Origin of the sequence: Pseudoalteromonas sp. M8, assembly GCF_018141365.1 — a bacterium.
GTDB lineage: Bacteria > Pseudomonadota > Gammaproteobacteria > Enterobacterales > Alteromonadaceae > Pseudoalteromonas.
Genome location: NZ_CP047240.1, coordinates 2579756 through 2694617, shown reverse-complemented (window position 1 = coordinate 2694617; position 114862 = coordinate 2579756). Strand labels below are relative to the sequence as shown.

Sequence of the window (114862 nt, the reverse complement as noted above, 5' to 3'; positions counted from 1 at the left end):
ATGGGCTCAAGTGTTGCGCTAAACATCCACCCTGCCACGATTGCATAAAAACTTAAAATAAGACCCGCACAAATGATACCGCCGAACCCGACAACAAAAGCAAGTTTACTTTGCCATGCTGTATTTGTTAGTTTGCGCAGTGAAGATACGGCATTTGCTTGGCCGTGACGACCAATGACGAGTTCTGCCATTAGTGCTGGATAGGCAAGACAAAAAGCCAAAACCAGATAAACTAAAACAAACGCAGCACCACCATTGGATGCCGTTTGTGTTGGAAAGCCCCAAATGTTTCCCAAACCTACCGCCGACCCTGCGGCGGCCATAATAAAACCAAAGCGAGAGCTGAACTCTCCTCGGACATTGCTCATAATTATTATACTTCTCTAAAAATTTCTAACGGCGCTGACAATCTACTGTAATTAAAAAGAAATAAAAAGAGTAAATTACCTTGATTTAGCGCAAGTTTTAGCCTGATATTTAGCCGTAATTAAGTTGTTGCACTCAAAAATCAAAGCTTAGCTTATAAGCTAATGTTTTCACGATTATTTCTATATGAGATAAGTCACCGTGTAGCGACTTATTTACAATAATTATTTTTCTTTACAGGGTAGCGAAAGCACAAATTTTGCGCCACCTAATCGCTCTGACTGGTTTACGGTGGCTGTACCATGATGCCAATCCATGACTTTTGCAACGATTGCAAGGCCTAAGCCGTAGCTTTTACCTGCACGGTTGCGGTGAGTTTGCTCTTGAAAGAAAGGACTAAAGACTTTATCCCAATTTTGTCTCGCGATCCCAGGGCCATCGTCTTCAACGGTAATAATGAGCCAATGCTCGGTATGGTGTGCACTTAATAACACACTGGCAGTGGCAAAGTCACAGGCATTGCTGATCAAATTACTTATCGCTCTTGCAAGCCAATGTAAGTCGCCATGGATCATTAATTGTTCAGGAATTTCTACGCGACCAGACAACTGGTTCTTTTGTAGCTTTGGTTGCATTTGCTGCATTAGATCTTGACCATAGCGAGATAGAGTCGTTACTTCATGTTTGAGTAAATGAGACTTTTGTTCAAGCGTCGCAAAAGATAGATAGCTCGAGAGCATGTCCTCCATTTGATCTAAATCTTTTTCCATGCGTGCTAAATAATCGTGAATGGCATCGATATCACTTTCATCTAAAGCTGCATCTAAGCCAAACCTTAAACACGCAACAGGTGTCCGAATGTCATGAGAAAGACTGGAGGCCATTAGCTTATTCTCAGCCATCAACTTCTCTATTTGGCTTGCCATTCGATTAAAGGTATTTTCCAAGTCGCGGATATAGGTGAAATGATTGGGGGCGATGCGCGCGCTTAGGTTACCGCTGGCAAAGTGCTTTGCTGCAGTATTGAGAACGATCAAACGTTTAACTAACGGAGAGAGAATGAACCATAATATTGCGCAAATTCCACCGTAGAAAAATAATGTTAGCAATACGTCGTAATCAGCCTGTTCAACCTGAGGTTGCCATTCAAGTTCAACGTAGTCAGGCGCCATTTTAGGGGTTGTTTTTAGAAGGTATACATTCTCGTTTTCTATTACTAACCCATCAGGTTGTAACATCCGTTGCTTTAACTCGAGCGGCATGGCTAGCGTTTCGCCATCTTTATAGCTAATGTTGATGTCAAATTGTTTGGCAATCAAAGCCGTTGCGTCTTCTCGTTTTCCCTGTTCAATATCTGCAACTTGCTTGGCAAGACCTGTAATCAGTTTGCTTTGCCACTCAAAACTATCTTCTAAGGGAGCGGTTTGCTGATTATAGGTGTCGATCACCCAACCCAGAGCGAAGATCGAAATTAACGCACCAGCGAGTAAGTAGATATAGAGTTTTTTCACGATATTAGCTTGCGACCTTCATTACCAAGCTGATGGTACGAGTAGATACCCTTTACCCCACACCGTTTTAATTTTTTCTGGGTTTTGAGGATCATCATTAAACTTTTTACGTAGGGCAGAAATGAGCACATCGACGCTTCTGTCGAGGCCGTCATATTCTCTCCCTTTTGTCGCTTTAAAAACCGCATCGCGAGAGACAACTTCACCAGCGTGACTGGCTAAAAATTGCAGTAGTAGGTATTCGGCACTAGAGACGATGACTTCTTGACCTGCAACACTGACTTTGCGAGCTTGAGTGTCGATACATAAATGTCCCACCACGAGTTCGTGATTGGCAGCTTGATGATCTTGTGGTTTTTCTTGTGCAGCGCGAACATTCGCTTTTATACGAGCGAGTAAGGCGCGAGGACGCACAGGCTTGATTACATAATCGCTAGCGCCAACTTCCAAACCGATGACTTCATCCATTTCTTCATCTTTGGCTGTGAGCATAATAACAGGCTTGCTATAAAACTGACGTAAGTCACGGCATACGCTGATACCGTCCTTACCGGGGAGCATAAGGTCAAGTAAAACAAGGTCGGGGTCTAGTGACTTAACACGTTCAACGACTTCATCACCGCGGTAGCAGCAATGTGTTTTGTAACCTTGATTATCAAGATATTCAGCGACCCATTGCGCTAATGAAGTGTCATCTTCAACCAATAAGATTGTGCCGTATTGCTCCATGTCTTTACTCCGAACTTTTTATTTTTCTGCGTCGAGTATAATTCTAAAAGCGTCATTGTCTGTAAATAAGTGTAGCGCCAGCCTGCAGTTGACCTCTGTCAAACTGGCGAGTACTTATGTTACTTAACGTTTAGCTTTTCAATTAAACTCTCGGCCAAGTGTTTTTGCATATCCGCTGTTAGCGCTGATACTTCGGTTTGGGTACATGCACCAGCGGTTTTCTCGAGCGGCGAAACCGTTTTAGTTACCTTGTAAGGAGGAATATCAACGGGCTTTTCGCCACGTTGACGGCGCGCCTCGTCGGTATTTTGGGCCACAATAAACGACAGTACATCGTGCTCGTTTTCTATTTTTTCCACTTCAGTAAATGTGAATTGTAAAGGGATCCCTTGAAATCCAGCGCTATCTACTGATGATTTGGCAAACCAGACAACATCTGACGAAGCTTGGTGTGCTAGGCGCATACTGACTGAAGCCACAATATTAGTGCATTGAAATGCTGGCGAATTTTGAGCAAGTTCAGCAATATGTGGATGTGGGTTTCTTGGCCTATCCAGTGCGTACGTTTTATTGGCTGCAAATTCCAAATCAAGTTGATGAATTGTTAGCGTGTAGTTTGCGTTTTTAGCTGCAACAACTTTCAGGCCTTTTTTCTCAAGTAAAGCAACAATCTGCTTTCTCAGTGTATCAGTCAAGCTTACCTTATCGGCATTGATGTAGACTGTGTCACCTTGAGCAAGTGGGTGAGCGGGCAATTGCACTGATTTAATTCGTGCAGAATTAAGTTCGGTACTATAGCTGATTTGATAAACAGACTTTTTTAGTAGTGGCTTCTTAGGTACATCTAACTTTGGCGCTAATGGCGCTGTGGTGACACATCCAAAAAGTAGACTTGTACATAGAGCTGCTAGCACTAAACGCATTAAAATACCTCAATTAAACAGTTATTTTCTTATATTTAGTGAGTTCCGCCAATTCATCATGTTAGTATGGCGGGCGAGTGTTAATGAAATGAGTCATTATGAAGTCGCTAATTCTCACATTAGTTTGTTTTTTTTGCATTAGTTATCCAAAAATAACGATTGCAAAAACCCCAAACCAGCAATGGTCACAATTTTTAAAGAGCTATTCTAAGCAAGTCGAGCGCAAACTAAAAGAAAAATCGGTGCCCGGTGCTGCTTTATCCGTCGTGCATGTCGAGCACGGCAGCTACGCAGAAGGTTTTGGCAAGACAAAAAGTCGACAAGGAAGTGTGGTCAACGAACAAACTCGCTTTCGCTTGGCATCGGTTTCAAAAACGTTTGCAGGAAGTCTAACGGCTAAATTAGCGAGCGAAGGGTATTTTAATATTGACGATCGAGTGGCCAGCTACTTGCCGCAAGTCGCCAAAGGTGATTATAGCCAACTTAAGCTCTATCATTTGTTAAGTCACTCGAGTGGCTTAGTGCCCAATGCCTACGATAATTTAATCGAGTCTCGCATGGACTACCCACAAATTGTTGAGCGCTTACTGCAAGTCAAAGCGTTATGTCAGCCCGGTGAGTGTTATGGTTATCAAAATGTCATGTTTAGCTTGATTGGAGATGTTATCGAGCAGGCGACGAATATCAGTTACAAAACTTGGATGGAAGAGTTTGTTTTCGCGCCACTTAATATGCATGACGCCGGCCTTGGCTACGAGCAAATGACAAAAAATGATAATTTTGCATGGCCGCATGTCAGAGGGCGAAAGCGTTGGCATACCGCTAAATTAAAGCCGCATTACTATAAAGTACTCCCCGCAGCTGGTGTAAACGCTAGTGCTGCTGATATGGCGCAGTGGTTAAAAGCACAATTAGGTCTGTATCCAAGTGTTCTATCACCGGATGCTCTGAGTAAGCAATCAGTGCCGTATACGTTGACGAAACGAGAGCTACGCAGACGCGTTTGGCGTGGTTATGTAGAAGAAGCCTATTATGGACTTGGCTGGCGAATTTATCGTTACGATGGCAAATTGCTCTATTATCATAGTGGCTGGGTGCAAGGTTATCGTACCGATGTGGTGATTATTCCAGAGCTTGGTATTGGGTTTAGCCTACTGTTAAATGCAGAGAGTGGCATTATTAATCAGTTAACAAACGACTTTATTGTTGACGCATTGGCGCTTGAGAAGAAATTACTGCCTCAGGTGAGTGAGCAGGAAATTAAGAAAGTAAAAGCAGAAGAAGCGAGTTTATTACAAGAGATTGCGACGTCTTCTGGTGAAAACGTCGCAGACAACAAAGGTTAGTTACGAGGTAACTGGATCTTTTTGTCTTCGCTTTGGCGGTACAACACAATGATATGGCCAATGGTTTGTACTTTATGTGCATTTGTTTCACGAACAATTGCTTCAAAAATCAGTTTCTTAGTTTCACGATCATTGGTTGGTACTTTTACCTTGATAAGTTCGTGAATGTTCAGGTTTTGCTCAATTTCAGCCATGACGCCTTCGGTTAGGCCGTTTGCGCCTAGAAGAACAACTGGGTTTAAAGAATGAGCTAGCCCTTTTAGGAACTGCTTTTGTTTATTTGATAAGGTCATATTGATACAATCTTATTTATTAAAAGGCTTGAATTATCGATATTCTAACGCCATCTAGACAATATTACTAATGAGTTGTAGTTAATATGGCAAATAAAAAACATTCCGCCAGTTCGAAACGTTGGTTAAAAGAACACGTAGAAGACCCGTATGTGCATGAAGCCCAAAAACGTGGCTATCGTTCACGAGCGGTTTTTAAGCTGGAAGAAGTCCAGCAAAAGGATAAATTGATCCGTAAAGGAATGACGGTAGTTGATTTAGGGGCTGCTCCGGGGAGCTGGTCGCAGTATCTCGCAGAGCAGGTAGATATTGGCGGACAAGTTATTGCTTGTGATATCTTACCGATGGACTCATTAGCGGGTGTCGATTTCCTTCAGGGAGACTTCAGAGAAGAAGCGGTATTAAATGCATTATTGGATAGAATAAACGGCAAGAATGTTGATGTAGTTTTTTCTGATATGGCACCAAATATGAGCGGAAATATGTCAACCGATCAATCTGGCAGTATGTATCTGGTCGAGCTAGCATTAGATATGTGCCATCAAGTGCTAAAACCAAACGGTGCATTTGCGGTTAAAGTTTTCCAAGGAGAAGGCTTTGATCAATTTGTACAAGAGGTACGTAATTGTTTTAAGGTCGTAAAGATCCGTAAACCAAAAGCGTCTCGTCCTCGTTCACGCGAAGTATATGTAGTGGCGACGGGCTACAAACTGTAGTACAGTTGGAAAGCATCAAGTTGAATTTGAATTTTTTTGGATACAAGAGGTTAACTCCTTGAGCGATATGGCTAAAAATCTAATACTCTGGTTAGTGATTGCAGTAGTGCTAATGACTGTGTTCCAGAGCTTTAACGGTGGCGAACAATATGATCGCCAAACGAGTTACACACAATTTGTAAAGGATGTGCGCAATGGCTCTGTAAGAGAAGTCAGTATTGATCGTCAAACAGGCGTAATTAGCGGCGTTCGTTCAAGTGGTGATCGTTTTCAAACAGTAATTCCATTAACTGATTTGGATTTGGTTAATGACTTACTTAAGAACGACGTAAACATCAAAGGCGTTGCACCTGAAGAGCAATCTTTCCTTGCAAACATCTTTATTTCTTGGTTCCCAATGCTTTTGCTTATTGGGGTATGGATTTTCTTCATGCGTCAAATGCAAGGCGGTGGCGGCAAAGGCGCAATGTCGTTTGGTAAAAGTAAAGCTCGATTAATGAGCGAAGACCAAGTTAAGACAACATTTGCAGACGTCGCTGGTTGTGACGAAGCGAAAGAAGATGTTACTGAGCTAGTCGACTTTTTGCGTGACCCGTCAAAGTTCCAAAAGTTGGGCGGTAGCATTCCGAAGGGCGTGTTGATGGTTGGTCCTCCAGGTACGGGTAAAACCTTACTTGCTAAAGCCGTTGCTGGTGAAGCAAAAGTACCATTCTTTACCATTTCCGGTTCTGACTTCGTAGAAATGTTTGTTGGTGTTGGTGCATCTCGTGTTCGTGACATGTTTGAACAGGCAAAAAAAGCTGCGCCTTGTATCATCTTTATCGATGAAATCGACGCGGTAGGCCGTAAACGTGGCGCTGGTATGGGCGGTGGTCACGATGAGCGTGAGCAAACACTTAACCAAATGCTTGTAGAAATGGACGGCTTTGAGGGTAACGAAGGTATTATCGTTATCGCAGCTACTAACCGTCCTGATGTACTAGATCCTGCATTATTACGTCCTGGCCGTTTCGACCGCCAAGTCGTGGTTGGTCTTCCGGATATTCGTGGTCGTGAACAAATCTTAAACGTTCACATGCGCAAAGTGCCATTAGACGATAATGTTGAAGCGTCTGTAATTGCACGTGGTACGCCGGGCTTTTCTGGTGCTGACTTAGCTAACCTTGTGAATGAAGCCGCACTGTTTGCCGCTCGGGGCAACAAGCGTAAGGTAAGTATGGCGGAATTTGACGCCGCGAAAGATAAAATCATGATGGGTGCTGAGCGTAAGTCCATGGTGATGAGCGAGCAAGAAAAGGAAATGACGGCATATCACGAAGCTGGTCACGCGATTGTTGGTCGTTTAGTGCCTGAACATGACCCAGTATATAAAGTGTCGATTATTCCACGTGGTCGCGCATTAGGTGTAACAATGTACTTACCAGAGCAAGACCGCGTAAGTCACTCTAAGCAACACCTAGAATCTATGCTTTCGAGTTTATACGGTGGTCGTATCGCTGAAGCGCTGATTTACGGCGATGACAAAGTAACGACAGGCGCGAGCAACGATATTGAGCGCGCAACCGATATTGCTAAGAAAATGGTTACTCAGTGGGGCTTAAGTCCGAAACTTGGTCCACAGATGTACTTAGAAGAGCAAGGCGAAATGTACATGGGTGGTGGTTCTCACCGTATGTCAGGTATGTCGGATGAAACCGCCAAGCTTATTGATGCTGAAATTAAAGATTTCATTGATCGCAACTACCAACGTGCGGAGCAAATCCTAAAAGATAATATGGATATTCTTCACACGATGAAAGATGCGTTGATGAAATACGAAACGATTGATGCATTGCAGATTGATGATCTAATGGAGCGTCGTGATGTTCGTCCACCAAGGGATGCACATGACATTAAGCCAGAGAAAAAAGTAGAATCTGCAAAAGTAACAGACATAAAACCTGAGCCTAAAGCTGAAAAACCAGCAGAAGAGCAGTCAAACGACACATCATCAAACTCAGAACTTGATGACAAATCGTAAGATTAGGTAGAATACGACAGCCCCGAGCAATCGGGGCTTTTTTGTATCAGTTGATATAAGTTTTATGACATTCGATGTGAGAACTTAAATCAACTGCTATAAGCCTTTCGTTATCACCAAACTTAGACTACAGAAAATAGGTATAGAATGTACGAGTTACGTTTACCCAAAGGGCGCACCCTTAGTTTAGATAAGCCTCAGGTAATGGGGATTTTAAATGTTACTCCCGACTCATTTTCTGACGGTGGACATTTTACTCACCTTGATAGTGCGATCGAGCAAGCAAATTTAATGCTTTCACAAGGCGCTACCATCTTAGACATAGGTGGAGAGTCCACTCGTCCCGGCGCGCCAGACGTCCAATTAGAAGAAGAATTACAGCGCGTGATACCGGTTATTAAAGCAATTCGCACACACTCTAACTGTGTGATTTCGGTAGATACCAGTAAAGCCGAGGTGATGAAACAAGCAATAGAGGCAGGCGCTGATATCATTAATGATGTTCGAGCGTTGCAAGAGCCAGAAGCGCTCGAAGTCGCAGCTCAATACAGTGATGTACCAATTTGTTTAATGCATATGCAAGGTCAACCTCGCTCAATGCAAAATAACCCTCACTATGATGACTTATTTTCAGACATCAGTCAGTTTTTCGAAGCTAGGATCAGTGCGTGCAAGCAAGCCAGGATTGATACCAATCGGCTGATTTTAGATCCTGGTTTTGGCTTCGGTAAATCTCTAGAGCATAACTTTCAGATATTAGGAGGGTTGGACAAGTTTCACGCTTTCAATTTGCCTATTCTGACAGGCCTCTCTAGAAAGTCCATGTTTGGACAACTACTCACTCGGGAAACGCATGAGCGTGTAGCTGCGAGTCTAGCCGGTGCACTGATATGTGCGCAGAAAGGCGCGCACATAATTCGTGTTCATGACGTAAAAGAAACAAGCGACGCGCTTAATGTATGGCTAGCGTCGGTCAATGGAGTTACTCAATGACAACAAGAAAGTACTTCGGTACGGATGGTGTAAGGGGCATGGTGGGCGAGTTCCCAATTACGCCTGAGTTTGCAATGAAACTAGGCTGGGCGGCTGGAAAAGTGCTGTCTGAGCGTGGTACCAAAAAGGTAATTATTGGCAAAGATACCCGCATTTCTGGCTACCTTCTTGAAACCGCGTTAGAGGCTGGGTTAATTGCCGCGGGGATCAATGTGATTTTATTGGGGCCTATGCCGACACCTGCTGTTGCTTACTTGACGCAAACGTTCAGAGCTGAGGCTGGTATTGTGATCAGTGCATCTCATAATCCATACCATGACAATGGCATCAAGTTTTTTGGTGGCGATGGTAAAAAGCTCCCTGACGAGGTGGAACTTGCAATAGAAGCAAAGCTGGATGAACCGATGACGTGTGTAGCGTCTGAAAAGCTCGGTAAAGCTAAGCGTCTAGAAAGTGCGGATGGTCGCTATATCGAATTTTGTAAAGGCCAGTTTCCTAAAGAGCTATCGCTTGAAGGGTTGAAAGTGGTATTGGACTGCGCAAATGGCGCGACTTATCACATTGCGCCAAGCGTAATGCGTGAATTAGGTGCGGATGTGATCACAACCGCATGTGAACCGAATGGTGTTAACATCAACGAAAAATGCGGTGCAACGCATGTCGAAGCGTTGAAAAAAGCCGTGCTTGAACATCAAGCGGATGTTGGTATTGCTTATGATGGTGATGGTGATCGAGTCATGATGGTCGATCACGACGGTCATGTATTTGATGGTGATGACATCGTCTATATTATCGCTTGTCAAGCTCATGCCGATGGCACATTAGGTGGCGGTGTTGTAGGTACGGTAATGTCTAACATGGGGCTCGAAAACGCCCTTAAATCACGCGGAATTGCGTTTGAGCGTAGTAAGGTCGGTGACCGCTATGTAATGGAGCTTCTTGGTGAGAAAGGCTGGAAAATCGGCGGCGAAAGTTCAGGTCACGTTTTAAATCTGGATCTGATCAGCACCGGTGATGGCATTGTCTCTAGCTTACAAGTGCTTGCTGCCATGGTTGCGCAGAATAAAACATTAAAAGATTTGGGTGAAGGTTTTAGCAAATACCCAATGAAGATGATTAATGTGCGCTATAGCACTAAAGATGATCCAACCGAGCAAGACGCTGTTAAAGCGGTTGTCGCTGAAGTTGAAACTCAGCTTGCCGGAAAGGGCAGAGTGCTATTGCGTAAATCTGGTACAGAGCCTGTGGTTCGCGTCATGGTTGAAGCTCAGCAACAGAAGCAAGTTATCGATTTTGCCCAAAAAATCGCTGAAGTTGTTGAATCTGTGAGCAATTAAACCAAAAGTTAAATTTATTTCTTGTAACTTCGGGTGAGTAGAGTTAGTATCTCACCCGCTTTCTACTGCGGAGTATCGTATGACAACTAGAAAGCAAATTGTTGCTGGTAACTGGAAAATGAATGGCTCTAAAGCCCTTGTTGACCAAATATCAGAAGCAGTAAGCAATCAAACATTTCAAGCAGATGTAATTGTTTTTCCTCCTGCCATGCTCATTGAGCAAGCAGCAAGTAAAGGGCTTACTGTCGGAACTCAAACTGTTTCGGAATATAAAGAAGGCGCATATACTGGAGAAATTCAGGCGTCCCTAGCAAAATCGCTAGGTGCAACATATACCTTAGTTGGTCACTCAGAGCGGCGAGCTATTTACGGCGAAAGCGATGAAGATGTTGCGAACAAATTTGCACATGCTCAAGAACAAGGTTTGACACCAATCTTATGTGTTGGTGAAACCGAAGAAGAAAGAGAAAATGGGCAGACAGAGCAAGTGGTTGCTAGGCAAATAAACGCAGTTATCACCAAATTAGGTGTAGCAGCGCTAACAAACTCTGTGATAGCATACGAACCTGTTTGGGCTATTGGTACTGGTAAAACAGCATCTCCTGAGCAAGCGCAAGCAGTACACAAATTTATACGTGATTTGCTTTCAGACAATGACAAGCAAATTGCACAATCACTGCAGCTCCTTTACGGTGGCAGTGTTAATGAACAGAACAGTGAATTGTTATTCGCACAAGACGATATAGACGGTGGACTTATAGGTGGCGCAAGCCTAAAACCTGAGAGTTTCGCAGCTATATGCAGAAGTGCAAAAGGATAAGTAAATGTACGAAATTCTAATGGTTGTTTACTTAATTGTGGCATTAGCATTAATTGGTATGGTGTTAATTCAACAAGGTAAAGGCGCAGATATGGGCTCTTCGTTTGGTGCAGGTGCATCGGCGACAGTTTTCGGCTCATCAGGCGCAGGTAACTTTATGACCAAGACAACAACAATCTTAGCAACGATATTCTTTGTACTAAGTATTGTTCTAGGTAACCTAACTACGGGTCAGATTAAAAAGACTAATGAGTGGGAAAACTTAGAGGCACCAGCTGCTGCAACAACAGTTCCAGCAACAAATGATGTGCCAGCGACAGAAGAAAATCCAGCTTCTGACGTACCTAATTAATCATTAGGAAATACACTGAATTTGCGAATGTGGTGGAATTGGTAGACACGCCATCTTGAGGGGGTGGTGGCTTCGGCCGTGGGGGTTCAAGTCCCCCCATTCGCACCAAATAAAAAAACCAGCTTAGGCTGGTTTTTTTTCGTCTGCCGTTTGCCACTAAGCCTAATACCAATTAGTCTTATCATTCACAGCTTCGCTAATAGAAGCTATTTCAAACAAACTAAAACCACGGCAAAAACCTAGGCTGAAGTTTCACTTTAGTAACATATAATCCTACTATCTAGTATAATCAATTGTTCTGTAACGATTTTTTATTAAAATTAATTTTCTAATATTGGTTTTATTATGGTTACAAAAACCCTAAAAGTAATTTTTATTAAATAAATATTTCAATTTACTCTGGTTGTGACTATAATACCCCTCCAGAGGAAAGAGATGCCCCTAGTGCATCTTTTTTTATGCCCAAAATTTGTAGTGTTTAAGTCTATTTAGATTTAACGGATTACTGGGCTAGAGGTAATGACACTTAGCTTGTTACTTCTCTAGTTGCGACCTCTCGCAACTAGCACACACACGGTGATTCCTTTGGAGATTATATGATTACAGTTTTACCTCGCCTTGGTTTATCTGCGATTTCAGCTGCAGTGTTAGCAGCAGTAGCCCTTCCTAGTACAGCATTGGCTGAACAAGCTAATGTAGAGCAAGAAAAACAAGTTTTTGAAAAAATAGAAGTGACTGCTCGTAAACGTACTGAAAGCTTGTTCGAAACGCCTACTGCGATTACTTCTATCGGTGCTAGTGATATTGATAAAGCCAATATCAGCAATCTAGACGATATTGGTAAGTTCGTTCCAAACTTAAATATTACTCGCTATGGTGTAGGTAACGCTGCACATGCTTCTGTATTTATCCGTGGTATTGGTCTACAAGACCATGTGATCACAACGGACCCAGGTGTTGGTGTTTACGTTGATGGCGTATACCTTGGCCGTCAAATGGGTTCTAACCTTTCACTGCCCAATGTTGAACGCGTAGAGGTACTACGTGGTCCACAAGGTACACTGTACGGCCGTAACACATTAGGCGGTGCGGTAAATGTGATCACTAAACAACCTGGCGCTGAAGAAGTTGCACGCGTTGAAGCTAAAATAGGTTCTCGCGGTCGTTTAGCGACTGACCTGTATACAAGCCAGACGTTAACAGACACACTGAGCTTTTCTGCAAGTGCTTCTTATAAAGAGCGCGACGGTGTAGGTAAAGCAATCAACTTAGCAAATCCTGAAAAGGAAATCGGCGAAGAGCAAGAGTTTAGTGGCCGTTTAGCACTTAGATGGCAAGCAACGAATGATTTAGTTGTCACCGCTGCATTTGACGGCGTTGAGAACGAGTCTGGTCAATCACCGTATACTATTGAATTAACAGGTCCACTTGACTCAAATGACCCTTTCAATGGTGACTTCCCATTGCTAGATGAGTCTATGTTGCCAAACAATCCTGATGATTTGGCAACAACGGTTGCTGGCATTGAAAGCACAGATTATTCTGGTTGGGGTGGGTCAGTGACTGCTGATTGGCAAGCAAGTGATGTTTACTCTGTTAAATTTATCGCAAGCAAGCGTAGTTCTGAATATACCGGTGGCCTAGATGACGATGCGGTAGCACTTAATCTATCTGAATTCCCAGAAGAGGGCGGTGCAGATCAGTACTCATTTGAACTACAACTAAACGGTACTTATGACTCTTGGGATTTTGTATCGGGTCTTTATTACTTTAACGAAGACGGTTTTACCAGCTCTGGTCCGTTCGTATTTAGCCCGTGGAACACGCCAAATGGCTTATTAAACGATGGTCAGACTGCTTCTTTTGGTGACTACGGTTACTTTGATATCAACCAAGAAACCGATGCCTATGCGGCATACATAAATGCAAGCTTTGACGTGACTGAGCTGTTCAGCATAGGTGGTGGTTTACGTTACTCTGAAGACAAAAAAGAGGCAAACGCACTATTCCCAAGCTTTGGTGCTCGTAAATATGTAAGCGCAGACTTTGACGAAGTGACGTGGGACGTGAATGCGTCATACCAGTTAACTCGTGACATCAATGTTTACGCGCAGGTCCAAAAAGGGTACCAAAGTGGCGGCTTCCCACCACGTCCATTTGGTGGTCCAGATCAATTCGCTGCGTTTGATGAAACTAAAGCGATTAACTACGAAATCGGTTTCAAAGGCCAAGTGCATGACAACGTATCTATGATGGTTGCTGCATTTGTAACGGATTACACCGATCTGGCGTTACCTTTCAACGACCCGACTGCTGGCGGTGGTTTCGTCACTATCGTGGAAAATGCAGGTGAGTCGAAAGCACAAGGTATTGAACTTGAAACGACAATCGCAATTACTGATGATTTCTCAGTACGCAGCTCAATCGGTTACCTAGACTCAGAAATTACCCATGTTGATGAAGGTGTTATTGGTATTGGTAAAGGCGATGCGCCAGCACTCACACCTCGATGGACTGTGATGGTGGCACCATCTTACTTCCATGACTTAGAGCATGGTGCAACGATTGCAGTTAACGCAAGCTACTCGTACCGCTCAGACATGCAAGGTCAGTCTGTAACACGAGCAAGCGAGCATATTGATTCTCGCGAATTGTTAGGCTTTAACATCTCATACACCAACGCTGAAGGTGATATGGAAGTAACGCTATACGGTGAAAACGTGCTAAACGAAGTGTACGATGTAGGTCGTCTACAGCAAAGTGGCTTTGTTGGTGTCATGCGCAGCAATGACCGCAGTGAGTTTGGTATTAAGTTCAAAAAAGAGTTCTGGTTAGATTAATCCAACCCTAGCTTGAATATAGAAAAAGTCGTTTAGTTTCTAGCTAAGCGGCTTTTTTATTGTAGCTACCCCGTCCTAAATTATGTGGCAACATTTCAAACTCATTCAGAATACGTAAAATAATTGATATAGCTGCTTGTTTACATTGTAGTTGACCTATGGGAGTTTAGTGATAGGCGGTATTTCTAGCCCAGTTTTTAGTCGTGTTGAGCTAATCATATTGCGGTTTTAATTAACTATGATTGTTTACTATAACGTGAAGACTATTCGCGACGTCGAGTCTATTTGAGCGTTGATATTTTAAATATAATTAAGGAGAAGAAGTTGAGCAATACTATGTTAGAGGAAGGAAAGGAGATCCTAGCACAGCAGTCTTTTAGTTTGTTGTTGGGCGCTGAGTTGGAGGTGTTTGAGGTTGGCGTTGCTGAGTTAAGTCTCGCTATTCGGGATGATCTTAAACAAAACTATGGTTTTGCACATGGCGGCGTGGTTAGCTATCTAGCTGATAATTGTATTACTTTTGCTGGTGCATCGGTGCTGGGCAGCTGTGTTACCTCAGAGTATAAAGTGAATTATGTTAGACCCGCTATTGGCGATAAGCTAATTGCGAAGTCAACCGTGTTGTATTCGGGTAAACGTCAGGCGACATGCGAATGTAAGGTATATGCGCAAAGCGGTGACGAAGAAAAGTTGGTGGCGGTTTCTCTTGGCACAATAACTAAGGTTTAGGGTAGCAGGCGGTGTTCTGAAGTGTATTTGATTAGGTCTTTTTAGCGCTACCAGCCTCAGGTATTTGATATAAGCGGGCAGCGCTATGTTAAACGCTTAGTTACAGCAACTAGAACGTATACGCAACGCTAAACTTTACACTCCTTGGCATGATATAGCGGCCGTTAGGTGAATCTGGGTTACGTGGATCCCCCTCGGTGATCCCTTGTTTATCAGTAAGATTATCTACCGCTAGTTGTAATTTTACGCCCTCTGTTGGCTCTACGATAAGGCCAATATCAAGCTTTTCGTAGCCCTCTAACACGACAGTATTTTCATTATCGCCAAAACGGTCATCTACAGCTGAGAGTGTGCCATACAAGGTGGCATACATACCTGACATTTCAAAGTCGTAGCTTGGTGTAACGCGCAGCATCCAATCTGGTTGGCGCTGTGCTTTATTTCCCTCATTTGTTGGGCTTTCGGTAATTTCAGTGTCTTGCCAAGTGGCATTCAAGTTTATCGATAAACCCGATTCATGGTTGTAGCTGTAATCAAGTTCTACACCGGTTGCTTCATTGGTTAGAATTTCCGCAGGTATACCTGGGCGTCTTACAAACGTGTCGCCTTTTACTTCGTTGGTAAATAAAGTAACAAAGAGGTCGCCGGTTTCACCCATATATTTATAGCCAAGCTCAGCTTGTGTGACTTCTTTAATCAGCGACTCGCCCGATTCATAGGTGCTATAGTTGTCTCTGAAGTCGTCGAAATAAGGCATTTTGTAGCCTTTGTTCATACGCACAAAAACACCTGAATCTAAGCTCAAACTATAGTCAGCGCCTAAGGTCCATGAAGTCTTGCGCTCATCATAGTCAACCGCTTTTGTGATCACTCCGTCTAAATCTTCATCTACAGAGTATTCTACCTCGTGCCGCTCACTACGCAGGCCTAAGTCTAATTTAAGCGCTTCAGTAGCTTGGTAACTATGAGTGGTATAAACTGCCCATGTCGTGGCATCACCAGAACTGTTAATGTCGTAGTTGAAGGCGCAACCGGCAACATCGCTATTACACGCGATACCATTCAATGCTTCGCCACCTTGTTCCAAAACGTGGTAGGCGGTATTGCCTAAGCTCCACCAGTCTTTTGCAGAAGTAGTTGCTGTATAAATACCAAAGGCACTTGACCAATCACCAAAGGTTTTGCTTAAGGCTAAGTCATTGGTGAAAGCTTCGATATCTTTTAATACAACCCAGCGACCATATTGTTGTACCATGGTATCACCCGCGTATTCATCGCCCGTGACGCTACCTGTTGCGGTTTCACCATTGTCCGCCACTTCACTTAAACGCATGGCACTGCCAGCAGGCACAAGGCCTAGTGTATTTGCATCGCCTTGCGTTAAGCTAAAGCGGTCATTTAACTGCCAACCATTTTTGAATTCTACTTTTAAGCTACCTCCAGAAACATGGCCTTTCCAGCCGCGACCATCACCCATATCTACGCTCATCGGTGCATTTGCATCACCGACATAAATAATAGCTTTGCGATTATTCGTTCCCAGCTGAGTAAAGCCCGCATCCACACCCTCAACATTAAGTGGGGTTGGCAGATACCATGCACCTCTGTCATCAGTTTGACGGGTATAAAGGTTAAATTCACCATCAGCAAACTCTTTGGTTAGGTTTATGGTAAATTGATGGCCTTTTTCTGAGGTAAAGCCCGCATCACGGATCCCAGAAGAGCGTTTGATATAGCCGCCAACCATGTAGTAAAGATCATTGGAGATCTCACCACTTAACACGCCGTCAATGCGGTTAAGACCATAGTCTGTGGTGGTATATTTAAACGTCCCTTCGGTGTCGGCTTGGCCGCGTTTAAGTTGAAAGTTAGTTGTTAAGCCCGGCTGACCATTAGACACCACGGGGTTTGGTCCACCACGCAGGCCTTCCATCATACTGATGGTTTCATCGAGTCTGAAAATCGAGGTGTTTTCTAAAAATGAGAGCGTTGGCGCGGGATATATAGGACTACCTTGCAAACTAACCGTTAAGAATGGTGCATCCCCACCGCCTGGAAAGCCGCGAACAAAAACGTTGGCACCGGATTCACCTCCTGAACTTTCAACCCAGATCCCAGGCACCGCTTTAAGCAAGTCAGCGGTACTTTTGGGGCGAGCTTATCAATTTGCACGGCATCGATGTTAGTCACAGCAAAGCTTGCATCAATTTTTCTGATCCCTGCGCCACCAGGTGTACCTGACACAATGATGGTTTCTACTTTTTCTTTGTTATTGTTCGGTTGTTGTTCAGCCTGAGCTGATGCGCTTAACGCAAGCGTTATAGCTGCAGCGATCAAGCTTAAGGAGTTAGTTTTTATCACGGCTAAAGCCCTCTTGTTGTTGTCATAGACTGGTATTTAACGACTGTCTATTTTTTAAAATAGATCTTAATGCAAACGTTTGCAATGATGTTGTTTAAAAATTTGTCATAAAATGATGGAAGGCGTTACAAATTTACAGTGATTGCTTATCTTTTCTGCTTGGTTAGGGTAGGAGATTCAATTAGTTATGGTTTAAGTATCAAAAAATTGTAAGAATAGCGATGTAATAACGTGTGCTAAGAAGGGGTTTGCGATGGGAACAACACAATTAAAGCTATCGGATCTAGCAAGGCTAGCTGGAGTCTCTACCTCCACAGCTTCCCGTGCACTCAATGATAACCCTCTGATAAAAAAGGAAACTCGAGAGCGCATTCAGGCGCTTGCAAAAGAGCATCACTTTAGCGTTAACGCGGCGGCTAGTCGCTTACGGATGCAAAAAACCAAAGTCATTGCCGTTATTATCAATCTCGAAGCCGAAACCAAACAATCCGTCGATGACCCATTTTTACTTAAAGTAGTGAGCGATATTAATCGTGCGGTGAACCGAAAAGGGTACGAGTTATTACTCTCTAATTCTTATATGGCAGGGGAAGACTGGCATGGTTATTTTATTTCTGGCCGTCGAGCCGATGGAGTTATCGTTGTCGGGCAAGGCAAGGAGCAAGCACGAATTGAACGTGCTGCAAGAGCTGGCACGCCGATCGTGGTATGGGGCGACCCTAAAACTTCTGCAAATTATCCTATCGTTGGTAGTGACAATTTTATTGGTGGCCTTAGCGCAACGGAGCACTTAATTGCCAAGGGAGCGTCTAAACTTCTATTTTTGGGCGATCCGGGCCATGCCGAACTCGGTGAGCGCTATCGCGGATTTTGCCATGCGGTGGAAAAAGCCAAGGTAGAAGCGCAAATGATTAAAATCGACATTACTTCAGAGGCTGCCTACGCGAGTATAAACGCTTTGTTGCGAGCACAAGGATTAACCTTTGATGGGATCTTTGCGTGTAGTGATATGGTCGCGCTTGGGGCACTAAAAGCGCTAAAAGAGCGTTACGTTAGCGTACCAAATGACGTACGAATAGTCGGATTTGACGACATAGCCATGGCACAGATCAGCTTCCCTGCGCTATCTACGATTAAACAAGACACCAATGCAGCGGCACAGTTATTGGTGGAAAAGCTGCTCTCTCAGCTAAGTGGTGAGACATGTGCTTCTCAAGAGGTTCCGTCCTCATTGGTGATCAGACAGTCTAGTTAAAGCAGCACAATATGCGATAACAATCATTAGCTTAAATTGTTTTGATGTGATTTAAAATGCAAACGATTGCAAAAATAAAAAAGTCTGTCTAGACTAAAAAGGAATCACAGTGTTTTAACGAGAATAACAATGAATCGAGCACGTATCATACTTGCCATGGCCGTTAGTTACTTCCTATTTGCTATTTTGCTCAATAGTGTAGGGACGGTCATCTTGCAGTCTATTCATAGCTTTGGCATTACAAAAGCGCAGGCCGCCACCTTAGAGGCATTTAAAGATCTTCCCATCGCCATCGTTTCATTTCTGGTTGCGTCGGTTATCCCTAGGGTCGGATTTAAAATCGCTTTGACCGCAGTGCTCGCGGGCGTGGCATTGATTTGCAGTATCACTCCTATGGTCGCTGAGTTTTGGATTCTTAAACTAGTATTTGCTTGCGTGGGTGCGGCATTTGCGGTGGTCAAAGTGACGGTTTATGCGCTCGTTGGCCAAGTCACTGAAGGAAGCAACCAACATTCAAGCCTGCTTAATTTTATTGAGGGCGTGTTTATGTTAGGGGTCCTCGGCGGTTATTGGATTTTTGCGGCGTTTATTGACAGCGGCGATAACTCTCTTGGCTGGTTAAACGTCTATTTCGTGTTAGCTGTGCTGAGCGCTTTCACCGCATTTATTGTTTGGATCTCCCCAATTGCAAAGCCAGAGCCAACGCAAGCCACCGAGTCTAGTGTCTTTGCATTTATAGCGATGTTAAAGCTTGTGGCTAAGCCCCTTGTGCTGGTATTTGTGATTTCCGCATTTTTATACGTATTGATAGAGCAGAGTATAGGCACTTGGCTGCCAACTTTTAATAATGAGATCTTGTCATTACCGGTGAATATTAGCGTGCAAATTACCAGTGTTTTTGCTGCTTGCTTAGCACTCGGTAGGCTCGGTGCCGGCGTTGTGCTCACCAAAGTACATTGGTATGTGGTGTTAAATGTTTGCCTTGCCGCTATGGCAGGGTTAGTGATTTTAACGTTACCGATGACTGAGGGTATTGAGAAAACGCTTATTTCTTCGTTATTTGACGCACCCCTTGTGGCTTTTCTCATGCCGCTGATCGGTCTTTTTATGGCGCCTATTTATCCAGTGATTAATTCGGTAATGCTAAGTAGTTTACCCACTACACAGCACGCGTCGATGACAGGGCTAATCGTTGTATTTTCAGCGCTGGGTGGTAGCACGGGTTCAATGATCACAGGTTTAGTATTTCAACATTTTGGTGGTCAACAAGCGTTTTATGGGGCACTTATTCCCATGCTGGTGATTGCAGTGTGTTTATATTTCTTTAAATCGATGAGTGAGTCTAGCCAATCAAATCATGCTCACACGCCAAGTCAACAAAAGGTGAGCTGAGGTTTTACATGCAGTACCAATCAAACTTTTATTCCACAGAGATTTTTAAGGCGGTGCAAAGCGCTGGCCTGTTTTCAGACAGTAAGGTTTTTGCAGATGCCATCGCAAAAATTCCGCTTGCAGAGATAGAAAACCAGTATGTGATGCAAAAGCCGACGGGAGAGGCATTACTTAGATTTGTGCATGCGCATTTTGACTTTGTTGCCAACAAAGAATTAAATGCCTTACCCGATTTTACTAGTGCGCAGCAGTATATCAGTGCGCTGTGGTCGCGTTTATCTAGAAAGCCGAGCACCGTTGCTAAGGGCTCCTTGCTACCTTTACCCCATCCGTATGTTGTACCGGGTGGACGTTTTAATGAGATTTATTACTGGGATAGCTACTTTACGGCACTTGGGCTTTTGGATGCGAACAGAAGCGATCTCGTTGCGGGAATGTTAGATAACTTTGTGAGTCTTATTGATCGTATTGGACATGTACCTAACGGCAATCGAGATTATTACCAAAGTCGTTCCCAGCCACCTGTAACAGCATTAATGGTTGATTTACTGTGGCAGGAAAAATCTCATGATAAGCAGTGGTTGTCACGAGTTACTCAGGCATTACTGAAAGAGCATCAGTTTTGGCAGACCGGAGAGGATTTGAGTTGCACGGATAAAAAAGCGCAGTACCGAGTCGTCAACATGCCATGTGGGGGCAAACTGAATCGCTACTGGGATCCGCTTGCAGCGCCGCGCCCAGAGTCTTTTATTGAGGATATAGAATTAGCCGCAGCGGTTACGGACAGCGAAACGTTTTATCAGCACATTCGTGCGGCTTGTGAGTCGGGGTGGGACTTTAGTAGCCGTTGGTTAGCAAACGCTGACGATTTAGCGAGCATTCGTACAACAGACATTATCCCTGTGGATTTAAATGCACTACTAGTATTGCTTGAGTCGCAAATCGCACGTTGTTTTGAGAAATTAAACGAGCTAACGCAAGCTCAGTACTATGCCAATTTAGCGTCAAATCGTAGTGCACTGATACAGAAATATTGTTGGTGCGATAAAAAAGGCTGGTTTTTCGATGTGGATCTTAATGATTATGCGCGTACCTCCGTTGAATCTCTAGCGGGCGTTGTGCCTATGTTTGCAGAGCTGGTTACACCTGAGCAGGCAGAGCATATTGGCAAAAAACTCGAGGCAGAGTTTTTGCAGCAAGGTGGATTGGTTAGTACCTTAGTCACTACTTCACAGCAGTGGGACAGTCCTAATGGCTGGGCACCACTACAGTGGTTTGCGGTGTCAGGTTTAAGGGCATATGGTCAAAATCAACTCGCGAATAAGATTATGCAAGCATGGCTTTATGCTGTTGAAACCGGCTTTGAGCAAACCGGCTGTTTGCTTGAGAAGTACAATGTGGTTGAACCGGATAAACAGGCTAGTGGCGGAGAATACGTGGTGCAACAGGGTTTTGGCTGGACTAACGGAGTAACCAGTCGTTTTTATCGGCTTTTAGTGCCTGAAGTTGATAGTCCTTCGGCGTGATATTAAAGGCTTGTTTAAACGCTCGACTGAATTGACTTGGATGCTTAAAGCCGAGTGCAAAACTAATTGCGGTGATCTGAATTCCTGCTTTTAGTTTTGCCTTTGCTTCAGTTAGTCTCCGTGCTTGGAGCCACTGCTGTGGCGTCGTCGAAAATGACTTTTTAAATTGATTGAAAAAGCGACTTCTACTCATGCAGCTAAGTTTACAAAGCTTCTCTACATCTAGTGGCTGGTCTAAATGAGTCTCCAAATAATGCATCGCTTGATACAAACCATTATGATCTGGTGCTTGTTTTACTGCGCCTAACAGCAGATCTCGGCTTTGTTGCTGTAGTAGTCTTGCAATTAGCTCGTCCATTGCCAAATCGATAAAGTATCCCCGCTCAGCCTCATTCTCACTGAACAGATGGAGCAATCGCCCCAAACAGTGCTGGGTTTGCCAGTTATGCTCAGTGTGCACCAGCTGCTTTTGATAATTAAAATCACTAGGAAGCGAAAGCGCTAACTTCTCGCTCACGGTATTAATTTTCTCTCGACTGATCTCAATTGCTAAACAGGTGGTGGGAGCGGATAAGCTGGCGTCGGGAAAGTCTATAAATACGGTTTGTTCTGGTGCCAATACGAAGCTTTGATGAGGTAAAAAGGGCTGATGATAGTCGCAACTGTCTACGTGCATCACTTTTTTGCCAGTGATCATCGCACAAAACAACACTTCATTAGAGGCGAGTTTGACTCTGTTGGTACTTTCGTATGTGTCATAGACGCTTAGCTCAACGTGATTGGCGGCAAAACTTATTTTGTTTTCAACTAAGCGTTCGACACGACTGCGATGTTTAGAGATCTGCAAACAATGCACTCCTTCTCGGTTACTTTTGGACTGTGCGTATACATTCCGAGACCCTAAGTTAAGTTTTTAAAGGTGAATTTGGCTAATGTCAAATATTAGTAAAAACAAAACTGGGACGAATGAAGCCCAAATAAATAACACAAGTTGCAGAGGTAAAAATGATATACGCAAATCCAAATACTGAAGGTGCGATCGTCAGCTTTAAGTCGCAATATCAAAACTTTATTGGCGGTGAATGGACGCCACCCGTTAACGGTCAGTACTTCGACAATATTAGTCCTGTTAATGGCGAAGTGTTTTGTCAGATCCCGCGTTCAAATGATGCAGACATTGAACTGGCACTTGACGCCGCCCATGCTGCAAAGGCGGCGTGGGGTAAAACTTCGGTCACTGAACGAAGCAATATATTACTCAAAATCGCAGACCGAATAGAAGCAAACCTTGAATACCTAGCGATAGCCGAAACATGGGATAATGGAAAAGCTGTACGTGAAACGCTAGCCGCTGATGTTCCGCTTGCTGCTGATCATTTCCGCTATTTTGCAGGTTGCATTCGTGCTCAAGAAGGAGCCATAGGTGAAATTGACGAGTCAACCGTGGCCTATCATTTTCATGAGCCTCTGGGCGTTGTGGGGCAGATCATCCCATGGAACTTCCCATTACTTATGGCCGCTTGGAAACTGGCACCCGCTCTCGCAGCTGGAAACTGCGTAGTGCTAAAACCTGCGGAGCAAACGCCTGCGTCTATTTTGTTGTTGATGGAATTAATCGCTGATTTATTACCAAATGGTGTGGTTAATGTTGTAAATGGTTTCGGGAAAGAGGCTGGTGAAGCGCTTGCTACGAGTACACGTATCGCAAAAATTGCGTTTACAGGATCGACTCCTGTGGGTTCTCACATCCTAAAATGTGCTGCTGAAAATATCATTCCCTCAACGGTGGAGCTAGGGGGTAAGTCGCCTAATATCTACTTTAGTGATGTGATGCAAGCTGACGATGATTACCTAAGTAAGTGTATTGAAGGCGCTGTGCTGGCCTACTTTAACCAAGGAGAAGTATGTACTTGTCCATCGCGATTGCTCGTGCAAGAAGATATATACGATGACTTTATAGCCAAAGTCATCGAACGCACTAAGGCGATTAAACGCGGCAATCCGCTTGATACAGAAACCATGGTTGGTGCACAAGCCTCACAAGCTCAATTTGATAAAATTCTTAGCTATATTGATATTGGCAAGAAGGAAGGGGCTGAAGTATTAATCGGTGGCGAAGTCGCAGAGCTTGGCGAGGGTTATCATAAAGGCTTTTATATTCAGCCGACGCTGTTAAAAGGGCATAACCAAATGCGGGTATTCCAAGAGGAAATATTTGGTCCGGTGATCTCTTTATGTACTTTTAAAGATGAAGCGGAGGCGTTGGAATTGGCGAATAGCTCTGAGTTTGGTTTAGGTGCTGGGGTGTGGACTAGAGATATGAATCGCGCATATCAATTTGGTCGCCAAATCGAAGCGGGTCGCGTGTGGACTAACTGTTATCATATGTATCCTGCACACGCGGCATTTGGTGGTTATAAAAAATCAGGTATTGGCAGAGAAACTCACAAAAAAGCGCTGGATCATTACCAACAAACCAAGAACCTCTTAGTGAGCTATAGCACCAGTCCTCTAGGATTTTTCTAATTTAATTATTATAGAAGTATTGAGTACTGACCATTGTGGCAGTACTCAATCAGTCATCCGGTTAAGAAACAACTTTTAATGGCGTCGCTTGTTTATTAGCAAATGCTATCCTATATTCGAGTCCTTTGCCGGGCTCGCTGACGGTGTGTACATCTCCATCTAGCCCTTGAGTCACCAAGTTATAGATAATATAAGCGCCAAGTCCCATACCGCCACTTCCTCTTTTGGTGGTATAAAATGGCTCGAATAACTTACTTAATTCAAGCTCCGACATGCCTTTACCATTGTCTTTATAAATAAGCTCAATGTGTTCATCATGTTTAAAGAATTCAATGGTGATCTCACCTTGTTCCGACTCTTTAAAGCCATGTGCAATGGAATTTGCGACTAAATTCGAAATGATCTGAAAAATAACACCGGGATAGGTCGTGGCGATTTCGATATTAAAACTTGTACCGGTGTTGTACTTTTCAAAAAATAACAACGCCAATGCAATGAAAAGGGCGACAGCAGAGCCGAAGGTTTCAACCACTGCATGCGCTTCTATCAGCGGCCAAGTTATATTATTAAGAAGCGTATTGCTCAGTAAAAGGGATGCGCCGTGGATAGTTAAGCTAACACCTATGATTATCCAGATCACAATGTGGGTGTTTTTATTTATATTCATGGAGGCTATTCCTTCGATTCACCTCCTTAAATCTAGTACATTTATTATGTAGATAAAGCATGCTGAGCATTTTTATCAGCTGGTATCAAGGTGCCAGCTGATACTTTCCAATGTTACTTGTTTCGAGAAGTGATGAGCTCGTCAGCCAAACTTGTTAAGTCAGGTAGCACGTAATCTGGTGTCTTTGCCAGTGGGTAGAGTTGCTTTTGTGGTCTTGCAATAAATGCTGTGTGCATGCCCGCGGCTTTAGCGCCGGCAACATCCCAGCCGTGAGCCGCCACCATTAGCGCTTGGTCTGGACGAATATTTAATTGCTGTAACGCCCATTCGTAGGCTCTAAGGTCGGGCTTATACACTTTGATGTCTTCAATACTCAAGCGTTGGTCAAAATAGGTAATTAGACCGGCATTTTCAAACTGCGCTTTAACCCCCGCATTCGATGAATTGGTTAAACTCACGAGTTTAAACCCAGCTTGCTTGAGCCGTTTTAGCGCGGGAATGACGTCTTTATGCGCGGGCAAAGAGAGCAGGGCGGGCACGATTGCTTGTTTAGCTTGTGCGTCAGTTATCGTTAGGCCTTTGTTTTTTGCAACCATTTGTAGCGCGGCAACGCCTATCTTGCCAAAATCTTGATAATCACCACTTACTGTAGTCACTAACGAGTGATGTAGCATAGTGGAAAACCAAAGGGCTAATAGGGACTCATCGCCACCTAAAACTTGGCTAACCGGCTTATTCATTGACTCTAAATCAAGTAAGGTTTCATTGACATCGAAGAAAATAACTTCCGGGCGTTCAACCTTTGAGTTGGCTTGGCTAATATTCGGCATTAGGCCTCCTAACATAACGAATAGACTAATTAAGGTGCGTTTCATTGATAATTCCAATTTAGTTGCGATGAGAAGCAGTATATTTATTTGATAAATTTAAACAAAGCGCGCATATTCGAAAGCAAGATTCGAAAAAACTAAATCGACATGTATTCAATCGCTGAACTCGAAACATTCTTAGCTATTATTAAACATCAAGGAGTGGTTAATGCTGCGAAGCAATTGAGACTCTCGCCTGCGACAGTTAGTCATCGTCTTAATAAGTTAGAGCAACATTTAGGCATGACTTTGCTGTTTAGAGATAGTCGAACGCTAACATTGTCCCCAGCCGGAAGTACTTTTAGAGAGAGGGTGGAGCATATATTAGAGGCGCTTTATGATGCTGAGCACGAAATAGGTGCAAGGGGCTCAGCGGTGAGCGGGTTACTTCGTGTCACTATGCCGCCTTGGGTGTTTTCACAATTTGTGATGCCAAATCTAAGTCAATTTGAGCAAGCGCATCCGCAATTAGCACTCGATTTCCTGATCAACGATCAGTTTGTAAACATAGTTGAAGGTGCTCAAGATGTAGCGATACGCGTTGGACAATTGGCTGATTCTGGGTTGTTGGCGAGAAAACTATGCGATAACCATCGGATATTATGTGCAGCGCCGAGCTATATTGACCGCTATGGCATGCCTGATAATATCAGCGAATTACAAAACCACTTTTTTGTATGCTTACCTTGGCAACGAGAATTTAAGTTAAAAGAACCAAACGGTAGAATTGTACACTTTAACGCAAAAACTCGTTTTACGATTTCAAACTCAGACAATATGACTTCTGCTGCCCTAGCTGGGCATGGTATTGCAGTTAAATCTCACATTGCCATCAGAGATAACCTAAAAAGAGGTGAGTTAGTGCCTATAATTCCAGGTTGTCTCGAAAGTGACGACGCACCTATTTGGTTTGTCAGGCCTCAGCACTCGCTGAAGACACGCAAGGCAGAGGCATTCTATGAATTTATGAAGGCATTGTTCGAAAATAAGGGCTAATACTTTAGTCTGCTTGTGCTTTTAAACTAATAACTCTAAACTCCGTATTAAAATTAGAAACTAGCCAGCTTGATGATTGTAAAATCGAACTGGTAACACTGATAGCAAACGGAGCTGCTATGTTCAAATTCATTTCTTGGATTTTTTCTGTCACCGCATTTTCACTTACTCTATTCTTTATCGTGCAAGGTAGTTATATGCTTTGTTTAGTCATGCTACTTGCTGGATTGATAGCATTGCCAAAACATGAAAAAGAATTGCAACCACTAGGTATGAGATTACATGCTAAGCATTTTTCTCGGGAGTCTCGTTCACTTAGCTCAAAAGAGGTAATGAACTTTTTATTAGCATGCTCATTGGCTGGCGCTAGCCTTGCGTATCAATGGCATGTGGTAACAATATAGACTTTACTGAACTTAATATCTTGAGTGTTTATATACAGCCATGATCCGAGTTTCTCTTAATGGGATACTCGGATATTTTTCAATGCTACCCCCGAGATAGGGTTAGCCTGATATCACAAATAGTATAAAACATACATGATGTTTAAAATCCGCTCACTAGCTGTTAGATTGGTTTTAACTACCATAGCATGGAAGAGCAATTGAATGTCACAGCCGTTAAAATCCTTATCAATACGTGTTCAAGAGTTCCTAGCCAGTCATGGGCATAACTTCACCGTTACAGAGCTTGCAGACTCTACTCGTACCGCGAAAGATGCTGCAAATGCGATTGGTTGCACTGAGTCTCAAATCGCCAAGTCTCTGATATTTAAAGATAGCAATACTGAAAAGGCGGTCTTGATAATTGCTTCTGGTAGCAACCAAGTGTCCGTGAAAAAAGTGGAAGCAGCAATTAATGTAAAGCTCGAAAAAGCGAACGCAAACTTTGTACGGGAAAAAACCGGTTTTGCCATTGGCGGTGTGCCTCCTGTGGCGCACACTGACTCTGTGTTGACGATAATTGATAAAGATTTAAAGCAATACGATCGTATTTGGGCTGCTGCAGGCACGCCCAACTCGGTTTTTGAGTTAAAAGCGCATGATCTAGATACGCTTACGGGTGGCACTTGGTTAGATATTGCGAAGTAATCCTCAGTTCGTAATCGACCTTGTGTCTATGTGATCCATCTATCAGTCAACTTGGGGTGGTCATTAAGGTTTTCAACCAATAAAGTGCTTTCTAGATGAGAACAGTCCGATAGTCATTCAAAATAATCGTATTAATACCGCTCTCAAGGTAGTTGAATTTAAAAAAGTAAAGACACAGAGATACATGATAAACTTACCGCCAATAATTCAGTAGTATGACTATCTAAGATAATCGAGCTACTAGTCATAAGTGTGACCAAACGTGTGACCTTTTGATATTTGTGATTTGTATTTTAATCATAACTTTATGATATTTAGGGTTTAAGTGATTTATGTGTGAGCTTTTGGGGATGTCTAGAATAGCTGTCTTATTTAGAGCTATGTTGCCAAAAATGCTGCTTTTAACCCACTTTATTGCCCTTTAAGCTGTCTATACTGTCTAAATTTGTTATTGTTATCAGATACCAAACTGTGACCAAAACTGTGACCAATGTGCTGGTCACAGTTTTGAACAATGAAAAAATGAATTTTACAGACAAATCAATAAAGGCATTAAAGCCCAAAAAAACGCGCTATGTTTTGACCGAGAGTGGCAATCATGGAGAGGGGCGTTTACAAATTCGAGTTAACGAAACTGGCACTAAAGTTTTCAGAGTGCAGTATCACCTTAATAATGCTCGAAAGGTTATTGGGTTGGGAACATTTCCCGACACAGATCTCAAAACAGCTCGTCAAAAACACGCTCAGATAACCAAGTTACTACTGCAGAAAATTGACCCAAAAGAATACCTCGAAAAACAAAACGCAGCCAACATTGCATCTGAAGCCGAGAGAACCTTTCTTGATATGCTAGATGACTTTGACGTGTACATTTCAACTCGGTGGGCTGAGAGCACAATCAAAAGAACGCGTGGCTTGGTTGCGCGTAATATAACACCATTCATTCCAAAAGATTTAATGCCAGATAAATTTAATATTGATATGGCGCGTGAAATTATCTTCCGAGTATACAACCGTGGTGCAAAGGAACAATCCCGCTTGGTTCGTTCAACACTAATGAGCATCTTAAAATTTGCGATAGACTACGACAACTCACCTGAGCAATTCAAGCAGCCGCCAAAATATAATGTCAAAACCAATTTCATTAGAGACATCAACTACGACACTCCCAAGAACGTAGGTCAACGATGGCTGTCCGAACTGGAATTAAGGCAGGTTTGGTATGCTGATGATTTACCGTTCCACACGCATAACTATATTAAGCTCGCGATATTGTTAGGAGGCCAGCGTGTGAATGAGCTCTACGCTGCCAAATCGAGCGAGTTTAATTTTCAAGAGAAGATATTTACGATCCCGGTTGAGCGTATAAAGATAAAGCATAGAGGTGAGCATATTGTACCTGTCTCCCGTGAAGCGGAAAAGATAGTGAAAATCCTGATGCAACACCAAGGCGAAAGTGAATATCTATTTCCTCATCGAGACTCAATTTATGAGAGTGCGCATGTATCAACTATTAGGATGGCTATATTGCGTTGGTGTGACAAGCACGGTGTTGAGCGCTTTGCACCAAGAGATCTTAGGCGAACATGCAAAACGTTAATGGGTAAAGCAGGCATTCCAAAGTCGCAACGTGACCTACTACAGCAGCATGATAAATCTGATGTTTCGTCGGTGCACTATGATCGCTACGACTACCTAAAAGAAAAGCGCGAAAGTATAGAGGTGTGGACTAAGTATTTGGGTGATGTCCTGTGTTAGATATTTATATTGAATATCTAACAGGGAGGCCGTCTTCGTCTAGCACCAAGTAAACACAAGACTTGTAAATCACAGCAAGGTGTGGCTGCTTTGGTAGGTCAATCCAGTCACATATACCCAACGCATCATAAGTAATCGCGGTCACACCATCTAATGCAATATGTGGTAAGTTACGATGATCTCTGCTTGCTTTTGTAAAACCTCTAAAAGGTAGTACATGCACACCCCCATCATAAGTAAATCTAACACGGTCTTGTATCAACGCGGAAGTGCGCTCTGCTAGTCCTCCACGCTTCAAGTATGTATTACCATAGTGATAGCGATATCGAATAATTGGCATAATAACACTGTTTAAATATACAGTTCTTTATTGTAGTAAGCGAATAAAGAAACCTCAATGGTGTGTTAGTAATAATAGCAGAGTACTGTTTAAATCCTCAGATTGTTACCTTTGAGATAAATAATTAACATCAAGTTTTGCTCAAAGGATCTGCAATGGATTACAACTACTTTAGAAATGATAATGGTGTCTATACTGCAAAGCGCCTACCAAGCTCTAATAAAGCCAGAATAAAAATTAAAGACGAAACCGACCTATTTGACCTCAAAGATGAGCTTAAAGAGGAACAGCCTAAATCTGAACAGGATTTCAAGGAGATTTATGAGAGGTTGTTTGACGATGAAGGTTGTTATGAGGTTGAGATAGAAAGCTTTGAGCGCTTTATCTGTGCCAACCGAGATAAGCTTCTTGGTCCCGATACATGGATTAAAAAATATTGGCACGATTTATACGTATTTGCTGGTGACTTTGATATTGGTGAGCTAGAGCTAAACGTAGAACCTCAAGTTATTGAGGATGATTTTGCTAATGCGCTGATCAAAGCTGGCGTTATTGAAGAAATTAAGGAGCTCGACTATGAGCTGTGGAGTGAAGCTTTAAGCTATGAGAGGTTACCGCAAATAAAGGAGCGCTGTAAGTCAGTTGGCATAAAGTTATCCAAAAAGAATAAAGATGCACTCATACACGAATTAATAACATATGAAGAAGAGAACCCTAACTCTGTAAAGCCCCCAAGATTAGTTAAAGCGCTACCTATACTAGAGACTAAGATTACAGAGTTATATAAGCTATATGCTCAAGAAATAAAAACAGTGCTCACAGAATTTGATTATCCACTTGCATTTAAACATGCCGTGTGGGAATGGGCCAAAGATGAAGCTGAAAGTAAACTGGAGCATGTATTGCAACAAGAGCAAGATCAGCTCCCAGAGATTAAAAAACCTAAAAAAATAGTCAACGATGTTGACGCCACAACCACAATTAAGAGCAAAACGACGCAAGAAAAATATGAGTACGAAGAAAACTTTAAATTGCCTAAGTCTTTGGAAATTGCTTTTGAATATGCAGATTCAAATGGGCAGATAACATTCAGGGAATTACGGCTAGATGCAGTTAAAATGGATGGCAATGTCGTTTATTTCTACGGTTGGTGCAGGCTCCGAAATAGCCATCGTCACTTTAGGTTAGATAGGTTTCAAGATGGTATCACACTAGTAGAAACTGGCGAGCACTTTAGTGTAAGTACATTTCACAAGAAGTATTTACACAAAAATTTAGCAGGTGAAATTCGCTCACAACAACGGCAAAACGACAGAACTAATAACCCGCAGCAAGGAACTGGTTGCTTGGTTGCAAGCGTGATGATACTTGGAGGGATTATATCTGTTCCTATAGGGGTTATAAATTTGTTCATATAGCAAGTTTGATGTCTGTATATATGAACAGTGTCTGGGCTTGAAGCCCGCCTATTGATTGCGATAAACTAACTTTGCTTGTTGTCATGCAGTGTTAATTATATTAACATTGCGTGAACAAGTGTAAGGATTAATCAACTTTAATAAAATAAGGATCTAAATATGAACTCCAAAACACTTGATGTAAAAGAATTGAAACGCGTAACTGGTGGTAACGGTGGCGGTGGCGGTGGCGTAGTCCCACCCGAGGTTAAAAGCCAATACTCTGGAAGCGCTCGTAGTGATGCAGCTATGCTCTACTCTACTCAAGGCTTAAATAACTAGAATTAATTTGCTGTAAAGAAGTTTAAGGAAAAGCATGAATGATTTTTTTGTGATTTCAGACTGGATGATAAGAGCTCTTGAGGTTCTTATTTGTCTGTATTTGCTGTTTAAGTTCAAAAATAGGCGCTGGAGCTTGTTCTTTGGAGGTAAAAATAGCTTGAAAACAATCCAAGATCACGAATTGCATTCATGCTTTTTATCTGCGTTTACAGTAATGGTATTCCACTTTACAAGCTCAAACCTCGCACAGCATATAGTGACGATTCAAGGGATGGAAAAGCTGGCCTTACGCCATTTCTTTTATTTTAGTATGTTCTCTTGCTCGATGGCTTTTGCTGCTGCTCTGTTCTTTCTGCATAAAATAAGGGGTTGCTCATTTTCGCCAACAGCAAGGAACTGCCTCTATATCACATTTTTAATGTCGACATTGCAAATGTTGCAATTTGTCTCACATGGTTTGCTCGACTCTAATCGTTTCACTCTATTTTATCAGTATGGCGTAGTTGTACTTAATGTAACTACACTTGCAGTAGTAGCAAATCATCCAATAAGACACATGCTAAGAAAACTAAACAGAAAGGAGGCATAGGATGGGGCTGCTAGCATTAATGAGTTTTTTAAATCTTATATTGGTTGTTGGGTTATATATTGCCTCTCAAGGTGGTCATATGCCCAACAAGTATGAGTTAAGGTTGCTTGATTTAGTAGAGCAGCATAGCAATAACGGTGAAGACGAAGTTTATGAACAGCCGGGAATGACATCACATAACATCCTACTTGAAGTACACGACGCTATTACAGAACCTAACAAATTACTTTCATACGAAAAAACAGTAGTGGCACATCATAAAGTAAAAAACTACGTGTTAACCATGGCTGGTAAGCCTATTGAACTAAGGCCTATACCTGAACGGCCAATACTTAAAGCTGTAAAGTAAAATTGTTCTATAAAAAAGCCCGCTTTGAGCGGGCTTTTTTATGCTGTCTTATTTTTTATGCTGTCTTACTTGAGCTTTGGTCGTCTGCATACCTTGCGGCTAGCAAGGGCTTAACGTCTTTTAGAATTAACTTTCCACAATCATCAAAGTCGACCTGCTTTTCAACATTCGGTTTAAACCAGTCTAAATGACAGAACATTAAAAGTGACTGGGAAACTGTTTCTACAAATTTTTCTTCAAATTGTTCAGTGGTTATCGTATTTGCTAATTCAATTTTGTCGCTTGGTGAATATTGTCCTGCTTCAGGCTTCGTATCCCCAGTAATAAGCCAGAGAGCATACTTCTTAAACTCGGGATGATTAGCAATGGTCAATAACGGTTGCGAGCCCACTTCAGAGTGACCACCTTCATATTTTTTATATGAGCTTACACTGATACCAACCAGCTCTGCAAACTTTGGCTGACTTAAGCCTGTTGTACTACGGATTAATCGAAATTTTTCGCCAATAGTATTTGACATGTATCCACCTATGGATCTATATTATTCCAAGGGCGTCCTTTTAAGGGGTTGTATGCATCCTTACAAGGTCGCTTCTAGTTTTTATTAATGAAATCAAAGTATCTATAAACAAGATTAGCACATGCGAGTAAACAAAAGGAACCATGCAAGGTGCTAACAATAGTTTCGAGGTGATCTATGGAAGATGCAAAGTTTAGGAAAAATCTGCTTGGTGAAGTTGTTGGCCCAAATGAGGTGTTCTTAAAAAGACAGCAGGTGCAGGAAAAGTGCGCTATGTCGCGCTCAAATATTTACAAGCTGATGGGAGAAGGAAAGTTTCCACTACCGCAGAAGGTATCTCACCGCTGCACTGTCTGGCTAGCAAGCGATATTGATATCTGGCGTTCGATGACTACAGAGTCGTTTTTCGCTAGATATGGAAAACAAATCCTTGAAGCCAAGGAGCAAGCAGCATGAGTAACCTAGTGCCAACCCCAAACTATAGAACCAATGTTCGTGGTGATGTGGTAACGATTAACGATAAGTTTTTACGTGCAAACCAAGTTGCAGATAAGTGTGGAATAAGCCGCTCAACGGTTTATACGCTTATGAATAAGTCCCAGTTCCCTCCAAGCCATAAGATCACCAGCGACAGAGTGGTGTGGTTAGAGGCGGACATAGAAGAGTGGATGCGCCTAGGTGCTGAGCAGTTCTATTTAACCTACGGCCAAAATACAACGCAACAAGCGAGTTAAGGAGAGAGAACATGGCAAATGCACAGCCTCAGGGCTTACTCGAAATACGAGCAATGATTGGCGACCACCGTAAAAAGCCTGGCTACATTTTTACAAACGTACTTAGCCAAAAGCAACGCCAACTGGTGCTGTTTACAGCAGGATTCAGCCGTTTAGCCCTAGATAAGCACTGGAATGATATGACGCTAGACGAGCGTGACAAAGTGCGCAATGGCTTGATGTTTTTGAACAGCATTGTGATTGAGTTTATCGACGCGAACGCCATGCAGCCAGAGTGCTTTTATCATGGCGCCAAGCCAAATACACCACGCTACAGTGCCGAAAGCGTAGTCACACCAATTAAGCAACATCAGGAGTGGTGAAATCATGAGCTCAACAGGCCGCGGCTACGAACGCCATGCCGATGATTATTACGTTACGCCGCACTGGTTAATTCACGAGTTTCTTGATGAATTTAAAAAAGATGGCCTCTGGGATTTTGATTCGTGCGTTGACATACTCGACCCAAGCGCAGGCGGGTGTGAAAAGTACCCAATGAGCTACCCAACGGTGCTAAATAATCGCGGCTTTAATGTGGAAAGCTGGGACCTAAGAGAAGACTCCCGCGCTGAGCGCAAAGGCATTAATTTTTTGCAGCTAAATACGGGCCTTGAGCTAAACCAATACGATATGATCATTACCAATCCGCCGTTTAAACTGTCTCAACAGTTTGTGTATCAAGCATTAAATATGGTGCGTTCAGGTGGCCTGGTTATTTTTCTGCAACGACTGAACTGGCTTGGCAGCGCTAAGCGCAAAACCATGTGGCAAACCTTGCCGCTGGCCTCGGTGTACGTGCACAGCAAACGCCCGGGATTTGATCCTGAAAAACCAAACAAAACCGACTCCATCGAATACGCTCACTTTGTATTTTGCAAGGGTTATCCTGCAAATGCTGAGCTGCTCGTAATCTAATTTAACTACCCAAAGGAATAAAAAATGCTCCCTATCAAAGACCAAGATCTATCTAAAATACAGCGCCTAATCAGAAATATTGTTCATCACGCGGTTGAACAGGCCAATTTTACAATCCGTTTGCTCAATCAAAGAAGCACAGTACATATGCTAATGCAGTGCGAAGACACGCTAACTGATTTACTCCCAATCATTGAAATGATCAGCGAAGAGCATGCCGAATTTTCCCCCATTTATGACCAAATGAAAACAGCGCTAAATACTGCCCAAATGGGTGGTGAGCCTCAACAAATTGAACAAGTAGAGGAAGCAATATGAACCACGTAATGCTTGATTTAGAGACTATGGGGCAGGGTAGTAACGCTGCAATAGTTGCAATCAGGCCAAATTTGTATCAGCAATTTATAAAGCACTAGCCGGTTAAATTCAAATTCCAACTTCTCCAAGTTGTATGGGGCGAAAGCCCCTTTTTAAGGGAACATGCCAGTGAGCTTATGGCCTATAAAAACATTTGAGGTTTGCAAAGCCGCAGTAACCATCACAAAGCAAGTAAAGGATAATGCGCATAGAGCGACATTGTTAAAAGGCTTGCAGCGATTTACCGTTTATATCCAGTATAAATTAGCCAAACAATATATCTCTAAAATAACACCTGAGTCAGATGCTTGGTATCAAGACGAGCCTACAAACCCAAGCGAACCTGCTAACGCTTGGTTTTGTAACGTGCTTGCAACTACACCTCATAGAATAGATTTAACCAGTTTAGGTTTGAGTAAACAGGCTGTTGCGGCCTTAAATAAAGTACACAACAACCGACATCATAATTATATTGCTGCCGACATAGTAGCCAGCAAACGCGCCAGAAGTATTCAGGCCAGCTTTGTTAGGCGAACTGAGGAAACGCTAAAAGCAGCAGAGACAGCAAAAGCAAAGCGTGTTGAGCTGTTTGAGCGTGACCGTTCACAAACAGAATTAGACGCAGAGAAAGTCATTGCAAAACAAGCTGGCGGCTTGGTAACTAGCAGTGCAATGGCCCTAGTTAATGCCTTGGGCGACCAAGCTGAAATTGACTTTGTATATGACTGTTTAAGCAAAGTACCAAAGCCACTACAGCTACGTTTTGCCAAGCGTTTTATAGTTAAGTATGACTCATCACTTGAAAACCTAGCAAGCGCTGGTAAGGATGAGCTATTAGAGATCAGTAAGCGGTTATATGAGTTTGGTAAGCACACGCAACAGGGCGTGCCAGAAGATTTTAAAAACCACTTAAAATGCCAATACCAAGCCAATGCTTGGCTTAGACGTGCTGTAAACACTCTTAAGCCCCGCCTAAAAACACTCAAGAAGATAACAGACAGTATGCCATTGCCTTGGCATATTTTAGCCAATGCAGAAAAGACCAAGAAGCACGCAAGCGAACTAGCAGCCAAAGTAACTGAAGTATTAACTGACTTAGCTGCCGAGCAATCAAGCTGGGGTATGGTTGATTTTTATCACGCCATTGCTGACTTTACTGAGCAGTATGGCGTTACGCTACCTTTTGAGGAAAAAGGCGAGTATTTAACAGAGCCAGACGCCGAAATTGCACTATTAAAAGCCCAGTGCCACAAGTGGTGGGCGCGCAAATTAAAAACTATTAGGCGCCGCTATCTAGAGCATTTAGAGATCGCTACTGGCGAGGTGGGCCGTGACCTATTTACCACACATAACAAAAAGACAGGCTCGGTCACCAAAAGAAAGGGGATTAATGCTTATTGCTCTAAACAGGCGCTTAAAGAGTACCAAACCGACCGTGAAAGAGGTAGGCGATACCTAGAAAGCTTAGAGTTAGTAAATGAGCATAACGATGTAATTTCGTTGATGAAAGCCGTTGAAGCGGGTGTGGCTAACCCTGAAAACATGCGTAATGAATTAATGCTACGGATCCGCGAGACTGAAGAGCTTGCGGATGAAATGGGCTATGTAGGCGGTTTTTTTAACATTACAACCCCGAGCCGGTTCCATGCGAACTCTCCTAAATGGGATGGTTCAACACCGAAAGAAGCAAGCAACTATCTCAATAAACTGTATTCTCAGGCGCGTGCTAAATTGGACCGTGAAGAAATCCCATATTTTGGTATACGCGTTGCTGAGCCACATGCTGACGGCTGTACTCATTGGCATATGCTGCTGTGGATGCCAGAGCGTTATTACCATCAAGTTAATCACATCCTGCGTAGGTATTTTACCAAAGACGATAGAGCAGTCTTTTTTGAACGGTTCAAAAAGCGTAAATCACTGCGTGCCAGGTATGTTCGCGCTCGTAGAATATGGGGCCTGAATAAAAAGCGCAAAGTATATACGCGAGAACCCAAAAAGGATTACACCCCAAGCGGCCCTCGTTATACAGCCATTAGAATGGAGCCACCAAAGGTTGATAAAGATGGCAACAAAACAGGTGGTGCCGCGGCATACATCGCTAAATATGTAAGTAAGAACATAGACGGGTTTGCGTTAGCCAATGAATACGACGCGGAAACCGGTGAAAAGCTCGTTAAGGCTGTTAACCCGGTAAAAGCATGGGCGAGTACGTGGGGCATTCGCCAATTTCAATTTCAAAAATCTCCCTCAATTACCATCTGGCGTGAGCTGCGCAGGGTGCGCGAAGAAGTCAAAGGTAATGAAGAGCTAGAGCAAGTGCGAAAAGCTGCTGATGGCGGTGACTTTAAGACATTTGTGACCTTAATGGGTGGTTTTGGCATTGGCCGCGAGGCACGGTTTAAACCTGCTTATCAACATACCGAGTTCGGTAATGCGTATTCAGAGTGTACAAAGCGGCTTAAAGGTGTTGTTGATGAACAAAGTAGATGCACGCTAATAACTCGGGTACACACCTGGGATAAACAACCAATTGGTACTGCCGCAGCTAACGACAACACCTATGATGCGAGTATGCACGATGCTAACAACGTCGGCGCAGCCGACCTATCTTGGACTAGTGGGAATAATTGTACGCCTTGCCCTACGGGGCATAGAGACGGATTATTGCTAGATATGATCGGATATACAGAAAAAGAGATCGCAGAGTTTAAAAAGGATCTGGCGGACGGTAAAAAGGTGCATCACAATGGCCGAGTTTACGTAATTCGGGGAGGTCAATTGCTCGTTATGGATGAAAAAGACCAGAATAAAGCGATCAAACATGACTATGTGGTTCACGTAGCGCAAACGCTTGCCCAAAAACAAGCTGAAGAACGCAGGAACGAAGCTGTAAACAGCCTAGCGTATTGGGATGTCCTAGAAGATGATCAGCTTAAAGCGTTAGAAGAAGATGGAACCGTTATGGCTCATGGCCGGGTGTTCTATAAAGAGGGTGATAAGTTGCGTTCGTTTAAACAACTAGACTTTAGCGATATGGACCGAGCAATTATAGCTACACCAGAAAAGGATCATTGGCGTGAGGCGAGAGAAATTGTTGATTTGGCATTCAGCTTGGCCGAAGCCGAACAGCGGCGCTTGCCGTCGAACTGCAGATATAAGAAGAAGTTGCAGTTAGTTGGAGATATGGAGCTAGCCAGGTTGATCGTTAGTGGACTAGCTACTGATATCAATGCGAATGATTGGTGGGATATTGGGTTCAGTATGGCATAGCTGACAGTTCAAAGTTTGTGTTGGCTTCCTCTGGTATGCAACGACCCCCCCAAAATCCCATCGAATAAAAAAAGTGCAGAAAGTTTAAAAAATAACTTGCAACGTCCGGACGTTTTGCTATTATTTAAATCGTACCGAGGCGGTACACTCCGACTAGGCGGGTTCCTAGCGTTTCAGAGGAAACATAATCATGAACAACGTAAATTTACAAAACTGGGCTGACTCTCGCGAAACTTCACTTGAAATTGCAGAAGCCATCTTCGAACTAGCAAACAATAATGAAACTCTAGCACAAGAAATGTGGGAAGAAGGTGATGACAGAGTGCAAGTATTAGCTTTCTCTAAAACAGACGAAGACGAGCTGTTTTGGGGTAATACCACGCTAACACGTTAAATTTCCCTCTAGGCAGCAAGCGCTGCCTTTTCCTTTAGGTATACCACCATGTTTAAAATCTATAAAAAGCGCCCCAACGACTATGGGAACGAAATATTCGACAAAAAGACCACGGCTAATCCACTCACGGCAAGTCGTATCTTTTGGGAATACCGCCAAGATAGAAGCCTTGAAGGTCAAACGGTAGCGCTTGTAGTAACTCAGGATAGTAAAGAGCTTGTTTACCATAAGTTCAATTTGGCTTCTGGGTACAATAACCACATTGGATTGGATGACACTTTGCCGAGCCCCTTGTTGCCACGCGCTCAAGCGATAGATCCCCACAACAATGCAGATAGACAAAACAAAAAACGTGTTGAAGCCAAATTTGAGGGTGAAGAAATTCAACAGTATGATCGCCTATTGTCTAAATTTGGCGAAGGCAAGCAAAAGTATGGCGCTAGACAGCTGTTTGTAGAGCTGATGACACTTTATGACAACAAAGAAATTTAACACGCTAGCTGAAGTTGACACCTACCTCAACAACAAAAAGCTTCAATGTTTAGAGTGCGGCAAAATGTTCGTCATGCTTGGTAAACATTTAAAGTCTCATGGTATGACACCCAAGCGGTACAAACTTAAGTGGGGCATACCACAGGAAAGAGGTCTTGCAGGCGTTGAGTACCGTCAAGCGCACAGCGATAAACTAAACGCAATGAGAGCGGAAGGTAAAATCAATCATGATCATCTTGCTGATGCAGCCAAGCGCATTGATTATGAAAACCGAACCGAGTTAACGTCCGCAAGCAAAGCTGCACACATCGAGTTTATAGCGCGTGCGCAGCCGTACAATGCACATCGAATACCTGAGGGCGGACAACGTGCCAATGGTAAGGACGCTACAAGAGAGCGTGAATACCAGCGCCAATATCGAACCAAAAAACGAAACAGCTCACCCTAGTGGGCTGTTTTTCCCTCTAGGACATTTCCAATATCTCCTCTAGCTTCTTTTCTTAATTGCCTTGTTATTGCACTTCGATAGTGTAATCTATATTGCATATATTAAATATTTGGTTATGCAATTACAAAATGTTGAGACAGATATTTGTTGATAGCGACATCGATTCGCTTTTAAATTCAGCTTGTACTGGCAAGTACGCTACTAAAGACAGGTATTTAATAAGCCAGCTCGCTTACGTTCCCTTGTCGCTCACTGAGCACAATTTACTGCGCTTGCACCAGTTAATGAATGACAAAGGTGAGGTTTATCGGAAATGGGTTCTACCCGCAGCTTATAGCAGAAATAAAAAAGACAGGATCATTGAAGTGCCAGAAGTGTTTTGTAAAGCACTTGAAAAGTACCTTAATTGGTACGAAAAGCAAGAGTTACCAGCAAAGTACAGGCATAGTTTAAATACTTATAGAGGGTTTAGTGAATACGCCCCAGCCTTGTTAAATGATCGACTTAATGAGTTTGCAATGAGCGAACGAACTGTTAAAAGCGGCATAAATAAACAGCCGACAAACTTGCGAACCAAAGTTAATACGCTGCTTAAAAAGGCTGGTTTAGATTGGGCTACAGCTAAAACCTTTGAAGATTCGCTAATTATCCACTTAGCAAAAAATGTTGACCATGGTGTAGTTGCTGATTTGTTTGGTTTTAGTTCGCGGCAGGTGGTAGCCGACAAGTACAACGGTAATTTATTGCAGCTATCAGACGCTATAAACAACGTGTACTCAAGAATTAAAGTGACGGGGCACTAACGGGCCTAATCTTCTAGCCCACAGTCTTTGTCAGCCAAGGCTTTCAGCCACGCACTCAATTTCAGCCCCTGCGCTTTTGCTTGGGCTTCATAAATCAATTTTCGTTCGGGCTCTACTCTAAACTCACATCGAGCGCTGGCCGTTACGTTTTTTCTGGGTCTGCCAACCGGCATTTTCTTATCATTCATCACCGCGAATTTTAGTCCGTACAAAAATTTAAAGCAATCTCTATTTTTTGTACGTACAAATATTGACTTTACATTGTTTTTAATTAATTATTGTACGTACAAAAAATGACGGAGTGAATTAACTATGAAGACAGGCGCACAACTCATTGCGGACGAAAGAGAACGACAAGTTGAAAATGAAGGCTACTCAAGCGAGCGAGACGATAGCTATAAAAAAGGCGAGTTAACAATGGCTGGAATCGTATACGCAACAGCCGCAACTAGCTCAACAGGTATTAGGGCTCAGTTTAGAATTATGGCAGAGAACAACGAACCTATTCCGCATTTTCCATGGGAGTCAAAACACCTGAAGTTAGGTGATGACTGTTACAGATCAAGAATAAAGGAGCTTACAAAAGCGGGCGCGTTAATAGCTGCTGAAATTGATAAATTACAACGTCAATCTAACTAACCATTGGAAAAACAGCGAGGGATTTATGGAAATTCAAAACGAAAAACAGTACCAAGATGCACTTGAAAAGCGCTCTAATTTACTTGAAGCATATTCGTTTTTGGGTGATGTAAACAGCGAAAGCATCGACCGTCAGATTAGCGAAATTGACGCTCAAATAGAGCGCTACGAAGCTAAAAAGTCATAGTTGGAAAAAGTGAAATGGGTATCAAACGCGCACTTGTGCGTTGGCTAGCGCCTAATGTTGACCGCAAACCTGAGATTGCTGTAGGAATGAGCAGTGCGGGTGCTTTGAAAGTGAATGTTTCATCATTCAGACAAAGCAAGGTTGTAAAGCGCCAAATTTCCGCTTTGCGAAACCAAAAACTTTAATTGGAAATCAGGCGATCAGCACATGCGTAAACTTAGCAAAGCAGATGAAGCAAAATTTAAACAATTATTTGAGGATATGCTTTCAATAAAGTCTCAACATGATGAGCTAATTAATTCGTTAGATAAAGATGTTCAGGCTTTGATTAGTAAGTTTAATTTAGATAACGATAAACTATTTTCTCAAATGAAAGAACAATACGAGAGTATTGCAGATCAACTTAAAGTATTTGCTTCTGATAAAGCCCAAGAAATGGATGCTTATATTTCTGACAGAACAGATAAATGGCATGATTCAGACGCTGGTTTTACATACAGAGACTGGCAAGAGGAATGGCAAGATATATCGGATGAATTTGCAGAAGCTGCGTGTGTCGATTTTGACATTGAGATAAATTTTCAACGTCTCCCTGAAATCGAAGAACCACGCTTTAAACCTTAGTTAATATTGGAAAAAAAATGACAGAAATAGAGAAAGCGGCCATGTTATTAAGACGAGCTTTATCTGAAAAAGAGCTTGCTGGTGAGATTAAAGAATCTGACGCATTGAGGCTTATTGAATCGCTTTATGAAGCGGAACGCTTACTGGTTAAGTAGCAAGTTGGAAAAACGGAGAACAGCGATGAATAATTTAAGCGAATTGTCAGATCTTGAAATTATCAAAGCTATTGCTGAGATCGAGAACGACACCCACACGCTAGAAACATTTTTATTTTATGATGCGCCAGAGCATCAAAGTGACTTTTACCAAAACCAGCGTGAAAAGGTGATTTTGTCACAGGCCAAAAATCCCCTTGCAGATGATTCTTACTGTTTTCAACTTTTGAAAAAGCATAAAGTTACGGTCGAGTATGAATGTGCTGGCAGTGATAAATTTCCGCACCCATGCACTAGCATTCACAATGGTGATGATTGGCTTTCACATCGCAACGATGGTATTGAGGCCAATAAAGCAATTTGCCTGACAATCATTGAAGCGCAGCGAAAATTAGCGGCTTAGATTTAGCATTGGAATAACGATTATGCCTAAAATTATCAGTGAACCTTTAATAAGTTACAAATGCACTTGCGGCGCGACTTCATCCGCTGATGCAAATGAATTTAAATCAAAAAACACTATGCCACCAACTTGGTTAATTAAATGTGCTTTCTGTAAGTGCGATGTAACATGCTCTCCAACAGCTTTAATTCTCAAAGAAGTTGGCAACATATCACCAACTCAAGCACTAGAATATATAACAAACAGATTAGAATAGCTCTCAAAGCACAACGAATAATGCATATTGTAAATAGGGTAGGCTAATATGGATGGTTCGTTTGAGCAAATGAGTAATTGCTATGAATTCATTGAGTCAAGACAAAGTGACGAATGCGGTTGCCCCGAAGAAGACTGGATCATAGGAATGCTTTATACAACTATCCATATTGAGCCCGATGGTAGCGGCCATATTTTTATAGATAGTGGTAATTGGGAAGATGAAAAGTTAGTGCCTACAAAATCAATCGAAGAATTGCGGGTAGCAGCAGTAAATTGGGTTGAGTCTTTCCCTATTAACAACGAACTTTAACCATTGGAATAAGTGAAATTGGTATCAAACGCGCACTTGTGCGTTGGCTAGCGCCTAATTTTGACCACAAACCTGAGATTGCTGTAGGAATGAGCAGTGCGGGCGTGTTGAAAGTGAACGTTTCATCATTCCGAAAAAGTAAGGCCGTAAAGCGTCAAATTTCAGCTTTGCGTAACCAAAAAATTTAAGTTGGAAATCGGGGAGCGAAGATGCTTGTTGACTTAATTGATATTGAAATATTACCGATGTGGTTAGTTTGGCTCGATTGGCAATTTTATGCGCATAAGTTAAGCCTTGCAATTTGCATGCTGGTCTCGTTCGTAATCTTAAATATTAATTGGCGTGGATATGAACTTACAGCTGATAGTTATGGATTAACTTTTCTGGTTGGTTTTTGTTTGTGGGTGGTATTGTGCGCCATTAGGAACGGTCAAGCCATTGGTTAAAGACCAAGCAATTCCAGCTGCTGATCTCTTGGAAGATTCTTAATAAGCCCTGCTGCAATTTGCGCTGTGCTTTTGCACGGGGGATTGATGAAATGATCAAATGATTGTGTCACTCGAAATGTGGCACCACACTCACGAGTATTACTGCAAGAACAATACAGCGTAACAACGTGTGCGCTTTGTTTATCACGAGACGTGACGATAGCTTTAGCCTCACAGTTAGGACACGTTACTCTAGCCACCAAAACCCCACTTCAAAACAATTAAGATACTGTGATTCTATACAGTATTAAATACTTCTGCAAATATCACCCAGAAATGAGAGCGAGAAAGCAAAAGAGTGAAAAATTCACTCCTCCTCGCCAAGCCCGCCGCTTTTGAACAAAAAGTTTGTGACATTCTGACACGGTTTGACTTTGGCATATTTTAAGAATTCTAAATATTAATCATCAAGTTGTAGGATCTAAAAGGATCGGGGGATCTATAGAGGCTTGTCAAAGTTGTGACATCTTGTGACATAAGTTGACACCATCAATGAAAAATCACTAGAAAAACTCAATAAATCAAAAACAATAAAATTATTATGACTTAACTCATAACTATTTTATGAAATACCTTTTTAAAGGCATGCAGAGCCAAGAGCGTTTTGAATTGCTTTTGTCTCTCACTCGAATTCAAAGTGAAAGTATTATTAGTGCGCTTTTTGACTATTTGGTAAAAGGGATGGATAAGAAAGCCGCAGCAATGATTAATGGTGTAGAATTACCTAATCTTTCTGCGGCCTTAAATAAGCTAGAAGAAAAAGCCTTAATAATTGAGCTTATTAAAGAGATTGACTTGAGATAGCAAGAACCTCATAGCAGCTCAGACGTTAACTGAACAGGAAATAAGATGTCTAAAGTTATAAAAGAAAAGTGTTTGTTGTGCAGTGAGCCGTCGACATATGTTGAAACTGACCATGGAAACCGACGCCATTATATTTGTTCTGGTGTAGAGTGTGGTGAATATGAAATCTCACTGAGTGCGATAAAACGTGTAAGTCAAAATGAAGTTTCCAAAATGGATTTAGCGCCTCTAGCTAAAGAGGCAAAAAGCAAAGGGGGATTGTTGGAAATTATAGTAGGAAGCAATAATGAAATTGAGCTTAAGCTAATAGAAAAAGCTTAAGCTCGTAGGTCTCAATAGATTAATACTTACGCTTTTCGCTTGGTCCAGAAAGCTCTAAATAATCGCATAAGTCCAAGCGTTGAAACGGCAATCCCAACAATGACAAACTCAAAATACCAAGGTGCACCGGTGTAACCCATGGCCTTCCAGCCAGCAGCCATGTATGGTTGCATTTCTGGTATAAAGTGACAAATAAATAAGCTCAAAAAGAACAGAATTATCACTTCATCCATTATGGTTTTGTCACGGTTTTTTAATACCAGCAGATCATAGTCGGAATCATTTTGTTCCGCTTGTTCGCAGCGTCGGGCTTTAGCATTAAATTGTGCAATCTTAAAATTAGCTTCAGCGCTTGCCACGGCAGCTGCTGTTTCAGCTGCTATTCGTTTACGCTCACGGTAGCCGCCTGTTAAGTCCGCCACAGGGTTGGTAAAGAACGATAGTACTTTTGATAGCAAACCCATTACTTTCTCCTTAATTGGTTTATGACTTTCAGCGGATCCTTGCTGAATCGCTGACCTAAATTATTTAATCCATTGAATAGGTGGGGAGCCAAGTAAGCGCCTACGCCAATAAAGCCTGGTCGAGCGCTTTCGGCTACTTGCCAGAAGTCACAAAAGCTCGATACCAAATAAGCTGCAAGCAATGCCATTAGCGCATTAAAAAAGTAGCGTGCAAAGGTGAACGCATGCGGGCTCAAATAAAGTTGTATTGCGGCAGCGACCATGCTGATCACCACAAACTGAAAAATGTGTTTTAGATATTCCATATCTATCATGCGGCCTTGTCCTTGTTAGGGTATAAATCAGAGTATTCCGGAATGTCAAAAGCAATGTGCAAATGGGCTGGTAAGTAGCGATTAATGCCTGCCATCGTTTGTTGAAGAGGCACTACCTCATTGTTGTAATACGCTCGAGTGATTTTATCCAAATCACCAAAGCCCGGGCTATCTCCGGAGCTTTGGCCGCTCAATGCTTCTTGCGCACGGTGCATGCTCAGCATGTCATTGAGTGTGATTTTTTTAATACGTTCAAATTCATCTTTTGTAGAGATATCGCCTACAGGCGTGATCTTAATAGACTTCTCAGCGTCGGCTTTATTACTCCTAAAGTTGAAGAACAAGCTTCTAAAGTTACCCACGCCCTTACTGTCTTTAATTGCATCTTTGAGCTTGGCTTCATCATCAGTGCTTAAATTAGGATCGGCCATACTAAATATAAAACCCATGTGAGCGCCATTCTTGTAATAACGGCGCCTAAATAGTGTTGCGTCCTCATTGAGTAGGGCGCTTTGAATACCGCCGTAATACTCAGGTATGCCGTAAATTCCCTGAGCCGGGTCGTATTCCTTTACATGTAATATTTCACCGGCTTTAAAGCGAATGGGTTCTAAGTGGTTATTACTGAGCTGCGCATATACCCCGCGCTCAGTTGTGTATCGCATAGTTAGTGCAGGCAGGTGGCGCAACCGGATTATTTGACCGAATGGGTTTTTGATGATCTGCAGGTACGCGTTACCAGACCATAAATAATCATAAGCGAATTTTTTGAATGCTTCGTTGCTAAGAACTGAGTTGGGTTTAAACCACTTTAAAATCATGTTGCGCTTAAAGCCTAAAATAGGCCCATGCTGGGCATTAACTCGCAACAACTTTACCAGTCCATATAAACTAACGGGTGGTGCGTAAATACCGTTACTGTCTGCAAATACTCCGGTGTAATCGGTCAACCGGTTATCTAAACATGGTTCGGGATCGCCAAAACTAAATACATCGCTCATTGCTGTATAGTTTGGCGTCTCGCCACTTTTTACATTTATCCTTGGCTTATCCATTAAGCTGCTATCCCTACAGATGTTTGACGGCCCATCGTGTTACCGTCTAAAGGTTCAAATTTCATGGCGTGCATAATTGCCCATGCAATATCGGCATGGCCCGTTGTTTCAGTGCGGTTTGTGGCATAGGTGATTTGGTCGCCAACTACCTTGCGACGAATGTTGATAAATGAGCTGGCAATATTCACAGCGTCTTTATCAAACTCAAAACGGCGATTTTTAATCACGTTAAGCGCTTTAATGACCATTTGGTTTTTAATGATCGGGTTGTAGTGTATTGGCTCAGCATTTGGAAAGAACGCGGTTATTAGTTCCCACACGCCATAACCCATACCTGTGGTGTCAACTCCGATGTGCTGTACATTGTATTTGTGCGTGAGCTCTTCTATTTCGCGTGCCATTGCCTCAAAATCGTTACCGCTCAAATCAAGCGCTTCTAGTAACCTAAATTTTTCGCCTGGTTTCATGGGTAGGCTCAACACTGCAACACAGGCTTTATCTCCAAAGCGTGCAGGGTCAAAACCAATTACTACAGGTTTTAAGCCAAATGGGCGTTCGTATTCATCGTCAAAGTCATCCCATTTTGTTGAGTCGCCCACGCAGGCCATTAGTTGTTTTAAGTTAAATGCCGAGTGTGCATCGTCGATAAATTTACACATAAACAAGTTGTCGAACTCGTCTTGTGAGTATTCGTTTTCAAGTACCTCAATATCAATACGGTCAAAGCCTGAGTTAACTACATCATGCACGTTAAGCATCTGGCGCCAAATGCCGTCTTCACATAATCGACCATCTTTTAGTGCTTTATGACTACAATCAATTGCAAATTCAGGATCGTTACAGGCTTTGGTTTTTCGATACCACTTACCATTCCAATGGTCATAGGCTTCATGGCTGGTAACACTGGGTGTGCTGAAGTAAGTAATGCGTAAGTGCTTATGTGTTGCCATTGCTTGAGCAAGGCCACGAAGGGTTTTGTATTTGGGGATCCAAAACACTTCATCTATATATAGGTCGCCACTTTCCGATTGTGCTGTTCTTGCATTGGTTGATTTGAAAATAAGCTTAACTGTTTTGCCACCTTTGAGCGTTAGCACCATAGGTGAGCCAGTGAGCTCAATATTAAAGTGCTCACGAACCAGAGCGATGATATTGGCTTTGAATACTTCTGCTTGGTCGCGCGATGCAGATATAAAGATTTTATTGCGGCCATTTACAACGGCATCATAAAACGCTTCGAATGCAAAATAGAATGTGGCCCCAATTTGGCGCGGTTTTAAAATAAAGCGGCTTCGGTGGTCTTGGTTCTCAAACCAATGGAGTTGGTGCGGATAAAGTAACTTTTCTTTTAGTTCGTCGAGCATTTCAACCGTGATGGCTGAGCAGTCGTTTTTCTTTTTCTTCTTCTTTTTGCTACCGGCTGCGGAGCTATTACCTTCTGGTTGCCCGTCGTTGGATGCTCGTTGTTTAGGTGCCGGTGCAAGTTTACTTTTGTTTAGTGCACAGAGCTGGCGAGTGCAAAACTCTAGCTCTTTATAATCAGCTTCGGTCTTTTCAGGTTTGTCGGTTAGGATATTAATACGGCGGCTAAATGCCATTTCAGCATTGTAACTCGGGCACATATCTGCCCATTTACCATCATCAGCCCAGCGGCGAATGCTGCGCGCACTCGGCATGTTTGGCAAATCTGCTATTTCGTCAAACGTGTAGCCTTGTACCACATATAAGTCTTGCGCTTGTTTGCGTACCTCTGGCCCGTACTTTGGTTGCATCCTGCACCATAATTCATCCTCTAATTCGTACAGTTTAAGGGCTAAAAGTAGCTAAATCGTCCAATTAAAACCCTAGCTATTCCTAAAAGCTAAATATAGGAATTTCAAAAAGTTAAACCATTAGAATTAATCATTTATTGTGTGCAAACTTGGCCTAACTTAATAACGCAACGCATTAAACAGGTTAATCAATGCCAGGTCAATTACGCACAATACCGCTTGCTATTGCAGCTGCTGGTTTAACAGTAGACGGGCGAGAAATCGAAGAGCAAGACATTAACGATATTGTTGAGACGTACAATCCTAAAAAGTATGGCGCCCGCATTAATATTGACCATTATGCAGATTGGTCTGGCTGGAAAGCCGAAGCATTATCATCGGTTAAGCTAACGGGCGGTATGCTAGGCGATGTGATTGAGGTGAGCACCGACACTAACGAAGATGGCGTACAAGTTTTAAAAGCGGTGCTAGCGCCAAATGCTAGCTTTGTGCAACTAAACCAAGCCGATCAGCATGTTTACTTTTCCATTGAAATTGACCGCAATTTTATGGGTACTGGAAAAACCTACCTTACAGGTTTAGCCGTCACTGATTACCCAGCAAGCACCTACACATCAAGAGCCAAATTTAATAAGGGCGCAGATAACACGGACGTTTCTTTTTTACGCGCAGACCTTGGACTAGGCCTACATAGCCAAAGTGAAAAGCCAGCTAAAAAACCATTTTTTAGAAACCTATTCAGCAAGGATGATGAACCCATGCCATTAACGAAAGAAGATAAAGCCGAAATTGGTAACGCAGTTGCCGAGGCGCTTACCCCTGCATTTACTCAGCTTACGTCGAGTATCAAAGAGTTTGGGAAAAATAATGAGCAGGAAGCTCAGGGCCAACAGGATGAAGGCCAAGGCAGTGATGCCACAAACCTAGAGCTGACGGAGCAGCTCACCCAGCTAAACAAAAAGCTCGATGAGCAAGAAGAGAAGTTTAATGCGCTTGAAAACAAGTTTACTGAACTCTCAAGTACGGAAGCCGCTGGCACTACCGAAGCCGACGACGAGCATACCGGCGACGACGGTAAATATAGCAACTTATTGTAAGGAAACAGCAATGCGACCTAAAACAACTCAAATCTTCAATGCCATTTGTGTGGCGCTTGCAAGCAACTACGGTGTTGCAAGTGTGTCTGATAACTTTGCGGTAGAACCGACAATTGAGCAAAAGCTTTATGATGCGGTGTATGAATCGGCTGAGTTTTTAACTCGCATTAACCATGCGTTAGTTGATGACTTAGTGGGTCAATCGGTGTTTATGTCTGCGGGCTCAGGTGTTACTGGCCGTGCAGGTGTAGACGAAGACGGTAACAACGAGCGTAAAACTAAAGACGTGTCGGGTTTAACCAAACGCGAATACCGTTGTTATGAAGAAGAAATCGACGTGCATTTAACCTGGGCAAAAATGGATGCCTGGTCTAAGTTCCCTGATTTTCATAATCGTTATCGTAACCATGTTCGCCAGCAAAAAGCACTCGATATTATCAAAATCGGCTGGTATGGCACGCATGTCGCAACAGTAACAAATCTGACCGAACACCCCATGATGCAAGACGTCAACATTGGTTGGTTGCAATTGGTTCGCCGCGACGCGGCAGAGCGCGTAATCACAGAGGGTGAAGTTGCCGGAGAGGTGCGCATTGGCGAAGGCGGTGATTACGAAAACCTCGATTGCGCCGTGCACGACTTAATTCAAGGGATCCCGTTGCACAAGCGTGTAGGTTTGGTTGCCATTATTGGTGATGAACTTATTTCGCAAGACAAGGGCAAGCATTACGCCAAAAACGCCCACACTCCAAGCGAAAAAGAAAAAGTTGAAATGTCACAGGTGATCAACACTTACGGCGGCTTGCCTAGTTTTCAAGTGTCGTTCTTTCCACCGCGCGGCATTTTGGTCACGAGCTTTGACAATTTAAGTCACTATGTTCAGTCGGGCTCAACACGAATGAGCATTGAAAACAATGCCAAGAAAAAGCGAGTGGAAGATTACGAGTCGCGTAACGCCTGTTATTACGTTGAAGACCTAGAAAAAATCGTCTTCATCGAGTCTGACTCCGTAAAAATCCATAAAGATGCCGACGGTAACTGGTCTTAATTTCCTTTGAGGTAGAGCTTCGCCGCTTGGCAGTTTACAAGCGGCGTTTTTTAGAGAGTGTTTTTATATGAGCTTAGTCAAACGAGCGTTAGCCAAAACAAAAGGCGAAGTGCCAACAAGCAATGAAAGTAGTGCGCCAGCAACAAGCAAAGCGCAAAACCGCAAAAGTGAGCATACCGAGTACGCGTTTTTTAAAGCGGCCATTGACTCAGACTTGGCTCAGCTAAAAACATTCGGCGATATTAGCGACAAAGCTGACTATAAAGCCAAAGCAATCGAGAAGAACGATTACATAGGTTACTTAAACCAATACCGGTTAAGTGGTGACAATCATCCAAACCTAGTTTTAGCTTGGGTGTTTATTTGGCTAGTCGACTTAAAGCGCTGGTCTCAGGCGATTGAACTATTGTCATTGCTGATCGAGCAAAAACAACCGCTACCTAAACAATTTAACACCAAGCACTGGCCGACCTTTTTAATAGATCAGCTGTACGACGATGCCAACTGGTACTTACAAAACAGCTGCACAGTGGAAGATTTGGCAAGCATGGCATTCACACTCCAGCGAGTTATTTATGCCACTCGCAATCAAGACTGGACTGGAAGCGAAATCGCGGGCGGCAAGCTCTATGCGATTGCTACCAAAATAGAGGCCACGTTGCATAACAACGGTAATGCCATTCGGTTTGGCAAGATTGCACAACAGATTAATGAGAAAGCGGGTGTAAAAACACTCGTCGAAAAGCTAGAAAAAAACTTGAAATAGCTCCAACGCCAGTGGGCAACTTAGCGTAACCAGTTAACAGTATTTGATTGGCTGCTTACGTCTAAGTGGCGCCCACACAAATAGCAAGGGTAAGTGATGAACTTAAGTGGAATGCCAAAAGCAGATTTGCAAATTGATGATCAGGTTGTCCCTGGCGATGGTTATTACCCTGATTTAAGTACTGCTTATTTTATTGAGCATTATGCCGTTGCCGGTGAATACGCCAATAAAAGCGAATTGCTGGTTGAAAAGCTAAAGCTTGCTCAAGCAGAGGTCAACCAAATGCTAATGCAGGTCGTGCTAACTAACGCTGAAGCACTGCACCCACAGCAAGCGCTGTTCTACAAAAATGCTGTTTACAGCAAGGCCAAAGCCAACTTGCTAGTGAGTAAACTGGGCAGCACGCACCGCGATAATGCAACAGCGCAATCACAAGCCGCCATTGATAATTACGAATATTGGCAAAGTGAAAGCGTCAATGCACTGAGACTATTGCAGGCGCTCAGCCCCAACTTATCTGTGGATCTGCTATGAGCCAGAGCAAAATAGCCAAGCTTAAGCAGCACTTAGTGAGTGCGGTATACCAAGGCCACAAACTAGCGCTAGAAACGCAATTTGATTGTTGGATTGAAGGCGGGCGAATTGAGCCAAGCAGTAAAACTGTCAATGGCAACGGTTTATTAGCTGCACGATTTTATTACTCAGGGGGTATTAGCATAAACCCCTGTGCTGCACCGGCTGCATTGATATGTGCGTTTGCATCATTTTGGTTGCAAACCAATGGCGGTAGGTATGACAGCACAGGCATTGAATTTAGCGCTGACGTTAATGACGACAACAGCAACGAAGTTGAACTAACGATAGAGCAGCTTTGTGAGGATATTGAGCTTATTCAAACCGACAATGGCCCGTTTGAATTAAATGGCAAGTGTTATGACTTTGGTGAGCAAAGCCTGTGGATAGCTGAAGCATTCACACTGCATGGTGAAGTAAGCCGTGCTTAACGTCAAATTTGACGAAGGCCAAAGCAAAGAGCAGTTAGCGTTTTTACAGCTCAAGCCAAATAAACGACGTAACTTGTTGCGGGGTGCGATAAGAGCCGCGAACCGCAGTAGTAAAGGGCGAATAACCCAACAAAAAGACTTAACGGGTAAAGCGTGGAAAGGCCGAGCTAACGGGCGCAAGAAAAAAATGCTTACCAAGCTAAAGCGTCGAATGAAAGTGCGGTACGGACCAAATAACGCCAGCGTTTATTTTAAAGATACACGCACTGGCAAAATAGCTAGAGCGCAGCAAGAGGGAATAAGCATTACTGCGCAAGTGCCAAAAAACAAAGGTGAGCAGCGTAAGGAAGGCCTGGCAACCCGCAACCAAGCAAGAGCATTAATTGCAGCGGGTTACAAAATACCGCGCGGCAAAGGCAAAGGTACTAAACGCGCAAGTATTGTGTGGATCACAGAGCATTTAAGTAAAAGCCAAGCAGGTTTTTTGCTCCGAGAGTTAAAGGGCAGCTCAGGTAAGAGCGAATGGCAAATTGACTTGCCGGCCCGCTCCTTTTTAGGTCAAACACAGGCCGAAGAAAAAGAGCAACTGAATTTTATATTAAACAAAGCTATGCAAGTAGCGTAGCGCAAATAAGGAACGACCATGGCACAAGGAAAAGTATCCGTTGCCGCCATTCAAACTGGTAGTGGCGCTACGAAAGAAGTGGAACGCACGGCTCTGTTTATCGGACAAGCACCTGCAAACATTGGCAACATTTTACCCATCAATGCTCAAAGTGATTTCGATGATTTATTCGGAGCTGATGACTCACCATTAAAAACACAAATTGCTGCTTGGCAGCGTAACGGTGATGATCTGGTGAGTGGGTATGCAATTCCACACGGTGCTGGCGATGATGTTATGGCGCTCATTGATAAAGCAATGAACCAAGATGTGAGCCCTGAAATCATTGTGATCTGTACGCCAGTCACAGGCAAAGCTGAAATTGAGAGCTATCAAGCTAAGGCATTAGAAATCTTATCAAGCCAGGCTAGACGAGTTCGATTTCTTATTGCTGCACCTGGTTTATCTGATGGTCAAAACTGGTCGGATTTAGTTACGGCGTTACAGCCGTTAACGAATGGTGTCGTTGGCGATAGGGTGGCCGTTGTTCCTCTACTATTCGGTGATGAGCTGGGCGCGGTTACAGGTCGCTTATGTAAGCGCTCAGTGACGATTGCTGACAGCCCAATGCGAGTATTAACTGGTGCAATGTCACTCATGCCATTGCCGGAAGATGCTGCGGGTAATCCATTAACTAACGCAACTACATCTGCGCTTGATGCGCTTCGCTTTAGCTGTACGCAATTTTATCCAGATTTTGACGGCGTATATTTTGGTGATGTCAACATGCTAGATGCTGAGGGTGGTGATTTTCAGAAAATCGAAACAGGCCGCATTGTTGATAAAGCCGCACGCGCGGTGCGCATCATTGCAATTCCGCAAATTAAAAACCGCCGACTAAACAACAGCACAACAGGCATTGAGTTTGGGAAACGCACGTTGGCTAAGCCACTGCGCGATATGAGCAAGTCAGTAAACATTGGTGCAGATAAGTTCCCTGGTTTAATCGACACGCCGAAAGACGACAGTATCAATCTAACGTTTATGGACGAGCGAACCTTACAAGTTGTGCTGAAGGTAAAACCGATTGACTCCCCGAGCACCATTATCGTTGGGATTATGTTAGACCGAGAAGTGTAAGGAGCGCACATGCAAAAGGTATTAGGTGGTAAGGACTTTGATATCTTCATTGGTAATTCAATGGTCCATGTTATGGAAGCCACGGTAAAAATCACGGATGGCCGAAAGGTTAAAAAGGTTCGCGGTATACCAAAAGGCTTTATTGATGGTGATGTTGAAGGTGAAGTCACGTTAAAACTTGACCATGAGAACTGGTTGATATTGCAAGCTCAAGCGGAAAAAGCAGGGAGCTGGAAAGCGATTGAACCTTTCGATGTTGCGTTTAACGCCGAAGTCGCTGCGGGTAAAAAGAACGTTGAGGCGTTCGGGTGTTTACCGCAATTAGAAGAGATTTTAAACATCAAGGCCGATGGTGGTGAAGAAGACACTACGACGATCAAATGTCCAATCACAAGCCCTGATTTTGTGAAAATCAACGGTGTGCCTTATCTAACTGACGATGAAGTAAGGGATCTGTGATGACAAAAGCCATTCGACACTTAAACCCAGATATGGTGATAAACACCATGCGTGCATGTGGCCATCGTATATTTGAGGGAGAATTAAACCTCAATATCATCGGTGTTCGCCACAGTAATACACGAGCAAATACATTTAATGATGCGATCTGCGTGCTGTACCAACAAGGTGGCGAATGGCAACTAAAGCAGTATAAAGCAACAACTGATGCGGGACTTTACTGGCGCAAACATCCAATGAATGTAGACGGTACAGCCGTGCTTATCGCTGGGCAACACCTAAGTCTTTGGACGCTTGGCTATCACCAAGGCAAGTACCGCGCACTTGTTCAACATAAACCAGTAGTTGTCTTACGGGATAACAACCAGGACGACGAGTTGGACACCAATACCACGCCTCATGCAGAACTACAGCAAGGCTACTTTGGCATTAATTGTCATCGAGCGAGTGCAACAACGACCTCGACCCAAGTGGATAAGTGGTCTGCGGGCTGTCAAGTAATTGCAAATCCGAATGACTTTGACGAGTTTATTGAGCTTTGCGAATTATCAGCTCAAAAATGGGGCCCATACTTTAGTTATACACTGCTAGACCAAGCAGATTTAAAAGAGAGTAATGACAATGTCACTAGCTAAAACAATCATCATCGAGACAGACACTACAGAGTTCAAGTTTAATGTTGATACTCCTGCATACAACAAGTACATCAATGCATTAACTCCAATCAATAAAATTCAGCCGGCGACGAATTTTTTGATGTCTACTGTTGATGAATCACAAGCAAGAGCACTGAAAGATCTGCTACAGCAACCAGCGGCGGCATTGCATATGGCAAGTGCGATTGTGGAAGATTTTCAACCGGAGTTTAATTTTACCGTAAAAAAATCGAAGAGCGCGCCAAGCAAATAAAGACAAACCGAATTGATCAGTTACTGGCATACCATGCTCGATACTTTGGGGCTATGCCAGTAACGGATGAGAGCTTAGCCCAAGCGCTCTTTCTCGAGATCCAGCAAAATGAATTGTTAGCCACTGCCGTAAATAACGGCATATGTATGGCGTTAAATGGCGATGATTAAATGAGCTCACTCAGTAAATTAGACAAACTGATGTATTCAATAGGTGTGGTAGACAAAGTCACTGGGCCTGTGAATAAAATCATGGCTAAGATTAATCAGATGAGTGAGCAAACTGCTGCTGCGAAAGAGCAGATGACGGGTGGGTTAATGAGTGCCGCAGGCGGCGCGATGATGCTTGTCGGTTCTCTCAATCCTGCGATAGATGCAAAGGACGCGCTCGGTGAAGTCAGTTCACTCAAAGTAAGTAATGAGGCGTTAACTCAACTCAATAATACAGCCATGAATTTTGTAAGTAACTATGGCGGCAATTCAGCGGAAGTGATCCGCAGCTCCTACGATATCCAATCTGCAATAGCAGGGCTTAATGGTAAAGAGTTGTCACAGTTTACCAACTCATCAGCTATTCTCGCCAAAGGCACAAAGTCAGATGCCGCTACTACAACAGATTATTTCGGCACTATGTATGGTATTTACCAAGATACTGCAAAAGAGGTTGGCAAGTCTGAGTGGATACAAATGCTCACAGGTCAAACTGCTGCAAGTGTGCGTATGTTCAAAACCACTGGTAGTGAAATGGCGGGTGCGTTCTCAAGCCTTGGTGCTAGCGCAAACTCGCACGGTATTGAAATGAATGAATCAATGGCGGTGCTAGGCCAGCTGCAAGCAACAATGTCAGGGTCTGAAGCGGGTACAAAATATAAAGCATTTTTAACAGGAGTGGGGGCCGCACAGCAAAAACTCGGCATTCAGTTGACAGATTCTCAAGGCAAGTTGTTACCAATGGTACAAGTGATTGAGCGTCTAAAAGGACGGTTTGGGGAGATAGATACCGTAGCTAAGACAGATGCGTTAAAGAATGCATTTGGCAGTGATGAAGCCGTTGCAATGTTACAGCTTCTTATCCCTCAAACAGAGCAACTAGAATCCAATATTAATCAACTCGCTCAAATTAAAGACATGGATGTTGCCATTGAAATGGCTAATTCAATGAGCAGTTCTTGGGACCGTTTTGGCGGGTCAATGAATGCAGCAATGACTAGCCTCGGACAAGCAGTTTTACCAATTATTGAACCTATCGTCGATGGACTATCTGCCATATTGAGAGGCGTTGTTTGGTTAACTCAAACGTTTCCAACCCTAACCGGGTTAATTGCTGCAGGTGTTGTGGCTTTTACTGCTTATGTCGTTGTCATGGGAGCATTTAATGCCGTGATGGGGCTGTATCGTATGACCATGCTATCTAGTATTGCGTTAACACAAGCACACTTACTCATTACTAAACTTTGGCAAGCTGCATTGGTCGCTACACGTATCGCAGGGTTGATAGCCTTGGTTGCAAGTTTAGGCGCAGCCACTGTTGCAATGGGAGCATTAAATGCAGTAATGGTGGCGGGAAAGTTCGCTGCACTCTTATTTAGTGCGGCACTTTGGACCAACCCGATCACATGGATAGTAGCTGGAGTCGTGGCACTTATTGCAGCAATCGGTGCGCTTATCTATTACTGGGATGATTTAGTTGCCGCATTTAAAGACACAGCATGGGGGCAGATGTTGATGAGTGTCTTTGACAGTGTTATATCGTCTTTTAATGCCTTGGCAGATAGCGTTGGTTGGATACTAGAAAAGCTAAGTCTGATTGATGATACCGAAGCAAAATTAAAAGTTGAACATACAAGTCAACCATTGCCAGAGCAACTCTATAAGGCAAACAGTGACCAAATGATGATAGCGCAGCGGGAGCTTGGTCAAACGGCGATTACTCATCAGATCAGCAAAGCTGAATCAACCGTTGTACTTGGGCAGCTACAAAACACAATGTCAGGCGCTAATGCGGGTAGCAGCTACAGATCGTTTATAGAAAGTTTGCCATACGCTCAACAAAAGTTAGGTATTCAACTAAACAGTGACAAAGGCATCGCACTTCCTATCGTTACCATTCTAGAGAGGCTACAAGAGAAATATGGTGAGATTGACTCGGCCAAAGAATACAGCGAGTTAACACAAGCGTTCGGTAGCGATGGCGCCATAGTAATAAAAAATCTAATGCCGCAAATGGACAAGCTTAGAAATAATTTAGATCAAAATATTACCAACTCAGCAATCAATAGCGCATTAGAAATAGAGAGACAAAAAAGCGAGCTTCAGCAACAGAATAACAGCTACAAAGTGAAAACGCATAGGTCTGAGTTTTTACAAAGCTTAAGCAAGAACACAACAAACAACCAAGCAGTATCGACTGATAACTCGAAGCGCGTGATGATTGACTCTCTCACCATAAAGTCAGACAACGTGAAGAGAGATTTTGATGAGCTAATGGAGTTAGCTGGATGATACGTATAGACCTCAATATTGTTGATGGAGATATTCAGCTAAATAGCCTATTCAACCCGTCACAAATCAATGATCGTGATGTGGTTGCACAGGATATTAAGCACCGGATTATTGAAAGTAAAAAACTCCCTTTGCTAATTGGCCTTAGGAACAAAGACCACATTGCAAAAGTACTCACTGAAATTGAACTAATTGTTGAACAAGATGATCGTTTAGTTCCTGGCACAATAAAAATCACACAATTGACTGCAGGCCTTATCAATGTAGAGGCAGATACTCGGGATTACGGAAGGATTGATAATGGATTGTAAAGCGCTTTTTGAAAAGGAGATGCGAGCTGCTGGTATGTCAGTCTCCGTGGAAGATTTTTCAGCGCAGTTTGATGAGCACCTAAAAAGTGCGGGGTTTGTAGTAAACAACCAAAGTCCATACAGCCCATTTTTTAGATTACAAAAAGCGTTAGTTGCAGAGCCTGCCGCCCAACTGGTCAAACAGATGACTACTCATGTAATGCCTAATAGCTTTGTTATGTTGGCTCAAGAAGAGTGGTTAGACATTCAAGGTAATGCCCGTGATATTGAGAGACTCACGGCTGTGACTGCTAGAGGGCAACTAAAAATAAGCCGTTTAGACGCATCACAAGAAATAGAGATCCCAGCGGGGACTATTGTAGAAAGCATTCCGCTTAATGGAAAAGTATACCGCCTCGTTACAGAGAGCGATTGTGTCTTAGCAATAGGCCAATCAACTGCCTCACTGACTGCTGTCGCTGAATCTCATGGTCATGAATACAATTTAAGTGCTGGCTATTATGTTCGTGTCGCTGGCGAATATGATGGTGTAAATATCACAAATGACGACGACTGGTTGATCACAGCCGGGCAGTACGTAGAGAGTGATGAGAACTATCGATTGCGAATAAAAGCGGCATTCTCACACCTAGGTAAATACCATGTGGATGACGTATACAAGAATATTATCGCAACAGCAGGCGGGATCCCCATGGACAATATCGCACTTGAAAAAGGCGCGCCACGAGGACCAGGCACTGCAAACGCGTATGTTTATTTAACAGTAGGAACAATCAGCCAAGCGATTATAGACAGTATTAATAACCATATTGCTGCTGGTAATCATGGCTTGGCCGATGACATGAAAGTGTTTGCAATGCCAACTCAGTCATTTGATATGACAGTCACCTATGAGGCAAGCCGAGATATTAGCAGTGACATCAGTGTTTTTATCCGCTCTGTCTTTCGTGAGAATGCAGCTTACTCTCCAACTCGAGTCATGCCAAATACCGCATTTAGTTTTAGCTTATTGGCGGCAGAATTACACAACGAATTTCCTGAGTTAACACGAGTATCGTTTAATCAAACCAACTTAAGCACAGGGTTTTGGTTACCTAAGTTAAATGAACTGGTGGTACGACATGGCTAACCTACCAAGTTGGATATATGGCGATGATGCTAAAAAGTTAGCAAAGGCCACTGAGGAATTTTGGAATGAGCTCAATTCCCAACTGCTATGGTGGAATACAATTCAACACAGCACAGAAGCCAGCGAAAAAATATTAGATCTGCTTGCATGGGAAAGAGGTGTTAGCCGGCTATCGGATGAACCACTGAACATGTACGCAAAACGAGTTCAGTTAGCTCATGTAAATGCCATTGATGCGGGCAGCGCCGCTGGGCTTGAAAGAATTTTCAGGCGTCTTGGAATACTAGCAGAAGTCAACGAAAGGGTAAGCGGATTTGACTGGGACCAAGTGCAAGTCTCAATGCTAGAGAAGAATTTCGCAGGGAGAGAGCGAATGATACTAGAGCTGATAGCGAGTTATGGCAAGACGTGCAGACGGTACGTGTTAAATGCAATGACAGCAATCACAACAGCAGAAGTGTGTGGCTTGGTGTTGTACAACAAGGAGGTAGTTGGGTGAGCCAATTAAAAATTACAAGCGCAGGCATTGCATATAAAAATGATGTGTTTGCAGGAACAGAAACCCTCAATATAACAAAGATGGTTTTTGCTCATGTATCAGGATTAAATGCAGATTCACCGATTTTAAGCGATAGTGTGCCGGCAAACATTGTACATAACCAACCCATTGATCGTGTCAGCAGTTTAGACGGTGATGCAGTCGTGATATCAAGCGTACTTGGCTACGATGTTGGCAACTTCACTTTTAACTGGTTTGGCGCGATAGCAAAAAAAGCCAATGGCACTGAAGTGCTGATTGCGGTTGTACATACAAACGAGCAAACCAAGACGCGTACAGATGGAGCTAATACCGGTGACTATAGTGTTAAGTCAATAATTTGGAGAAGCCAACAACTAGCTGGGGATCTGAATGTAACTTTACCTACGTTACCTTGGCAGGTTAACGACGGAGTATTTGCAACAGCACAAGATTTGTCAGCGCTAACAGTGAAGCTGAACCGTCGCACGCACGGCAAAAGTATTGCGGTTGATTTGTCAGACCAAGTACAGTTAACAAGTTATCGAAAAAGTGTGATCGCACTATGTAAATTGATTAATACAACCAGCACTTACGAGTCTTGGAATATTGGTACGCTAACATTTAGTCGAGTTAACGGGATTGAGCCTAATATAATCTCACAAGTCGCTGTTAGTAGAAAGTACAATACAGAAAGCCTGAGAGGCAACCTACAAACTAATGGCAGTAAATTCACACCTCGTTTATGTACGTTTGAAATTGGTGGGGTGCGCTATGGTGGCGTTGAGTTTTATTATTCAGCTGCCCACCATGATTTGGTGACATACAGCGGAACGGGATCATTCGAACCGTTCGGTCTAGACTATTACAATTTACTAAACAACGTTGCGCTCAATCAAGAAGTGGCAGATACAATTGACTTCAATAGTACAATTGTATTTGACGATGAAATGGCGTTCAACGGTGCGAGAGTATTAACGGAAAAGCGTTTTTGCGATGATGAGGATGTCATTACAGGTGGGCGTAAAGACTTAATTGTCACCCCAGAAGCGGCAGCAGCTGGTGATAACCAAGTTCGTCAAGAGATGACAGAACACGGACTTGGGAATCGCATAAGTTATGAATCAAACAACTTCCTTGACAGGACATTTTCTCTAAATATACCCGGCAAAGGGTATCTTGAATTTCCAAATTTGCCAGAGACAGCATGTGACATATTGATCTTTGGGCTAACCGATGGAACAGGCACCACGACCAACTTTGTGGGTCGCCTCGCAAAATATGGGAGCACGTGGAGTGCTGAACAAATATATGGGGTTACAGGAGGAAATAATCCGACTATTGATATTATCAATAATGTACCAGTTTTTAGAAATCACCATGAGTTGAGATATACATTTCGTTTCAAATGTTGGATTGCATGCCAAAGTGGCAACAATGCTAAGCCATTTGAATTTTTTGCCAATATTTATAGCACATACAACAAGCCAACTCCGGCTAACATTAGCAGTAAGTTGGGCAAATTTGATGATTCCATCATCGAACTGGAACTGCAAAATGTGAAAATTGGTGGGAAACGAGCGCTAAAAGGTAATGAAAACACACTCCATATTAACTATTTAAGAGACCACACAATCGTAAAGGCCTATGGTGATTGGAACTTTACGGATGATGTCTCTTTTTATGGTGACATATCCATTGAAAAAGAGAAACCATGGTTGACGCTACTCAGTAGCTCATCTGGTGATATCACTAATGAGCAAGCAGCAGGGATTTCGATTGGAGAGTCTGGTCGCTTAGGTAGTGCATCATTACATATATCGTACACTGGAGATGGCCTTGGTTACATAGGCATGGGTCATCTAGGTGAAGACAGTATCGCTAATTACTGGGCAATGCAAATGCATTACCAAAACAGCTGGGTTAAATTCAGAAGTCAAATTCGTTTGGGGGATGACGGAACCAAGCTTTATAAAGGTAACGGTGATACTCTAAGAATCGAAACGCGCAGCGGGATAATGGAGCTCGGACCCAAAAATGCAGGATTTTGTCATTTTGCAACAGACAAGCCGAAGTATTACATGGACAAACCTCTATATGTATATGGGGATATTTTCGCTGGTCAAAACTACAACTCTAAAGTTTATCACGAAACAAATAAACCGAGCGCTAGTGACATACAGGGTGGTGCATTCCCGGAAGATATGTTTGCGAAGCAGTCTAAAAGCTGGAACTGTCGATTATCCCCACATCTAATGCTGCGGGTTTAGTCATTTGGTCGCATACTCAGCAACTAAAAGCGGGGGGCATGGGGGTCTGCAGCTACAATGGTTCTCTGGATGATGCAGCATATGCGTATATTGGAGTTGGAGAGTCCCCGTGGAGTGACGGTGTTCGGGTTAGTAGGACACAATTTAAATACTTTGGCCATGACATACTTCACGCTGGTAATTTCGCCTCATTCTTACAAAGCGGTTATCGCTCCCATGCAGGAAGTGGACTGCTCTCACTGGGTGAAAATCGCCTGATTGCATCTAAACGATACACGTTACCACCTGTGACAAATCTGCCTCGGTCATCAAAAGTCATCATTACTAAAGAGCTGAGTATCCAAGCAACAATTGCCTGTACTGATAGTAAGGTCTGGTATGTAAACGGTCGAGGTCAACTATCTGAGGTAACTGAATTTGATTTTATAGACCACCGCGCATTGACGCTATTTTTAAATGGAGAAAAAGAATGGGAGCTCTTAAGTGAATAATACCATTAATATGTTTTCGAACGGCTACCCGTTCCCATACCCAAAGCGCAGCCAGTTTCCTAGCTGCTCTGCGCTCCTGTCGAACATGACTGAGAGCGGAAATAATTGGCGAATAATAGACCCAATTGCCGCTGATGGCAGTTATGTAGAGAATAAATTAAACATATTGGTATACAAGTCTGCCGGCGGCAATGTCTTGTGGAGTAGTGAGAATGTATGGCTGAGCAAAGGGGCATACTATTCGACCGCATTGTTTTTTTTGGGTGAGAGTATTTTTGCCTTTGTTGGCAAGAAATTAGTAAAAGTCAACCGTGCTACGGGTGTCATCACCTATGGGCAAGAAATTACTCACCCAGATGAAAACTACACCTATGCAGCATACAGTTTTTGTTACATAGGCAACCAATTGAAAATCAAGGTGACGGAACGGCTAGCAACCAATGGAGATCTGGTAACGTATTGCTATTTTGATGTAAACACAGACGCGCTCACCATCAACAACAAAATACCAACACCAATTAACGGTGAGGCATCGTTGATTATTGCGAATGGACAGGTTTCTGTGCACTCGTTAAATACTCCCAGTTTTTCATCTGGCTACACATCGAGCATTGGAGCACCGACCTTCAGACTAAAAGTTAATGTGGCTGTCGACGATAAAAATGTGTATTTGCCTTTAGCAATAACTCAAAGCACAGAACTTCCGCTATTTCATAGAGGTGAACAAATATCACCAAATACGTTAATGCTTGGCATTTCTAAAGAGGGTAGTAATCCAAACCTAGTTTATCAAGATGCGCTGTACTGGGATTATGACTCTTTCAATGAGTGGGTAATCAACATCATTAAACATCACATGGGGTATGATTTTGGAACTATTAATTAAAATAGCACCTGGTAATGTGGAGGGGCAGCTACCAGATGAGCCGCAGTATTTTACCAATCAACATGTTGTTACGATTGGGGATGCGACCTATCTCCACTGTAAATATTCAGGCACAAAACAGATTGCATCAGACTACGATGTAGCGCAACTGAAAACCAATAACTCTCGGTCGTTACCAGTTATCGGGCTAAATGATATCGCTGTTGAAACTACCAATGGCAAATTAATAGGCCAAATCTGGTGGGTTCCAAAATCTGAAAAACTAGTTTTAACGGCTAGGGCTACTGGATTACCAAACGGCGGGCTCATGGTGATGGTTGAGCGCGTAGTAAATGCGAGCCAACCAATTGAAGACCTACGGTTTATTGCGACTATCAAAGATGGCGTGGTGACGTTGCCATTACAGTTTGATACCAGCGGTAATTATCTAATTACTGCCAAGCGCCTTAACGAGGGTTTGGCACGTATCGAAAACGCGCCGTTTAGATTGGATTTTGAAACGATGGAGTTTGACGTTTATGTCCCAGTTACCACATCCTAAGTTGGAGTTTATTGGAGGTGGTAAAGCGCGGGTGCTTGAGCCAATTAAACACAAATATGGAGAGGTAGCTGCTGGGATCGTAACTGATGGGTTCAGCATTCCGAGATGGCTATGGTGGTTTCACAATCCATTTGGAGATGGGTTACTTGCTGCGATCATCCATGATGATGAGCTTAGAAAGCGCAACCCACAAGCACATCAGTATTTTAAAGAATACTTACAGCTTGGTGGTGTGAGTAAACTCAAAGCTCACATTATGTATTTTTTTGTGCTCGGGTATCAAAAAGTAAAATACCCTAATGCTTTTAAGGATAGCCTCAATGGACAGGGCAGCGTTAAATAGACGGATAAAAACACTCCATAAGTTAAGCCATTACAGCTATCAAACATCACGAACTATGACCAGTGCAGCAGGGGCCGCTGAACTTGCGGAAGCTGTACAAGATGAAACCAGAATTGATAGCCCTAACAGTTGGGATGGTTTACTGCTCTATAGTTTTGGACAAACCGAAAAAGCTCTAAAAAGTAAGCTGGAGAACTTTAATCAATCATGTCCAATTGCTGATTTTATTCACACGGCAGCTTATGCAGAGAGCTTAACTACTGTGGAGCAAGATAAGTTTACAATCACAAACGGGCAAAGTTTGGATTGGCAAACGTTAACTACAACATCATTAAAACCTTTGAGTTTACAATGGCTCAATGATTCAAAAAGGCTCATAAATGATGAGGGGACAACCCTTATTACATCCATTGACAATGCGATGACAGAAACTGAAAAACTAAAAGCAGAGCGAAATCATAGGCTAAATCCTAGCGAAGTACACATTGCAACGAGACTTAATGCTGAGCTGATTAGAGCTTCAAGCAGAAGCTCTCTTGCACAAGCTATAACTCGATTTGGCAATAATGACGAACACTGGGTTTTTGTGTTACTCGTCGGTAATTTTGAAAGCCTAAGCATAGTGAAAGACGCAATATGATCAGTATAGATGGATGGCGTGTGCCAGGTTATGAGACCAAGGTAAGCGCGGCAGTAAAAATTAAGGGGGATGATGCATCGGGATTCGGCTCGTTTGCGTTGTCACTTGACCAAGGTATTAAGGCTGCGGTGCTTACTGTAAAAACAAAAATACCATTCGCTGAAGAACAAGAGCTAGAAGCGTTGATCAGTAAGGCAAAGGCACTCGATGAAAATGGCGCGCGTCGAACCTATACCATCAATAGCCCTATTTCAGCAGCATATAAAATCCGCCGCGCCAAATTTGATGGCGATGTAAAAGCAACTGAAGATGAAGACGTGAGGGCGTGGCTCGTATCTTTTAACCTGCTCGAAGTGAGATCGGTATCGGAGCGCCAGCAACAGCAATTAGATTCAAAAGGTCAACAAACCGCTGCGGCGCAGTCAACGACAGGTCATGAAAAAATATTGGCTCAATTTAGCGAGGTTGAAGGGCCTTGAAATTAAATGAGCAACTAACAATTGGCGGAGTGCCAGTAACAACAATCGAAAAAAAGCTAGTGCAACTGGATATAGGTTCTACAGGCAGGGCGAGCTTTCAAGTTGTTTGTGACTTTGAACCAGCCGGACTAGTTGAACTGCATATAGGATATGAATTAGAGGCGTTGGAGCCATACTTTTTAGGTGTGATTGAATCAAAGTTATATTCAAACGGCTTGTGGCACTTGACATGTAGAGAGCTAATTGGCGCACTAAGCTTTAAAATACCTATGGCAATTAGACATGCAACGATTGAAAAGGTATTGGCAGAGCTATCACAAGGACAGCTAGAATTTGTTATACCAAATGTACAATATTCAAAAGCCGTCGTACCAGCATTCCACCATGCAGGAACAGGCATTGAAGCGCTACGCCAAATTGGTGCAGTTTGGCAAATACCTCATTACATAGTTCAGCAGCGACCTGATGGGAAAATCTACGTTGGCAGTTGGGAGCATTCCAAGTGGGCCACCTCTGAGGTTAGTGAGTTCCCTGAACACGCAATTAAAACGATAAACAGCTTAAGCGGCGAGGTGTTAGCAATACCAAAGTTAAGACCTGGCATAAAAATCAATGGCCGATACATCACGGAAATGACACTAAAAGATGACAGGATGCAATTAAGATGGTCAAACAAGCTATTAAACGGCTCATACTAAGGTATTTTCCTGAGCTAGGTGAGCGAAAACATTTACCACAGCTGGCAAAATTTGTTGCTATATATGATTTGCCTACAGATACCCCAAAAGCTAGCACTCCGTACCGACCATACAAAGCAGCAGATATACAGCTCATAAACCCACAAACTCTTGAGCCGACTGACGCACCGGTATTTCAACAAGTGACACTAGCAATTGGACAGCCAAATAATGCAGGTGTCATCTCACACCCCAAGCCCGGCATGCTTTGTCTACTGCAATATATTGACGGGCTCAACAGTCTACCTGTGATCACTGCAATACTGCCATGGCAAAGTTTAGTGCCAAGCTCTAAACACACAGACGTATCTCTTTTACAAAGTGCTACCAGCAGTATCCAAGGTCGCGATGAAAGCTGGCATATGAAAACGGATAGAGATATCAGTCAATGTAGTGACACAAGCACCGTTATGGCGAGGTCAAGAAATGAGGCCTACCATGAGCGCACGTGCAACATAGAGAGTCATGACATAACCAGGATAGATGGCAACCAAATAAATGAAGTAATGGGCGCCCTGAAAACAATTGTGGGTGAGAAGGCGTTACTAACCGCGCTCGAAGGCGTATTGATTGGCAGTAAAAAACAAATTGAAATAAAAGCACATGATGATATGCAGTTGCAAAGCTTGCGGACGCTTTATGCAAAAGCTGCTGACCTTGCAAAAGTAGAGGGGGCGACTGTATGGGTTGGTAACAACTCAGTTAATGCGATAAGAATTATTTTAGAACTAATTGAAGTTGTCGCAAAGACTAACGAAAAAATAGCGACTCATAAGCACGAAATGACAAAACCGCCACCAATTAACGCCGCTGAGTTTACAGGTTTTAAAAGCAAAGCTGATGCGTTACATGGTAAGCTTAACCCGATAACTAAGTAGGTTTTTTGCCTATTTTAATGAGATTTTGAAAACCAAACTGTGACCAAAACTGTGACCAAAGTGGATTTTAAATAGAGTTTTGTTTTTAAATTATTGATTTTTAAGGGGTGTATAATTCGTGTGTGAGCTTTTGGGGATGTCGGCGAACGTACCGACGGATATTTGTTTTAGCTTTTCTGGTTTGTTGGAGCGCGGTGGCAATACGGGTCCTCATAAAGATGGCTGGGGTATCACCTTTTACGAGGGGAAAGGATGTAGAACCTTTAAAGATCCAGAGCCTAGCTGTCAGTCTGAAATTGCTAAATTAGTCAAAGCATATCCGATTAAAAGCGTGTCCGTAATAAGTCATATTCGACAGGGAAATAGGGGACGAACTTGTCTTGAAAATACCCACCCATTCACTCGAGAATTATGGGGTCGGGAGATCACGTACGCCCATAATGGCCAGCTTTCGGACTATAAAGACTTAAAAACTGATTTCTACCGACCAGTTGGGAATACAGACAGTGAACTTGCTTTTTGTTGGATTTTGGACAAAGTACGAGAAAAATACCCAAGTCGTCCGTCAAACATGGTCTCAGTTTTCAGGTATATCGCAAAGCTAGCGCACACATTGAGAGACAAAGGGGTATTCAACATGTTGATAACCGATGGTATTTATGTGTTGGCGTATTGCACCAATAATCTACATTGGATAACCCGTAGAGCCCCATTTGGTAAGGCTACCTTAATTGATGCGGATATGGAGGTGGATTTTCAAAAGGAAACCACACCAGATGATGTTGTCACTGTTATTGCAACTCGACCGCTGACCAACGATGAACAGTGGCAGAAACTTGAGCCCGGCGAGTTTGCTTTATTCAAATTAGGTGAGAAGGTGTAGTTCTGAGTTTTTGTAAGCAAAGGCGGCTTAGTTGAGCCGCCTTGATGAATCAACGATGTTGCTATCAAATCTCTGATTTGGGTTGGTAGGTTTTAAGCTCTATCTGAAACTGCTCCATACCATCTTTACCTTTGTACATTTTAACCAGCATATGATCATAACTTGGTGCAAACCAAGCAATGGCTTGACGATCGCTATCATCATAAACGCGTTTAACTTTGATGGTTTTGACGTTGCCAAAAGGTAGAGTGATCATTTCCTCGCCGGCCACCTCAAAATCATAGCTTCGCTGGTCGCCTTTTTTGTCTATGATAGGATAGCTAAACTTGGTCTTTCCCGCCTTTAAATCCTCTCGCAGCTGTACTTGATAACTAATTAAATCTTGCTGATTCTCAAGCCACTTCACTTTCAGTGGATACTTTTCTTCACTGGAGGTAATTGCTTGGTTTTGATGATCAAACTTAATTTTGTAGCTTTTATCTGGACCAGTCCCTTCACGGGTCATACTGTAATGTAGTGGGCTGACGGTATGTTCAGCGACTTTAAACAATGATTCTTCAGTTCTTACGTCTGAAAAAATCATCCATTCGATATCGCTTTTGTAACGTACAGCGTATGTTGCATCGGCTATTTTTGTGAGGTCTCGCGTGGCACTACCATGAACCTTACCTTTGCGTGAAACTTGGTATTCGGCGTGATATTCAGTGAGAGAGTTCGCAAATGTCGAAGTGGAAAGTAGAGCGCTAATACCAATTAGCACAGCGCTCCATTTTTTATTTTTCTGGGTACGGCGCACCTTGAACTGGTAAGGTTTTGTTATCAAAAACAGCATAGTCTGCTTCCATTGTTAGTCTTTGTTCGCTGAACCATTTGACCACCAAAGGATAAAGAATGTGTTCTTGCTTATGCACACGTTGCGCCAGTGACTCTGCCGTATCATCTGGAAGAACAGCGACCTTGGCCTGACAGACCACAGGACCACCATCTAACTCTTCTGTGACAAAGTGAACGCTAGCACCATGTTCTGCATCGTTTGCATCGATTGCTCTTTGGTGGGTGTTCAGCCCTTGATACTTAGGCAACAAAGAAGGATGAATGTTCAACATTTTTCCTCTAAATTTTTGCACCAAGTTTGGAGTTAGAATACGCATAAATCCAGCTAATACAACCAAATCTGGTGTAAAGCTATCAATTAGTTGACCAAGCGCAACGTCATACTCTTCACGAGATGCGTATTGCTTATGGTCTAAAACAGAAGTCGCTATACCAGCCTCTTGCGCTCTGGTTAGGCCGTATGCGTCCGCTTTATTACTGACAACGGCTGCAATTTCACCTTGAATATAGCCAGATTTGCAAGCATCAATGATTGCTTGCAAATTTGAACCACTACCAGAGATCAGAACAACAAGGCGAGTGGGTGCCATTACTCGGCACCACCTAAGATCTCAACTTGCTCTTCACCAGCCTGAGCGTCTTGAATTTCACCGATGTGCCAAGCGTTTTCGCCTTGTGCTTTCAGGATTTCAAGGCTTTGTTCAAGCTTGTCAGCAGGAACAACTAAGATCATGCCAACACCACAGTTGAATGTGCGGTACATTTCGTGCGTTGCAATGTTACCGTTTTCTTGTAACCAGTTGAAGATTGCAGGCCATTGCCAGCTATCACCTTTAATCACTGCTTTTGCAGATTCAGGTAGCACGCGAGGGATGTTTTCCCAAAAACCACCGCCAGTGATATGAGAAAGTGCGTGAACATCAACTTCTTTTAATAGCGCTAAGATTTGCTTTACGTAGATACGGGTTGGCTCTAGCAGGTGCTCGCCTAGAGTTTTGCCTTCGAACTCTGCGTTAGTATCTGCGCCAGATACTTCTAGTACTTTACGGATTAGAGAGTAGCCGTTTGAGTGCGGACCGCTTGAACCCAATGCAATCAGCTGATCGCCAGCCGCAACTTTAGTTCCATCAATGATTTTAGACTTCTCTACCACGCCAGTACAAAAGCCTGCCATATCGTAGTCATCGCCTTCGTACATGCCTGGCATTTCAGCCGTTTCACCACCGATAAGCGCACAACCAGAAAGCTCGCATCCTTTACCAATACCAGATACTACGTCCGCCGCAACATCAACGTCTAACTTGCCTGTAGCATAGTAGTCCAAGAAAAATAGGGGTTCAGCGCCTTGGACAATAAGATCGTTAACACACATAGCAACTAGGTCAATACCTACTGTGTCGTGCTTTTTCAAATCGATAGCTAAGCGTAGCTTAGTACCAACACCGTCAGTGCCAGCAACCAAAACAGGCTCTTTATATCCAGTTGGAAGTTCGCATAGTGCACCAAAACCACCAATGCCACCCATTACTTCTGGGCGACGAGTTTTTTTCACTACGCCTTTAATTCTTTCGACCAATGCGTTGCCCGCATCGATGTCAACGCCAGCGTCTTTATAACTAAGAGACTGTTTTTGTTCGCTCACAGGTTTTCCTCAAAAGTTGCTAGATAGATTTGCTTAGAAACGCCGACATTTTACAACAATTGCATCTAGGCGGCTAGCGACTTTGCGAGAAACCCTAAGAATGTGGTCAAAGGTCCTCGATTTTGTATCACGAACAGTATAAAGAAACGACAAAAACTTTGATTGTTTATAACTGAATGTGATTTGCGTTAGATCAATACTCAAAGAAGGTGGCAGCGTACTATGGAAACAGGCCCAATCAGACAGTAACTTCAAAAAATGTATTCGAAATCACTGTCACTAACGGCGCATTGATTGGGTCTACCCTAAACTCAAATGCATTTTCAGCCTTAATCTGAGATTTATACCCAAACTCAGATTACCTAGCTATTTATGGGAATAAAACGATGAATATTGAACGCCACAGCCTAGCTAAAGAACTGCCAGAGTTTAAAGACAGAATTCATGAATTAAAACTGTCTGATGGACATTTCTCAAAACTTTTTAAAGATTATCATGAAGTAGACAATGAAGTTATTCGAATTGAAGACGGTGTAGAGCACTCAAGTGATGAGTATCTTGAGTCACTGAAGAAAAAGAGACTGTGGTTAAAAGATCAACTTTACCGAATTCTAAAAAGTGCAGACTAACTTTTAATCAAGGCCAACTGGTCTATGTGAGCGGGCTGCCAAGTCCGCTACTAAATTCCCCACCAATTGTTGAATAATTTAGCCTGTCCCGAGCAAGGGCAGATTTATAATCTATACTCTAACCATTGTATTCCATGCACGACGACTCCTTTGATTGCACTTATATTAGTATTAGCTGGCAGCTTTATCATGGGATTAGCTTTTTCACCGGCCTTTAAAATATGTCGATTAACCTCTTCGGTCGGGTGGCGAGTGTTGTTAATTCTTATGGCTCTGTTTGAACTCGGATACTTGAGCTTTGCCTACTTTCTGTACGATCACAATAGCGCTAGTTTCATTGAGCAAGGCTTAAGTTTAATCCTGTTTCTTGGCTCCATTTTTGTTTTTGTGGTGAATTGTCTAAGTCTAACAAGTCTGCAAGAATTAAATGAAATTGCAACGCAGGCCAAATATAACGCTGAACATGATTTTTTAACGGATTTAGAGAATCGCCAGCGCTGCATTGACGCCATTAATGAACGTAAGCATCAGCAGCTCGACTTTAGTGTTATCTTGGTTGATCTGAATAATTTTAAGCAGATCAACGATGCAAAAGGGCACTTCTTTGGTGATAAATTGTTGGTGGAACTTGCACACAAAATGCGTGCAGCACTGCTTCCTCGTAGCAAGTTATATCGCATGGGCGGCGATGAATTCATTATCCTGATGGACGTTACAGACGTAAACTGTATTTACTCTCAAAACAATGCACTACTGAGCGAGTTAAAGTCTGGGATAGAAATTGAGGAGTTACAACTGGATGTGACCTACAGCGCAGGAGCAAGCTTATGGACTAAATCGCGCCAACTTGATGTGTTTGACCTTTTGAAGCAAGCTGATATCGCCATGTATTCGGCCAAGCATAGCCGTCAAAGCATCGTCATCTTTGATGAAGAGCTTCATGAGGGAATTGAGGCCGAGTTCCAACTTTTAGCTAATCTCAAAGTTGCGCTCGCTCGAGGTGAATTGGCGCTCTATTATCAACCGATAGTGTGTTCTCAAAGTGGTGATATTCATGGAGTAGAAGCGCTATTAAGGTGGCCTCAGCCCGACGGTACAATGATAATGCCAGATCAGTTTATTGAGTTAGCGGAGCGTAATAATCTTATCCGGCAGCTGAGTGCATTTGTGATTAACCGTGTATTCCAAGACCTTGCAATATTGATTGAAATAGATGACAAGTTAGTTGTGCATATCAACCTTTCCTGCCAAGATTTTGCTGAACAGAATCTAATTAATACCCTTGCTATGCTACTGGATACTCACCGAGTAGACCCAACTCATATAGTATTTGAGCTTACAGAAAGCACCGTAATGGAAGAAGTGGAAAAAGCGAGAAGCCTAATTGAAACATTAATAGATATGGGATTTGCAGTGAGTATTGATGACTTCGGCACTGGTTTTTCTTCATTTTCTATTTTAAAAGAGTTACCAATTTCGCAGATCAAAATAGACGGTTCGTTTGTAAGGCTAAGTCATGAAAGTGAAAAAGATCAAGCCATAGTAGAAACCAGTATGTTTTTAGCACGTAAATTGAACTGCAGTATTGTTGCTGAGGGTGTTGAAAGCGATGCTTGTTTGCAGTATTTGTATAGCTTGAATTGTCCGTATATTCAGGGCTTTCAGATATGTGAACCACTTTCGCTAAGCGAATGCGTAAAGTGGATTAATTCCCAGAATATGGTGAAAGGCGCAATGAAAAGGTTAGACGGATGAGGTCTATAACCTCTCTCTGCAAAAAGCTTGATATCCAGATATACGAATAAATTACTGTCGACTAGAAAGTTAACATCGGCTTAGGTGGGATAAAACCGTACATTTGTTCAAATCCAGGGATCTCTGTTTCCCATATTGGGGTTTCTTCACCGATATATGCACGGAATGCATCAAGGAACAGCCTAGTTCTGACTGGTAAATCACGATGAGGATAGAGCGCATACATCGCAGCAAAATCGACCAGTTTTGTGTTAGTTAAAATCGGTTGTAATTTGCCTTCAGTAATTTCTTTACCGACTAGAAAGGCTGGTGCAACAATATAACAGGTACCAGACAGCACACTTTCCATCAATGTATCTCCGTCGTTGGTTCTGAAGATACTCTTTACAGGCATTTGCTGCTCGATGCCTTGCTCGTCTTGATAGGTGATACTGGTAAACCTTAACGCATCACTGGCGTAGGTTGCTGCAGGTAATTCGCTGAGCTCCTCAAGCGAGTTTGGCGTGCCATGAGTTTTTAAGAACGTCGGGCTTGCTAATATGAGCAATCGATTGCGTGCAATTCTGCGGGCGATAAGTGATGAATCTTTCGGCTCGCCGACACGAAAAGCTAAATCAAAACCTTCACCCACTAAGTCCACGAGCCTATCTTCAAGCCTAAGCTCAACTTCAACATGAGGAAAACGTTTTTGAAAGTCATTGATAACAGGTTGTACGTAGCGTCGACCTACCACAGTAGAGCTGGCAATTTTAAGCAAACCTTTAGGCTCGGTGTGATAATTCTGTGCGATGCGCTGAGTGTCGTTTAGTAGCAGCCTTAGCTCTTCTGCTTTTTTCACCATCTCGGAACCTGCAGAGGTGAGCGAAAAGGAACGAGTCGTACGATTCATTAATCTTACACCGAGTTCTTCTTCCAGCTTGGTCATCTGCTTAGAAATGACAGAGCGATCGATATTTCTCAGTTGTGCGGCACTGGCAAAGGAACCACGTTCCACAACGTCTAAAAAGATTAATAATCTGCTGCTAATATCCATAATGCGAGAAAGTTCACTAAGACTGATGCCATTGTGACACTAAACAATTGGAATTGCGAGGGGCATATTTACACTAATAAAGTTGTGGCAACATGCTAACAATGGTTTAATGAATTTAGTCTCACTACTTTATTTTTAACCTAACGCAAAGGCATATGATGAAAGCAGTCCGATTCAATCACACAAATGGACTTACCTTCGAGCAGGGAGAAATTAACTTACCTGAGGCAACCGATGATCAAGTCTTGGTCAAAGTTGAATACGTTGGTTTAAGCTTTATCGATACCAAAGTGGCCAATTGTCCCTGTGAAGAAACACCGAATAGAGTGTTTGGTGTGGATGCTGTGGGTGTTGTGGAAAAAGCATGTAAAACGGGATTTCCAGAACCAGGTACGCGGGTTTTTTGGCATGGAGACATTCGAGAGCAAGGCACGATGAGTGAATTTGCCTTGGTGCCAAGTCACGCACTTACTGTACTACCAGAAAATGTTGATGGTAAGCTCGCCTCAGCGGCAATCGCACCTGCTATGTGTGCATTGATTGCGCTATTTAAGCTTCAACTGAATACAGGTGATACGATTTTAATCGAATCAGCTCATCATCCAGTTGGCCAAATGGCAATACAATTTGCCAAACAGGTGGGGCTTGGGGTGGCGGCATGTTCCGAGTCTAAATATAAAAAGCTGCTTGAAAAGCTCGGTGCAGATCTCGTGTATACCCAGTCTGACTTTGCCGGCTTAGCCGATGCTCTGCAGCTTCATTTTGGCGCAGCAGAGGTGCAAGGCGCACTAGATTTAACAGGTACACATACCCAACAATTGATTGCGCATTTGATATTTTGTGGTCGAGTAAGTTGCTTAGCGGGATTACCTGCTATTGAGCAACACCTCTTAATGAAGAAAGCGCCAAACATAGGCATTGTTTCTTTGTGTGGTAGTTGGCTTTCTAATAGTGTTTGTGCGCAGCAGAGAATGGCATTTATTGGCAATACTCTGGCTGAAAAGCTTGAAAAAAATGAAATTACTTTGCAGCAACTTGAATCAATTTCACCGCAGCATGATGCGATAATTGAAACGCTGAAAAAGCTAGAAAGCAACGATAACATCACGTTTTTTGCGGCAGATATGAAACTGTAGTCCCCACTAGCAACAATAATTTATCCCCTTTACGCAACAATACTGAGCTTGGCTACATTCGCTAGGCTCAGCGTCCAAATAAATTGATACAATTTCTGACATTTTTCATCGCTTGAACACCGTATACTTCCCTTCAGACCTCGCCATGAAGGGAATACGCCTTTCCTTTACGACTTCATAAAGAGTCATTGTCATCGTAAGGCGAAATTTTACATTGCGTTAATTGATGTCGGAGGGGCATCAATTTGGTGCGAATTGATATGTTTATTTGCACTCGTCAAATTGGATAGACTAGTGTCATCAGTTTAATAAGGATTAAACAATGAAAAAGTTACTTGTTATTTTCAGTTTTCTCATCTTCTCAGGTGTCGCGTTTGCGAATGACACACCTTATGAATTAATTAACCAAGTTGGCGATAAGCTATTTGCTGATATAAAAACGGTTAATCAAGATGGCAAAGCAACTGAAACTCAGATGAAGGGCATAGTACGTAGTCGCTTGATGCCACACATCGATGTGAAGTTTGTATCTTTTAAATTGCTTGGTAAACATATTAAAGGGCTAAAAAGAGACGAAGCCATCGAGTTTATTGGTGCGGTTGATAACTATCTTGTATCTACCTACGCTAATGCACTTTTACAGTACAAAGGCCAAGACGTATTGTTTGAAGAGTTACCAGTTTCTGATGGTGCTGATTTTGCGACGGTAAAGGTGGTAATAAGAGAGCAATCAAAACCAGATATAGACATGCATTTTAAGTTTCGTCAAAGCAAAGATGGAGACTGGAAAGTGTATGACATGGTTGCTGAGGGTATTTCTTTATTGAGCGCTAAGCAAAAAGAAATCACGATGAGAATCTCAGAAGTAGGTTTGGCTCAGGTTACGGCTGAATTGAAGAGTAAAGCATAAATCAAATTACTTCCCCCCGACTTTGAAGTAACCAAAAGAGCACATCATGGCTGATATGCTCTTTTTTTGGTTTCTGAAATCAGACTACTTGGTTTGTCAGTGGCCTTTCAAGTCTTGCTGCGTCGAGGTTTTCACAGGTTATTGTTGCAATCTGTTTTAGTGCTTCTTTGGTAAAAAAACCTTGATGTCCAGTAACTAGCACATTGGGGAAGCTAACCAAACGCGAGAAAACATCGTCTTGAATTATTTCTTCACTGTGGTTTTTAAAAAATAGCTCTGACTCTTGCTCATATACATCTAAGCCGAGGTAACCGAGTCGTTTAGACTTAAGCGCGGCGATACAGGCTTTGCTATCTAACAGGGCGCCTCTACTAGTGTTAATAAGCATGACACCCGCTTTCATTTTGGCAAACGCAGCATCATCAATAATATGATGAGTATGTTCATTAAGCGGACAGTGTAGGCTAATAATATCCGATTGCGCCAGTAAGATATCTAGAGAGACCAAGGTATAAGGACCTTCCCCTATGTTTGGGTCATAAACTAGGACATTGGCACCAAAGCCGTTTAAGATACTGACTAAGGCTTGGCCAATTTTGCCACAGCCGATGATACCAACCGTTTTATTGTAAATATTAAAACCGAGTAAGCCGTTGAGATCAAAATTATCTTCTCGAACTCGATTGTAGGCCTTATGTGTCTTGCGGCTGAGCGTTAGCATCAACGCGATACAGTGTTCTGCAACCGCTTCTGGGCTGTAGGCTGGAACACGGACAACCTTTATGTCACGCTGTTTTGCCTGTTGAATATCAACGTTATTGAAACCTGCGCAGCGTAGGGCGATGGTTTTAACGCCATAGTCAGCCAGTTTATCAATCACTTGTGCATTTACAGTATCGTTTACAAATACACAAACCGCGTCATAGTGCTGACACAGCGAAACCGTTTTTTCATTGAGTGACTCACTAATAAAACTTATTTCAAGTTCTGAGTAGGTATTTACGGCTTGCTCAAAAAACGGCACTTCATAGTTTTGCGAACTGAATAGGGCGATTCTCATGATTAATGTGGCTCTCTATCACTGACTTAAGCGTTTCTGGTTTTGTTCTTGGGGCATATCTTGATACTAGCATGCCTTCAGAGTTTATTAGAAACTTGGTAAAATTCCATTTAATTGCGCGGTTTTGCGCGATACCACGGGTGTGAGATTTTAAATAGCTAAATAATGGATGTGCATCAGGTCCGTTGACTTGTGTTTTAGTACAGATCTTAAAGCTTAAATTGAAATGTGTATTGTAAAACTCTTTAAGCATTTCATCTTCAAGTGGTTCATTGCGACCGAACTGATTACAAGGAAAGGCCAATACCTCAAATCCAAAAGGTTTGTATTTGCTGTATAGCTTTTCAAGTGCAGACAGTTGCGGAGCAAAGCTACATTTGCTCGCAATGTTAACGATCAATAGCGGTCTTCCCGCTAAAGACTGTAATGGCAAAACTTGGCCATCAATAAGTTGTGCACTAAAACGATAAATATTCTCCATCCTTTCAGGCTCCGTGTGATTTATTCATGTTATTCGGTATCAAAGCGGTTTTTTCATTTGCTATGACAGAGGTGGTCGGGTATAAAAACTCCATTCTTATTAAGATAACAACGAAATAGGACAGAAATATGTCAGTGAAAGTCGCATTTATAGGATTAGGCGTCATGGGGTATCCAATGGCTGGGCATTTGCAAAAGGCGGGTTACCAAGTCACGGTATACAATCGTACCACCAGCAAAGCCGAAAAATGGGCCGCTGAGTATGCTGGCAACTTTGCAGTTACACCTAAAGATGCAGCGACTGACTGTGATTTTGTGTTTATGTGTGTTGGCAATGATGACGATTTACGCTCAGTCGTATATGGCGAGAGTGGTGTGTTAGCGGGGGTAAAGCCGGGAGCGGTGATAGTTGACCATACGACAACATCTGCAAAAGTTGCCCGTGAAATAGCGCAAGAAGCCAGAAAATTACAAGTTGAATTCTTAGATGCCCCTGTATCTGGTGGTCAGGCTGGTGCAGAAAATGGCGTGTTAACGGTGATGGTTGGAGGAGGCGAAAGTACGTTTGAAAAAGCACAACCAATCATGGCCGCGTTTGCTCGCTTTAGCCAATTAATTGGAGAAGTGGGTGCTGGGCAGCTTTGTAAAATGGTCAATCAGATTTGTATCGCAGGTGTGGTACAGGGGCTCGCAGAAGGCTTACACTTTGCTAAAAAGGCGGGTCTTGATGGTGAAAAGGTAATTGAAACGATTGCTAAGGGTGCAGCTGGCTCTTGGCAAATGGAGAATCGTTATAAAACCATGTTGGCAGGCGAATATGACTTTGGTTTTGCAGTCGATTGGATGAGAAAAGATTTAGGCATTGCACTAGACGAGTCAAGAAGTAACGGCGCAAATTTGGCGCTTACAGCTTTAGTGGATCAATATTATGCGGATGTTCAAGCGCTTGGCGGCAACCGTTTTGATACCTCAAGTCTACTGGCTAGGCTTGACGCTATCCACGACAAAAACAAATAACCTTTCGTTTCTAGTCTAAGTAACTTAAGCTCGGATCAGTCGTTATGGCTGCGCTACATTGGTGATAAATTGCTGATGTAGTGCGCTGAGATTCGCCAATATTGCGCCTTTACCTTTGATATCGCTGCGTTTCAGCACGGCATCAATCGCATCAACGGACTGCAACGTGGCAAGTTTTGATGCCGTTAGCTGGTGGCTAATATGCCAAGGCTCCGCAGCAACTCCCCCTCGATAGCAATCATAAGGCCGGTAGAAACCAAAAGTTGCTAAATGCGCATCAAGCCACAGTGAAAATTCGTGCTGATGTCCATCTTGCTGGTATTCCCATGGTTCTAGTTGTAGTGATTGTCCTGTCGGTACAAGGTTTTTGGCGAACACATCCAGATCAGTACCCAAATGGTGGCGGCTAGCACTAGGTAGGGCGGAGAACAACATAATTGCTTTTACTTTGTCGATGTCTGAGAGGTTGCTCAGTTCTACCTCTTGGTTAGAGATATCAAAAACAGGACGGCGCATCGCAAACTTGCTATTCCAAATCGCTTTTTGCCTTTCAAACCCTCGATATGCGGACGCCATGTAGAATTCAAAACCTGCCTTTTTTGCAGCTTGTGAGAGGGCGTTGAGATCGGAAACGATTGCGCTATGCACATGGCGGCCATGGTAAAAAACCAGATGTGATTCATTAACGCCACAAGCGCTGCATTCAGCGCTTGTAAGCATATAGCGGCTAGGCAAGTAACTTCTCCAAGATCTTTTCATAGACTAAGGCCAATTGATCTAAGTCTTTGCAACTCACGCATTCATCGACTTGATGGATTGTGGCATTAATTGGACCAAGCTCAATTACTTTACATCCCGTTTGGGCAATAAATCGGCCATCAGATGTGCCACCTGAAGTTTCCGGTGTGGTTTGCATTCCCGTCACTTCTTTGATGGCTGCAATCGTCACATCGAGCAATGGGCCTGGCTCTGTTAAAAACGGTAGCCCATTCAGTATCCAATTAAGCTCATAATCAAGTTGATGCTTGTCTAAAATTGCAATAACACGTTGTTTGAGCTCATCGGCTGTAACTTCAGTGCTAAAGCGAAAGTTAAACTGTACTTGCAAAGAGCCCGGTATCACATTGCCAGCTCCAGTTCCGCCATTGATATTGGACACTTGGAAGCTTGTTGCGGGGAAAAATGCATTCCCTTGATCCCACTCGGTTTGACTGAGTTCAGCAATCGCCGCCGCAGACAAGTGAATGGGGTTTTTAGCGAGATGAGGGTAGGCTACGTGACCTTGTTTTCCAATCACTTTTAGGTGTCCGGTGAGTGAACCGCGACGACCATTTTTTACTACGTCGCCAAGCTCATGACGTGATGAAGGTTCACCAACCAAGCACATATCAATTTTTTCGTTTCGGGCTTCTAATAAATCTACAACTCGAGTTGTGCCGTTCACGAAAGGACCTTCCTCATCAGAGGTTATCAAAAAAGACAATGACCCTTTGTGGTTGGGGTGTTTTTCGATAAACCTTTCCGTTGCCACGACCATAGCTGCAAGTGAACCTTTCATGTCAGCAGCTCCGCGGCCATGTAACATGTCATTTTCAATCACTGCAGCAAATGGCGGGTGCTGCCATTGACTCTCGTCACCAACCGGTACTACATCTGTGTGTCCAGCAAAGCAAAAATGTGGTCCGCTGTCGCCTTTTCGTGCCCACGTGTTGAGCGTATCAACAAAGAAGTGTTCTTCGATGGTAAAGCCAAGCTTTGCCAAGCGTTCATTTATTAATTGTTGGCAACCAGCATCATCAGGTGTAACAGAAGCCCTTTGGATCAGAGCTTGAGCGAGCTTAACTACTTCGCTCATTAGGCAAAAATCTCATCATACTGTGCAGCTTTAAAACCCAAGTGATATTGACCTTGGTACTGCAAAATAGGACGTTTTATCATGGCTGGTGTCGCCAAAAGGTGTTGTTTCGCTGACTGCGCATCGAGATTTTGTTTTTGTTCTTCACTAAGAGCTCGGTATGTGGTCCCGCGTTTGTTTAACACGTTTTCCCAGCCAAGTTGGTCAATAAAAGCGGTGAGTAGAGCTTCGTCTAATCCATCTTTGCGGTAGTCGTGAAAGGTGAATTCGATATTGTTGTCTTGAAGATATTTTTTGGCTTTTTTAATGGTATCGCAGTTGCTGATCCCATACATTGTGATTGTCATAAAGCACACGCCCTTGCAATTGTGATTATCGGCTCTTTGGCCGCAGATACTTGTTTTAAAGGATAATAACACGCACCAAGCTTTTGTGCATTGAGTAGCACAATGGCGGCCATGGTTTTTGCTTCACTGAGTGGAATATCAAAAAAGCATAGCGGCTCTCCAAGCTTTACCGTGGTTTTGCCAAAGCTGTTTGCTTTGAGATATTCGGGTTTGGCAAACTCATTGCCGATTTCTAAGCTCAGTAACATTTTTAAGCCGTTATTGGCGTGTAAAATGTATTCGCAGTTATTTTTTCTGATCTGGATTAGTTTTCCGTTACAAGGAGATAGCAGCAAAGGCACGCGCATTTGTACACAAACACCAATCCCTAACATACCTGACGCAATCGCCGCGTTTGGGTGCGCACTTAGCGGTAAGACTTTACCAGAAAAGGGACTTGGAATATGGGCAATAGGGTTTGCGATTTGGGATATTGGCCGATATTGGATTGGTGGTGAGAGTTCAATCAAAGTAATAAATATCCATCTTTTTTAAGTGCTTGCATCGCTTGCTGGATTTGGCTTTCTTTTACCAGAATGTAATCGGTATCGTACGTTGATAAGGTAAAAATAGAGACGTTGGACTTTGCTAGCACACCAGAAATATTGGCCATAATTCCCGTAAGCGAAAACCCCAGCGGGCCCACGACTTCCAATGCTCTCCAATGACTTTCAGCCGCGAGGCTACTGACTGCGATATCTGACGCGCAAACTATAGAGAGTTCATCCTCAGTTTTGGCAATAAAAAAGATTTCACTGTTTAACACTGCTTGTGGAACAGCGTCATCGCAATCCAAGCTATGTATCGTAAATTCTTGTTTGAGCAATTGCAGCGTTTGCTTTGACATTACCAACCCTTGTTTTTGGAAAAATACCAATTGGTATAATTCATAGTATAGCGAAGTCAATTTAAAGACCAGAGCGTTCGCCTGAATTCTAGGCAAAAGAAAGGATTAGTGAGATGAAAAAGAAAAGGGCTCATGCATTGAGCCCTTGGTATAAAGATTATTCTTCGATTTGTGTTGCCTGAATAGCAGTCAAGGCAATGGTGTATACTATGTCATCAACCAAAGCCCCGCGGCTTAGGTCGTTAACAGGCTTACGCATACCTTGTAACATAGGTCCGATGCTAACAAGTTCAGCACTTCGCTGCACCGCCTTGTATGTGGTGTTACCTGTATTTAAATCTGGGAAGACAAATACCGTTGCTTTACCAGCGACTTTGCTGTTTGGCGCTTTTTTACGTGCGACATTTTCCATAATGGCGGCATCATATTGCAGCGGCCCGTCAATATCGAGATCAGGGCGTTTCTTTTGTGCGATCTCGGTGGCTTCACGCACTTTTTCTACATCTGCACCTTGTCCAGATGTTCCTGTGCTGTAGCTGATCATGGCAACGCGAGGTTCAATGCCGAATGCTGCAGCGGAATCTGCAGATTGAATTGCAATATCGGCTAACTGTTCTGCCGTTGGATCAGGGTTAATTGCACAGTCACCGTATACTAGCACTTGGTCCGGTAGCAGCATGAAAAATACTGAGCTTACCAACGACGCGCCTGGTGCCGTTTTGATTAACTGCAGGGGTGGGCGAATAGTATTGGCGGTGGTATTTACCGCACCAGATACTAAGCCATCAACTTGGCCTTCGGCTAACATCATGGTGCCGAGCACGACGTTATCTTGCAGTTGCTCTGCCGCAACGACCTCGGTTAGGCCTTTGTTTTTACGTAGCTCAACCATAGGCGCAATGTACTTTTTCAGCTCTTCTTCAGGAGATAAGATAGTCACGTTTTCATTAAGCTCAACACCTTGTTGCTGTGCGATACGTTCAATCTCTTCTCTATCTCCAAGCAGTACGGTTTTAGCGATATTTCGCGCACCACAGATAGCAGCCGCTTTAATTGTTCTCGGCTCATTACCTTCAGGCAGCACAATGGTTTTGCTTGCACGTCTAGCTAAATCAGTCAGCAGGTAACGAAACGCAGGAGGGGAGAGTTTGCGGGTTTTTGCGACCCCTTTGGCCAAACTTTCCAGCCACTCGCTATCGATGTGACGGGCGTTGTGCTGCTTTACGCGCTCGATGCGCTGCTCGTCATCGCTGGGTACTTCCATATTGAAATTGTGTAATAGCAAAGAAGTGCGCCAAGTATCAGCCTCAGTAGCAAGGATAGGTAGACCTGTATCCATCGCTTGCTCACATAAGGTCATGATCTTCTCTTCTGGTTTGAATCCACCAGTTAACAAGATAGCGCCAATCTTGGTGCCATTCATGGCCGATAAACACGCAGCGACTAAGATATCTGAACGATCGCCAGGAGTAACTAACAGGGCACCTGGCGTAAAGTGGTTAAGAATGTTCGATACCGTTCTTGCACAAAAAGTAACACGGCGCAGACGACGGTGCTCCATATCACCCGCATTGATGATTTCGGCTTTTAAATAATTGCTTAAGTCGATAACTCGCGGCGCTACTAAGTCAAAGTCCCATGGTATGGCACCTAAAAGTTGAAATGGGTGTTTTCTGAAAATAGGTAGCGATGCCAAACGATTCATCTCGTTTTCAAGTTCTTCTGGTTTGTATTGATCAACCAGATCGGCGCGCGCTCTGCCATCTTCATCCAGCGGTGCATTCACTTTATTGAAAATACACCCCAATACGCGAGGGTGGTTTACACCGCCATAATTGCCAGCAGCAATCTCTAAGCGGTCTTCAAGCTCGTCGATAGAGTCATTACCCGGCGTTAAGACAAACACGATATCTGCACCTAGTGTTTGCGCAATCTCGCGGTTTACACGGCCAGCGTAAGGTTGACGACGGGTAGGAACCATTCCTTCAATGATGGCAACTTCATCGTCTTGTACTGTGCCTTCAAAGCGCTCCACAATTTCTTCCAACAAATCATCGCCTTTACCATCACCTATCATTTGCTCAGCGTAGCTCAGCCCAAACGGCGTGGGTGGGGCAATAGTAGAACCTTGCTGAACGATGAGTGTTGACTTTTCAGGGCCGACTTCATCTTTGCGAGGTTGTGCAATTGGCTTAAAGAAGTTTACTTTTACCGCTTTTTGTTCCAGTGCTCGGACGATTCCTACAGACACCGACGTCAAACCAACGCCCGTAGAAATGGGAATAAGCATAATACGACGACCCATCATTACACTCCTTCAGCAAGCGTAGCTGCGTCGTTGGCAATCACCCACTCTTCGTTGGTTGGGATGACTATAGCGACAGGAGAGTGAGACTCATCAGTGATCACACCTTGATTACCAAAGCGTGCGTTGAGGTTACGCGCTTTATTGATATGCATGCCAAGGAAGTTAAGCTGGTTCACTACTTTTTCACGGATAACATCAGAGTTTTCGCCAATTCCACCGGTAAATACAAGTGCATCTAAACCGTTTAGTGGTACCAAGAAGCTAGCAATTTGTTTGGCTAAACGATAACAGAAAATATCCAGCGCCAGTGTTGCTTGAGGGTGGTTTTCCTGCGCTGCTTCTTCGATAGTACGGCAATCGTTAGAAAGCTCACTAATCCCTAAAAGGCCACTTTGTTTATTCAACAAGGTGTCAATTTGCTGTGTTGAATAGTTAAGGTGATTAACTAAAAACGAGAATAAGCCCGGATCAATATCACCACTTCGGGTGCCCATCACTAGACCCTCTAATGGAGTTAAGCCCATGCTGGTGTCCACCGATTTACCGTCTTTAATTGCGGTAACGGAACAACCATTGCCTAAGTGTGCGGTAATAATACGAGATGGCTTATCTTTTAAGCCTAAAATCTCGATGGCCTGCGCCGATACATAAGCATGGCTGGTGCCGTGGAAACCGTAACGTCTAACACCATGCTCACGATATAGTGAATAGGGTAGAGCATAAAGGTACGCTGTTTGATCCATACTTTGATGGAAAGCCGTATCAAAGACAGCAATTTGCGGTAGATGCGCAAATGCGGCTTGAGCTGCGCGGATCCCTAGTAGGTTAGCTGGATTATGTAAAGGTGCCAGACTAGCCGTTTCTTGGATAGCATTTATAACGGAGTCATCGATAATGACAGATTGTGTAAAGCGCTCACCGCCGTGTACCACGCGGTGGCCGACAGCGACAAGATTTGCGTCTAACGCGAGATCTTTGATGAGTTTTACAAGCGTTGTGATCGCAACTTGGTGCGCATCACCACTATTGAGGGGCACGATTTCCTTGTTGCCTTGGAACTTATATTTAATTTGTGGTGATTGTTCAGCTAGGCGTTCAGCCAGACCTGATAATATCTCCTCTCCCGTTGCGTTATCGATGATTGCAAACTTAAGACTGGAGCTTCCACAATTAAGAACCAAAACATGCTGAGATGACATAATGACTTTCCGTTTTGACAATAACAGTTATTGCGTATTAAGCTTAAAGCTATAGCGCATATAAGCTACGCATTTAGACTAAGGTATAGTTGACAGTAAAGACGTCGATTTTACCTCATTTTTTATATAAAAGTTAGCACCTAGGAGTTATGATGCAAAAAAGTCTTATTTCGCAAGTGCAACTTGGACGTCAATACTCGAAAGAGTGGCCTATGCGCAAGGAGTTAGCACCGTTGTTCCCCGAATTTAGGGTGATCAAGGCGACAGAACTTGCTTTAAATACAATGCCTATGCTGGCGGTGTTTACTCTGTTTTTGCAGACCAGCCAATTGGGTTTTCAATATCTGCCGCAAGCCATTGCGATTGCTTTATTCTTTTTATCGCTTCCTGTCCAAGGGTTATTATGGCTTGGTAAAAGAGCTGAAACGCCGTTAAATCCGGCTTTGTATTCTTGGTATACAGAACTGCATCAAAAGATGGTTGCCAATGGCTACGATGCACCCCTGTCCTCAAGAAAGCCTAGATATAGAGACTTAGCGCGATTGCTAAAAGATATGTTCGATAAAATGGACAAAGCGTTTACGCAAGAAAATCTGTAGTTTCTGTTTGCCTGCCTACCAAGCAAGTAGGCAGCGATTTGCTCATAATGGGTGAGCTGATGTAGGGTTACATGCGCTGATATTGGTTTATCAAAAACGAGAGCGTGATTTCGATATGGTCCATCTTTTGTAATCTGTCCACGTGTTGTTGCTTAAATTTCCATGCAAATGGCGTCATCATGATTAAGTGTTCAACACACTCAAATTCCATTCTGTGTGTTTGTTGTAATTTAGTCCGTTCAACCAACTCGAACCCTTGTGGTGTTTCTGGTGCCTTGTGTAGCTTTACATTGTCATAAATCAGAGACTTGAGTTCGAATAGATGGTGCTCGCCGGGTGAGACGACATACAAACTGCCTGATGGTTTGCATAGACGGGCGAGTTCTTCGGCGAACACTGGCGCAAAAATGCTCACAATCACATCTGCAAATTCATTTTCAAAAGGAGCCTCTTTGATGGAGGCTACGCTAAATTCTACTTGAGGATAGCGTTTAGCGGCATAGCGGACAGCAGGTTTTGCGATATCGACCCCGTAGACTTTGGCATTCTCGCAGCGATTTGCGATTTCATGGGTGTAAAAGCCTTCACCACACCCTAAGTCCAGCAGGGTAGCCGGCGCTTTTTCAGAGACGATTTGTGCAAGCCTATCACGTAGAAAATGATAATGATCGGTTTCGAAGAATGCCCGACGCGCCGCAACCATTTCTTGGTTGTCGCCCGGCTGTTTTGATTTCTTATTTTGCACGGGTAGTAAGTTGACATAGCCTTCTTTGGCAATATCAAATTGATGATTATTATTGCAGCTGTAGCTTGCACCACCTTGATATAAAGGCAGTTTACACAGTGGACAGCGGTAGTGGGAGATCATTTGTCTAAGTATTCCCTATCAAAAAAAGTTTTTACCCAATGTGGGCGATATGTAATGAGTAAGGTGATGGCCATGCCGTTTAACATGGCTTCAGGGAACCACATTATGACGGCAAAATGGAGATAATTGTCTGCCAACTGATACCAAGTATAGGCATCGATTGCATAATAATAGAATGCGCTTAGAAGTATCTTTAAACAGCCCACCGTACCTGCGAAAATAAATGCACAAACAAAAATATAAACGAAAAAGTGCCGCGGTAAATGATGATAGCAAAGGGCAAAAAGTCCATAGCTTAAGTAGACAGGTATCAGTGCAGTAAACAGCCAAAAATTACCAAACTCCACCAAGGTAAAAGCACTAAAGTAACTATGGACGAGGCAGGCCAAAGTTGCACTCAACGCACCCAGTCGCCAACCTAAAATTAACGTTACTGCTGTTATTCCAAGAATATGAATGTTCAGCTCAGGTAAAATGCCTGCTTTTATTTGCCACAGTAACGTGAGGATAACCGCACAACTTAATACGCCGGTTTGTCTGGCTGGTACTTGTAGTAATTGCAGGTATTCTTTGCGATGAAAACTGAGTAAAAATAACCCAAGGGCAGCGATAAACGTCACGTTTCTATCCAGTTTTTAAAATTGGTGATTTTGCTCTATGCCGAGCACTGTATTTACAGTCTCGGCGGAAAAAGCAGATGATTAAATGTCGAAAGTTGCCCAAATTGGTGCGTGATCAGAGGGCTTATCAATTCCTCTCAATTCGTAATCTATGTCACTTTCAATACATTTCGCAGTTAATGGAGCGGTTGCTAAAACCACATCTATGCGCAGACCTCGGTTATCATCAAACCCTTTTGAGCGGTAGTCAAACCACGAATACTTTTCGGTTGCATCAGGTGTCAGCACTCTAAATGTATCTTTAAAGCCCCAATCTAGCAGTGTTTTTAACCACTCGCGCTCTTCTGGTTGGAACGAGCACTTACCCGTCTTTAACCAACGCTTGCGGTTTTGCTCACCAATACCAATATCCGCATCCAATGGAGAAATATTAATATCGCCCATGACTACAAGGTTAGATTGAGGATCGGCAAAATCATTTAAGTGGGTCATGAGATCTGCATAAAATTGTCTTTTATACGGAAATTTTGTTTCATGGCTGATGTTATCACCTTGAGGGAAGTAACCATTCATAACGGTAACTTCGTTACCTGAATCACTTTCAAACGTACCGCTGATCATGCGACGTTGTGATTCATCAGTATCCGTAGCGAAGCCTTTTTGGATAGCTTTTGCAGGTTTCTTGGAGAGTAGTGCCACACCGTAATGCGCCTTTTGACCATGGAAGTAAACATGGTAGCCAAGTGCTTCTACATCGTCGATAGGAAAAGCTTCGTCATGGACTTTAATTTCTTGCAGTCCAATGACATCAGGTTGGTGTTTTTCAATCAATGCCTGTAATTGATGTAGTCTAGCTCTGAGGCCGTTTATATTAAACGAAACAATTTTCATAGCGCTCTCTTTAGATTCTTGCTGTTATTTGGCAAAGTTTATCACTTAAAAACGAGAGGGTCAGCGCTTGGGTGAAATTACTTATTTAGTCAGCTGACAAGCATGTTGGCAGTTGTTAAATTTTGCACAAGTTTAGCGAGAGGATAAAGAGGATTTTAGCTTAGTGTAAATAGATCATTAAATAACCAAAATTGCATGATTTAGCTGTTTACTTATTCGTCGTTGTAATTATAATCCGCGCCGAATCGTTCAATTGGGGTATATTATGCTTAAATCTCTCTCTTTCTTTGGTCTTGTTTCTTTGGTTTCTACAACAGCTTTCGCTTCACAGGTTGAGTTCACTCAAGCTGACGCATCACCAGCGACAAAAGTATGTGCTGTTGCAGCAGAGCAAGGTTTCAGTGCAGCACGTAAAGAAGCTGCATCACTAGGCCTATTTATTTCTCGCTTCTCACCAAGCATCCACTGTAATGGTGAAGATATTCGTGAGTTTGCAAAAGCAGCGAAGCGCTCGCAAAAGCAAGAAAAGAAAGTGGAGCTAATTGCTGAAAAGTCAGATACAGCAACTGAGTTATGCTTAGATGCAGTACGTCACGGCGTTAATCACCTACGTTTGAATAACCAACAGGTTCGCAACTTACGTTGTAACGATATGCCTGTTAAGCAATTTGTTAGAGAATTCAGAAACGCAGCAATTTAATCAAGTTGATGTGAATAGAAGGGGCGTTAAGCCCCTTTTTTATTGGTTGTTATTTAGTTTTGCATCACGGTATTTGATGTAACAAACTAAAGCTGCCAAGCCCGCAACAGGGACCGTAATCATACTTACCCAACCACCTGTGTATAAAATTGCTAGTGGCATACCAAAATCATAGCCGGCGACAATACAATCTGAGCTAGCACTTTCTGCAACATGGCAGTGAAGAATTTCAGCGATAAGCTCCGCAAGAAGTAAACCAAGCAAAGGTGTAAAGGCTATTAAGCAAAGACCTATCGTTAATAGCTTCAATCTTTGTCGTGACATGAACATTTCCTTATTAGTCATTTCAGGTGATTGTGCCCCGATAGATTAACCTAGGCTGATAATACCGATTTCACTTAGTCATGCTCAATGCCTATATGGATGTAGTGATCTCGCTTGCAAAACAGCATACCAGCCAAAAATTATTATTTTAACGTAATGAGGGTGGTGGAGTTGTACAGTCAGGAGAAAACCAAAAGTCGTCTGAGGCTGAAGTCCATTCGTCACCACATACACCTAGTTGCTCACCTTCAACATCGGCACAGGCATCGTGATTCAAGCAATCTTGGGTATATTGACCATCACCAAACATTGGACAACCCGCACCACATCTAGCTGCACAAAAGCCATGACCACCAACGATATAATTTCTTGTCTTTACAGACGAGTTGGTAATATCCCAAACAGCAGTCTTTGATTTACCCATATACGCACAGAGATCAGTCCAATCTTGTGCACTGATTTTGCTCTCTATTTGCTGATCAATTGCTTCACCTAATGGATAGGTAGATAAAAATTCGAAGAATTTTAAGAGTGCAAGTTTCGACTCCTTATCTAGAGTTGATTGGCTTTTCATAATCAAACCACTATTAAGCTCTACGTCGTGTAGCATATTCTTTATGTCGGCACGAAGTGCTGGGGTATTAATAAGAGGTTTATTATTGATATCAGTACCAGTTATCTTAACTTGTTTTTTAACTTGATTGAGTAACAAAGCATAGTGATTGCCCTGATATTTGATAGATGCGGAAATAGTATCAAGCAAGTCATTGGATACTGAAAACTCGATTGGAGAATGCATGCCTTTCTGATCAAACGACTCTGTTTTAACGCTATGTTGAGCCTGGATAACTCCTTTAATCCCGTTTTCAGTGAGATAAATTGTAGTATTATCATTCATAGCAAAGGTAAAACTAGAGAACAAAAATGCTGCCATAATGACAGTTGAAAACAGATATTTCATATTAAATCCTTTTTTAAATTAATAATCGTAATATTTAAGCAGGAGAACCTTTGGTTAACCTGGTTTACAATTTTGTTTCAATTTGGATGTTTGTCAAGTCTGAGCTATAAATAGTTTTGTTCTTTTTTATCTAATAATGAGTTGTTTGCTTTAATTAGATTCTTAAAATAGTATCAGTTAATTACCTTTACTTATTTAGCTTAATAAAACTATCTCCCAGTTTTTTCCTTACAATCCTTTGCTATAATCTGCACAATTTTGGTAATAGACACTGATCTCCAATGACATTTAGCGAGTTACAACTTCACCCTGAACTACTAAGCGCAATTACTGAGCTTGGGTTTGAGTCACCCACACCAATTCAAGAAAAGAGTATTCCACTTCTGCTCAGTGGTTGTGATTTAATTGCAAGTGCCCAAACTGGAACCGGTAAGACTGCCGCCTTCATGCTGCCGATTTTGCACTCCATGCTGATAGGCGGTGAGCAAGGTGAGAAATCGGTTAAGGCATTGATATTAACGCCGACTCGTGAGCTGGCACAGCAGGTTGCAGAGCACACTGAAAAGTTAGTGGTGAACACCAGTTTAAATGTCGTGTGCTTATATGGCGGTGCAAATATTGGCCCGCAAGAAAAGCGCTTAAGAGCGGGTGTAGACGTAGTAGTTGCGACACCTGGGCGTTTACTTGACCACCTAATCAAAGGCACATTAACACTCAAAAATATTCAACACTTGGTCTTCGATGAAGCAGATCGCATGTTAGATATGGGGTTTATGGGGGAAATTAAGCGGATCATGCGCACTATGCCGCTTAAGCGTCAAACATTGCTATTTTCAGCTACGGTTGACGATGCTGTGTTATCCCAAGTAAAGCCTTGGTTGAACGACCCTAAGCGAGTAGGAGTTGAATCCCAGAACAGCACCGCAAGCACAGTTACGCAAACTTTCTATTCGGTAGACGAAGATCGCAAACGTGAATTGATCGCCCACTTGATTGGCAAAAATAATTGGCATCAGGTACTGGTGTTTACTCGCACAAAAAATAGTGCTGATAGCTACGCAAAAGAATTGAATAAGGATGGCCTTAAAACCGCAGCGATCCACGGTGATAAGTCTCAAGGCGCGCGTGACAAAGCGCTATCTCAATTCAAATCAGGTGAAATTCGCGTCTTGGTCGCAACGGATGTAGCAGCTCGTGGCATTGACATTGACTCGCTAAACTATGTCTTCAATGCTGAGTTACCCTATGTTGCTGAAGACTATGTGCACCGTATCGGCCGTAGTGGTCGTGCTGGACAAAACGGCCAAGCCATTTCGCTTGTGAGTATTGATGAACAGTGGCTACTAGAAGAAATAGAAATTTTCTTAGATGAGCGATTTGCGCCGCAATGGCTGCCAGGCTATGAACCTGATTTAACCAAAGAGCCTAAAGACACTCGCCGTAATTCTGGTAAATCTAAGAAGCAAAGAGACAAAAAGCGTATTCTAGGAACAAGAACCAAGCGTAAAAGGAAGTAATGGCTTAGCGCTAAAGCTTATGTTTGGCTTCTCTCATCCAAACATAAGCATCATTGGCCATTAATTGCTAGTAGAGGTTTTGATATAAACAGCTGCCCCAGATGCAGATAAAAACGATAAGTGCGATCAATACGCCTGCAGAGCCCAAGTCCTTGGCAAGCCCCGACAGTGGATGGATTTCTAAACCGACTCTATCAATTGTTGCTTCAATAGCGGTATTCACTATCTCAGCAAACATCACAAACAGCGTTGCACAAAACAACATAACGCGCTCATAGAGTGAAAGTTCAAGTGTAAACAGCAAAATGATAGTAACCAGCAGTAGAATAAGCTCTTGCCGAAAGGCGGATTCATTTTTTGTGAGCCAATTAAACGCTCTAAATGAGTGTCCAAGCGCCAGCAATAGTCGTTTTGCTCCAGTTGGCTTATTGGTGTTATCAAAATGCATTAGTTTCTCCATTAGTTGCGAGTAATTGAGTTCGACAGGTTGCGAATATGTCATTTTTGGACTGATAGGTTTTCGAATTAACTTGGGTTAAGCCAATTAACGTATCGTAGATATTGTCATGAGAAAGGGGTTGCTGTTTTACAGCGTCAATGCAACCACTGTAGCTTTTATTTGTTAGGCGATTACTCCAATAAATCATCGGGATCTGGGTTTGCTCTTTAGGTGCTAGACGATATGGAAAGCCATGTAAATATAATCCGGTTTCACCAAGTGATTCGCCATGATCGGAAACATAGAGCATGTTGACTGTTTCTGCGTCTAACGAAGACAGTTGTGTAATGATTTTGTGCAACACTAAATCTGTGTAAGCGATGGTATTGTCATAGGTGTTCACTAATTCTTGAGGCGTACAATTTTGGATATCGCTACGCTGGCAATCTGGGAGGAATTTTTGCTGCGTTTTAGGGTAGCGGCGGTAATAAGTTGGGCCATGCGAGCCAATCATATGTAAGACAACAACAATATTGCTTGTTTGCGCGTTGTTTATGGTAGTCATAAGTGATGGGATTAGTACCTCATCAAAGCAATACTTACCGTCGCACAGCGGGTTATCCTTGTTAGTATCAATCCGATAATTCTCAACCCGATTACATACACCTTTACAACTACTATTATTGTCTATCCAAAACACTTCGGCGCCAGCCCTGTGGATCACATCAAGCACGTTATCTTGGCTCTGAGCAAGACGGCTATTGTAATGTGCTCTATCTAGCCGTGAAAACATACAGGGTACTGAAATTGCTGTCGCTGTGCCACAAGATGACATGTTACTGAAATATTTGATGCCGTCCTGTTTAGTGTATTCGTTAGTATCTATTTTATAGCCTCCATGTGAAAAGTTGCTTGCACGTGCAGTTTCACCAACAACGACAACGGTAATATTAGCACCTGACTTGGAAGCTAAAGCAGGTGTTTTATCTAGTAATCGAAATGGTAATGGAGGATAAAAATAGTTATCTCTCAGGTATTTATATCCTGCAATATAAAATGAAAATGGCGTGATATAGCTTGCGACTTCTTTATTGTTTCTACCAACGGAGGCATAGTTTTGATAAAAGCTAAAGGCTATCAAAGAGATGAAGGTAATTGAAACAAAATTAATGAGTATAAAGGATTTTAGCCTTTGCTTTAGTGGCTGTTTTATTTTGTTTTTTGTCATTAAATAAGCAGGGGTTAAACCCAGGGTTAGTACGAAAATAACTAGGTTTATATTTAAATATGAAAATGCTTCCCCCGTGTCTGTTTCAATAACGTTTTGCATCATGCTTTTATCAAATATGACGCCGTAGTTTATTGATGCGTATAGCAACACACTGGATAGCACAATGGTGATAAATAAAAAAGGCCGTACAAAGGTGATTAAAGAAAACCAACTAAATAGTAACAGTGTCAGGAAAAACAAAAGAATAGGGACAGACGCTAAAAATAGCCAATCGGACCACTCCTGTATTGTAGAAACATTAAAGACTTTGATAATAAATAGGCTATTAAAAGCAATGGTACAATAAAGTGTGGCGAGAACCATCAGGCTGGTATAGCCTGATGGGGAGATATGTTTTAAAAATTTAAACATATCTAACTCCTGACGAGAAAATAAAAACTAAGTTATCTTTATTTTCTATAGAAATACTTAAGAGAACCTTATGCTTTACTCTTTTAATCGATAAATTTGCTCCTGATAGGCCAAATTACTAAATAATACATGAGATAGTGCTTTTTCTTTAAAATCAATGGTGTGCACTGTATTCAGCAATGGTTTTTGCATCTTAGTCGCCGTGTCATATTGCCAATAACTCACTTTGTTGCCTGGCATCAAAATGGCGGCTTTGTCATCTTCAATGTAGGCAAAATTATCGTAATATTGCATCATCGCTCTTTGCACTGGATATTGTTTGGTTAAGTCAAAACCAAGCATAGGCGTTGGGCGTTCAACCCCTATTAAAGAAAGCAAAGTGACAGGTAAATCAATTTGACTGACCAATCTTTTATCTTGTTTCTGATTAAAGTCTGAATTCAAAATAACGGCTGGAATATGAAAAGACTTAATAGGGACGGGCTCGGATCCATACACCCTGACATCATGATCTGCAACGACTAAAAAGATAGTATCTTGCCAATAACGACTTTGCTTGGCCTTATCAATAAACTTTCCGAGTGCATAGTCGGCGTACTTGATAGCGAGATCTCGCGCAGGTTTATCACTTTTATGATTTGTTGGTAACATTACTTTTCCGTCAGGAATTTCAAACGGGTCGTGATTGCTAGATGTAAAGATCAAACTAAAAAATGGCTTTTCTTCTTCACTCAGCTGAGTTAGTTCTTTATCCGCTTGATTAAACAGATCTTCGTCGCTGGCGCCCCAAGACGCAACAAATTCTGGGTTTTCAATATCATCAAAGTCAACGATACGTTGAAAGCCATTTCCTAAGAAGAAGCTTTTCATGTTATCGAAGTGGCTTTCGCCACCGTAAATAAACTGTGTGGTATAGTTTTCTTTGGCTAAAATATCCGCCAACGTACAAAACTGTTGCTGAGACTTTGAAAGCTTAACGACGGAGCGTGATGGTGAGGGTATAAAGCCGGTGATCACGGCTTCAATTCCGCGAACCGAACGGGTGCCCGTTGCGTAGAGGTTCTCCAGCCCCCAGCCTTCTTGATACAGTTTATCTAACTCTGGGGTTAGGTTTGCTCCCCCTAGCGAGCTTACAAAACGTGCGCCTAAGCTTTCCTCTAAGATAATCACTAAGTTTTTCTTTTTGCCCTGATGATATGCCGGATTAGTGGCTAGGGTAGGAAGTGTATTTGAGATAAAACCTTGTTTGTAACTTGCTTTTCTTACTGTATCAAAAACCTTTTCTTTGGATAGCGAACCATAAAGCGCACTGGCACTTCTTTCGCTGCCCATATTTTTTGCTGCGAACGCAACACTATAAGCTGAGTTGATGGTCAGCGAATTAACCAATGCATCTTGTGAGAAATAGACGGTAGCAGGGTTAAGTGGTCTATGACCCAGAGTGCCTCTTGCTAATAGCGCTAAACAGATAAGACTACAAAAAGTAGAGATAGCCATATTCCGCTTTGATGGCGCATCGTTGCTAATGCGAGGAAAATATCTCAAGGTGGTTATTAAAGCCAAAGTACATAAAAGTAGGGTCAATATCACTGTGCCCAAGTGACCACTCAACAACATTGAAATGACTTCTTTGGGGTAAATCAGATATTCAATAAATAAACGGTTTGGTCTGATGTCGTATTGCAAAATAAATGCAGGAGTTGCAGCTTCGAGTAGTAGGACAAATACAATACCCAACGCAATATACCCCGTTACTAGCGCAGTAAGTAAAGGCTTCAGTGGCTTGGGCATAAAATAGTGCGTGACCATTAACAATAAGAGTGGTATCGCGAGATATGCGATAGTACTCAAATCAACTCGTAGGCCTGATATCACAAAGGTTAAAGGATCAGAGCCTGCCATTCTCTCTAACATCCAAGTCGATAGTCCTAAACGGCTAAGCGTCAAAATCATCAACAAGGAAAGGAAAAACACCATGAAAGGTTGTGCATAAGGAGTTGAAAAGTGTACTTTGTTCATAGAATGTTAAGAATAGTTGCGTTTATCACAAGACTATCCGACGAAACTTAAGAAAAGCTTAGGAAATCCTTCGGAATTGATGAAAGTTGAAGTTCTCTTTAGCGAATCTTAAGTTTGAGCAACTAAGCTATGTGATATTAAGCACTAGCCAAAGGTTTATTTATGAATGTGTTACTGATTGAAGATTCTGAGTCCTTGCGTCGCAGCTTAACCTTAGGGCTCTCTAAACTGGGTTTTACGGTAGATGATACGGCGGATGGTTCTAGCGGTTTGAGTATGGCGCTGATGGATCACTATGATGTAATTATTTTAGATATTATGTTGCCCAGTTTGGATGGCATAAGTGTGCTTAAAGCGCTAAGACAGCAGAAGAATGACACTCGAGTGTTGGTGTTGTCAGCAAAGTCACAACCTGAAGACCGAGTGCTGGGTTTATTAAGTGGTGCAGACGACTATCTCGCCAAGCCCTTTTCGTTTGATGAGCTGCATGCACGGCTATTAACGCTAATGAGAAGAGGGGCATTTAAACAAGATGGTGATGAAATCGTGCATGGCTTTTTGACCATTGACTTGCAGCTAAAGTCGGCGTTAATTTCAGGGCAGCAAATAGACTTAACACCCAATGAGTATAAAATTTTGGAATGTTTGTTTACTAATCAAAATAAGATTATTACACCAGAAAAATTAAGCACTTATATTACCGGCAATTTCGATAGCGTGTCGAAAAATGCCATCGAAGCTCACCTTTCTTCGCTACGTAAAAAGGTCAAAGCGCTGGGTCAATGCTTGCCAGTTAAAACTAAACGCGGGTTTGGATATTATGTTGAGCAACTACCATGAAGTCGATCCGAGGGAACTTAGTTAGCACATTATCAATTACCATCACAGGTGTTGTAGTCGCCATTTTACTCGCTACAGATTTGGCTGTGGACTCTTGGATTGACTCACAATTCGACAAAGCGATGCATACAAAAGTTGGCATGCTGATGACGTTAGTCTCTGAAGATGAAGATCATCTTGAACTGCACTTTTCCGGTGAGTTTTTACCTGAATTTACTGGCAATATCGAGCCCGAATATTATCAAATCTGGTTGAACGACCGAGTTTTTGCACGCTCTGACAGCTTAGATCTTTTTTCGCAACACGAGTTACCTTATTTGTCGTTATCACTTGGCGAGAGCAAAGTGGTAAATGAAACCCTGCCAGATGGTCGTGCGGGACGGATCATATATACCCGTTTTATTCCGCAGATCCATACCCTAAAAGGGGAAAAAAAATCTTTTGACGACGAACTTGTTATTGCCTATGCGGCCTCGTCGGAGGGATTGGACTTTATTCTTTGGCTCATTGATATCGTTTTTATCGTGACTATTGTATGTGTTGTGGTGTTTATTCGTGTCTTTGTGCGCAAAACGGTCGATGTTGGTCTCGCGCCGTTGAATAGCATGAACGCTCAGATAGCCAAACTAAATTTCTCTAAAGATTCAGACACCATAATATTAGAAAAGCCTGTCTCTGAGCTATTACCCGTTGAGCAAAGCCTAAACCGTTTTATTGTTGAAAACAGACAATTGTACTTGCGAGAAAAGCGCCTAACCTCAGATATTTCGCATGAATTAAAAACGCCCATTACGGAGCTTATTAATTTGGCGGAAGTTATTTCACGCTTCCCGGAAGACAATGAACTGGCGGATGACTTTGTGCCAGAAGTATTAAGAATAAGTCAGCGGATGAAAAACATCGTCACCAACGTCATGTTGTTACATAAATACGAGCAGATAAAGCTACCTAAAGACGATGTTGTTGATGTATTGCAAGTCATCAACCGTTCGATTGGTGAGATAGCATTTGATAATGTTGAGATTCAGACAACTTGCTCCGAATGTCCAATTCAGACCAACTTAATGGCAGTCGAGAGCATCATTGGTAACTTACTGAAAAATGCCAAGCGCCACCGAGTACTGGGTTCTGAAGCACTTATCGTTGTTGAAAAGGGGGCGACAAATGGGATAAATGTTCGAGTGAGCAATCAGGTTTCTGGCGAGCTCGAAAACGTGAATTTAGCACAATTATTTGAACCACTATGGCAAAGCGACCAATCGAGAAGCGCGAATGATTGCTTTGGCTTGGGCTTGCCTATTGCTAGGGCCTTTGCTGAAGCCATTGACGCGGAACTCACTGTTGCGTTGGAAGCGAGCACCATCACCTTTACATTTACCCTTTGAAGCGCTATTTAAAAGCGAGTTTCCACTGATAAACCAAGTTCCCAGCTGTCAACTTCAGGGTAGTTACTTAATGGTTTAGTAAAGTCTATATGCACTACGTTTTCATTACTTGAACGGGCGGAATATAAACGAACTCCGAGCCCTACACTACCTAGCATTTTATTGCTTATATTAGGATGTTGTATATTCCCGGATGCTTTTCCCATATCAACAAAGCCAACGAATCCTAAATCAACAAGCTGATAAATATTAATGTTAGGGTACATACGGAGCTCGAATGAAGATTTGACCGTTTGCGTACCTTGTTGATAGCTTTGTGGGAAGCCACGGATCCCTTCTTCTCCACCGAGTGCAAGAGGACGCTCGGCAAATTCCTTGTTTTGCCACGCAGCAATGGCATCAGCATAAAAAGCAAAACTATCGCTCCAGCGATAATTTACCTTTGCAGCGAGAGTAGACCATACTCTATCACCTTGCTGCGTGCCGATTTGGGCATTGGTTGATGCTTTAAATCGGTATAAGACATCATCATTAAATAGCCATGCTTTATTGGCTGAAAACTCCCAAATTGAGCCAACTCCATCCGCTTCGGTATCAATACCTGTTTTGGCCGCAAGTGACCATCCGAGGTTGAAATCTTCACTGTGATTGATTAAGTCTACGTCCTGCAGCACGATATAATTATCTTCGATATATTGAAGACTTATCCAAGGCGCTAACAATTTGAAGTCATAAAGGTTATCCCTTATGGCTAAGTTTGGCTCGTCATAGCTGACATCTTGGTAATCGACACCAGCTATCCACCTAAGTGTGGTGGTGTTGGTTTGCTGCCATAAACGGCCATAAGCAAACTGCGCAGATGTACCATTATATCGAAACTGACTTTCTGTTTGACCGTTATGATAGATAGAAGTCGTTTGGTCTTGTGCATTAATATAAGCTCTATATAACAAAGAGCTGGAGCGCTGATAGAAAGGTTGATAAATGTCAGTCATAAATATTTGACCGTCATCATAATCATCTGCTTGCACCGTTATCATGGCATGTGGTTGCCATGGCGCAGGCATTTGCAACACGGTATGGTAACCGGAACGTTCATGGTCAGATTTGTATTTTACGGATGCCCTAACGCCATACCCTAACAAGTTTTCCTCTTTAAACCCCAAACTTAACTTATTGTTTCCACTACTTCGGCCAAAGTTTACACTGGGCAGCAAACTCCAGGTGTCCCACGTTTGCACTGATATTTTCTGTGGCTCGGCACTGCTGCATGGTTTGGCATAGTTAATTTTCGCCTCTCTGATGTATTTTTTAGCACGCAAGATCCGCTCAGCCTCTAAAATATCGGCCTCGCTGACTAGGTCACCAGCCTGAAAAGGGAGTTGAGAAGCGATAGTCGCATCTCGGGTTTCTATATGCAGCCAGTTTACGAAGTCATGGAAAGAGGTCGTTTCTGGGTCGTCCGGATTAAAAATAGGGTTTGAGTTTATTTCGATAGACTCAATCTTGATGTTTTTCTCTTGACTTGCTTTATCCGTCTGTCGCGCCATTTTAGTACTATGTTCAGCGTTATTATTGCAAAGGGAGTCGATGCTAAATGGGTCACCAGCAAACGCAGGAGTGATTGAAGTGACTAACACGAATACCGCAACGGTTTTGGCTGGCATATATGCTCCAACTGAAAAATATCAAGCTACGTTGAAAACATATATGCCAATACTTAAGAAAGGCTTAAGAAAAATTAAAGAATGAGTTAATCGCCAATGTATGCGAATTTTTCATGATTAATTTTTACCTCTTCGAGCAGAGTTTACAGTTCCCCGGTAAATAAGCGTCGATGCGTTTTTCGTGCATACTCATCAGACATGCCACCAAGATAGTCCGCTAACACGCGCATTTGCTGCGTTTCATCGGTTGCTTGCTGGTACAATGTTTGGGTTGTATACGGCAACAATCGCATCGGGTCACTGGCAAAAACTTCAAATAAATCAATAAGCAGGTTTTGACCACTAAACTCAATTTGCTGCATTTTAGGTTCACGAATTAATCTTTGATATACGAACACTTTTAATACTTGCAGGATTTCCTGAAATTCGGGTGCCATCTCAACGGTAAAATGAAGTAGGGCGGAGTCAAAATCTGAGTCTTGAACGCTGAGTTTACAATGCACAATAAACAGGTTGACGAGTTCACCTATGGTATCTTTTCGATTAGATTCATCTTCTGAAAATAAACTCTCGCTTACGCGCGGTAAGTTTTGCTTTAACCAAGGTGAGTCTAACTTTTGCAATTCAGGCAGAGCAAAATCATGCCATGCTGCCTCGTTAAGGGTCTCGGTAGCTATCGCATCTTCTAAATCATGAACTGCATAGGCGATATCATCGGCATATTCCATAATGGCGCAATCTAACGATTTAAACTTTGTCTTGCGACGGAAGGTGTCTTTTACCTCGGTTTCTTGCAGCTTTATTTGGTCGTTTTGAGAAAATGGCGAGAGGATCCAATCAAATACCGATTGGTCGCATTGATAAATACCTTTTGCTGGCAGCCAATCACTAGATAAAATGTATTTTCGACTTTGTGTTTGCGTTGGTTGGTGATACCAAAGTGTGTCGATTAATGCAGGATATTTAATAAAACCTAGTAAGGTACGGCGTGTTAAGTTCATGCCATAACCTTTAGTGTATGGTTCCAATTTGGTGACAATGCGCAAGGTTTGAGCGTTTCCTTCAAACCCTCCGTGATCACGCATAAGGTAATTAAGCGCTATTTCTCCTCCATGGCCAAAGGGCGGGTGGCCGATATCATGCGCTAGACATAAAGTTTCAATAAGACTAGTCGAAGGAAAGTGTTCAAACTCAGGGTGTTGTTTTCTTAAATGGCGCAGTAGACCGCTGCCTATTTGCGATACTTCCAAAGAGTGAGTTAGGCGAGTCCGATAAAAGTCGTTAACGCCGATTGCCATAATTTGGGTTTTGGCTTGCAAGCGTCTAAAAGCCGCGGCATGTATGATCCTAGAACGGTCTATTTGCCATGCTGAACGATTGTCGTTAGGGCGGTTTTTTTGCTGTGATAGCAGACGCTGCTGCCAAGCGTTAGACGTCATACTTCTGTTCCTTTTTCTTTATATCTTAAACTCGTCTAAACTATGTACGATAACTGAACGAAAATTCGCGTTTAATTGCGGCTTTTGATATTATCAGCCGCTATTTTTGAATACTGTTATTTTGGCGTAATTTATCAACGCTCTATCAAACTATAGTAACAGAATAATTCTGTTACAGAGTGGGCTTGATAAAAGTTCTTAGAGACTTAAGGAAAGAGACTCCGTTTCCAGAACACCGCCGCTGCGAGGAGAAGTATGCAAGCTAAACTGATTAAACTCATTGTTGCCCTAGTGACCATTTGGGCGTTAATTTATCCTTTTATCCAAGATGAAAGTTCTCAAGATTCTACTTTAGATCAAGAGGGTACGGGTGCAGAGGTTGTACCTAAGGTGCCGGAAAAGCCACTCCATAGCGTAAAGCTACCCAATTTCTCAGATATTCGTGACATTAAGGAAAAGAAAACGGCGTTTTTCGACTTTATTAAACCGCACGTAGAAGCCGAAAATAAACAGATCTTAGAGCAACGGGCAACGCTTGAAATCGCTCTGATGATGGTGCAATTTGATGAAACCCTAACACGCAAACAAATAGAAAAGATTGCGATGATTTTCACAAAGTATGATTTAAAAGGTGAAGCCATTAATGAATCTTCGCTCAAAAGAGCATTGCGCCGAGTGGATATTATTCCTAAAGAGCTGGCGCTGATGCAGGCTGCTAATGAATCTGCTTGGGGTACGTCACGGTTTGCACGAATTGGGTTAAACTTTTTTGGTCAATGGTGTTACACCAAAGGCTGCGGTATGGTGCCGAAGCGGCGAGAAGATGCGGCCGATCACGAAGTTAGAGCATTTCAGTCGGTAAGAGCCGCGGTCAAGTCGTACTTTAGAAATATTAACACCAATGATGCATACAGGGAGTTGCGTTCGGTACGAGCAGAGCTGCGAGCTCAAAAAGCGCCGATTGACGCGACAGTATTAACCAGTGGTCTTTTGAGTTATTCAGAGCGTGGTGAGGACTACGTGAACGAACTTAACGATATGATAAGGCATAACCGAGCGTATTTTGATGAAGAGTAAGATTGTACTTGTCCTGATAATGACACTTTGGAGTGCGATAGCGTCCGCTAAAACGGTCACCTTTGCATACGACAGCTTTTACGACAGACTGAAAGTGGTAAATAAAGGCGAGTTTGAGTTTGCACGTGTGGGATTTTACCTTGTCGATACACTTAGCATGCAGGCGTGTAAAATCACGGCGGGTAATATTGTGACCGAGGAAGCGAGCTTTCCATTGTCGTACACCGATGAAGCGCAATTATTGCTACCATTTGACAAAGAATTGGACAAAGACAAAGCTAAAGTGGTAATTGAAACGAAGGGCGAAAGCTCGGACTGCCAGCTAAAAATGCAGATTGAAGCTGAGTTATTTAACACGACATCTTTGCGCAAAGCTGACCTTTATAAAATGCAACAGGAATTTGAAGAGCTACTGGCTGATCTCTCTGGCTTTTTTATTAAAAACTTACTGTCATTTTTGCTGCCTGAGCAACAGGGAGTCATCGTGACCTTTGGCAGAAGTCAAAACGTCACAGATGTTACAGTGAAGTGTGAGTCGCAAGTCTGTCGAATTAGTGTCCCGAAGGCGTGGTCAAACGACAATACTCACTTTGCCGACTCTGCAAATGTGAAGTCAGTGCAACCTTGGTTGGCATTATAGTTAAGTAGTTACAACACGATCATTGACGTCTTTAAACTTTAGGCTAAGAAACCGCTCTTATTCAGTAAAGATTTTAGGCGTCTTATCAACTTTTTGAAGCTGTTTGTAAAACGCTTCTCCTCCCTGTAATCCCAATTTCAACAATAATTCATACTGATAAATAACGATATTCTTTCGTCGCGAATTTCTGCTATTAGACCCCCAAAATGGAAACTTAATGTTAAATAAATGCATTGTTAAAGTTGCTTTGGTATGCTAATAATGGCTGGATTATTAAAAAAACTACAGTGTAATTATTAACTTAAGGGGAAACAGGATGACCTATAAATTACCACTCAGTGCGCTCTCAATTGCCGTATTAATCGGCATGAATCAACAAGTTAAGGCGGAAGAGACGACGCAAGTTGAACGTATTGAAGTGACAGGCTCTCACATTAAAAGAACAGACTTAGAAGGTCCGTCACCAATTCAAAGCTTGTCAGCTGCTGACCTAGCTTCAACGGGATCTACCGACCTTATTGGGGCGTTACAAAAGCTGCCTGTGTCGGGTACTGGTACTTTTAGTACACAAGGTAACTCCAGCGATGACACCGCAAATGGCGGTTCAAGTGTTGCATTAAGGGGATTAGGAGCATCATCTACGCTTGTTCTTATTAATGGTCGTCGTGTTGCCGTGAGCCCGTTTGCAAAAGATATAGAAACATCATTTGTGGACTTAAATACCATTCCTGTTTCATCAGTTAAACGTATTGATATTTTAAAAGACGGTGCTTCTGCAACTTATGGTTCTGATGCGGTCGCAGGGGTTATTAATATTATTTTACGTGACGATATAGACGGTTTCGAGGTCGCCGGTAAATTATCTAACACCGCCGATGGTGGGGCTGAAGAACAGAACTTTACTCTTCTTTGGGGATCGTCAACGCAAAATGGCCATCATAATTTCTCACTCGATTATTTCAAACGCGGTCACCTAACTTATGCCGATCGTGACTACACAGCTTCTGCTGATCAACGTTTTCGCGGTGGTAACAATTCATTAAGCTCTGCAGGTATTCCCGGCAGCGTTGAGGTGATGAGAAGCATGCTAACAGACGAACAGTGGGCAGGATTACCAGTCGTTCGTGTTGAAGATGATGGCACTCAGGTAAGGCAGACTATCTTTACGGACGTATGGGGGAATGACAAATGCGACCCTGCTTTAGATATTGGTGATATCTGTCGCTACGATTATGCACCGTACATGACTGCTATTCCGTCGACGGAACGTATTAGCTTTAACTACAATGGCGTACAAGAAATCATCGATGGTATTGAAGGTTTTGCCGAAATCTCGGCGCAGCACTCTTCAACCTTCATTCAAGGTGCAGGTAGCCCGAGCTTTACAGAACTATTTATGGATGGTGATAACCCAAACCACCCATTATTTAACGATCCAGACCACTTCTTACATGGTGTAGATATTTCAATGCGTCGTCGAACGGTTGATATCGGCAACCGTAAAAAAGATGTCGATTCAGAATACTATCGTGCTGTCCTTGGAGCACGTGGTGAGTGGAACGCGTGGTCTTGGGAAGTTGCGTACTCTGCTATTCGTTCAAGTGCAGTTGAAAAAGGCTTTGATGGTTTCCCTAACAAGCTAAGAGCGCAGCAAGCGATTGATGAAGGTTTATGGAACCCATTTGAACCAAGCACTAATACAGAAGCCGGTTTGGCGTTTTTTGAAACTACCACTACGCGTTATGGTGCATCAACCATGCAGTCACTAGATGGTACTATCTCGGGCGAATTATTTGAATTGGAAGCCGGCTACGTTGCCGCAGCGTTTGGTTTTGAACATCGCTACGAGAAAATTGAAGATAACCCGGATAGTCAATACATCAGAGGCGAAATCTTTGGTACAGAAGCAACGCAAGCTAACGGAGATCGCGATAATACTGCGATATTCGCAGAATTTAGCGTACCAGTGCTAGATACACTAGAGCTACAATTAGCTTTGCGTTATGAAGACTATAGCGACTTTGGAACTACAACAGATCCAAAAGTAGCATTCCGTTGGTCACCGCTTGATAGTTTAGTGGTTCGTGGTTCTTGGGGGACAGCATTCAGAGCGCCTTCTCTTGTTCAGCTACATCTTGGTAGAACAGACGAATCACCAAGCGTGATAGACCGTGAACGTTGTCGCCAAACGGGTGCTGATGATGATTGTAGCCCGTATGAATACACTGCGATTGTGTCTGGTAACAAAAACCTACAACCAGAAGAGTCAGAAAACTACAATTTAGGTGTAGTGTGGCAAGCAACTGATGACTTTAGTATCGGTGTAGATTACTGGAATTATGATCAGGAAGATCTCATCAAGAAAATTGGAGCACAGAAGTTAGTTGATTGTTGTGGTACCGATCCTAATCTGGTAGTTCGTGCGCCTAATCAAGGTAGCACACTTGGTCGTATTCTCTCCATTAACGACACCTTTGTTAACATTGGTGGTCGTGAAACAGACGGTTTCGATGTTAACTTAGCCTATGCATTAACTACTCGTGAAATGGGTGAGTTTAAGTTCAATTACAACTTAACTTACGCGCTTAACTTTGAAGAACAGTCGTTTGAAAGTGACGAACAAGGTAACACATTCAATGTTGCTGAAGATCTCAATGGAGAGTATCAGCATCCGCAGTTCCGCTGGACAGCGGGTATGGACTGGGCTAAAAACGATTGGCTTGCAAATATCAGCGTAAACTATGTTGATTCTTATAAAGATCTTGCTGACAGTGATGGCAATAAATATGAGATTGATTCATGGACTACTGTAGATACAAGTGTCAGTTATATTGGCGTAGAAAAGCTGACAGTAACGCTTGGTGCATCTAACTTGTTCAATGAAGAAGCGCCGCTTGCTCCTTCAGAGTCAATGGGAATTGACAATAAAACGCACAGTATCCTTGGTCGTCAAGCATATGTGAAGTTTGCATACCAATTCTAATTCGTTAACGTTTATTAAGATGAAAGCCGCGCTTTATAGCGCGGTTTTTTCTTATACCAATTCGCTTAATTAAGTGGCCTAGCTTTGAGATGGAAAGGCTTACCGGTAACTCCATGTCCAAATCCTGCAATAACTAAAGTACTCATTATGCATAGGCACGGAGAATCTTCTGCTTAATCTTATTCTGTACCTAGGAAAAAGTGACAATGAAGAAAAGGGTATGGATAGCTGATATGTCGCAGAGAGGAGTATTGAGTTGGCTAGTTGAGGAAAATAACGCAGCTATTTATAGTTAGCTGCGTTATTGATATTTACGCTTTTGCTTTAGAAGTGGTTTCTTCTAGTTCTTTTGCTGCATCAGGGTCGTTGAAAACATCGATATCAAATTCGTTTTCAGATTTGGCCACAGCACAAGTTACCATACAGTCACCTGTTACGTTAACTGCTGTTCTTGTCATATCTAATAGTCTGTCTACACCAATGATAAGCGCGATACCTTCAACAGGCAATCCAACTTGGTTAAGCACCATTGCAAGCATGATCAAGCCAACACCAGGCACGCCTGCCGTACCAACTGAGGCAAGAGTCGCAGTCAAGATAACCATGAGATAGTCATTGATGGTGAGGTCTACGCCAAATACCTGAGCGATGAAGACCGTTGCAACACCTTGCATGATAGCCGTGCCATCCATATTAATGGTTGCACCCAGAGGGATCGTAAAAGAGGCAACTGAGTTATGCGCACCTAGTTTCTTAGTCGCGGTCTCCAGTGTTACGGGCATAGTTGCACTTGAGCTTGACGTACTAAAGGCAAACATACATGCGTCTTTCATCTTCTTTAGGAAGATAATAGGGCTCAAGCCTGTTAACAGCTTGAATAAAATTGAATAGTTAATGAATGCATGAATTAGCAGAGCTGCCAACACTACCATAAAGTATTTGCCGAGCTCGGCGATTAACCCCATGTCGATCGTTGTAAACAACTTAGCCATTAAACAAAATACGCCATATGGAGCGACATTCATCAATAAAGTGACTAGCTTAAGCACCACTGTATTTAGGTCTTCAAATACAGTTGCTAGGCGAGCACCAGCATCGCCGCTGAGCGCCATAGCGATGCCAAATAGTAGCGCAAAGACGATGATTTGAAGCATGTTACCGTTGGCCATCGCGTCAATTGGATTGGTCGGGAACATGTTGATTATGACTTGCACAAGTGTCGGCGCTTGCTTTGCGTCAAATGACGCGCTGTTTGGAATTTCAACGCCACCACCCGGTGCAATAAGTAGTGCGAGCGTAATCGCTACCGTGATTGCGATTGCTGTTGTAATGAGATACAAACCAATGGACTTACCACCCAAGCGGCCCAATTTTTTTGGGTCACTAAGGCTACATGTGCCACATACAAGGGAAATAAACACTAAAGGAACAACAAGCATTTTTAAGCTTGCAATGAAGATCTGCCCACCGATGTGGAATAAACCGTCAACGAAGAAACCTTTAATGGGGAGGTCAAAGAGACCTAAAGGAATAAGTATTTCTTTATTCTTACCTAGGATGGCTTGAAGGGTGAGGCCTAGTACAACCCCCAACACCATGCCTATCATAATGCGCGCCGTTAGGCCCATTTTTTTATTTTCTGACATTGCCCTAACACTATGTATCTTAAAACTGCTAAAGCTTAACAGGCTTGGCGCAGATGAACAGCATTTCACGACAGAAAATCTACCTAATCTAATAAAAAATTGTGATTTTATCGATAAAATTGGGTTACTATTGAACAATAATAAAATTAACTTAGCTAGGGAGATAGGTGAATGCCCTTGATGCGCTATTTTAGCATACTGATGCTAGCATTCTTACTGACCGCGTGCGGTGGCGGCGGCAGTATTCAAAAAGATACAGATAATGGTGATGGTAGCGATGGTACCTATGCGATTACGCTCGCTGGAGAAGGTGGCGCTAATAGCGTGTCATCCGATACTCCTTTGAAAGTAACCGCTACGTTGACGAAAAATGGTAGTGCGTTAGCAAACAGTCGAGTGGTTTTTGAAAGCGATGATTTTGCAACCATGGAGCCGAGTTCTGGTTCAGTTTTAACTAATGACGCGGGTGAAGCAACAATTACGTTACAAGCGACCAACGTTGTTGGTGCGGGTCGTCTTACCGCTACTTATACAAATGGCAGCAATACAGTCTCACAAACGTTTGATTTTACCTCTCAAGGTGGTGGTGATGACGGTAATGTAACCGCGTCAGCGAAACTTGAGGTTATGTTGTTAAGTAAGTGCCCAGCGGGCTGGGATGATAACCGCGATCAGGCTATGATAGATCCTATAGCTGCTGGATGTAGTCGTGTCAATCGAGTGTCGTCAAACGAGACAGCTGAGATCTTCATTAAAATGACATCCAGCCAGACTGGTGATGGCATTGCAAATGTGCTTATTGGTGCAGAAACAACGCTAGGGACAATCTCTCCAGACACAGCATTGACGGATACTTTTGGTATCGCAATTTTGAATCTTAAACCTGGAAACCAAGGTGGTGCAGGTACTGTCACAGTAAATTCGCCTAATTATGTGGATGTAACTAAGTCAATCAACTTTAGTGTTGGTGTTGCTCAGCTAAATGTCACGGTTGATAATGGTTTAGTTGATAGCAGTGGTGTACAGCAAAAACTTTCAGCTGGTGGCAGTACGGTTATCACCGTGACACTAAGAGATCAGAATGGGGTATTAATCAACAGTGCAGTTGCTGTTGCATTTAGCTCGGCATGTGCCTCGGCAACTCCCGCGTTGGCGGAATTAGATGAAACGGTAAATACCTCCAATGGTATTGCCCGCTCGACATACCGTGCTAAAGGTTGTCAAGGTGAAGATAGGATTTCTGTTACTATCCAAAACGGCAGCTCTCCAATAAATCAAGAAACGATTATTGAAGTGGATAGTGCACTTGCACAAGCGGTACAATTTTTACCTGAGGAAGATGGGTTTAATCAGTTTATTGCTTTACCCCCTGGCGAAGGCGGTTTACCAACCCAATCTGTTGTGAGCTTTAAACTGGTAGATGAAGACAACCTTGCAATTCCACGAGCACGAGTCGACTTTAGATTGTCTGATGAGCAAGGCCTTGCCTCAATTACGCAAATTACGGGAAACACCAATGCAAATGGTATTGTAAGAACAACGGTTAAGTCTGGCATTGTACCTGGCCCGCTTGTTGTTAGTGCATGTTATATCCCAGAAGAATCTTACGTGAATTTACCTGAGGGTGATGCGATTACTTGTTGGACGGATATCGCCAAAGCATGTAATGATGCAGATGCATCAAACGACGACGCTCGCTGTCCTACGGGAGTTATGCACACAATCCCATTAAGTGAGCAAATTTTTAGCGTCTCATCACAGCTTATTTTGAGTTCTGGCGTTACTGATCAAGATACCTTTGACGCGGCTCCAGATATAATTAATTCAAATTCATACAGTTACAGCGGAGTCACAACAAATATCACGTTGTTCTTTGGTGATCAATTCAATCACTTCAATGCCGATGGTGTAGCGGCAACCGTCATCGCAGAAGCTGGAGCTATCGGTAGTTTAGAATCACCTGATACCTATGATTGCAGAACAAATAAGGCAACCTGTTCGGTGGTGTGGCGTAGCCAAGGTGAGCGTCCATTTTCTGACCCTAAATGGGGCAATAGGATCAATGATATTGCGCCAAGAAAAAAAGGTACGGTTGCGAACATTCCTGAAAACTGGAATTGTGATCCTTATTTTAATAGACCAGCACCTTGTATCAATGGATTAAAGCGTCAAAAAAATGCGCCTAGCACAGGAACTGATCCCTATGCTGATGAGCGAGTCGTAATGGGTGGCAGGGTAGGCGTACTTGCATTTGTTAAAGGTCAAGAAAGCTATAGAGACGAAGAGTCCAGTGATGGTGTTCAGCGTAGAAATGGTTTGTTTGATGTTGGTGAATATCGCCAGGAGTTTGATCTCACAGAAGCTATTTTGGATACCAATGAAAACGGACGGTTTGACAAAGAAGATTGTGACGCGTCACCAACTACCGGTCCTTGCACACCGGTGAATACGAAAAATGGTGGCCATGATGATTGGTGGATAGACGCAAATAACAATGGCATCTTTGATTATGACGCTAATGGTGATGGTGTTCCAGGAGATGGTAAATATAACGGCTTACTTTGCTCTGAGGCTGCTTTAGCGCAAAATCAGTGTAACCGTGAGTTGGTTAACGTCTTTAGAAATTTTGAACTAATTATGTCTGACGACACTGCTTATGTACGATTCGCAGTTAGAAAATCGGATGCACAAAGTATGGGACTGGCAGCAAATCAACTTGATCAATGCCAAGACGTTACTCGCGTTGACAATGGAAATACTGTAGTTATCTTAGACCTTGAAGAATCCGATGACGCTCAATATTGTGATGTTCAAACAATCAATTTATCTGCTCCTGAGATAGATGACGATACAATTGACGATCAAATAAGTAACGTTAGAGTTTCTATCTTCGTCACGGATATTAACGGTAATCCCTTACCTGCGAAAACAGAAGTAGAAATAGCAACCACCAATGGTGAACTTGCATCTGGAACTCAAACCGAAGTATTAGGAAATACAGGAACCGATAAACCATTGGTCTATTCTGCATTTCTGACTCGTGAAACCGAGCCTAATAATAAAACTTTGGGTGAGTTGACGATTAAGTTTACTTTTAAAGGATTAGGTGATGACGATGATGGTTTGGTTCAAAGTGTACCATTAACCGTCATTGACGCTGGATAAAATGATAAATGCCAACTTTCGGGTTGGCATTTTTGTTTCTATTCCTTTATATTCCCGTGCCTTAACCTTATATATATGAATGCGTCCCTAAATTGGCTGAATATTGTACACAAATTGGATAATAATTCGGTGATCAGGGAAAAGTTAGTATTTTTAGCTTGTAACAATAGGTGTTTGTAGATATACCTATAAGTAATTTAACGCCCAAGTAAGGGCAAAACATCAGACAGAATCGGTCAAAAATAGGCAGCTATGGGCAAATCGCTAGTAATTGTAGAGTCTCCCGCGAAGGCAAAAACAATCAATAAATACCTCGGCAAGGATTACATTGTTAAATCCAGTGTAGGTCATGTTCGAGATCTTCCTACCTCAGGGGCAGGTAAAACGAAAGGCTTGGCAACTAAGTCGCCAGCTGAAGTACGTAAAATGTCACCTGAAGAAAAAGCGCAATATAAAAAGCAAAAAGATTATGCAAATTTAGTTGCGAGGATGGGGATTGATCCTGAGAAGGGTTGGGAACCGCATTACGAAATTTTGCCGGGTAAAGAAAAAGTAGTTCAAGAACTACAAAAGCTTGCTGAAGATGCTGACCATATCTATCTCGCAACCGATTTGGATAGAGAAGGGGAGGCCATAGCTTGGCACCTTGAGCAGATTATCGGTGGCGATGAGAGCAAGTATAAGCGTGTGGTCTTTAACGAGATCACCAAAAACGCGATAACTCAAGCGTTTGAGGCACCTGGCGACCTTAACACCGACATGGTATATGCGCAGCAGGCAAGACGATTCCTTGACCGTGTTGTTGGCTTTATGGTGTCCCCGCTGCTTTGGCAAAAAGTAGCAAGAGGGTTATCGGCAGGTCGTGTACAATCTGTTGCTGTGAGATTACTTGTTGAACGAGAGCGTGAGATTAAAGCGTTTATTCCAGAAGAGTTTTGGGATATTCACGCTGATGTTAAAGCAACAAAAGATGATATTCGCCTAGCGGTTACTAAGTTTAAAGGCGAAGCATTTAAGCCAGTAAATAAAGCGCAAGCTGATACAGCCGTACAAGTGCTTGAAAACAGTGCTTACGAAGTAGTCAAGGTTGAAGAAAAGCCAAGTAAGAGTAAGCCAAGTGCACCATTTATTACCTCGACAATGCAGCAAGCGGCAAGTACTCGTTTAGGCTATGGCGTAAAGAAAACCATGATGTTAGCGCAGCGTCTATACGAGGCGGGTTACATCACCTATATGCGTACAGACTCGACGAATTTATCAAATGACGCGTTAGAAATGTGTCGTGGCTATATCGATAGTGAATTTGGTAGTAAGTATTTACCAGAAGCACCGCTGCGTTATTCCGCAAAAGGCAACGCACAAGAAGCGCACGAGGCAATTCGTCCTTCTGATGTGACAATCTTATCCGGTCATTTAGACGGCGTAGAGGCAGATGCTAAGAAGCTCTATGAGCTTATTTGGCGTCAGTTTGTGGCGTGTCAAATGATGCCAGCAGAGTACGACCTAACGACGCTGACCGTCGCCGCGGAAGATTACACATTAAAAGCGAAAGGGCGTGTGCTACGTTTTGATGGTTGGACACGTGTACAACCGGCAGTCCGTAAGAAGAATGAAGAAGAGCAGGCGCTTCCAAGTGTTTCAGTTGGCGATAAGCTTGATCTTATTGCGATTGATCCTAAACAGCACTTTACTAAACCACCAGCACGTTTCAGCGAAGCAAGCTTAGTTAAGGAATTAGAAAAGCGTGGTATTGGTCGTCCATCTACCTATGCTGCTATCATTTCGACGATTCAGGACCGTGGTTATGTCCGAGTTGAAAACCGCCGTTTTTACGCTGAAAAAATGGGCGAGATCGTTACTGACAGACTCGTTGAGAATTTTAACGATTTAATGGACTTTGACTTTACCGCCAAAATGGAAGGTCGCCTTGATGATATCGCAGAAGGTGAACGCTTATGGACGCAGGTACTTGATAAGTTTTACGCCGACTTTTCTAACCAGCTAGAAATTGCAGCTGGTGATGAAAGTGAAGGCGGCATGCGACAAAATGTGATGGTCGAAACAGACATAGATTGTCCTACATGTTCACGTAAGATGGGTATTCGTACTGCTTCTACTGGGGTATTCCTTGGCTGTACAGGCTATAACTTACCGCCAAAAGAGCGCTGTACTACGACAATTAATCTCGTGTCAGGTGATGAAGCAGTTGCCGCGGATGCGGATGAAGAGGCGGAAGCTGAATCACTTCGTCATATGAAACGTTGCCCAATTTGCGAAACAGCAATGGATTCATATCTTATTGATGAAACGAAAAAACTCCATGTATGCGGTAATAATCCTGCATGTAAGGGCTATGTCATTGAGACAGGTGCATTTAAGATCAAGGGCTACGATGGACCACTGATTGAGTGTGACAAGTGTGGCTCGGATATGCAGCTTAAATCCGGCCGTTTTGGTAAGTATTTTGGTTGTACGAATGAAGATTGTAAAAATACACGTAAACTATTGAAAAACGGTGAAGCTGCGCCACCGAAAGAAGATCCAGTTCCGCTACCGGAACTAGAATGCGAAAAATCGGACGCGCATTTTGTGCTTCGAGATGGCGCTTCAGGTATTTTCTTAGCGGCGCACACATTCCCGAAGTCACGTGAAACACGTGCTCCTAAGGTATCTGAGCTAAAACGCTTTAGAGATAGAATTTCACCTAAATTCTATTATCTGGCTGATGCGCCTGAGCAAGACTCGGATGGTAATCCTGCGATTGTTCGTTACTCTAGAAAAACCAAGACACAATATGTGATGACAGAAGTGGATGGTAAAGCGACGGGTTGGAAAGCGACGTATAGTAATGGTAAATGGGTAGAAGAAGAGAAAACTACCAAGAAAAAGAAAGCTTAACAGCTAGCCAAACATCGATAAGCGTCTTCGGATGCTATGGATATTTTGTCCAAAATGTTATTAAAAACAAAAGGCCGTTCAACGTATTGAGCGGCCTTTTCATCATGAATGCCATCACTTAATTAAGCGAACTGGTATTATACCAATTACACTAATTCTCCAAGCAATTTGAAGGGTGAAATAACTCATTTACTTAAAACAAATGGTGTTATTTAATGTTTACGTCTTTGACTTTTTGATAGCCAGTTGCCTCTAGCTCGTCGTTAACGCAATTCAAAACATATTTTTTCATCTCAGATGCTTGTACATCATCATCTTTTGCCCAATCAAGGCACATTTGAGTTAACTCTTGAACCAAATCTGCAGGCGCGACTGGTAACTCTTCATCCGCTTGTACTTGTACACAAGCAAAAAGAGATAGAGCGATTAATGATGAAACTAAGGTTTTCATTCGTGTTACCTGTTAGTTGAAAGAACAAGCATGTTTTAAAGCAAAATTTAAAATAAGGAAAACGAATTAATTTTCTCCTTAAGAGCAGAAAATTGATTCAAATTTACATTAATAAATGGTGAGAAATACAAGCGTTGATGCTACATTTAAAGGTTAAGTAAAACTAACTAAACATGGTGAAAATCAAAAACATGGAGCAAGAAACTAAGTCTGCGAATGAGCAATTTAATCGTTATGAATATCTCTTAGAAAGAACCTTATTTAAAGGAAGATGGCTGTTAGCGCCTTTCTTTGTTGGCCTACTGCTCGCGATTGTGTTGTTGTTACTTAAGTTCTTTAAACAGCTTTATGTGATGACCATCAGTGCGCTGACGGCGACAAACCAAGAGTTACTCATTGGTATCTTAACATTGGTTGATACGGCTTTACTGGCCGGGTTGTTGATCATTATTATTTTTAGTGGCTACGAGAATTTCGTTTCTAAGCTCAATGTTGAGCCCCAAGAAGATAAGCCGACTTGGATGGGAAAGGTTGGCTTCTCGGGCCTTAAAATCAAATTGATCAGTGCCATCGTAGCAATATCTGCGGTAGAACTACTCAAAGTCTTTATCCATTCTCAAGACTTAACCAGTGAGCAGCTTGCTTGGAAAGTAGGCATACATATTACTTTCGTGATCTCTGGGGTGTTGTTTTCGGTTACCGACTTTATTAATAGTCGAACCCACTCCCATTAAATATAGCGGATAAAAAGAGTGATAATCGACTTATGCTCACTATCACTCTTTTATGCTTATTAGCACAGTCTTTGGTTCGTGCTACGCCTATATGAGCAACATCTCGGATCCGAGCACGTCTTAGTCAAACTTTCTATTACTGTAAAGGAGCAATGAAGTGGCTACCACAACATAGCCCAATAACAGATATAGAGTGGCAACTGAGTGTTCGTGATTTAACAGGTAAGATTTAAACGCACTATGTAAAATGATTACGAACATGCACGAAAGTGACAATGTAAGGGCGCTCGTTATGATGCTCCCTAGCGCAACGCAAAGAATAAATCCTGCAACCGAGCCGATAAATATCATAAGGTAGAAAACCACAGTCTCAAATGTGGTAAGGAAGCTGCAAACCAGCAGTACTGTAAGTTGAAACAAAGATAAGCAAA

The 114862-nt window shown here is 42.7% G+C and carries 123 protein-coding genes, 1 tRNA gene and 1 pseudogene (2 of these 125 cut by a window edge); 81 read left to right on the top strand and 44 right to left on the bottom strand.

The features are described 5' to 3' along the window. From GSF13_RS16810 to GSF13_RS16795, 4 genes are all read right to left on the bottom strand, one after another. Positions 1 to 368, bottom strand: partial view of a sodium-dependent transporter gene (locus tag GSF13_RS16810; protein WP_102057009.1) — the start only. 979 nt of this gene lie to the left of the window's left edge; 368 of the gene's 1347 nt are visible here — the first part of the coding sequence; its start codon is at positions 366 to 368; the stop codon falls past the left edge of the window. A 222-nt stretch (positions 369 to 590) separates the two neighbouring features. After that, positions 591 to 1877, bottom strand: a complete 1287-nt coding sequence (locus GSF13_RS16805; RefSeq protein ID WP_174168691.1) for a HAMP domain-containing sensor histidine kinase — start codon at positions 1875 to 1877, stop codon at positions 591 to 593. A 21-nt stretch (positions 1878 to 1898) separates the two neighbouring features. Then, complete coding sequence (locus GSF13_RS16800) at positions 1899 to 2606, bottom strand: response regulator (protein ID WP_010605084.1); 708 nt, start codon at positions 2604 to 2606, stop codon at positions 1899 to 1901. A 119-nt stretch (positions 2607 to 2725) separates the two neighbouring features. Next, positions 2726 to 3529 carry a hypothetical protein gene (locus GSF13_RS16795; protein WP_010605083.1) on the bottom strand — a complete coding sequence of 268 codons (804 nt, stop codon included), beginning with the start codon at positions 3527 to 3529 and terminating at the stop codon, positions 2726 to 2728. 98 nt (positions 3530 to 3627) lie between these two features. Here GSF13_RS16795 and GSF13_RS16790 point away from each other — a divergent pair, with 98 nt between their 5' ends. Further along, positions 3628 to 4875, top strand: coding sequence for a serine hydrolase domain-containing protein (locus GSF13_RS16790; RefSeq protein ID WP_211866434.1), 1248 nt, complete (start codon positions 3628 to 3630; stop codon positions 4873 to 4875). Here the strand turns inward: GSF13_RS16790 and yhbY are convergent. After that, positions 4872 to 5168: a ribosome assembly RNA-binding protein YhbY gene (gene yhbY, locus GSF13_RS16785; protein ID WP_010373854.1), complete on the bottom strand. Its 297-nt coding sequence runs from the start codon at positions 5166 to 5168 to the stop codon at positions 4872 to 4874. The two genes, GSF13_RS16790 and yhbY, sit on opposite strands and share 4 nt — an antisense overlap. 86 nt (positions 5169 to 5254) lie before the next feature. Between yhbY and rlmE the strand changes: the two genes are divergently transcribed. The 9 genes from rlmE (at position 5255) to GSF13_RS16740 (ending at position 14975) form a co-directional block, all read left to right on the top strand. Next, positions 5255 to 5884: a 23S rRNA (uridine(2552)-2'-O)-methyltransferase RlmE gene (gene rlmE / locus GSF13_RS16780; RefSeq protein ID WP_010605081.1), complete on the top strand. Its 630-nt coding sequence runs from the start codon at positions 5255 to 5257 to the stop codon at positions 5882 to 5884. A gap of 67 nt (positions 5885 to 5951) precedes the next feature. After that, positions 5952 to 7904 (top strand): ATP-dependent zinc metalloprotease FtsH, encoded by a 1953-nt coding sequence (gene ftsH / locus GSF13_RS16775; protein WP_010605080.1) that lies wholly within the window; start codon positions 5952 to 5954, stop codon positions 7902 to 7904. A 147-nt stretch (positions 7905 to 8051) separates the two neighbouring features. Then, the gene (folP, locus tag GSF13_RS16770; protein ID WP_211866432.1) at positions 8052 to 8897 is read left to right on the top strand and encodes a dihydropteroate synthase; all 846 of its coding nucleotides are present in this window, start codon (positions 8052 to 8054) and stop codon (positions 8895 to 8897) included. Then, positions 8894 to 10234 (top strand): phosphoglucosamine mutase, encoded by a 1341-nt coding sequence (glmM, locus tag GSF13_RS16765; protein ID WP_010373858.1) that lies wholly within the window; start codon positions 8894 to 8896, stop codon positions 10232 to 10234. The genes folP and glmM overlap by 4 nt, the downstream gene beginning before the upstream one ends. Positions 10235 to 10313: 79 nt before the next feature. Further along, complete coding sequence (gene tpiA, locus GSF13_RS16760) at positions 10314 to 11054, top strand: triose-phosphate isomerase (protein WP_206470976.1); 741 nt, start codon at positions 10314 to 10316, stop codon at positions 11052 to 11054. Between the two features lie 4 nt (positions 11055 to 11058). Next, the gene (gene secG, locus GSF13_RS16755; protein ID WP_010373860.1) at positions 11059 to 11406 is read left to right on the top strand and encodes a preprotein translocase subunit SecG; all 348 of its coding nucleotides are present in this window, start codon (positions 11059 to 11061) and stop codon (positions 11404 to 11406) included. A 23-nt stretch (positions 11407 to 11429) separates the two neighbouring features. Beyond that, a tRNA-Leu gene (locus tag GSF13_RS16750) sits at positions 11430 to 11514 on the top strand. A 488-nt stretch (positions 11515 to 12002) separates the two neighbouring features. After that, positions 12003 to 14246 (top strand): TonB-dependent receptor, encoded by a 2244-nt coding sequence (locus GSF13_RS16745; RefSeq protein ID WP_174168693.1) that lies wholly within the window; start codon positions 12003 to 12005, stop codon positions 14244 to 14246. A 324-nt stretch (positions 14247 to 14570) separates the two neighbouring features. Continuing rightward, on the top strand, positions 14571 to 14975 hold the full coding sequence (locus GSF13_RS16740) for a PaaI family thioesterase (protein WP_010373862.1): 405 nt from the start codon (positions 14571 to 14573) through the stop codon (positions 14973 to 14975). A 109-nt stretch (positions 14976 to 15084) separates the two neighbouring features. On the opposite strand, the pseudogene GSF13_RS16735 reads toward GSF13_RS16740, so the two are convergent. Then, positions 15085 to 17336: pseudogene (locus tag GSF13_RS16735) on the bottom strand (TonB-dependent receptor). A 253-nt stretch (positions 17337 to 17589) separates the two neighbouring features. Here GSF13_RS16735 and GSF13_RS16730 point away from each other — a divergent pair. The 3 genes from GSF13_RS16730 (at position 17590) to GSF13_RS16720 (ending at position 21509) form a co-directional block, all read left to right on the top strand. Then, positions 17590 to 18591, top strand: coding sequence for a substrate-binding domain-containing protein (locus tag GSF13_RS16730; protein ID WP_010605074.1), 1002 nt, complete (start codon positions 17590 to 17592; stop codon positions 18589 to 18591). Between the two features lie 129 nt (positions 18592 to 18720). Further along, positions 18721 to 19983, top strand: coding sequence for an MFS transporter (locus GSF13_RS16725; RefSeq protein WP_211866430.1), 1263 nt, complete (start codon positions 18721 to 18723; stop codon positions 19981 to 19983). Between the two features lie 8 nt (positions 19984 to 19991). Next, positions 19992 to 21509 (top strand): trehalase family glycosidase, encoded by a 1518-nt coding sequence (locus tag GSF13_RS16720; RefSeq protein WP_211866428.1) that lies wholly within the window; start codon positions 19992 to 19994, stop codon positions 21507 to 21509. Here GSF13_RS16720 and GSF13_RS16715 read toward each other — a convergent pair. Further along, positions 21445 to 22356, bottom strand: a complete 912-nt coding sequence (locus GSF13_RS16715) for an AraC family transcriptional regulator (protein ID WP_174168701.1) — start codon at positions 22354 to 22356, stop codon at positions 21445 to 21447. The two genes, GSF13_RS16720 and GSF13_RS16715, sit on opposite strands and share 65 nt — an antisense overlap. A gap of 158 nt (positions 22357 to 22514) precedes the next feature. Between GSF13_RS16715 and GSF13_RS16710 the strand changes: the two genes are divergently transcribed. After that, positions 22515 to 24035: an aldehyde dehydrogenase family protein gene (locus GSF13_RS16710; RefSeq protein ID WP_174168703.1), complete on the top strand. Its 1521-nt coding sequence runs from the start codon at positions 22515 to 22517 to the stop codon at positions 24033 to 24035. Positions 24036 to 24096: 61 nt separating this feature from the next. Here the strand turns inward: GSF13_RS16710 and GSF13_RS16705 are convergent, their stop codons facing one another. Further along, positions 24097 to 24702: a sensor histidine kinase gene (locus tag GSF13_RS16705; protein WP_211866426.1), complete on the bottom strand. Its 606-nt coding sequence runs from the start codon at positions 24700 to 24702 to the stop codon at positions 24097 to 24099. 113 nt (positions 24703 to 24815) lie between these two features. After that, complete coding sequence (locus tag GSF13_RS16700; protein WP_211866424.1) at positions 24816 to 25532, bottom strand: haloacid dehalogenase type II; 717 nt, start codon at positions 25530 to 25532, stop codon at positions 24816 to 24818. 147 nt (positions 25533 to 25679) lie between these two features. Here GSF13_RS16700 and GSF13_RS16695 point away from each other — a divergent pair, with 147 nt between their 5' ends. From GSF13_RS16695 to GSF13_RS16680, 4 genes are all read left to right on the top strand, one after another. Then, a complete protein-coding gene (locus tag GSF13_RS16695) occupies positions 25680 to 26567 on the top strand; it encodes a LysR family transcriptional regulator (protein ID WP_010605067.1) in 888 nt (295 codons plus the stop codon). A gap of 119 nt (positions 26568 to 26686) precedes the next feature. Then, positions 26687 to 26971 (top strand): hypothetical protein, encoded by a 285-nt coding sequence (locus tag GSF13_RS16690; protein ID WP_010605066.1) that lies wholly within the window; start codon positions 26687 to 26689, stop codon positions 26969 to 26971. A gap of 204 nt (positions 26972 to 27175) precedes the next feature. After that, on the top strand, positions 27176 to 27658 hold the full coding sequence (locus tag GSF13_RS16685; RefSeq protein WP_211866422.1) for a YbaK/EbsC family protein: 483 nt from the start codon (positions 27176 to 27178) through the stop codon (positions 27656 to 27658). Between the two features lie 522 nt (positions 27659 to 28180). Next, positions 28181 to 29416, top strand: a complete 1236-nt coding sequence (locus GSF13_RS16680; RefSeq protein WP_211866420.1) for a site-specific integrase — start codon at positions 28181 to 28183, stop codon at positions 29414 to 29416. 4 nt (positions 29417 to 29420) lie between these two features. Here the strand turns inward: GSF13_RS16680 and GSF13_RS16675 are convergent, their stop codons facing one another. Next, entirely contained in the window at positions 29421 to 29756 is a 336-nt protein-coding gene (locus tag GSF13_RS16675) for a hypothetical protein (RefSeq protein WP_211866418.1), read from the bottom strand. Between the two features lie 155 nt (positions 29757 to 29911). On the opposite strand from GSF13_RS16675, the gene GSF13_RS16670 reads away from it, so the two are divergent. From GSF13_RS16670 to GSF13_RS16655, 4 genes are all read left to right on the top strand, one after another. Next, on the top strand, positions 29912 to 31174 hold the full coding sequence (locus tag GSF13_RS16670; RefSeq protein WP_211866416.1) for a WYL domain-containing protein: 1263 nt from the start codon (positions 29912 to 29914) through the stop codon (positions 31172 to 31174). Positions 31175 to 31333: 159 nt separating this feature from the next. After that, positions 31334 to 31495 carry a hypothetical protein gene (locus GSF13_RS16665; RefSeq protein WP_211866414.1) on the top strand — a complete coding sequence of 54 codons (162 nt, stop codon included), beginning with the start codon at positions 31334 to 31336 and terminating at the stop codon, positions 31493 to 31495. Between the two features lie 34 nt (positions 31496 to 31529). Beyond that, the gene (locus GSF13_RS16660; protein WP_211866412.1) at positions 31530 to 32084 is read left to right on the top strand and encodes a hypothetical protein; all 555 of its coding nucleotides are present in this window, start codon (positions 31530 to 31532) and stop codon (positions 32082 to 32084) included. Between the two features lies 1 nt (position 32085). Next, a complete protein-coding gene (locus tag GSF13_RS16655) occupies positions 32086 to 32433 on the top strand; it encodes a hypothetical protein (protein WP_211866410.1) in 348 nt (115 codons plus the stop codon). Positions 32434 to 32488: 55 nt separating this feature from the next. Here the strand turns inward: GSF13_RS16655 and GSF13_RS16650 are convergent, their stop codons facing one another. Next, positions 32489 to 32953, bottom strand: coding sequence for a hypothetical protein (locus GSF13_RS16650; RefSeq protein ID WP_211866408.1), 465 nt, complete (start codon positions 32951 to 32953; stop codon positions 32489 to 32491). 177 nt (positions 32954 to 33130) lie between these two features. Here GSF13_RS16650 and GSF13_RS16645 point away from each other — a divergent pair, with 177 nt between their 5' ends. From GSF13_RS16645 to GSF13_RS24790, 10 genes are all read left to right on the top strand, one after another. Next, positions 33131 to 33409: an AlpA family phage regulatory protein gene (locus GSF13_RS16645; protein ID WP_211866406.1), complete on the top strand. Its 279-nt coding sequence runs from the start codon at positions 33131 to 33133 to the stop codon at positions 33407 to 33409. Then, positions 33406 to 33687 carry an AlpA family transcriptional regulator gene (locus GSF13_RS16640; RefSeq protein WP_211866403.1) on the top strand — a complete coding sequence of 94 codons (282 nt, stop codon included), beginning with the start codon at positions 33406 to 33408 and terminating at the stop codon, positions 33685 to 33687. The genes GSF13_RS16645 and GSF13_RS16640 overlap by 4 nt, the downstream gene beginning before the upstream one ends. Before the next feature lie 11 nt (positions 33688 to 33698). After that, positions 33699 to 34049: a hypothetical protein gene (locus tag GSF13_RS16635; protein WP_211866401.1), complete on the top strand. Its 351-nt coding sequence runs from the start codon at positions 33699 to 33701 to the stop codon at positions 34047 to 34049. A 4-nt stretch (positions 34050 to 34053) separates the two neighbouring features. Further along, positions 34054 to 34641 (top strand): SAM-dependent methyltransferase, encoded by a 588-nt coding sequence (locus GSF13_RS16630; RefSeq protein WP_211866399.1) that lies wholly within the window; start codon positions 34054 to 34056, stop codon positions 34639 to 34641. Between the two features lie 24 nt (positions 34642 to 34665). Next, complete coding sequence (locus GSF13_RS16625) at positions 34666 to 34959, top strand: hypothetical protein (RefSeq protein ID WP_211866397.1); 294 nt, start codon at positions 34666 to 34668, stop codon at positions 34957 to 34959. Positions 34960 to 35127: 168 nt separating this feature from the next. Then, a complete protein-coding gene (locus tag GSF13_RS16620; RefSeq protein WP_211866395.1) occupies positions 35128 to 38271 on the top strand; it encodes a replication endonuclease in 3144 nt (1047 codons plus the stop codon). A gap of 190 nt (positions 38272 to 38461) precedes the next feature. After that, entirely contained in the window at positions 38462 to 38665 is a 204-nt protein-coding gene (locus tag GSF13_RS16615; RefSeq protein WP_211866393.1) for a YccJ family protein, read from the top strand. 48 nt (positions 38666 to 38713) lie between these two features. Next, on the top strand, positions 38714 to 39157 hold the full coding sequence (locus GSF13_RS16610) for a hypothetical protein (RefSeq protein WP_211866391.1): 444 nt from the start codon (positions 38714 to 38716) through the stop codon (positions 39155 to 39157). Next, entirely contained in the window at positions 39138 to 39605 is a 468-nt protein-coding gene (locus tag GSF13_RS16605; protein WP_211866389.1) for a MucR family transcriptional regulator, read from the top strand. The genes GSF13_RS16610 and GSF13_RS16605 overlap by 20 nt, the downstream gene beginning before the upstream one ends. A gap of 128 nt (positions 39606 to 39733) precedes the next feature. Continuing rightward, a complete protein-coding gene (locus GSF13_RS24790) occupies positions 39734 to 40408 on the top strand; it encodes a hypothetical protein (protein ID WP_249122690.1) in 675 nt (224 codons plus the stop codon). Positions 40409 to 40413: 5 nt separating this feature from the next. Here the strand turns inward: GSF13_RS24790 and GSF13_RS16590 are convergent, their stop codons facing one another. Further along, positions 40414 to 40596, bottom strand: a complete 183-nt coding sequence (locus tag GSF13_RS16590) for a hypothetical protein (RefSeq protein ID WP_211866387.1) — start codon at positions 40594 to 40596, stop codon at positions 40414 to 40416. Between the two features lie 124 nt (positions 40597 to 40720). Here GSF13_RS16590 and GSF13_RS16585 point away from each other — a divergent pair, with 124 nt between their 5' ends. From GSF13_RS16585 to GSF13_RS16565, 5 genes are all read left to right on the top strand, one after another. Beyond that, positions 40721 to 41047, top strand: coding sequence for a hypothetical protein (locus GSF13_RS16585; protein WP_211866385.1), 327 nt, complete (start codon positions 40721 to 40723; stop codon positions 41045 to 41047). Between the two features lie 25 nt (positions 41048 to 41072). Continuing rightward, entirely contained in the window at positions 41073 to 41234 is a 162-nt protein-coding gene (locus GSF13_RS16580) for a hypothetical protein (protein WP_168756775.1), read from the top strand. A 207-nt stretch (positions 41235 to 41441) separates the two neighbouring features. Continuing rightward, complete coding sequence (locus GSF13_RS16575) at positions 41442 to 41858, top strand: hypothetical protein (RefSeq protein WP_211866383.1); 417 nt, start codon at positions 41442 to 41444, stop codon at positions 41856 to 41858. 17 nt (positions 41859 to 41875) lie between these two features. Next, the gene (locus GSF13_RS16570; RefSeq protein WP_211866381.1) at positions 41876 to 42013 is read left to right on the top strand and encodes a hypothetical protein; all 138 of its coding nucleotides are present in this window, start codon (positions 41876 to 41878) and stop codon (positions 42011 to 42013) included. A gap of 25 nt (positions 42014 to 42038) precedes the next feature. After that, the gene (locus GSF13_RS16565) at positions 42039 to 42416 is read left to right on the top strand and encodes a hypothetical protein (protein WP_211866379.1); all 378 of its coding nucleotides are present in this window, start codon (positions 42039 to 42041) and stop codon (positions 42414 to 42416) included. A gap of 54 nt (positions 42417 to 42470) precedes the next feature. On the opposite strand, the gene GSF13_RS16560 is transcribed toward GSF13_RS16565, so the two are convergent. Next, positions 42471 to 42626: a hypothetical protein gene (locus GSF13_RS16560; RefSeq protein WP_211866377.1), complete on the bottom strand. Its 156-nt coding sequence runs from the start codon at positions 42624 to 42626 to the stop codon at positions 42471 to 42473. A gap of 94 nt (positions 42627 to 42720) precedes the next feature. On the opposite strand from GSF13_RS16560, the gene GSF13_RS16555 reads away from it, so the two are divergent. Continuing rightward, positions 42721 to 42984, top strand: coding sequence for a hypothetical protein (locus tag GSF13_RS16555; RefSeq protein ID WP_211866375.1), 264 nt, complete (start codon positions 42721 to 42723; stop codon positions 42982 to 42984). Between the two features lie 209 nt (positions 42985 to 43193). Then, positions 43194 to 43430: a hypothetical protein gene (locus GSF13_RS16550; RefSeq protein WP_211866367.1), complete on the top strand. Its 237-nt coding sequence runs from the start codon at positions 43194 to 43196 to the stop codon at positions 43428 to 43430. Here GSF13_RS16550 and GSF13_RS16545 read toward each other — a convergent pair. Beyond that, positions 43427 to 43672 (bottom strand): ogr/Delta-like zinc finger family protein, encoded by a 246-nt coding sequence (locus GSF13_RS16545; RefSeq protein WP_084204363.1) that lies wholly within the window; start codon positions 43670 to 43672, stop codon positions 43427 to 43429. The genes GSF13_RS16550 and GSF13_RS16545 overlap by 4 nt on opposite strands. Before the next feature lie 364 nt (positions 43673 to 44036). Here GSF13_RS16545 and GSF13_RS16540 point away from each other — a divergent pair, with 364 nt between their 5' ends. Continuing rightward, on the top strand, positions 44037 to 44276 hold the full coding sequence (locus GSF13_RS16540; protein WP_211866365.1) for a PapB/FocB family fimbrial expression transcriptional regulator: 240 nt from the start codon (positions 44037 to 44039) through the stop codon (positions 44274 to 44276). A 45-nt stretch (positions 44277 to 44321) separates the two neighbouring features. After that, positions 44322 to 44597: a hypothetical protein gene (locus GSF13_RS16535; protein ID WP_211866357.1), complete on the top strand. Its 276-nt coding sequence runs from the start codon at positions 44322 to 44324 to the stop codon at positions 44595 to 44597. 26 nt (positions 44598 to 44623) lie between these two features. Here GSF13_RS16535 and GSF13_RS16530 read toward each other — a convergent pair whose 3' ends face one another. Genes GSF13_RS16530 through GSF13_RS16515 form a run of 4 tightly spaced genes read right to left on the bottom strand, consistent with a single transcriptional unit; the run spans position 44624 to position 48202 of the window. Further along, complete coding sequence (locus GSF13_RS16530) at positions 44624 to 45061, bottom strand: hypothetical protein (protein WP_211866355.1); 438 nt, start codon at positions 45059 to 45061, stop codon at positions 44624 to 44626. Then, positions 45061 to 45375: a hypothetical protein gene (locus GSF13_RS16525; protein WP_039497804.1), complete on the bottom strand. Its 315-nt coding sequence runs from the start codon at positions 45373 to 45375 to the stop codon at positions 45061 to 45063. Before GSF13_RS16525 ends, GSF13_RS16530 begins: the two co-directional genes overlap by 1 nt. Then, complete coding sequence (locus tag GSF13_RS16520; protein ID WP_211866353.1) at positions 45372 to 46430, bottom strand: phage portal protein; 1059 nt, start codon at positions 46428 to 46430, stop codon at positions 45372 to 45374. The genes GSF13_RS16525 and GSF13_RS16520 overlap by 4 nt, the downstream gene beginning before the upstream one ends. Continuing rightward, entirely contained in the window at positions 46430 to 48202 is a 1773-nt protein-coding gene (locus GSF13_RS16515; protein ID WP_211866351.1) for a terminase family protein, read from the bottom strand. The genes GSF13_RS16520 and GSF13_RS16515 overlap by 1 nt, the downstream gene beginning before the upstream one ends. Before the next feature lie 191 nt (positions 48203 to 48393). Between GSF13_RS16515 and GSF13_RS16510 the strand changes: the two genes are divergently transcribed. The 24 genes from GSF13_RS16510 (at position 48394) to GSF13_RS16395 (ending at position 67835) form a co-directional block, all read left to right on the top strand. Next, on the top strand, positions 48394 to 49299 hold the full coding sequence (locus GSF13_RS16510; RefSeq protein ID WP_211866349.1) for a GPO family capsid scaffolding protein: 906 nt from the start codon (positions 48394 to 48396) through the stop codon (positions 49297 to 49299). A gap of 10 nt (positions 49300 to 49309) precedes the next feature. Next, positions 49310 to 50347 (top strand): phage major capsid protein, P2 family, encoded by a 1038-nt coding sequence (locus tag GSF13_RS16505; RefSeq protein WP_099029175.1) that lies wholly within the window; start codon positions 49310 to 49312, stop codon positions 50345 to 50347. Between the two features lie 67 nt (positions 50348 to 50414). Then, positions 50415 to 51113, top strand: coding sequence for a phage terminase small subunit (gene gpM / locus GSF13_RS16500; protein ID WP_211866347.1), 699 nt, complete (start codon positions 50415 to 50417; stop codon positions 51111 to 51113). 96 nt (positions 51114 to 51209) lie between these two features. Next, positions 51210 to 51647, top strand: coding sequence for a head completion/stabilization protein (locus GSF13_RS16495; RefSeq protein ID WP_211866345.1), 438 nt, complete (start codon positions 51210 to 51212; stop codon positions 51645 to 51647). Continuing rightward, positions 51644 to 52117 (top strand): phage tail protein, encoded by a 474-nt coding sequence (locus GSF13_RS16490; RefSeq protein WP_211866343.1) that lies wholly within the window; start codon positions 51644 to 51646, stop codon positions 52115 to 52117. Before GSF13_RS16495 ends, GSF13_RS16490 begins: the two co-directional genes overlap by 4 nt. Next, positions 52110 to 52742, top strand: coding sequence for a phage virion morphogenesis protein (locus GSF13_RS16485; RefSeq protein WP_211866341.1), 633 nt, complete (start codon positions 52110 to 52112; stop codon positions 52740 to 52742). Before GSF13_RS16490 ends, GSF13_RS16485 begins: the two co-directional genes overlap by 8 nt. An 18-nt stretch (positions 52743 to 52760) precedes the next feature. Beyond that, positions 52761 to 53861, top strand: coding sequence for a DUF2586 domain-containing protein (locus GSF13_RS16480; protein WP_211866339.1), 1101 nt, complete (start codon positions 52761 to 52763; stop codon positions 53859 to 53861). 9 nt (positions 53862 to 53870) lie between these two features. After that, on the top strand, positions 53871 to 54320 hold the full coding sequence (locus GSF13_RS16475; protein ID WP_039497824.1) for a phage protein: 450 nt from the start codon (positions 53871 to 53873) through the stop codon (positions 54318 to 54320). Beyond that, a complete protein-coding gene (locus GSF13_RS16470; protein WP_211866337.1) occupies positions 54320 to 54955 on the top strand; it encodes a hypothetical protein in 636 nt (211 codons plus the stop codon). The genes GSF13_RS16475 and GSF13_RS16470 overlap by 1 nt, the downstream gene beginning before the upstream one ends. Then, complete coding sequence (locus GSF13_RS16465; protein ID WP_235367700.1) at positions 54936 to 55229, top strand: putative phage tail assembly chaperone; 294 nt, start codon at positions 54936 to 54938, stop codon at positions 55227 to 55229. Before GSF13_RS16470 ends, GSF13_RS16465 begins: the two co-directional genes overlap by 20 nt. A gap of 170 nt (positions 55230 to 55399) precedes the next feature. Further along, a complete protein-coding gene (locus tag GSF13_RS16460; RefSeq protein WP_211866335.1) occupies positions 55400 to 57730 on the top strand; it encodes a phage tail tape measure protein in 2331 nt (776 codons plus the stop codon). After that, positions 57727 to 58041: a DUF2590 family protein gene (locus GSF13_RS16455; protein ID WP_211866333.1), complete on the top strand. Its 315-nt coding sequence runs from the start codon at positions 57727 to 57729 to the stop codon at positions 58039 to 58041. The genes GSF13_RS16460 and GSF13_RS16455 overlap by 4 nt, the downstream gene beginning before the upstream one ends. Beyond that, on the top strand, positions 58031 to 59170 hold the full coding sequence (locus GSF13_RS16450; protein WP_211866331.1) for a baseplate J/gp47 family protein: 1140 nt from the start codon (positions 58031 to 58033) through the stop codon (positions 59168 to 59170). The genes GSF13_RS16455 and GSF13_RS16450 overlap by 11 nt, the downstream gene beginning before the upstream one ends. Then, entirely contained in the window at positions 59163 to 59669 is a 507-nt protein-coding gene (locus tag GSF13_RS16445; RefSeq protein WP_211866329.1) for a phage tail protein, read from the top strand. The genes GSF13_RS16450 and GSF13_RS16445 overlap by 8 nt, the downstream gene beginning before the upstream one ends. After that, positions 59666 to 61957 (top strand): phage tail protein, encoded by a 2292-nt coding sequence (locus GSF13_RS16440; RefSeq protein WP_211866326.1) that lies wholly within the window; start codon positions 59666 to 59668, stop codon positions 61955 to 61957. Before GSF13_RS16445 ends, GSF13_RS16440 begins: the two co-directional genes overlap by 4 nt. Before the next feature lie 38 nt (positions 61958 to 61995). After that, positions 61996 to 62448 (top strand): hypothetical protein, encoded by a 453-nt coding sequence (locus tag GSF13_RS16435; RefSeq protein WP_211866324.1) that lies wholly within the window; start codon positions 61996 to 61998, stop codon positions 62446 to 62448. Continuing rightward, complete coding sequence (locus GSF13_RS16430) at positions 62441 to 63334, top strand: hypothetical protein (protein ID WP_211866322.1); 894 nt, start codon at positions 62441 to 62443, stop codon at positions 63332 to 63334. Before GSF13_RS16435 ends, GSF13_RS16430 begins: the two co-directional genes overlap by 8 nt. After that, positions 63318 to 63875 carry a hypothetical protein gene (locus tag GSF13_RS16425; protein ID WP_211866320.1) on the top strand — a complete coding sequence of 186 codons (558 nt, stop codon included), beginning with the start codon at positions 63318 to 63320 and terminating at the stop codon, positions 63873 to 63875. Before GSF13_RS16430 ends, GSF13_RS16425 begins: the two co-directional genes overlap by 17 nt. Then, positions 63853 to 64218: a DUF1353 domain-containing protein gene (locus tag GSF13_RS16420; protein ID WP_211866318.1), complete on the top strand. Its 366-nt coding sequence runs from the start codon at positions 63853 to 63855 to the stop codon at positions 64216 to 64218. Before GSF13_RS16425 ends, GSF13_RS16420 begins: the two co-directional genes overlap by 23 nt. Beyond that, positions 64196 to 64858: a hypothetical protein gene (locus tag GSF13_RS16415; RefSeq protein WP_211866316.1), complete on the top strand. Its 663-nt coding sequence runs from the start codon at positions 64196 to 64198 to the stop codon at positions 64856 to 64858. The genes GSF13_RS16420 and GSF13_RS16415 overlap by 23 nt, the downstream gene beginning before the upstream one ends. After that, the gene (locus GSF13_RS16410) at positions 64855 to 65337 is read left to right on the top strand and encodes a hypothetical protein (RefSeq protein WP_211866314.1); all 483 of its coding nucleotides are present in this window, start codon (positions 64855 to 64857) and stop codon (positions 65335 to 65337) included. The genes GSF13_RS16415 and GSF13_RS16410 overlap by 4 nt, the downstream gene beginning before the upstream one ends. Next, positions 65334 to 66035, top strand: a complete 702-nt coding sequence (locus tag GSF13_RS16405; RefSeq protein ID WP_211866312.1) for a hypothetical protein — start codon at positions 65334 to 65336, stop codon at positions 66033 to 66035. Before GSF13_RS16410 ends, GSF13_RS16405 begins: the two co-directional genes overlap by 4 nt. Beyond that, positions 66002 to 66952, top strand: a complete 951-nt coding sequence (locus tag GSF13_RS16400) for a hypothetical protein (protein WP_211866305.1) — start codon at positions 66002 to 66004, stop codon at positions 66950 to 66952. The genes GSF13_RS16405 and GSF13_RS16400 overlap by 34 nt, the downstream gene beginning before the upstream one ends. 118 nt (positions 66953 to 67070) lie before the next feature. Beyond that, on the top strand, positions 67071 to 67835 hold the full coding sequence (locus GSF13_RS16395) for a class II glutamine amidotransferase (RefSeq protein WP_211866303.1): 765 nt from the start codon (positions 67071 to 67073) through the stop codon (positions 67833 to 67835). A gap of 64 nt (positions 67836 to 67899) precedes the next feature. Here the strand turns inward: GSF13_RS16395 and GSF13_RS16390 are convergent, their stop codons facing one another. From GSF13_RS16390 to purM, 3 genes are read right to left on the bottom strand one after another with little or no spacing between them, the layout of a single operon-like run. Continuing rightward, positions 67900 to 68595: a DUF3108 domain-containing protein gene (locus GSF13_RS16390; RefSeq protein ID WP_017219540.1), complete on the bottom strand. Its 696-nt coding sequence runs from the start codon at positions 68593 to 68595 to the stop codon at positions 67900 to 67902. A gap of 13 nt (positions 68596 to 68608) precedes the next feature. Beyond that, on the bottom strand, positions 68609 to 69259 hold the full coding sequence (gene purN, locus GSF13_RS16385) for a phosphoribosylglycinamide formyltransferase (protein WP_017219541.1): 651 nt from the start codon (positions 69257 to 69259) through the stop codon (positions 68609 to 68611). Beyond that, the gene (purM, locus tag GSF13_RS16380) at positions 69259 to 70311 is read right to left on the bottom strand and encodes a phosphoribosylformylglycinamidine cyclo-ligase (protein WP_017219542.1); all 1053 of its coding nucleotides are present in this window, start codon (positions 70309 to 70311) and stop codon (positions 69259 to 69261) included. Before purM ends, purN begins: the two co-directional genes overlap by 1 nt. 386 nt (positions 70312 to 70697) lie before the next feature. Between purM and GSF13_RS16375 the strand changes: the two genes are divergently transcribed. Continuing rightward, entirely contained in the window at positions 70698 to 70940 is a 243-nt protein-coding gene (locus tag GSF13_RS16375; protein ID WP_010373888.1) for a DUF465 domain-containing protein, read from the top strand. Between the two features lie 252 nt (positions 70941 to 71192). Next, a complete protein-coding gene (locus tag GSF13_RS16370) occupies positions 71193 to 72695 on the top strand; it encodes a bifunctional diguanylate cyclase/phosphodiesterase (protein WP_233525162.1) in 1503 nt (500 codons plus the stop codon). Positions 72696 to 72756: 61 nt separating this feature from the next. On the opposite strand, the gene GSF13_RS16365 is transcribed toward GSF13_RS16370, so the two are convergent. Further along, positions 72757 to 73728, bottom strand: coding sequence for a LysR substrate-binding domain-containing protein (locus tag GSF13_RS16365; protein WP_010605058.1), 972 nt, complete (start codon positions 73726 to 73728; stop codon positions 72757 to 72759). A gap of 155 nt (positions 73729 to 73883) precedes the next feature. Here GSF13_RS16365 and GSF13_RS16360 point away from each other — a divergent pair, with 155 nt between their 5' ends. Together GSF13_RS16360 and GSF13_RS16355 are read left to right on the top strand one after the other, a co-directional pair. Next, a complete protein-coding gene (locus GSF13_RS16360; protein WP_249122689.1) occupies positions 73884 to 74864 on the top strand; it encodes a zinc-binding dehydrogenase in 981 nt (326 codons plus the stop codon). Positions 74865 to 75186: 322 nt separating this feature from the next. After that, complete coding sequence (locus GSF13_RS16355) at positions 75187 to 75774, top strand: ABC transporter substrate-binding protein (RefSeq protein ID WP_010373895.1); 588 nt, start codon at positions 75187 to 75189, stop codon at positions 75772 to 75774. Between the two features lie 79 nt (positions 75775 to 75853). Here GSF13_RS16355 and GSF13_RS16350 read toward each other — a convergent pair whose 3' ends face one another. Beyond that, positions 75854 to 76834 (bottom strand): 2-hydroxyacid dehydrogenase, encoded by a 981-nt coding sequence (locus tag GSF13_RS16350; RefSeq protein ID WP_102056993.1) that lies wholly within the window; start codon positions 76832 to 76834, stop codon positions 75854 to 75856. Continuing rightward, positions 76800 to 77315 (bottom strand): glutathione peroxidase, encoded by a 516-nt coding sequence (locus GSF13_RS16345; protein WP_010373899.1) that lies wholly within the window; start codon positions 77313 to 77315, stop codon positions 76800 to 76802. The genes GSF13_RS16350 and GSF13_RS16345 overlap by 35 nt, the downstream gene beginning before the upstream one ends. Positions 77316 to 77443: 128 nt before the next feature. On the opposite strand from GSF13_RS16345, the gene GSF13_RS16340 reads away from it, so the two are divergent. After that, positions 77444 to 78331, top strand: coding sequence for an NAD(P)-dependent oxidoreductase (locus GSF13_RS16340; protein WP_029215781.1), 888 nt, complete (start codon positions 77444 to 77446; stop codon positions 78329 to 78331). A gap of 42 nt (positions 78332 to 78373) precedes the next feature. Here GSF13_RS16340 and GSF13_RS16335 read toward each other — a convergent pair whose 3' ends face one another. The 7 genes from GSF13_RS16335 to GSF13_RS16305 form a co-directional block, all read right to left on the bottom strand. Continuing rightward, positions 78374 to 79066: a M15 family metallopeptidase gene (locus tag GSF13_RS16335; RefSeq protein ID WP_102056990.1), complete on the bottom strand. Its 693-nt coding sequence runs from the start codon at positions 79064 to 79066 to the stop codon at positions 78374 to 78376. After that, positions 79059 to 80186 (bottom strand): succinyl-diaminopimelate desuccinylase, encoded by a 1128-nt coding sequence (gene dapE, locus GSF13_RS16330; RefSeq protein WP_206470967.1) that lies wholly within the window; start codon positions 80184 to 80186, stop codon positions 79059 to 79061. Before dapE ends, GSF13_RS16335 begins: the two co-directional genes overlap by 8 nt. Beyond that, complete coding sequence (locus GSF13_RS16325) at positions 80186 to 80533, bottom strand: ArsC family reductase (RefSeq protein WP_010605050.1); 348 nt, start codon at positions 80531 to 80533, stop codon at positions 80186 to 80188. The genes dapE and GSF13_RS16325 overlap by 1 nt, the downstream gene beginning before the upstream one ends. Next, the gene (locus GSF13_RS16320) at positions 80530 to 81042 is read right to left on the bottom strand and encodes a PTS glucose transporter subunit IIA (RefSeq protein WP_010605049.1); all 513 of its coding nucleotides are present in this window, start codon (positions 81040 to 81042) and stop codon (positions 80530 to 80532) included. Before GSF13_RS16320 ends, GSF13_RS16325 begins: the two co-directional genes overlap by 4 nt. Continuing rightward, positions 81039 to 81419 (bottom strand): ACT domain-containing protein, encoded by a 381-nt coding sequence (locus GSF13_RS16315; protein ID WP_010605048.1) that lies wholly within the window; start codon positions 81417 to 81419, stop codon positions 81039 to 81041. Before GSF13_RS16315 ends, GSF13_RS16320 begins: the two co-directional genes overlap by 4 nt. A 157-nt stretch (positions 81420 to 81576) precedes the next feature. Continuing rightward, entirely contained in the window at positions 81577 to 83724 is a 2148-nt protein-coding gene (gene pta / locus GSF13_RS16310) for a phosphate acetyltransferase (protein ID WP_211869039.1), read from the bottom strand. Between the two features lie 2 nt (positions 83725 to 83726). Then, positions 83727 to 84926 (bottom strand): acetate kinase, encoded by a 1200-nt coding sequence (locus GSF13_RS16305; RefSeq protein WP_211866301.1) that lies wholly within the window; start codon positions 84924 to 84926, stop codon positions 83727 to 83729. A 152-nt stretch (positions 84927 to 85078) separates the two neighbouring features. Between GSF13_RS16305 and yfbV the strand changes: the two genes are divergently transcribed. After that, positions 85079 to 85525: a terminus macrodomain insulation protein YfbV gene (yfbV, locus tag GSF13_RS16300; protein ID WP_010605045.1), complete on the top strand. Its 447-nt coding sequence runs from the start codon at positions 85079 to 85081 to the stop codon at positions 85523 to 85525. Positions 85526 to 85592: 67 nt separating this feature from the next. Here the strand turns inward: yfbV and rlmA are convergent, their stop codons facing one another. The 3 genes from rlmA to xthA form a co-directional block, all read right to left on the bottom strand. Next, a complete protein-coding gene (gene rlmA, locus GSF13_RS16295) occupies positions 85593 to 86393 on the bottom strand; it encodes a 23S rRNA (guanine(745)-N(1))-methyltransferase (protein ID WP_211866299.1) in 801 nt (266 codons plus the stop codon). Continuing rightward, entirely contained in the window at positions 86390 to 87013 is a 624-nt protein-coding gene (locus GSF13_RS16290; protein ID WP_010605043.1) for an energy-coupling factor ABC transporter permease, read from the bottom strand. The genes rlmA and GSF13_RS16290 overlap by 4 nt, the downstream gene beginning before the upstream one ends. 81 nt (positions 87014 to 87094) lie before the next feature. Then, on the bottom strand, positions 87095 to 87904 hold the full coding sequence (xthA, locus tag GSF13_RS16285) for an exodeoxyribonuclease III (protein WP_010605042.1): 810 nt from the start codon (positions 87902 to 87904) through the stop codon (positions 87095 to 87097). A gap of 265 nt (positions 87905 to 88169) precedes the next feature. Here xthA and GSF13_RS16280 point away from each other — a divergent pair, with 265 nt between their 5' ends. Further along, complete coding sequence (locus tag GSF13_RS16280) at positions 88170 to 88604, top strand: hypothetical protein (protein ID WP_010605041.1); 435 nt, start codon at positions 88170 to 88172, stop codon at positions 88602 to 88604. A 39-nt stretch (positions 88605 to 88643) separates the two neighbouring features. Here GSF13_RS16280 and GSF13_RS16275 read toward each other — a convergent pair whose 3' ends face one another. Together GSF13_RS16275 and GSF13_RS16270 are read right to left on the bottom strand one after the other, a co-directional pair. Next, positions 88644 to 88928: a hypothetical protein gene (locus tag GSF13_RS16275; RefSeq protein ID WP_010605040.1), complete on the bottom strand. Its 285-nt coding sequence runs from the start codon at positions 88926 to 88928 to the stop codon at positions 88644 to 88646. A 148-nt stretch (positions 88929 to 89076) separates the two neighbouring features. Further along, positions 89077 to 89889, bottom strand: a complete 813-nt coding sequence (locus tag GSF13_RS16270) for a hypothetical protein (protein ID WP_211866297.1) — start codon at positions 89887 to 89889, stop codon at positions 89077 to 89079. Between the two features lie 281 nt (positions 89890 to 90170). On the opposite strand from GSF13_RS16270, the gene GSF13_RS16265 reads away from it, so the two are divergent. Continuing rightward, positions 90171 to 91406 carry a DEAD/DEAH box helicase gene (locus GSF13_RS16265; RefSeq protein ID WP_211866295.1) on the top strand — a complete coding sequence of 412 codons (1236 nt, stop codon included), beginning with the start codon at positions 90171 to 90173 and terminating at the stop codon, positions 91404 to 91406. Between the two features lie 67 nt (positions 91407 to 91473). On the opposite strand, the gene GSF13_RS16260 is transcribed toward GSF13_RS16265, so the two are convergent. The 3 genes from GSF13_RS16260 to GSF13_RS16250 all read right to left on the bottom strand — a co-directional run bounded on the left by GSF13_RS16260 (position 91474) and on the right by GSF13_RS16250 (position 95506). Next, on the bottom strand, positions 91474 to 91854 hold the full coding sequence (locus GSF13_RS16260; RefSeq protein ID WP_010605037.1) for a diacylglycerol kinase: 381 nt from the start codon (positions 91852 to 91854) through the stop codon (positions 91474 to 91476). Then, complete coding sequence (locus GSF13_RS16255; protein ID WP_211866293.1) at positions 91844 to 93487, bottom strand: phosphoethanolamine--lipid A transferase; 1644 nt, start codon at positions 93485 to 93487, stop codon at positions 91844 to 91846. The genes GSF13_RS16260 and GSF13_RS16255 overlap by 11 nt, the downstream gene beginning before the upstream one ends. Before the next feature lie 75 nt (positions 93488 to 93562). Further along, positions 93563 to 95506, bottom strand: coding sequence for an LTA synthase family protein (locus tag GSF13_RS16250; protein ID WP_227387051.1), 1944 nt, complete (start codon positions 95504 to 95506; stop codon positions 93563 to 93565). A 162-nt stretch (positions 95507 to 95668) separates the two neighbouring features. Here GSF13_RS16250 and GSF13_RS16245 point away from each other — a divergent pair, with 162 nt between their 5' ends. Together GSF13_RS16245 and GSF13_RS16240 are read left to right on the top strand one after the other, a co-directional pair. Next, positions 95669 to 96346, top strand: coding sequence for a response regulator transcription factor (locus GSF13_RS16245; protein WP_010605034.1), 678 nt, complete (start codon positions 95669 to 95671; stop codon positions 96344 to 96346). After that, the gene (locus tag GSF13_RS16240) at positions 96343 to 97731 is read left to right on the top strand and encodes a HAMP domain-containing sensor histidine kinase (RefSeq protein ID WP_010605033.1); all 1389 of its coding nucleotides are present in this window, start codon (positions 96343 to 96345) and stop codon (positions 97729 to 97731) included. Before GSF13_RS16245 ends, GSF13_RS16240 begins: the two co-directional genes overlap by 4 nt. A gap of 8 nt (positions 97732 to 97739) precedes the next feature. On the opposite strand, the gene GSF13_RS16235 is transcribed toward GSF13_RS16240, so the two are convergent. Both GSF13_RS16235 and GSF13_RS16230 read right to left on the bottom strand, forming a co-directional pair. Then, positions 97740 to 99398 carry a hypothetical protein gene (locus GSF13_RS16235; RefSeq protein ID WP_211866291.1) on the bottom strand — a complete coding sequence of 553 codons (1659 nt, stop codon included), beginning with the start codon at positions 99396 to 99398 and terminating at the stop codon, positions 97740 to 97742. Between the two features lie 143 nt (positions 99399 to 99541). Next, complete coding sequence (locus GSF13_RS16230) at positions 99542 to 100837, bottom strand: anti-phage deoxyguanosine triphosphatase (RefSeq protein ID WP_174168719.1); 1296 nt, start codon at positions 100835 to 100837, stop codon at positions 99542 to 99544. Positions 100838 to 101092: 255 nt separating this feature from the next. Between GSF13_RS16230 and GSF13_RS16225 the strand changes: the two genes are divergently transcribed. From GSF13_RS16225 to GSF13_RS16215, 3 genes are all read left to right on the top strand, one after another. Then, entirely contained in the window at positions 101093 to 101914 is an 822-nt protein-coding gene (locus GSF13_RS16225; RefSeq protein WP_130164279.1) for a glucosaminidase domain-containing protein, read from the top strand. Beyond that, on the top strand, positions 101904 to 102554 hold the full coding sequence (locus tag GSF13_RS16220; RefSeq protein ID WP_211866289.1) for a DUF2987 domain-containing protein: 651 nt from the start codon (positions 101904 to 101906) through the stop codon (positions 102552 to 102554). The genes GSF13_RS16225 and GSF13_RS16220 overlap by 11 nt, the downstream gene beginning before the upstream one ends. A gap of 316 nt (positions 102555 to 102870) precedes the next feature. Then, positions 102871 to 105537 (top strand): TonB-dependent receptor, encoded by a 2667-nt coding sequence (locus GSF13_RS16215; protein ID WP_102056978.1) that lies wholly within the window; start codon positions 102871 to 102873, stop codon positions 105535 to 105537. A 311-nt stretch (positions 105538 to 105848) separates the two neighbouring features. Here the strand turns inward: GSF13_RS16215 and GSF13_RS16210 are convergent, their stop codons facing one another. Continuing rightward, positions 105849 to 107183 (bottom strand): dicarboxylate/amino acid:cation symporter, encoded by a 1335-nt coding sequence (locus GSF13_RS16210; RefSeq protein WP_174168722.1) that lies wholly within the window; start codon positions 107181 to 107183, stop codon positions 105849 to 105851. Positions 107184 to 107354: 171 nt separating this feature from the next. On the opposite strand from GSF13_RS16210, the gene GSF13_RS16205 reads away from it, so the two are divergent. Both GSF13_RS16205 and topA read left to right on the top strand, forming a co-directional pair. Then, on the top strand, positions 107355 to 110348 hold the full coding sequence (locus GSF13_RS16205) for a hypothetical protein (RefSeq protein ID WP_206470962.1): 2994 nt from the start codon (positions 107355 to 107357) through the stop codon (positions 110346 to 110348). Positions 110349 to 110600: 252 nt separating this feature from the next. Beyond that, positions 110601 to 113246: a type I DNA topoisomerase gene (gene topA / locus GSF13_RS16200; protein ID WP_010373951.1), complete on the top strand. Its 2646-nt coding sequence runs from the start codon at positions 110601 to 110603 to the stop codon at positions 113244 to 113246. Between the two features lie 208 nt (positions 113247 to 113454). Here topA and GSF13_RS16195 read toward each other — a convergent pair whose 3' ends face one another. Continuing rightward, positions 113455 to 113697 carry a hypothetical protein gene (locus GSF13_RS16195; protein WP_010373953.1) on the bottom strand — a complete coding sequence of 81 codons (243 nt, stop codon included), beginning with the start codon at positions 113695 to 113697 and terminating at the stop codon, positions 113455 to 113457. Between the two features lie 173 nt (positions 113698 to 113870). Between GSF13_RS16195 and GSF13_RS16190 the strand changes: the two genes are divergently transcribed. Beyond that, on the top strand, positions 113871 to 114431 hold the full coding sequence (locus tag GSF13_RS16190) for a TIGR00645 family protein (RefSeq protein ID WP_010605024.1): 561 nt from the start codon (positions 113871 to 113873) through the stop codon (positions 114429 to 114431). 120 nt (positions 114432 to 114551) lie between these two features. Here GSF13_RS16190 and GSF13_RS16185 read toward each other — a convergent pair whose 3' ends face one another. After that, a protein-coding gene (locus GSF13_RS16185) for a hypothetical protein (protein WP_211866287.1) crosses the window boundary here: on the bottom strand, positions 114552 to 114862 show its 3' end. Its footprint extends 943 nt past the window's final position; the window shows 311 of its 1254 coding nt (coding positions 944-1254); the start codon falls outside the window, past its right edge; its stop codon occupies positions 114552 to 114554.

Bases quoted from the DNA above. Each gene is read 5' to 3' on its own strand.
- GSF13_RS16800 (WP_010605084.1), bottom strand. From the start codon at position 2,606: ATGGAGCAATACGGCACAATCTTATTGGTTGAAGATGACACTTCATTA.
- GSF13_RS16795 (WP_010605083.1), bottom strand. From the start codon at position 3,529: ATGCGTTTAGTGCTAGCAGCTCTATGTACAAGTCTACTTTTTGGATGT.
- GSF13_RS16790 (WP_211866434.1), top strand. From the start codon at position 3,628: ATGAAGTCGCTAATTCTCACATTAGTTTGTTTTTTTTGCATTAGTTAT.
- yhbY (WP_010373854.1), bottom strand. From the start codon at position 5,168: ATGACCTTATCAAATAAACAAAAGCAGTTCCTAAAAGGGCTAGCTCAT.
- rlmE (WP_010605081.1), top strand. From the start codon at position 5,255: ATGGCAAATAAAAAACATTCCGCCAGTTCGAAACGTTGGTTAAAAGAA.
- ftsH (WP_010605080.1), top strand. From the start codon at position 5,952: ATGGCTAAAAATCTAATACTCTGGTTAGTGATTGCAGTAGTGCTAATG.
- folP (WP_211866432.1), top strand. From the start codon at position 8,052: ATGTACGAGTTACGTTTACCCAAAGGGCGCACCCTTAGTTTAGATAAG.
- glmM (WP_010373858.1), top strand. From the start codon at position 8,894: ATGACAACAAGAAAGTACTTCGGTACGGATGGTGTAAGGGGCATGGTG.
- tpiA (WP_206470976.1), top strand. From the start codon at position 10,314: ATGACAACTAGAAAGCAAATTGTTGCTGGTAACTGGAAAATGAATGGC.
- secG (WP_010373860.1), top strand. From the start codon at position 11,059: ATGTACGAAATTCTAATGGTTGTTTACTTAATTGTGGCATTAGCATTA.
- GSF13_RS16745 (WP_174168693.1), top strand. From the start codon at position 12,003: ATGATTACAGTTTTACCTCGCCTTGGTTTATCTGCGATTTCAGCTGCA.
- GSF13_RS16730 (WP_010605074.1), top strand. From the start codon at position 17,590: ATGGGAACAACACAATTAAAGCTATCGGATCTAGCAAGGCTAGCTGGA.
- GSF13_RS16725 (WP_211866430.1), top strand. From the start codon at position 18,721: ATGAATCGAGCACGTATCATACTTGCCATGGCCGTTAGTTACTTCCTA.
- GSF13_RS16720 (WP_211866428.1), top strand. From the start codon at position 19,992: ATGCAGTACCAATCAAACTTTTATTCCACAGAGATTTTTAAGGCGGTG.
- GSF13_RS16710 (WP_174168703.1), top strand. From the start codon at position 22,515: ATGATATACGCAAATCCAAATACTGAAGGTGCGATCGTCAGCTTTAAG.
- GSF13_RS16705 (WP_211866426.1), bottom strand. From the start codon at position 24,702: ATGAATATAAATAAAAACACCCACATTGTGATCTGGATAATCATAGGT.
- GSF13_RS16700 (WP_211866424.1), bottom strand. From the start codon at position 25,532: ATGCCGAATATTAGCCAAGCCAACTCAAAGGTTGAACGCCCGGAAGTT.
- GSF13_RS16695 (WP_010605067.1), top strand. From the start codon at position 25,680: ATGTATTCAATCGCTGAACTCGAAACATTCTTAGCTATTATTAAACAT.
- GSF13_RS16690 (WP_010605066.1), top strand. From the start codon at position 26,687: ATGTTCAAATTCATTTCTTGGATTTTTTCTGTCACCGCATTTTCACTT.
- GSF13_RS16685 (WP_211866422.1), top strand. From the start codon at position 27,176: ATGTCACAGCCGTTAAAATCCTTATCAATACGTGTTCAAGAGTTCCTA.
- GSF13_RS16680 (WP_211866420.1), top strand. From the start codon at position 28,181: ATGAATTTTACAGACAAATCAATAAAGGCATTAAAGCCCAAAAAAACG.
- GSF13_RS16675 (WP_211866418.1), bottom strand. From the start codon at position 29,756: ATGCCAATTATTCGATATCGCTATCACTATGGTAATACATACTTGAAG.
- GSF13_RS16670 (WP_211866416.1), top strand. From the start codon at position 29,912: ATGGATTACAACTACTTTAGAAATGATAATGGTGTCTATACTGCAAAG.
- GSF13_RS16665 (WP_211866414.1), top strand. From the start codon at position 31,334: ATGAACTCCAAAACACTTGATGTAAAAGAATTGAAACGCGTAACTGGT.
- GSF13_RS16660 (WP_211866412.1), top strand. From the start codon at position 31,530: ATGAATGATTTTTTTGTGATTTCAGACTGGATGATAAGAGCTCTTGAG.
- GSF13_RS16655 (WP_211866410.1), top strand. From the start codon at position 32,086: ATGGGGCTGCTAGCATTAATGAGTTTTTTAAATCTTATATTGGTTGTT.
- GSF13_RS16650 (WP_211866408.1), bottom strand. From the start codon at position 32,953: ATGTCAAATACTATTGGCGAAAAATTTCGATTAATCCGTAGTACAACA.
- GSF13_RS16645 (WP_211866406.1), top strand. From the start codon at position 33,131: ATGGAAGATGCAAAGTTTAGGAAAAATCTGCTTGGTGAAGTTGTTGGC.
- GSF13_RS16640 (WP_211866403.1), top strand. From the start codon at position 33,406: ATGAGTAACCTAGTGCCAACCCCAAACTATAGAACCAATGTTCGTGGT.
- GSF13_RS16635 (WP_211866401.1), top strand. From the start codon at position 33,699: ATGGCAAATGCACAGCCTCAGGGCTTACTCGAAATACGAGCAATGATT.
- GSF13_RS16630 (WP_211866399.1), top strand. From the start codon at position 34,054: ATGAGCTCAACAGGCCGCGGCTACGAACGCCATGCCGATGATTATTAC.
- GSF13_RS16625 (WP_211866397.1), top strand. From the start codon at position 34,666: ATGCTCCCTATCAAAGACCAAGATCTATCTAAAATACAGCGCCTAATC.
- GSF13_RS16615 (WP_211866393.1), top strand. From the start codon at position 38,462: ATGAACAACGTAAATTTACAAAACTGGGCTGACTCTCGCGAAACTTCA.
- GSF13_RS16610 (WP_211866391.1), top strand. From the start codon at position 38,714: ATGTTTAAAATCTATAAAAAGCGCCCCAACGACTATGGGAACGAAATA.
- GSF13_RS16605 (WP_211866389.1), top strand. From the start codon at position 39,138: ATGACAACAAAGAAATTTAACACGCTAGCTGAAGTTGACACCTACCTC.
- GSF13_RS24790 (WP_249122690.1), top strand. From the start codon at position 39,734: ATGTTGAGACAGATATTTGTTGATAGCGACATCGATTCGCTTTTAAAT.
- GSF13_RS16590 (WP_211866387.1), bottom strand. From the start codon at position 40,596: ATGAATGATAAGAAAATGCCGGTTGGCAGACCCAGAAAAAACGTAACG.
- GSF13_RS16585 (WP_211866385.1), top strand. From the start codon at position 40,721: ATGAAGACAGGCGCACAACTCATTGCGGACGAAAGAGAACGACAAGTT.
- GSF13_RS16580 (WP_168756775.1), top strand. From the start codon at position 41,073: ATGGAAATTCAAAACGAAAAACAGTACCAAGATGCACTTGAAAAGCGC.
- GSF13_RS16575 (WP_211866383.1), top strand. From the start codon at position 41,442: ATGCGTAAACTTAGCAAAGCAGATGAAGCAAAATTTAAACAATTATTT.
- GSF13_RS16570 (WP_211866381.1), top strand. From the start codon at position 41,876: ATGACAGAAATAGAGAAAGCGGCCATGTTATTAAGACGAGCTTTATCT.
- GSF13_RS16565 (WP_211866379.1), top strand. From the start codon at position 42,039: ATGAATAATTTAAGCGAATTGTCAGATCTTGAAATTATCAAAGCTATT.
- GSF13_RS16560 (WP_211866377.1), bottom strand. From the start codon at position 42,626: ATGTTGCCAACTTCTTTGAGAATTAAAGCTGTTGGAGAGCATGTTACA.
- GSF13_RS16555 (WP_211866375.1), top strand. From the start codon at position 42,721: ATGGATGGTTCGTTTGAGCAAATGAGTAATTGCTATGAATTCATTGAG.
- GSF13_RS16550 (WP_211866367.1), top strand. From the start codon at position 43,194: ATGCTTGTTGACTTAATTGATATTGAAATATTACCGATGTGGTTAGTT.
- GSF13_RS16540 (WP_211866365.1), top strand. From the start codon at position 44,037: ATGAAATACCTTTTTAAAGGCATGCAGAGCCAAGAGCGTTTTGAATTG.
- GSF13_RS16535 (WP_211866357.1), top strand. From the start codon at position 44,322: ATGTCTAAAGTTATAAAAGAAAAGTGTTTGTTGTGCAGTGAGCCGTCG.
- GSF13_RS16530 (WP_211866355.1), bottom strand. From the start codon at position 45,061: ATGGGTTTGCTATCAAAAGTACTATCGTTCTTTACCAACCCTGTGGCG.
- GSF13_RS16525 (WP_039497804.1), bottom strand. From the start codon at position 45,375: ATGATAGATATGGAATATCTAAAACACATTTTTCAGTTTGTGGTGATC.
- GSF13_RS16520 (WP_211866353.1), bottom strand. From the start codon at position 46,430: ATGGATAAGCCAAGGATAAATGTAAAAAGTGGCGAGACGCCAAACTAT.
- GSF13_RS16515 (WP_211866351.1), bottom strand. From the start codon at position 48,202: ATGCAACCAAAGTACGGGCCAGAGGTACGCAAACAAGCGCAAGACTTA.
- GSF13_RS16510 (WP_211866349.1), top strand. From the start codon at position 48,394: ATGCCAGGTCAATTACGCACAATACCGCTTGCTATTGCAGCTGCTGGT.
- GSF13_RS16505 (WP_099029175.1), top strand. From the start codon at position 49,310: ATGCGACCTAAAACAACTCAAATCTTCAATGCCATTTGTGTGGCGCTT.
- gpM (WP_211866347.1), top strand. From the start codon at position 50,415: ATGAGCTTAGTCAAACGAGCGTTAGCCAAAACAAAAGGCGAAGTGCCA.
- GSF13_RS16495 (WP_211866345.1), top strand. From the start codon at position 51,210: ATGAACTTAAGTGGAATGCCAAAAGCAGATTTGCAAATTGATGATCAG.
- GSF13_RS16490 (WP_211866343.1), top strand. From the start codon at position 51,644: ATGAGCCAGAGCAAAATAGCCAAGCTTAAGCAGCACTTAGTGAGTGCG.
- GSF13_RS16480 (WP_211866339.1), top strand. From the start codon at position 52,761: ATGGCACAAGGAAAAGTATCCGTTGCCGCCATTCAAACTGGTAGTGGC.
- GSF13_RS16475 (WP_039497824.1), top strand. From the start codon at position 53,871: ATGCAAAAGGTATTAGGTGGTAAGGACTTTGATATCTTCATTGGTAAT.
- GSF13_RS16470 (WP_211866337.1), top strand. From the start codon at position 54,320: ATGACAAAAGCCATTCGACACTTAAACCCAGATATGGTGATAAACACC.
- GSF13_RS16465 (WP_235367700.1), top strand. From the start codon at position 54,936: ATGACAATGTCACTAGCTAAAACAATCATCATCGAGACAGACACTACA.
- GSF13_RS16460 (WP_211866335.1), top strand. From the start codon at position 55,400: ATGAGCTCACTCAGTAAATTAGACAAACTGATGTATTCAATAGGTGTG.
- GSF13_RS16455 (WP_211866333.1), top strand. From the start codon at position 57,727: ATGATACGTATAGACCTCAATATTGTTGATGGAGATATTCAGCTAAAT.
- GSF13_RS16450 (WP_211866331.1), top strand. From the start codon at position 58,031: ATGGATTGTAAAGCGCTTTTTGAAAAGGAGATGCGAGCTGCTGGTATG.
- GSF13_RS16445 (WP_211866329.1), top strand. From the start codon at position 59,163: ATGGCTAACCTACCAAGTTGGATATATGGCGATGATGCTAAAAAGTTA.
- GSF13_RS16435 (WP_211866324.1), top strand. From the start codon at position 61,996: ATGGGGGTCTGCAGCTACAATGGTTCTCTGGATGATGCAGCATATGCG.
- GSF13_RS16420 (WP_211866318.1), top strand. From the start codon at position 63,853: ATGTCCCAGTTACCACATCCTAAGTTGGAGTTTATTGGAGGTGGTAAA.
- GSF13_RS16415 (WP_211866316.1), top strand. From the start codon at position 64,196: ATGGACAGGGCAGCGTTAAATAGACGGATAAAAACACTCCATAAGTTA.
- GSF13_RS16410 (WP_211866314.1), top strand. From the start codon at position 64,855: ATGATCAGTATAGATGGATGGCGTGTGCCAGGTTATGAGACCAAGGTA.
- GSF13_RS16400 (WP_211866305.1), top strand. From the start codon at position 66,002: ATGGTCAAACAAGCTATTAAACGGCTCATACTAAGGTATTTTCCTGAG.
- purN (WP_017219541.1), bottom strand. From the start codon at position 69,259: ATGGCACCCACTCGCCTTGTTGTTCTGATCTCTGGTAGTGGTTCAAAT.
- GSF13_RS16375 (WP_010373888.1), top strand. From the start codon at position 70,698: ATGAATATTGAACGCCACAGCCTAGCTAAAGAACTGCCAGAGTTTAAA.
- GSF13_RS16365 (WP_010605058.1), bottom strand. From the start codon at position 73,728: ATGGATATTAGCAGCAGATTATTAATCTTTTTAGACGTTGTGGAACGT.
- GSF13_RS16360 (WP_249122689.1), top strand. From the start codon at position 73,884: ATGATGAAAGCAGTCCGATTCAATCACACAAATGGACTTACCTTCGAG.
- GSF13_RS16355 (WP_010373895.1), top strand. From the start codon at position 75,187: ATGAAAAAGTTACTTGTTATTTTCAGTTTTCTCATCTTCTCAGGTGTC.
- GSF13_RS16350 (WP_102056993.1), bottom strand. From the start codon at position 76,834: ATGAGAATCGCCCTATTCAGTTCGCAAAACTATGAAGTGCCGTTTTTT.
- GSF13_RS16345 (WP_010373899.1), bottom strand. From the start codon at position 77,315: ATGGAGAATATTTATCGTTTTAGTGCACAACTTATTGATGGCCAAGTT.
- GSF13_RS16340 (WP_029215781.1), top strand. From the start codon at position 77,444: ATGTCAGTGAAAGTCGCATTTATAGGATTAGGCGTCATGGGGTATCCA.
- dapE (WP_206470967.1), bottom strand. From the start codon at position 80,186: ATGAGCGAAGTAGTTAAGCTCGCTCAAGCTCTGATCCAAAGGGCTTCT.
- GSF13_RS16325 (WP_010605050.1), bottom strand. From the start codon at position 80,533: ATGACAATCACAATGTATGGGATCAGCAACTGCGATACCATTAAAAAA.
- GSF13_RS16315 (WP_010605048.1), bottom strand. From the start codon at position 81,419: ATGTCAAAGCAAACGCTGCAATTGCTCAAACAAGAATTTACGATACAT.
- pta (WP_211869039.1), bottom strand. From the start codon at position 83,724: ATGGGTCGTCGTATTATGCTTATTCCCATTTCTACGGGCGTTGGTTTG.
- GSF13_RS16305 (WP_211866301.1), bottom strand. From the start codon at position 84,926: ATGTCATCTCAGCATGTTTTGGTTCTTAATTGTGGAAGCTCCAGTCTT.
- yfbV (WP_010605045.1), top strand. From the start codon at position 85,079: ATGCAAAAAAGTCTTATTTCGCAAGTGCAACTTGGACGTCAATACTCG.
- rlmA (WP_211866299.1), bottom strand. From the start codon at position 86,393: ATGATCTCCCACTACCGCTGTCCACTGTGTAAACTGCCTTTATATCAA.
- xthA (WP_010605042.1), bottom strand. From the start codon at position 87,904: ATGAAAATTGTTTCGTTTAATATAAACGGCCTCAGAGCTAGACTACAT.
- GSF13_RS16280 (WP_010605041.1), top strand. From the start codon at position 88,170: ATGCTTAAATCTCTCTCTTTCTTTGGTCTTGTTTCTTTGGTTTCTACA.
- GSF13_RS16275 (WP_010605040.1), bottom strand. From the start codon at position 88,928: ATGTCACGACAAAGATTGAAGCTATTAACGATAGGTCTTTGCTTAATA.
- GSF13_RS16270 (WP_211866297.1), bottom strand. From the start codon at position 89,889: ATGAAATATCTGTTTTCAACTGTCATTATGGCAGCATTTTTGTTCTCT.
- GSF13_RS16265 (WP_211866295.1), top strand. From the start codon at position 90,171: ATGACATTTAGCGAGTTACAACTTCACCCTGAACTACTAAGCGCAATT.
- GSF13_RS16260 (WP_010605037.1), bottom strand. From the start codon at position 91,854: ATGCATTTTGATAACACCAATAAGCCAACTGGAGCAAAACGACTATTG.
- GSF13_RS16255 (WP_211866293.1), bottom strand. From the start codon at position 93,487: ATGTTTAAATTTTTAAAACATATCTCCCCATCAGGCTATACCAGCCTG.
- GSF13_RS16250 (WP_227387051.1), bottom strand. From the start codon at position 95,506: ATGAACAAAGTACACTTTTCAACTCCTTATGCACAACCTTTCATGGTG.
- GSF13_RS16245 (WP_010605034.1), top strand. From the start codon at position 95,669: ATGAATGTGTTACTGATTGAAGATTCTGAGTCCTTGCGTCGCAGCTTA.
- GSF13_RS16240 (WP_010605033.1), top strand. From the start codon at position 96,343: ATGAAGTCGATCCGAGGGAACTTAGTTAGCACATTATCAATTACCATC.
- GSF13_RS16235 (WP_211866291.1), bottom strand. From the start codon at position 99,398: ATGCCAGCCAAAACCGTTGCGGTATTCGTGTTAGTCACTTCAATCACT.
- GSF13_RS16230 (WP_174168719.1), bottom strand. From the start codon at position 100,837: ATGACGTCTAACGCTTGGCAGCAGCGTCTGCTATCACAGCAAAAAAAC.
- GSF13_RS16225 (WP_130164279.1), top strand. From the start codon at position 101,093: ATGCAAGCTAAACTGATTAAACTCATTGTTGCCCTAGTGACCATTTGG.
- GSF13_RS16220 (WP_211866289.1), top strand. From the start codon at position 101,904: ATGAAGAGTAAGATTGTACTTGTCCTGATAATGACACTTTGGAGTGCG.
- GSF13_RS16215 (WP_102056978.1), top strand. From the start codon at position 102,871: ATGACCTATAAATTACCACTCAGTGCGCTCTCAATTGCCGTATTAATC.
- GSF13_RS16210 (WP_174168722.1), bottom strand. From the start codon at position 107,183: ATGTCAGAAAATAAAAAAATGGGCCTAACGGCGCGCATTATGATAGGC.
- GSF13_RS16205 (WP_206470962.1), top strand. From the start codon at position 107,355: ATGCCCTTGATGCGCTATTTTAGCATACTGATGCTAGCATTCTTACTG.
- topA (WP_010373951.1), top strand. From the start codon at position 110,601: ATGGGCAAATCGCTAGTAATTGTAGAGTCTCCCGCGAAGGCAAAAACA.
- GSF13_RS16195 (WP_010373953.1), bottom strand. From the start codon at position 113,697: ATGAAAACCTTAGTTTCATCATTAATCGCTCTATCTCTTTTTGCTTGT.
- GSF13_RS16190 (WP_010605024.1), top strand. From the start codon at position 113,871: ATGGTGAAAATCAAAAACATGGAGCAAGAAACTAAGTCTGCGAATGAG.